Genomic DNA, 112,960 nt, shown 5'->3' with positions numbered 1-112,960 from the left:
CAAAGCCGATCCACCAGAGCCAGAGCGGGAAGCTGCGATAGGCCGTCCAGGATTCGAGCACCTGGCTGGCCGCGACGGTTTTGAAGTCGGCAGCGGTTTCTTCCATGTAGAAGACCGCGACACCGGGGAAAGAGACCGCAAGCAGGAGGATCGCACCGATGGCAAAGAGCGTCAGCGATATCCAGCGGCTGACGGGCATGCGCACGCCGTCCATGAGCTGTACCGCGACATAGCCGCAGAGGAGGCCCATGGCCGGATAGGCGGGCAGGATATAGTGGCTGAGCAGCGTGGGCATCAGCTCGAAGAAGACGAAGGTGAGCGCGGCCCAGGCGACGATGAAGCGGATGGCGCGGGTCTCGTCGGTGAGGCCGTCAATGCCGATGGGCCAGCGGGACTTCCAGTCGTCGCGCCCGGCAATGTACCAGAAGGCGGCAAGCAGCAGGGCGGGATAGGCCGGCAGTGTCTTCAATGTGGAAAGCGTGCCGAGCGTCTTCGCCATGAGCCCCGTGCCCTCCGGATGGGGCAGCAGCGGCAGGGCGAAAAGGAGGACGGTCAGGAAGGCAAATACCACGGCGGCAATTGCTGCCGAGTCGCGCAGCCATTTCCAGCCGAGATCGTTGCGCGGTTTCAGGCGATGCCACGCCGCGACGCAGGCCGGGGCAAGCATCAGCGTGGCCGGGAAGAACCAGGCCGGCAAATGGGTCAGGTGGTAGAAGGGCCAGCCGCCATGGCCTTCGGAGGCCCCGGTGAACTTGTCCTTCAGGTCCTTGCCGACGGCGCCCTTGATGAATTCGCCATGCGTGGCGGCCTGGATCCATAGGAACCATGGCAGGACCAGCGCCACGAAGCTCAGCGGGCCGGGCCACCAGAGGAGGACTTTCCACCAGTCGCCGCCCTTGCCGACGGTCGCCTTGGTCCACACCCATGCGCCGATACCGGCATAGGCAGCGACCATCGGGCCGACCGGCCCCTTGATGAGGAAGACAAGGCCCATGGCCGTCCAGAAGAGGAGCGCCATGCGCTTTGACTGGTCATTCCGCATATAGAGCCGGGCGAGCGCGCCGATGCTCAGCGTGGTCAGGAAGACGAGCACGCCATCGGTTTTGGAAATATGCGCCTCGCTTGTCAGCAGCAGCGTCGCCCCGAAGAGGGCCGCACCGACGAAGCTGGCGCGCCTCCCGATCAGGGGAATGCCGCACCAGAAACAGGCGAGCGTACCGAGGGCCGCGCCGAGCCAGCTGGGCACGCGATAGGTCCAGATCTGTTTGGCTTCGGCCCCGGTGAAGAGGGCGGTGGACCCGGCCTGCAGCCAGTGAATGCCGGCGGGCTTCTTGTTGCGCAGCTCGTCCTGGTAGCGCAGGCGGATATAATCCCCCGATTCCAGCATCTGCTTGGAGGCCTGCGCGAAGCGGCTTTCGTCGCGGTCGAGCGCAGGCAGATTGAACACGCCGGGCGCGGCGGCCCCGAACGTGATCACGAAAAGCAGGACCCAGGCTTTCCAGCCGGTCGAGATACGGTCGAGAAATGTCATGGCTTTGCCTTCTAGCGGCAGTCGCGCGCCTCGTCTTGTGGTTTTGGGCAGGAAAGCGGGGTACCAACACCAAGTGCGGTAGGGTCTCGCTTTTGCCGCCTTGCCTCGTTATGAGGCTTGGTTCGTTCTCCTGACAGCCCGAAGGCTTTCTGTTTTGGCCAATTCCCTCGAATTCTCAATCGTCGTGCCGCTGCACAATGAAGCCGGCAATGTCACCCGCCTGATCGAGGAGATCGCGCGGGCGCTGGACGGGCGCGCCTTCGAAATGGTGTTCGTGGACGATGCCTCGACCGATGACACACGCGCTGTTCTGGTGGAACTCAAGACACGCTTCCCGATGCTGCGCGTTGTCGGCCATCGCAAGAATGCGGGCCAGAGCCGGGCGATCCGGTCGGGCGTGCTGGCAGCGCGGGCGCCGGTGATCGGTACGCTGGATGGCGATGGCCAGAACGACCCGGCCGACCTGCCGGACCTCTACCGCGCCCTGACGCGCGCCGATGCGCCCCACGACCTGAAAATGGTGATGGGCCGCCGCGCCAGCCGCAAGGATACGGCCTGGAAACGGTTCGGATCGCGCTTCGCCAACAATATCCGCATGCGCCTCTTGAACGATGACTGCGACGACAGCGGCTGCGGCATCAAGGCCTTCTACCGCGACACCTATGTGTCCCTGCCCTATTTCGATCATATGCACCGCTACATGCCGGCCCTGTTCCGGGCCGAGGGGCACAAGGTGGAATATCGCGACGTGAACCACCGTCCGCGCGGTACGGGCACATCGAACTATACCAATTTCGGCCGCCTCGGCGACGCGCTGTCGGACCTGCGCGGCGTGATGTGGCTGATCCGCCGCCGGCGCAATCCGGGTGGCGCGGACGAGCTTTAGGCGCCGATATGCTGCCGGATGAAGGCGGCACGGCCCTCGACGGGCGCCAGCGGCACCTCCACCAGCGAAAACCCGAGACTTTCATAGGCCTCGCGCACCAGCGCGCCGAAAGCGGCGCTGCCGCCGAAATCGAGCGTGCGCTCTGCGTCCTGCGCATAGATCGCCTGCCAGGGCGGGAACCAGAAAACGGTTTGCGGACGCGGCATGGCGGCAATGGCGTCGCGAATGGCGCCGTCCGGCAGGCTCCAATAGGCGGCATAGGCGAGCAGGTCCGGCAAGCCCCGGTCGCAAAGGACAGGGCCGGGGACGTCGCCGAGCCTTTGCTGATCGCGCAAGCATTGCTGCAGCATCAGCGAGACGAACAAGGCCTGGTCCTGGTCGCCGGTGCCTCGCCCGCCTGTGGCGCGCTGATGGGCCAGGACCGTGCGGGCCGGCTCGGCAACGGTTCGGAAATGCGGCGCAAGCTCTGCGAGCACGCTGGACTTGCCGCTGCCGGGCGGACCGGTGAAAATATGGATGCTGGACATGTATTTCTCCGTCAGAGGCCGCTCATGACCCGAAATTGCCGTGTTTACCGCTGTTTATGGGGAGAGGGCCGCATCGGGCGGCCAGCATGGGGAAATCCGCTCGCATCGCTGGGCGCATTACGGTAAACCTCGTGTTAACTCAGCCGCAGGACGGGTGGTGTTGAAATGAACAAAGACACGAAGATCGCGCTGGCGGGAGCAGCGGTCGCCAAAATGGAACGCCAGAAGCGTGAGAAACACGCTTCAAACGACTCGAATAAAAAGGGGTACTTCATGCGCGTAATTTTCGGGATCTTTCCGCTGCTGGTCATTCCGGTAGTGCTGTACAATCTTCTGGCGCTGGGCTTTGGCGGCGCTGTCGAGACGGTCAATGCGCAGGGCGAGCTTGTGCGCTCGACCGTGGCGCCGATCCTCAACCTGCTCAACGGGCCGTTCATGCACCTGCCGATGATTTCCGGCGTGGACTGGATGCTGACCAAGGGCGACGCGATCCTGCTGGTGGCGGTGATCTTCCTGTTCCTGGAAATCCTGAAATCGACCAGCACGGGCACGTCGACCATCATCAATCATGCCGTGTCGATGATGCTGTTCATCGTCTGCCTGATCCAGTTCCTGCTGCTGCCGAACTTTGCGACCTCGACCTTCTTCATCCTGATGTCGATGACATTGCTGGACGTGCTGGCCGGTGTGGTCGTGACCATCGTGTCGGCCCGGCGCGACTTTGGCGTCGCAGGCGACGTCTAGGTAGCTCTATTCCCCGGCCACCGCGAAAAAGCTTTCGCTGGTGCGCCGGGATGCGGCCGCCCGCGCAAGGGATTGCAGGAAAGTGGCCGTCCACCAGTCATTATCATGGCGGGCAATCTCGCTCCACATGGCCGCGTGCCGTGTGCGGCGCTCGTCCAGCGGCATGGTGACGGCGCGCGTGATGCCGTCTGCAATCGAGGCCGCATCATAGGGATTGATGAGCAGGGCGCCTTCGGCGAGCTGTTCGGCAGCGCCCGCGAAGCGCGAGAGGATGAGCACGCCGGGATCGGCTTCGTCCTGGGCGGCGACATATTCCTTGGCGACGAGGTTCATCCCGTCATTCAGCGGCGTGACGAGCGCAATGTCGGCGCGGCGGAAGAGACCGGCGAGACGCGCGCGGGGGATCGACCGGTGGATATATTGTACGGGCATGTAGCCGATATCGCCGAACTCGCCATTCACCTCGCCTGAAAGCTGCTCGAGGTCGCGGCGGATATCCTTGTAGGCCTGCACGTCCTCGCGGGTGGGCGGGGCGATCTGCAGGAAGGCGATGCGGTCGGCCTCGGCATGGCGCTCGCGCAGGAAGGCCTGGAAGCCGCGCAGCCGGTGGGGCAGGCCCTTGGAATAGTCGAGGCGATCAACGCCGATCATGACCTTCTGGGCAGACGTGGTGATCTCGGGCAATTCGGGCGCCTGTTCGGCTGCCGTGCGGAAACCTGTCGCATCAATGCCGATGGGAAAGCTCGCGACCTGGATGAAATCATTGTTGAAGCGCAGGCGCCCGTCGGACAGCAGTTCGGCGCGGCCGAGCGTGCGGAAGGCGCCGATGAAATTGGCGACATCGCGCTGCGTCTGCAGGCCGACAAGGTCGTAGGCGGAAAACCAGTCGAGGAATTCGGCATTGTCGGAGAGGGCGCGGATGCCGTTCGCGACAGGAAACGGGATGTGCAGGAAAAAGCCGATGGGGTTCCGCACGCCGAGCTTGCGCAGCTCATGCGCGAGCGGGATGAGGTGGTAGTCGTGGATCCAGATCGTGTCATCGGGACGCAGGTGCGGCGCGGAGAGTTCGGCGAGGCGGCGGTTGACGGACGTATAGGTCGTGAACTGGCCGACGCTGACACTCAGGAGGTCGGCACGGCCGTGGAAGAGCGGCCAGAGGACCGAGTTGGAATAGCCGAGATAATAGCCGTCTTGTTCCTCCGGCGTGAGGCCCATGGCGAGGCGTTCAAAGGTCGCGCCGGGATGATTGACGAGCGCGTCCGGACCATTGCCGGACCGTTCCTTGACCGTTTCCGTCCCAATCCAGAGACCGCCCTGCGAGGCCATCGTGTCATTGAGGGCAACGACCAGTCCACCGCTGGGCTTGTCGCCCAATGGAACGCGGTTCGAAAACACGACGAGTCTCGGCACAGCTCCCTCTCCTGAAATGATGTTCAACCTGTGAACGTGAGCACCCCTCAGGGGTTCCGCCTTTATCGCTAACATCTGCATCGGCGCGGGCGGAACGATCCGCGGTGACGCTTCGTTGGTTCTGCAAGCACACACTTTGAGCAGGAGACAAAACCCATGAATACGATTGCCCCCCAGATACATGAAGACGGCCTGCCCGGCAGCGAGGCGGAACTTTCGCCAAAGCCCGAGTGGCAGCCACGCTATCCCGGCTCGGGCCGGCTGGAAGGCAAGGTCGCGCTGATCACGGGCGCCGACAGTGGCATCGGCCGCGCCGTGGCCGTGCTGTTTGCGCGGGAGGGCGCCGACGTGGCGTTCGTCTACCTGTCGGAAACCGAAGATGCCGATGCGACCTGCAAGATGATCGAGGACGAGGGCCGCGACGCGCTGGCCATCAAGGGCGATCTTGGCGATCCGGAGTTTGCCCAAATGGTGGTGGCCAAGACCATCGCCCGGTTCCAGACCATCGACGTTCTGGTCAACAATGCCGGCGAGCAGCACCCGGACCAGGACATTGAAGACATTACCGACAAGCAGCTGCAGCGGACATTCCAGACGAATATCTTTTCGATGTTCTACCTGACGCAGGCCGCGCGTCCGCACCTGAAGGAAGGCGCCGCGATCATCAATTGCACCTCGGTGACCATGTATGCCGGGGCCAGCGAGCTGCTCGACTATTCGGCGACGAAGGGCGCGATCACGGCGTTCACGCGGTCGCTGTCGGAGAACCTTGTCGGCGACGGCATCCGCGTCAATGCGGTGGCGCCGGGGCCGATCTGGACGCCGCTGAACCCGAGCGGCGGGGCCTCGCCGGAGAAGCTCGCGCATTTTGGCGAGGGGACGCCGATGGGCCGTCCGGGCCAGCCGAACGAAGTGGCGCCGAGCTTCCTGTTCCTCGCCTGCGAGGATTCAAGCTTCATGTCGGGCCAGGTGCTGCACCCGAATGGCGGGATCATCGTTGGCTCGTAGGGGCTGAGCGCTAGTCCTTTTTCGCAAGGTCTTTCAGCTGGTCCTGGATGGCCTGCATCTGGGCCTGCATGGCGGCGAGCGCCTCGGCCTGGAAATCCATGATCGGATTTGTCGGGGCGGGTTTCTCGTTCTGGGACGCCTTGTAGAGCGTGGGCATGAACATTTTCATGCCCTGCTCGAACATGGCCATGTTCCGGCGCGCCTGTTTTTCGAACAGCGACATGGGATTGGCTGCCTTGGTCCATTCCTTCTGCGTGTCGGCAAAGCTGTTCATGGACATGTCGAGGAAGGCCGGCAGGAAAGCCTGTCCGCCACCGCCATAGAATCCGATCAGCTTGCGCAGGAAGTTCAGCGGAAGGGCGCCTTCGCCCTTTGTTTCCTGCTCGAAAATGATCTGCGTGAGCACCTGACGGGTGAGATCCTCTCCCGATTTGGCATCGCGCACCTCGAAATCCCGGCCCTCACGGACGAGTTCCGACAGGTGCTCCAGCGTCACGTAAGACGACGTGGATGTGTCGTAGAGACGCCGATTTGCGTATTTCTTGATGATGATCGTCTGGGACGATCCGTTTGGCTTCGCCATATCCTACCCTCTGTTCTCCTCCCTGGGAGAAGCAATTATTGTGCTATGCAGCAATATTTGCACAGAATTTGCGTGTGACCAATGCGCTATTGAAGTCTACCGGCCATGAAGGCTAGAGACGGGGCAACAAAAGCCGGAGGAAAATAAGGCATGACAAAAACTGTACTGGTCACGGGGGGCACGCGCGGTATCGGACGTGCGATCAGCGAGACAATGAAAGCAAAGGGCTACAAGGTTGCAGCCAATTATGGCGGCAATGACGAAGTAGCCAAGCTTTGCGAAAAAGAAACAGGCATCCGTTGCTACAAGTTCGACGTGGCGGACTATGAAGCCGTCGGCAAGGGCATTGCGGCCATCGAGGCCGATCTCGGCCCAATCGATATTGTGATCAACAATGCCGGTGTGACGCGCGACGCGCCTTTCCACAAGATGACCCTCGACCAGTGGCAGCAGGTCATCAATATCGACCTGACCTCGGCGTTCAACGTGACGCGCCAGGTGTGGGACGGCATGCGCGAGCGCGGTTTCGGCCGGGTGATCAACATCTCGTCGATCAACGGACAGAAGGGCCAGTTTGGCCAGGCGAACTATTCCGCCGCGAAGGCCGGCCTGATCGGCTTCACCAAGGCGCTCGCCCAGGAAGGCGCCAAGAAGGGCGTGACCGTCAACGTGGTCTGCCCGGGCTATATCGATACGGAAATGGTCCAGGCCGTGCCGGAGAAAGTGCTGGAAAGCATCATCGCGTCGATCCCGGTCGGCCGTCTCGGCAAGGCTGAAGAGATCGCGTCCATGTGCGCCTATCTCGCCAGCGAGGAAGCCGCCTTCATCACCGGCGCAACCATGACGGTGAACGGCGCGCAATATATCGCGGGCTAGGCCTGCCGACATTGCAAGCAAGACGAAGAACCGGACCGGCCATGCGCCGTCCGGTTTTTCTGTATTTGAAGACGCGGGAGGCGAGGTGCCGGGAACGCGTTTTTTTATATTTCAGGATGGATGCAAGGTCGCGATCCCTTGCCCCGTCTCCCGCGCTGCCCGGCGAGATGGGAGCCAGCCGGACGGGGCAAGAATAGGTCAGGACGCGCGCTGTCGGACAAGTTTCTGGTAAAGGCCCGGTGGACGGTCGATTGCGGCGCGTTTCCTGTTGGAAAGAGCGCGCTAGACCCTGGGCCGCCAGTCAGGCGGGGCGAGTTCAAAGCCCTTGAATTCAAAGCCCGGCGCGACCGTGCAGCTGACCAAGGTCCACGCGCCGAGCGTTTCGGCCGTCTGCCAATGATGGGCAGGGACGACGATTTGCGGATGCTGGCCTGCGCGCAGGTCCGGGCCGAGCTGGTAGGCATCGGCGCCCTTCCCGTCCGGCGGCGAGAGGGTGAGGGAGAGCGGACCGCCGGCATGCCAGAACCAGCATTCATCCGCATCGACACGGTGCCAGGCAGACAGTTCATCGGCCTGCAGCAGGTAATAGATCGCCGTCGATGTGGGCCGGTAGCCATGCATGGCCGGGGCGCGGAAGGTTTCGGCATAATGGCCGCCTTCAGGATGCGGCTTCAGGCCAAGCAGGCGGATGATCTCATTGGCGCCAAGGTCCCCCGAGATCGCGTTCATCAGAACCGGTCCTTGCGGCCACGGATTTCCGCAAATGTCGCCACAGGGTCTCCGGGATGGCCCATGGCCGCCTGAAGGCCCGGGTCGTCGGCGCGCAGGAAGGGATTGGTCTTCAGTTCGCGGGCGAGTTGGGTCGGTACGGTCCATTCATTGCGGGACCGCTTGTCGGTGATCTCGTTGACATAGGCGGCGAGGGCTTCATTGCCGGGATCGACGGTGACGGCGAATTTTGCGTTCGAGGCGGTGTACTCGTGTGCGCAGTAAAGCGCCGTCTCGGGCGGCAGGTTTTTCAGGCGCGAGAGGGAGGCCCACATCATGTCCGGATTGCCCTCGAAGACGCGGCCGCAGCCGAGCGCAAAGACCGCGTCGCCGACAAAGGCCGTGGCTTCGCCTGCGAGATGATAGGCGACATGGCCGAGCGTATGGCCGGGCACATCGATGACATGCGCCGCCAGGCCGCCGAGGGAGACCACGTCACCGGTCTTCACCGCACGGTCGATGCCGGGGATTTTCGCCTCTTCGCCAGCCGGGCCGGTAATGGTGCAGCCGGTCGCCTCCTTGATGGCGAGATTGCCGCCGGCATGGTCCGGATGCCAGTGCGTGTTCCAGATCTGCGTGATGGTCCAGCCGCGCGCGGCGGCCTCGGCGAGGTATTTCTGCGCATCGGGTGTATCCACGGCTGCGGTCTCGCCGGACACGGAATCATGTGCAAGGAAGCCGTAATTATCATTCAGGCAGGGAAACTGGTGTATCTGGAACATCAGGTCGGATCTCCGGGCGGCTTCAATTCGTGGTCGTAAAACCCTAAATAACACAAGGAAGCCCATGCGTCAGGATGCCGTCACCTTGGAGCGATTCTATGCCTCCCCGCTGGGGAGCGCGGCGGCGCGCATCCTGTCGGCAAAGCTGGTCGACCTGTGGGGCGAGGCGAACAATTTGTCGGTCCTGGGCCTTGGCTATGCCATTCCGGTGCTCGATGCCTTTGGCGACCAGCCGGGCCGCAGCGTGGCCGCCGTGCCGTACGATCATGGCCCGGTGCGCTGGGATCCGACCGGCCGCGGCAATGCGACCGTTTCCGTCGGCGACCTGCGCCTGCCCTTCCCGGATGGCCAGTTCGACCGCGTGATCGTGCTGCACGGCCTGGAGGAAACGGGCGATCCGCGCGCCTATCTGCGGGAGATCTGGCGCGTCATGGCGCCGGAGGGCCGCATCGTGCTGGCTGTTTCCAACCGTGCGGGCCTGTGGAGCCGCGCGACCCGGACGCCCTTCGGACAGGGACGCCCCTGGAGCCGCTCGCAGCTGATGAACCTGCTCTCGATCGGCCTTTTCCAGGTGACCGCGAGCGCCAGCGCGCTCTACATGCCGCCTGTGTCGGCGCGGCTGGTAACCGCTGCGGCCGAGGGCTGGGACGCGATCGGGCGGATCATCACGCCCGGCCTTGGCGGGGTGGTTCTGGTCGAAGCGGTGAAGAGATTATATGCTGAACCGGGCGGCGGCGCCGTCGCGCCGGTGGCCGAACGGGTGCGGATCGCCAAGCCTGCGGCGACCTCACGGCGCGAAAAACATTGACGCAATTGGTGTGACCGATACGTTCGCACCTGCAAGAACCAAAGGGCTGGTGGACTATGAAACTCGTTACAGCAATCTTCAAACCAAGTCGTCTCGACGCCGTGATCGACGCACTGTCCGAGGCCGGCGCAACCGGCCTGACCGTGTCGGAAGTGCGCGGCTATGGCCGACAGCAAGGCAAGACCGAAGTCTATCGCGGCGCAGAATATGAAGTGCGCCTCCTGCCGAAAGTGAAAATCGAGGTCGCGTGCAGCGAAGAGGACGCAGACCGCTTTGCCGACGCAATCATCACGGCGGCGAACACGGGCACGATCGGCGACGGCAAGATCTTCATCACGACGCTCGGTTCCGTGGTGCGTATCCGCACCGGCGAGCGCGACGAACAGGCCCTCACGGGCTGACCCGCCGCGCCCTTATGGCAAACCATAGCTTAACGCGGGCGGCATTGTTTTGCCGCCCGGCGCAAACCTTCATGAACGGAGGGTCTGTAAGGATGACCGCCTAGTATCGGGCGGGGTCATGCCATGCAGTATCTGTTTCACTCCATTCCAGGCAGGGCATTCTGATGTCCGTCCTGTCAGGAATTCTCATCGCCAATATCTCGCTGGCCCTGCTCGCAGCCCTTATCTACTGGCAGGGCACGATGCATGCCGAACAGCTGCGCGACGTGCGCCGCCAGTTCAGCAAGCTCTCGTCGACCGATCCGGTCACCAACCTTCCCAACCGCGCCAGGCTGCATGAGCGCCTGACCGAGGCGCTGGAATCCGAGGGGCCCGATCCGGCCCTGATGGTGATCGACCTCGACGGGTTCAAAGTGGTCAATGATACGCTGGGACACGAAACGGGCGACGAGCTGCTCAAGGCCGTGGCCATGCGGATGACCAGCTGCCTGCACGAGAAGGACATGCTGGCCCGTGTCGGCGGCGGCGAGTTTGCCGCGCTCATCACCCGCGCCGACGCCGAAATACGCGCCACGCAGACGGCGCAGTCGATTGACGAGGCCATGCATGCGCCCTTCCGCATCGGCGAGGACGTGATCAACATGAAAGCCCATATCGGCATCGCCCCCACGCTGAAAGGCCAGGTGCCGGCCACGGAAATCGTGCGCCGCGCCGATGTCGCCATGTTTGCAGCCAAGAATGACCGGCTGGAACGCGTCCGCACCTATTCGCCCGCCATGGACGAGGCGCTGCAGCTGCGCCGCACGATCAATTCCGAACTCGATCTTGCCCTCATGAACAACCAGCTGAAGCTGGTCTACCAGCCGCTTGTCTGTGCACGGACCGGCAAGGTGACGAGCGCCGAGGCCCTGATGCGCTGGCCGGACAAGCCCGGACTGGCCGGTTCACCCGGCGTGTTCATCCCGATTGCCGAGGAAAGCGGGCTGATCTCGAAACTCGGCGCATGGGCGCTTGATCAGGCCATGCTGGAAATCAAGCGGCAGAAGACGATCCCGATCGCGGTGAATGTCTCGCCGGTCCAGTTCCGTGTCGACGGTTTTGCGGGCAGCGTGGAAGCCGCGCTGGAACGCCATGGCATCGACCCGTCGCTGCTGCATATCGAAATCACGGAAGGCGTGCTGATCTCGCATACAGGCGAGGCCCAGCGCACCATGAAACGCCTGCGCCAGATGGGCGTGAAGGTCCTGCTCGACGATTTCGGCACGGGCTATTCATCGCTGAGCTATCTGCAGCAATTCCAGTTCGATGGCCTGAAGATCGACCGCGCTTTTATCCAGCAGCTGGATATCGGCCATACGGGACGCGAACTGCTGAAATCGATCATCGCGCTGGGCCACAGCCTGAACATGAAAGTCGTTGCGGAAGGCGTGGAGACCGAGGACCAGGCGGCCGTGCTGCAATTGCTGTCCTGCGACTTCCTGCAGGGCTATGCGCTGGGCCGGCCGGGCGCAGCCGACCAGCTGCACATCATGACCGGACCCGAGGAATTGCTGGGCGGCCTTACCCGCAGGAGCGGCGGCTGGTCCGGCGCGGTCAACTAGCGGTCCTTGATATCGGCTGCGGTGACTTCTTCCGCGTCATGATGGAGCTGCAGGTTGAGCAGCACCGCCTTGGCGACCGGCAGGAGAATCATGCAGAGGCCGATCAGCGCGCCGCATAGCGCCACGAAGGCCAGGATCTTGAGGCCAACGGGCAGCGGGCTCATCGGCAGCAGGAACAGGAACGGCGCCAGCAGGATCAGCACGCCGAAGCCGACAAAGAAGGCCGGACCGTCGGCCGTGTCGGCCGACGTCATGTCGCGTCCGCAGACCGGGCATTCGGTATTGAGTTTCAGATAGCCCGAAAACAGCTTTCCTTCACCGCACTTGCCGCAGCGCAGGCGCAGGCCCGAGAGGATGGGGGATGCATTCGACATGTCAGACTCCGTGTTTCACCGCTCATGTAGGCGTTCAGACGCGCCTTTAAGCCGTGCCAAACCGTCGCTGGAGCTCAAAGGTCGCAGTTGAGGCCCGTGCATTAACCTCAGACCACTCTTGACCTCGGCCTTCGCTTTGCACACCAGAGCAGCGCAGATGACCTGAACAAGAGTATACATGATGACCGACCCTGTCTTTCCCTCGATTGCCATTATCGGCACCGGCCTTATCGGCGCATCCATTGCCCGGGCTGCCGCCGAGTATGGCGCGGCGGGATCGATCAGCCTGTATGATGTGAGCGACGATGTGCGCCAGCGCGCGGCCGGCCTTGGCCTGGGCGACGTTGCGGAGACGCTGCAGGCCGCTGTTGCCGACGCTGACTGCGTGTTGCTGTGCGTGCCGGTTGGCGCGCTGGCGGCTGTCGCGGCCGCCGCTGTGCCGCATATGAAGACCGGGGCGATCCTGACCGATGTAGGCTCGGTGAAGGGGGAAGCTGCCGCCGCCCTCATGGCCGCAGATGACGGACGCGTGCACATCATTCCCGGCCACCCGATTGCAGGCACCGAGCAATCCGGCCCGGAAGCCGGGTTTGCCACGCTATTCCGCGATGCCTGGTATATCCTGACGCCGGAGCCGAGCACGGACGAAGCCTACCTGGCGGGCGTCGACGCGCTGACGCGTTTCTGGCAGGCGCTGGGCTCGAAGGTCGAAACCATGGACAGTGCACGCCATGACCGCGTTCTGGCCATTACCAGCCACCTGCCCCACCTGATTGCGTTCAATATCGTGGCGACCGCCTTCGACATGGAAACCGTGGAACAGGGCGAAGTGGTGAAATACTCGGCGGGCGGTTTTCGCGACTTCACGCGGATCGCGGCCTCCGACCCCGTCATGTGGCGCGACGTGTTCCTGACCAACAAGGAAGCCGTACTGGAATGCCTCGGGCGGTTTTCCGAGGACCTCGCCGTGCTGCAGCGGGCGATCCGCTGGGGCGACGGCGACATGCTGATGCGCGAATTCACGCGGGCGCGGACCATCCGCAAGGCGATCATCGATGCCGGACAGGATTCCAGCGCCGTCAACTTCGGCCGTAACCCGCTTCCGGACAAGGAGCCAGACGAGCGATGAAAGAGATCACGCTGACGCCTGAACGCCGCGAGGCGCTGTGCCGCGAAGTGCAGAAAACGTTCAGCGTGGCCTTTGACGAGACGCTGAGTGATTTCAGGGCCGGCGAAATTGTCGATCTGATGCTGAAGACGATGGGACCAGCAGTGTATAATCAGGCCGTGCAGGATGTGCGGGCGCACCTTCAGGGCAAGCTGGACGATCTTGACGGCGAAGTCTGGGTGGATGGCGGCGTCTAGGCACTCACGGCCTTGTGTGTGTTACGTGTCTGAACCGGCCGCTAAATCTGCGCGTATGAAACGCATGACCCATTCACTCCTCTCCCGCCGCGCCCTGTTGCTGTCAGGCTCTGCCGCCCTTGCGGTGGCTGCCTGTTCCTCTGCCGGGGCAGACAAGAAACCACCCGAAGCCGCTGCCGACCGCGACAAGTATGTCGGCAATGAATGGCGGGACCTGACCGAGGACCAGTGGCGCGAGCGCCTGTCGCCCGCCGCCTTTGCCGTTCTGCGCAAGGCGGATACGGAACGCGCCTTCACCTCGCCGCTTGAGCACGAGAAGCGCGAAGGCACCTATCATTGTGCCGGGTGTGACCTGCCGCTGTTCTCGTCCGAGAAGAAGTTCGACAGCGGCACGGGCTGGCCGAGCTTTTTCGACGTGATGCCGGGCGCTGTTGCAACAAGCGTCGACCGCAAGCTGATCTACACGCGCACGGAATATCATTGCGCCCGATGCCTTGGCCATCAGGGCCATGTGTTCGAGGACGGCCCGGCCCCGACGGGCCTGCGCTGGTGCAATAACGGCGTGGCGCTGAGCTTCAAGCCTGCCTGATATTATTCAGTGATTTCATAGCCTTCGGGAATGACGAAGGGCGCTGAGGCGACGGCGACATTCTGTTCGACTTCCTCTCCGGGACCGTTCTCGCGCCGCTCATAGGCCTCGACCAGTGACAGGTAGGGCGGGACATAGACCCAGCCCTGATCGGCCATGTTCTGCACGATCTCGAAGTGGAGGTGGAACGTGGTGGCCGAGCCGCCGAAATCGTTCGAGACATAGCCGAGCGACTGGCCGGCCGTGACCGTGTCGCCGGTCTTTACCTTGAGCTTGGCCATGTTGAGGTGAAGGTATTTGTAGATACGGCCACCGGCGCGCAGGCTGATCGAATAGGAGCCGACATTGGAGATGACGCCATCCTCGACGGCGACAACTTCCTGCAGCGTGCGGTCTGCCTTGGCGGCCCGGCGCATGGCGTTGCATTGCTCCGGCGTGCCGACGCGGATGTCCTGACCCTGGTGGATTTTCTGGGCCGGGCAGAAGGGGGATCCCCTGTTGGCGCTGCGGGTTTCGCAGAAATTGTCGCGCCAGGGATAGGCGAAGTTGCGCGGGTCGCACTGGTCGCCGCCGCCGATGCCGCCGCCAAAGGTGAAGACCTGCGACTGGAGATAGGCGGGCGCTGATTTTACAGGGAAAACAATGCCGGGCGCGTGGACGATCTGGTCAATGTCGCCCTGCCCTGAACCGGGCAGCAGCGCGCCGGGGGCATGGTAACTGAAGACCGGTTCGACGGGCGGCGTGACGGGCTCCGTGGGCGTTTCAGCCGTATCTTCAGGTTGCGTTGGGGTGACGTCCGGCGTCTCTGCGGGGACTTCCGAGTCCGTTCCGGGGACTTCCGAGTCCGTTCCCGGGGTATCGGTGGACGGCGTATCGGTCTCGGCAGGGGTTTCCGGCGTCACGTCCGTATCAGTGGGAGGGGTTTCGGTTGGCACCTCGGCGCTGGTGTCGGGGGGCGTGACAGTGTCGTCGCCGGAGACGGGATCGGTGGCCGGTGTGTCCGTTTCAGGAGCGGTCGGTGTCTCGCTGGCGTCTGTTGGACCGTCAGGATCGACCGGGGTTTCCCCATAGGGGTTTTCGACCGGTGTGCCGGGGGGCGGCGGACCGGGGGCGCCGGGCGGGATGGCGGGGCCGGGTTCCGGCGTGGAGGGTGGCGGGCCGCCATCACCGGGGAAGCGGATGAAGTCACAGCCGGCAAGGCTGGTTACGGCCAGCGCAGCCAGTACGTACGCAACAGTCTTCTGCATCAGCGTGTCCCCGCGATGACCAGTTTACGGGCGATTTCGAGCGCCTCGTCCTCTCCGATGCATTCGGGGTCGTCGCCCGATGCATTCTTGCATTCGAATTCGATCAGATAGTCCGCGCCATAGCGCGAGAAGGCGACCTGCGCGCCGGAGGCGGTGGCAAGGTAGCTCGGCTCGGTATCGGCAGACGTGTCGCCGCTATCGCGCGCGCCGATGACTTCATTCGTGCCGTTGACGACGATGTCATAGTCGACGCCGGGATAGGTGGCGAAATAGCCGTCGCTCATGGGCATGAATTTCACGCCGCCCTCGGCTGACTGCGGCACAACGATGCCGGTGGGCAGGAGGACGGGCACAGGCGGGGCGGATGCCCCGGACTGGACCTGGAAGGCCCCTTCGCCGCGATCAGTGCTGGCAACCGAGGCCATGTCGCGCCGGGCGGCTTCCCAGTCGATCCCGGCGGTGCTTTCGACCGCTTCGGGGCGGACGGGCAATTCGGGCTCGGCCGACGTTTCGGCCACGGTCGGGGTTTCAGTCGCGGCAGGCGCCGCCGGCTGTTCGGGTGCCTTGATCCGGTCACAGGCCGACAGCGTCAGGGCCCCTATCGCCGCGAAGGCCAGCAAATGCTTTGTGGTCATCATCAGTTTTTCTCTCCGGGATGGGCGACGTAGTCGGGGTCTGCATAGGCCACCCCGTCAACGGACATGATCTTTTGCTGCACATCGCTGATGGCGGCGCGTGTGGGTTCGGTGCCGGGCGGCATCTGGTAGGCAAGCTTGATCTCGCCGGAATAGCTGGCGCCGACGAGGGCGAAATCCGCCAGCTGGGGCGTGCGGCCCACATAGTCGGCATAGGCCTGCTCGGCGGCGGCGGGATCTTTCTTGTAGAGGCGGGCGACGGAATCAATTTCCGGGGCGCCCTTGATGCGGACAATGAAGGTGACTTCCGCGCCCCTGGCCTGGGCCGTTATGACCGCAGGCGGGGCCTGTTCAGGCTGAACGAGCGGTGGCTCGGTCGGCACATCTTCCGGCACGGTGTCTTCCGGCAGGACGCCAATGAGCGGACTCTCGTCCCGGTCGACACGGGTGTCAGCCGTAGAGGCGGTTTCGCTTTCCGACAGGCCCGAGAGGGGCACAGCCGGGCCATCCCGATCGTCAGGCGAGCCGGCCAGCACGAACAGGCCCGTCGCCCCCGCCAGCGTGGCGAGGCCTGCCAGCCCGAGCGGACCGCCGAGATGGAAAGGTGTGCGGAAACCGGCCATGCCTAGTTGGCGCCCCCGCTTGTGGTGCTGAGCGCAGGCACATTGGCGAGGTTCAGAAGACCGCCGCACGGGCGGGCACACATGTCCGGGCTGCCGGGAATGGGCGTCGTGCCGGGATAGAGCGCGCAGGACCCGGCGCATTGCAGCGGCTCCCTCGGATCAAGCGCCGCGATCAGCGTGGCTTTCAGCTCCTGTGGGGTGGCGGCAGGCTGGCGCGCCTTCAGCAGGGCCAGCGCCGCGGCGACATGCGGGGCGGCCATGCTGGTGCCCTGCTCGTAGGCATAATAGCAATTGTCGACGCCTTCACCGGTGACGGGGTCATAGCAATTGGTCGAGGCCTTGGTCGAGAGGACGCCGTCGGGGCGGCCATCGCCATTGTCATCGCGGGTGAGATCGCCGCCCGGTGCAATGACCGAGACATTTGGCCCGAAGTTCGAATAGGGCGCGATCTGGCCACGGGCATCCCCTGCCGCAACCGAGATGACGTTCTGGCAGCCGCCGGGCGCGTAATACTGCGTCGAGACGCGGGCATTGCCGGCAGCGGCCACGACGATCACGCCGCGATCCGTGACGGCATCAATCGCATCCTGCAGCGAGGCCGGGCAGAATTCGAAAAGGCCGATGGAGAGGTTGATGATGTCGGCCGGATTCTCGTTCCAGACTTCATTGCCATCGGCATCCTCGCCCGGGATCAGGCCGCCAGCCCAGCGGATGGCGTCGTTGATGTCGGAGAGGCGTCCGCCGCATTTGCCGAGCGCGCGGACCGGAACGATCTTGACGTTCCAGGCGCCGCCGGCAACGCCGGTGCCGTTATTGGAGGCCGCAGCGCCGATCGTGCCGGCCACATGCGTGCCGTGGAACGTGTCAGCGGCGAGCGGGGCCGTGGGATCGCACATGTCGCCCGGATCGTTCGGGTCATTGTCGCGGCCATCGCCATCATTGCCCATGCGCGGGTCGGAGACCATGTCCCAGCCGGGCGCGACATTGGGCGAATCCTTGATATCGGGATGGGCCATTTGCAGGCCGGTATCGACCACGGCGACGACGACTTCACTGGAGCCTTCATTGGCCTGGCGGGTCCAGAAATCCTGGAAGCCGGCACCGCCGGCGGACTTGCCCTCGCCTGTGCCCTGGTTCTGGAAATTCCATTGCAGGCTCCAGAGCGGGTCATTTGGCGTGATTTCAGAGGTGATCGTGACAGGCGGGGTCGCGGTGGTGCCAGGTGTCTGGCCGCCCGTTGAAGGCGTGGTGCCGGGATCGGTGGGCTTTGGATGGCGGACGAACTGGTTCTCGAAGATATAGTCCTTCTCGACATATTCGAACTGGCCGGAGGCGCGCAGGTCCTGAACGATACATTCGGTGGCCAGCGCCGGATTGGACTGGACCGTTACCATATCGGTCGATTCCGGGCACCCTGCGCCGGTATCCACGGCCAGAAAGGCCTGCCGGGCATTGGCGACCTTTTCCGGCGTGAACTGGGTCGGATCAGCACCATCGGAGCCGATCTGGATGACCATCTGGCCTTCCCGCGAGAGCGCGACCTGACCGTCCATGCCGTATTTCGACAGCGTGTCGAGCATGACGGAATTGGCGTCCTGCTGCTTGCGGATGGCGTCACCCGTGATCAGCGAGCGACGGGCGAGCTTGCGGGCAACTTCGCGCGTGGGCGCGGGCGCCGATTCGAGCGAACGCGGGCTGAGGCTGCGCGTGCGGGCAACCGGTGCAGGCTCAGAGGCTGCCGCGCGCTCGAGATCCTGCGTCGCTTGCGCGATCTGCTGCTGGGATTCTTCGGGGGCGTTCGGGTCAAGCTTCACCTTCGGCATAAGCCGCGCGGGCTGGGCAAGTTCCATTGAGGCAGACGGCGGTGGCGGCGCTGCGGGCGCTGGCGCGGGGGCCGGGGCGCCTGCCGGGACTTCCTCGGTGTCGACAAAATCTTCCTCAAGGTCGTTCAGGACGTCCTCGTCCTCCATCATCAAGGCCTCTTCCTCGGCAATGGCGGCGGGCTGGATATCCTTGGGCTTGGCGATGATCGAGCCGATGGCGAACATGGATTTTTCATCGACCGACTGTACCGCCATGTCGTTGATGAGCGTGCCGGCAATGGCGCGGTCCATGACAGACGCGGTCATCAGCGTCTTTTCGGCATCCGGTTCGACCACGGCGCGGCCGCTGATCTGGTCGAGCGTGGCATCCGCCAGCTCGCGGGCCCGTTCGAGCCGTGTGCCCTGCTGGTCGCAGGCGGCCAGAACGAGCAGGCTTGCCATGGCAGCACCAATTGCGATTTGCGTGGTTTTCCGCGTGAGGTTAGGCAGCATGTCAGAATGTCCCCTTACAATTGCCAACGTGACCCCAGCTCCCCTACATTAACCCTGTGTTTAGATTATGACGAGGCCGACTACATGTCCAATGCAAACGCACCACGCGGTATCGTGGTGCTTACCGGGGCCGGTGTGTCCGCAGAAAGCGGGCTCGGCACATTCCGAGACGTGGATGGCATATGGACCAAGTATCCGCTCGAAGACCTGGCAACGCCGGAGGGCTTTGCCCGCAATCCTGACTTTGTGCAGGGCTTCTACAATGACCGCCGCGCGCAGCTGAAGACGTCAGAGCCCAATGCGGCGCATGTCGCGCTGGCGCGGCTGGAGGCGGCGCTGCAGGCGGCAGGCCGCCGGTTCACGCTGGTGACACAGAATGTCGACCATTTGCACGAAACGGCAGGCAGCCAGAATGTGCTGCACATGCATGGCGAACTGCTGAAAGTGCGCTGCCAGGCGTGCGGCAGCGTGGTGCGCTGGCCGGATGACCTCACCAGCAAGACACATTGCCCCGTCTGCGAGGCCACCGGACTGATGCGGCCGCATGTGGTCTGGTTCGGCGAGATGCCGCTTTACATGGACGAAATCGAGGTGGAACTGTCGCGGGCGGACCTGTTCGTGTCGATCGGGACCAGCGGGAATGTGTATCCGGCGGCAGGCTTCGTGCAGCTGGCGCGGCGCGCCGGGGCGCGGACGCTGGAGCTGAACCTTGAACCCTCGGACGGGGCGACCTTTTTCGACGAGGCGCGCTATGGCAAGGCCAGCGACGTGGTGCCCGGCTGGGCGAATGACATCATGAAGTGGCTTTAGACTGCCCGTCGCAGAACCGGATGCCGGCCATGGCTTCGTGCTGCCAGACGCGTTCACAATGGATGATGCGCACGTCCGGGCCGGAGCTGCGCTCCAGGCGGATGGTAAAGCGCGACGGGAGCGCGGTGGCTGATGCGAGTTCGAGGCACGCGCCTGCAGCCGACATGTCGACCATGCTGGCGCGGGTGATCAGCCGCTGGTCAAGGCTCCAGAGCGAGGCGGTGCGGGATGTTTTCGTGCGCGCATAGCGGCGGTTTTCGGATCTGTCGCCAGTCTGATCCGGAGACTTTTTCAAGACAATCATGGCACACCTCCTTCCGTCGGGTCTGGCAGCGACTCTATACAAAGGGGGCCGAAACCGTTCCATTTGCAGAATGGCTTGCGCAGGACGGTCTGTTGCAGGGCATGCACGACCGGGCCGGGCGGGCCGGCCAGTCCTGCCGGACAGGGACGCCATGCCCGCGTGTCAGTGGCGCCCGATCAGGGCCTGGCTGATGACGGCCTTCACGAGTTCCGCCCGGAAGGGCGTCGGAATCAGGAAGACGGGCTCCTGCCCCTCGCCGGTGAGCAGGGATTCCGGATAGGCGGTGATGAAGATGACAGGGCCGTTCCAGGTCTTGCGGATATCCTGGACGGCATCGACTCCCGAGGATCCGTCGGCGAGGCGTATATCCGCCAGGATCAGACCGAATGTCTCCTGCCTGGCCTTTGCCACGGCGTCGGCATGGGTTGTGGCGAAAGCCACGGGGGTGTGTCCGAGCGATGCGACAATTTCCGACAGGTGCGCCGCGATCATGGCTTCATCCTCGATGATGAGGACGCGTGTGGCGAGGGCCTTCATGAGCGAGGCCTCTGCATCGCCGAGCGCGCGCTCGACCTCGGGCACAGTCATGTCGAGGATGACGGCGATATCCTCCACCGCAAAGGCCTCGACGGATGCGAGCAAGAGGGCCCGCCGCTCGACAGCGCCCATCTTCACAAGGATATCATCGGCGCGGGACGCCTCAACGGGCTCTGCAAGGACCGCGTCGAGGCTTTTGTAGAGCCAGGTCCGGTCAAAGTCGGTGTTGCCGGCGGCAACCTGCGGCAGCAGGCGTGTTTCGATCATTGAGGATACAAGCTGGTCGCCCACTTCCTGTGAGCCAACAACCGCGCGCGCATAGCGCCGAAGGTAAGGTAGTTCTGATTCAATCAGATCTGAAAGCATCTTTTGGCCTAGCATTGGTCAAAGGGTGAGGAGCTCAACTGCTTTTTATATCCTAAATGACATACTTTGGAGACGGAAACTTAACAAACGTTTGGATATGATACAGGGCGTCAGAGGGTCCTTTTAGAAGGGAGATTTTAACTCTTTCTCCCAAGAATGATTGGTCCGAACTGGAGTAGGATATACAGGATGTAGGGATGACCCAAGCACTGAATGCGCGGCAATTCCCGATGTGAGAAATTGCAGTCAGCCAAAGGATTTGGCGTCAATGAGTATCGTCGAGGAAGACAATAATACATCTTTCGGATTCGCAGATGAGCTTGAGCGCCTTCTGCCGGAGCTCAGGGCGTTTGCGCGCAGTCTTTGCCGGAACCGGGATCTGGCCGATGACCTCGTGCAGGAAACCTGCCTGAACGCCTGGGCCGCCATTGATCGATTCCAGCCCGGCGCGGCAATGCGCCCCTGGCTGTTCCGGATCCTTCGCAACGAATTCTACCAGCACACACGCCGGGCCTGGCGCTCGACCGAACTGGAGCCCGAACAGGCTGAACGCACGCTGCTGGCCAATGAGAGCCTGGAAGCGCGTTCGGACTTCCGTGTCCTCCAGGCCGCCATCGATACCCTTCCCCAGGCCCAGCGCGACGCTATCATCCTCGTGGTTGCCGCCGGCTTTACCTATGAGGAAGCCGGACTGATCTGCGACTGCTCGCCCGGGACAATCAAGAGCCGCGTCAGCCGGGCACGCGACGCCGTGCTGCACACAATGACCCAGGCCGAGAATGGCCACAGCACGGCCGGCGGGCCAAGCGAACTGTCGCAGGCGACACGCGGCCTGGACGAATTGCTCTCCGACATCAAGCGGCTGAGCGGGTCAATTCCACAGCCGGTAGACAGCGCCGCCTGATCACAGGCCTGCATGATCAGCCGGTTCGGCTGTCAGCGACCTGACTTTCCCTGCAGACGGACTAATGGCGAAAGATGCCCGCGTCGCGGCCCCAGTCGATAACCAGCTTAGGCCAGGCATGCAGCGGATCGTCATCGATACCGCGCAGACCGAAGCCGTGACCGCCATGTTCGAAAATGTGGAGACTGGCCGGGACACCCGCCGCGCGGAAGGCCTGGTAGGCCATCAAGGCGTTTTCGACGGGCACGGCCGGGTCGTCAGCCGCGTGGAGGATGAAGACAGGCGGGGCATTTGCCGGCGGCGCTGTCTCGACCGAATGGGCGGCGACATCGTCCGGTGACGGATCTGCGCCGATCATGTTCTCGCGTGAGGCAGCATGGGTATAGGGCTTTGATAGCGTGATGACGGGATAGACGAGGACGGAGGCATCCGGCCGGGCCGGGAGCGCGTCGGCGGCATCCGTCGCCGGATAGACGTTCGCATCGAAGCGCGTGGTCAGCAGGCCAGCAACATGGCCCCCAGCGGAGAAGCCCATGACCATGATGCGGGAGGGGTCGATGCCGTCTTCGCCGGCCCGCGCGCGGATGACACGCATGGCACGCTGCGCATCCTGCAGGGGCGTATCAGGACCGCCCGCCCAGCCCTGCTGGGGCAGGCGATAGGACATGACATAGACCGTGGCGCCGCGTCGGCTGAACCAGCGCGCACCTTCATAGCCTTCCTTCTCGACAACGACCCATTTATAGCCGCCGCCGGGAATGATGAGGATGGCCGAACCATCGGGATGTGCCGGCCGGAAGACGGAGAGGGTGGGATCGGTCACCTCAAGCAGGGCCCGGTCTGCAAGGCCGTAGGGATTGGCGCGCTCCACATAATGCTCAGCGAGGCCCGCAGGGATGCCGCCGGGTGGACTGGCCGGCCAGAGGCGGACGGTCTCGTCCGGCTGGCGGTCAAGGTCGACAATCAGGGCGTCTGCCGGGCCGCTGGCCGGAAGGGCTGCGGGCGGTGTCGCGCAGGCCGTCAGCAGGAGCAGGGCAGCAATCAGGCGCAGCACGCTGTCCTCATTTGAACATGGCTGGAAGCGCGAGGGACAGCTGTGGGACGAACGTGATGATCATCAGGGCAAGGAGCAGCGCGCTGTAGAAGGGCCAGATCGTCTTGACGGCCTGCTCGACGGGCACGTTCCCGACCGCTGAGCCTACGAAGAGAACCGACCCGACCGGCGGTGTGACGAGCCCGATGCCGAGATTGAGCATCATGATGATGCCGAAATGGACCGGGTCCACACCGACCTGCATGACCACCGGCAGGAGGATGGGCGTCGTGATGACGATCAGGGGCGACATGTCCATGAACGTGCCGAGCACGAGCAGGATGACATTGACGATGAGGAGGACGAGGATCGGGTTGTCGGTGGTCGATGTGATCAGATTGGCGAGCTTTGTCGGCGCCTCGAGGATGGCGAGGGCATAGCCGAACGCGGTGGCCGAGCCGATGATGAGGAGGACCATGGCCGTGATCTTGACCGACTGCATGGCCGCCTCGGTAAACTTCGTCCAGCCAAGGGAGCGGTAGACGACGGCGCCGATAATGATCGTGTAGACGACCGCGATGGCGGAGGATTCCGTGGCAGTAAAGACACCGGACAGGATGCCGCCCATGATGATGATCGCCGCCATCAGGCCGGGGATCGCGTAGAAGAGCGCGCGCAGGAAAATGCGCCAGCCGGGGAATGTGCCCTTGGCATAGCCGCGCAGCACGGCGACCCGCCAGGCAACGACCATCAGCAGAAGGGCGGTGAGGATGCCGGGCACCACGCCGGCAAGGAAGAGATCGCCGATCGACACGCCTATGCCGCTGGCGGCGGAATAGATGATCATGTTGTGCGACGGCGGGATCAGCAGGCCGACAATGGCGGCCGTGACCGTGACGTTGACGGCATAGTCGCCATCATAACCCTTGTCCTTCATCAGGGGCATCAGCGTCGAGCCCATGGCCGAGGCGCTGGCAATGGCCGAGCCGGAGACGGCGCCGAACATGGCGGATGCGCCGACATTGACGAGGCCGAGCCCGCCCCGTGCGCGGCCGAAAGCGCCTTCGGCGACTTCAACCAGCCTTTGCGCGATGCCGGACCGGTACATCAGGTCCCCCGCAAAGATGAAGAAGGGAATGGCCATGAGGGTGAACACGCTGACGCCGGCGGCCATGCGCTGGAAGACGACGACGAGCGGGATGTCGAGCGCGATGAATGTGGCCATCGCCGCACCGAGCAGCGAATAGGCCACCGGCACGCCGAGTGCGAGCAGGACCAGCAGTGTGACGACGAGAATGGCTAGCTCCACCTCGGATCCTCCTCATCTTCGAGTGGCTTGCCGACAATTTCCTCGATCACGCGCTCCAGCGAGAAGAGCGCCATTAGCGCGCCGGAAATCGGCAGGCCGAGATAGGCGAGCCCGCGCGGCAGGCCGAGCGAGGGGATGACGTGTCCCCATGTCTTCACGACGAGTTCCCCGCCCCAGACAAGCATGGCGAGACCGCAGGCACCGACAATCGTATTTGAAGCGATGCGCATCCAGTGTTGCACGCGGGGCGGCATTGCATTTTCGAGCGCGACGATGCGAATGTGGAAACCTTCGCGCACGCCGGCGGCCGCCGCGAGGGAGACATACCAGATCATCAGCGTGAGCGAGGCCTGTTCGGACCAGGACGGACTGGAGTTCAGAACGTAGCGGCCAAAGACCTGCCAGCCGACAATGGCGGTCATCGCGACGAGGCCCGCCGCAGCAATGCGGACGAGCCAGTTGGCGGCGAAATGCGTGGCCCTGGCCAAGGCGGCGATCATGCCGTGTCTCCCATCGCTTCGATTTCGGCGACAATGCGTTTCTGGTTATCCGAGACGATGAAACGGTCCCAGACGGGGCGCATGAGATCAATGAACTGGTTGACGTCCTCGACCTCGTTGACCTCGACGCCGGCGGCGATGACGCGGGCACGGGCATCGTCCACGCGCTGGTCCCAGAGCTTGCGCATGTAGGGGACGGAGTCGCGGGCGGCCTGGCGCACAACCTGCTGGTCGTCGGGGCCGAGCTTGTTCCAGCGGCTGAGCGACATGACGAGGACTTCCGGCGCCATGACATGCCGCGTGAGGCTGTAATAGGGCGCGGCCTCGAAATGGCGTTCGCTTTCATAGGAGGGCCAGTTGTTCTCGGCGCCGTCGATGACCCCCTGGACCAGCGCCTGGTAGACTTCGCCAAGTGACATGGGCGTCGCATCGGCGCCAAGCGCCTTGATCATGGCGACGTAGAGATCGGAATTCGGCACGCGGATCTTCATGCCCGCCATGTCTGCCGGCGTGCGAATCGGTTGTTTCGTATTGTAGAAGCAGCGCTCGCCGGAATCATAGAAACAGAGGCCGACAAGGCCATGCCGGTTGAGGGAGGCGAGCACCTCATCCCCCGGTGCGCCATCCAGTGCGCGGCGGAGGTGGGCCGTGGTGCGGAACAGGAAGGGCAGCGCCGGGATGACGGTCATGGACTCGATCGCGTTCAGCGGGGCGAGGTTGACGCGGTTCATGTCGAGGCCGCCGAACGTGGTGATCTCGAGTGTGTCGCGTTCCGAGCCCAGCTGGCCGCCGGCATAGATCTTGATCTTGAGGCGGCCGCCGGTGCGCTCGTCCAGAAGGCGGCCCATTTCCTTGACGGCCTGAACGGTCGGGTATTCCTCCGCATGCGAATCCGCGCAGAGGAGCGCCCTGCCCTCGTGCGCGCCACACGCCGCCAGGACGCCGAGCGCGCCGGAGGAGGCCAGAACGGCGCGGCGGCTGGGCCGGAGCGATGGATGGGTCAAACCTGTTCCTCCCCGAATTCCGCCTGACCGGGACCAGCATACGCATTTTCCGGCGACTTGAGGAATATGGAACGGCGCAGGCAGGATAGGATGCACCGCCCAGTCTGTGTTCCTGAAAGCATCATGGCGATCATTGGCGTTTCCGTTCCCCTTGCCGGGCTTTGGCCCTTGATACAGCCCTGCTCCAGTCTTTGATTTCGCCTATGGTAACCGGTGTCATAGAATACGCAAGGGCATGCTTGCGAGTTTGTGAGGAGAGAAGCTGGATTTTGATGGGATGAGGATGAGGCAGGCTACCGGCGGGTAGCCGTGGACGACCTATTCCTCGTCGGACGAGTCGTCCTGCTGCTGGTCCGTGCGCCTGACATCGGCGGTGAGGCTCGAGCGGTCGGTGCCGCGGGGGTGATGCTGCCCCTCGGAAATGTCGGATCTTTCAATACCATGGACGGCGCCAATGGCGGCCGGCGTGGACGCCACGACAAAGGGCATCGTCAGGAACAAACGAATGGCAAGTTTACGGGGGTCTTGCATGTTCAGGTCCTTTCGGCGCAGCGGTGCTGCGCGCTCCTTTGTATACGGGCCTTTGCAGTAAAGCGTTCCCGATTGATCCGGCGTGGATGAAGTGAACGCCATGGTCGCCAGCCAGAACGCGTTTTCTGCGGCAGGGCCAGCTGGCCCGCGTCCGCTCAGGCGCAGGCTTATGATTGGGATCACCGGATTTCGCAAGTGCGATAAAAGCGCGCGACAAAAAAACTTTCACGCAGAAGCGCGTCGGCGCATCAGTCTTCCGGGTCCGGATTGTCATAGCGTCGCACAGACAACCGGGAATAGACGCGCTTACCGACGCACGTCCAGATTGTCTGTGTCGACGGCCGCTTCGACATCCGCGACGCTGGCGAGGTTGAAGTCGCCCGGGATCGAGTGCTTCAGGGCGCTTGCGGCGGCAGCAAATTCGATCAGGTGGTCAGGTGGCATGTCGGTCAGCAGGCCGTGGAGGACACCGGCCGCAAAGGCATCGCCGCCGCCAATCCGGTCGACGATGCCGACCAGTTCATGGGACCTGGATCGCCAGTGGCCGTTGCGCGTCGCGATCTCGGCATCGATGGCATGATGATCGACGCTGTATTGCGTGCGCGTGGTGGCGGCGATGGTGTCGAGACGCGGGAAGAGCTGGAAGGCGGCGGTGTAGGCGGCATCGCGATCGTCGAAGGACTGGCCGAGGATAAGGCTGATGTCACGCTCGTTGATGAAGGCAAGGCTGGCGGCTTCGAGCAGGCCGCGCAGGATGGCCGGGCCGTCGCCGTCCCAATTGGCCCAGAGCTGGGCACGGTAATTGCCGTCGAAGGAGATTTTGACGCCCGCAGCGCGGGCAGCATCGACCGCGCCCTGGGCGGCGGCTGCACCGTTGGGACCGATGGCGGGCGTGACGCCGGAAATGTGGAGCCATTCGGCGCCACGCAGAATGGCAGGCCAGTCGGCGGCATCCGGATCGGCTGCAGCAAAGGCGGAACCTGCGCGGTCATAGACAATCTGGGAGGGACGACGGACCGCGCCGGTCGAAAGGAAATAGAGGCCCATGCGGCCCGGCGTACGGGCAATATGGCGCGTGTCGACGCCATAGCGCCGGAGCGTGCCGGTGGCCGCTTCGCCAAGCTCATTATCGGCCACCGTGCTGGCCATGGCGACCGCATGACCGAACTGGGCGAGCGAGACAGCAACATTGGCTTCGGCGCCGCCCACATGGACGTCGAAATGGCCGGTCTGGAGCAGGCGCTCGCGCCCCGGCGCGGTGAGCCGGAGCAGGAGTTCGCCGAAGCAGACGATGCGGTGGCTCATGACGTGCGCCTTTGCCTAGCGGGCGAGCCAGCCGCCATCGACCGGCAGGGTGATGCCCTGAACATAGTCAGACGCCCGGGACGCCAGAAACACAATAGCGCCGCCAAGATCCGAAGGGTCGCCCCAGCGGCCGGACGGGATGCGGCCGAGGATTTCGGCGTTGCGTGTTTCGTCGGCCTGCAGGGCGGCCGTGTTATTGGTGGCGAAATAGCCGGGGGCGATGGCGTTCACATTTATGCCGTGCTTCGCCCATTCATTGGCGAGGATCCTGGTAAGGCCTGCCACCCCGCTTTTCGAGGCCGTGTAGGAGGGCACGCGGATGCCGCCCTGGAAGGAGAGCATCGAGGCGACGTTGATGATCTTGCCACCCCGCCCTGCCGCGATCATCTCGCGGGCGACGGCCTGCGAGAGGAAGAACAGGGTACGGAGGTTCACGTTCATCACGCTGTCCCATTCCTCGAAGGTGAAATCGATGGAATCGTTGCGCTTGATGATGCCGGCATTGTTGACGAGAATGTCCACGCGACCGAATGCCAACTTCGTTTCAGCGACGATATCTGCGACATGATCCGCCGAGCCAAGATCGGCGCTGATGACATGCGCCTTACGGCCGAGCGCAGTGACTTTCGCCACTGTCTCATCCGGCGCCGAGCGGCCGACGAGGCAGACATCGGCGCCCGCCTCGGCCAGCGCGACGGCAATGCCCTGCCCGAGGCCCGTATTGGCGCCGGTCACCAGGGCCACCTTGCCGGAGAGATCGAAGGGATTGCCCATGATGTGTCCGCCTATTTCAGCTGGCAGATATCGAGCACGTTCAGGTCGGTATAGTCGAGGTTTTCCCCGCCCATGGCCCAGATGAAGGCATAGGACTTGGTGCCCGAACCCATATGGATGGACCAGGGCGGCGAGATCACGGCCTCGTCATTCTCCATCACGATGTGGCGCATTTTGTCTTCCTCGCCCATGAAGTGGAAGACGCGGTCATGCTCGCCGAGGCCGAAGTAGAAATACACTTCCGAGCGGCGATCATGCAGATGGGGCGGCATCGTGTTCCAGACGCTGCCCGTGTTCAGGACGGTTAGGCCGAGCAGGAGCTGGCAGGATTTGACCGTGGCCGGAACGATGAACTGGTAGATCGTGCGCTCATTGCTTTCCGCGAGCGATCCGCGCTCAAGCGGGACGGCCTTGTCGATGGAGATCTTGGCGACTTCGTAGCGGGCGTGGGCGGGGGTGGAGACGAGGTAATACTTGGCGGGGTTCGACGCGTCGTCGGAGGCAAAGACGACATCCCTGGTGCCCATGGGCACATAGAGACCGTCACGCGAAATGAGCGGATGGGTTTCGCCGTCGATTGTAACCGAGCCCGAGCCGTCGCCGACATTGATGATGCCAAGTTCGCGGCGCTCCAGGAAGGGATGGCCCTTGGCCGATTCCGGCTCGGTCTGAGCCGGCAGGACAACGCTGCCTTTGACGGGCATGGCGCCGCCGATGACGAAACGCTCATTGTGGGAATAGTTGAGGTTCACTTCATCCGGCGCGAACAGGCTTGAAACGACATAGCGCTCCCGCAGTTTCTCATTCTCGACACCGTCCATCATGTCGGGGTGGGTCGCGTGATAAACCTTGTTGAACATGGGAGGTCCTCCTGGAGTTTCTGTCTTGCCTGTCCGGCATTGGTAACCGGTGTCATAACACCCGGTCTTGCCGGTTGCAACCGGATGAAAGGACCTAAAGCGCCTGCGTCGACTCCCGGACGATCAATTCGAGGGCAAAGGCACCGGGCGCCTGCGTTTTTTCGTCTTCTTCGGCCTGGATGAGCCGCAGGGCCGCGACACGTCCGACATCGCGGATAGGCGAGCGCACCGTGGTCATTGGCGGCCAGATCCGTGACGAAATGGGTGTGTCATCGAAGCCGACAATCGAGACATCGTCTGGAATCTGCAGGCCCGCCTTGCGCGCCGCAACATAGACACCGACGGCCATTTCATCATTGCCGGCAAAAACGGCCGTTGGCCGGTCAGGACGGCTGAGCAGCCTTGTCGCACATTCGACGCCCGAATCGAACGTATAGGCGCCCTCAAGGGTCAGTTTCGGATCGAGCGAAAGACCAAAATCGGCCAGGCCCTTCCGGAAGCCTGCCATGCGCTCATGGGTCGAGCGGAACGTGTTGGGCCCGTGAATATGGGCGATGCGCGTGTGGCCAAGCTCTGCCAGGTGACGGGCCGCAAGTTCAGCGCCCTGGGCATCATGCGTGCGCACCATCCGCGAGGCATCGTCGATCTCTACCGAGGCGATCCGCACATAATCGCAATTGCGATCGCGCAGCATGGCGGCCAGCTCGTCATCCTCCGACACGGACGGCGTCAGGATGAGGCCATAGGGCTTGTGCTGGATGACGAAGGATTCGACCCGTTCGCGATAATTGGCGTCGGCCCGGTCGCAGGGGCGCAGGACAAGCTGGAAACTCGTCTCGTCCAGCGCATCAAGAATGCCGCGCTGCATGTTGACGACATATTGAGGGCTCGGATTGTCATAGACGAGCCCGATCAGGAAGGACCGGCGAAAGGCGAGCGCCCGCGCCTGCGGGTTGGGCGTGAAGCCGGTTTCCGCAATGATCTTGTTGACGATCTCGCGGGTTTCCTCGCGCACGAGCGGTGACTTGTTGATCACACGCGAAACAGTCTTCTTCGACACATTTGCCATGCGGGCAATGTCGATGATCGTGACCTGGGCGCGATCCTTCGCGTCTTTCGGTTTACGTGTGTTTTCCGTCATGACCTGTGCTTTCACCACCCAAGGGGGACATTTGCCCTAGTCGTGGTGACAAACTCAAGTGCCGTGTGCTTTTGACCCGTCATCGAGGGCCTCGGGAGTCTTCGGCTGAAGGGTCTCCATGTCCCACATTGCGGGATCGAAAGCGCGCTGTGTGGGCGCGTAATCGGGATAGCCCCCGACCCGTTCCTGGCTGTCGATGATCTCGCCGCGGCCCTCGGCGACATCGGCCAGCACGCGGACATCATGCTTGTCCCGGTCCCATGGACGGGCACCGACATTGGCCAGCACATAGCGCTCAACATCGCGGGCGGGCATGGGCTGGAGGCCTTCGGGCATGTCCAATGGCGCCTCGGCCGCGACGATCTTCGCCCGACCTGTTGTATAGCGGCCCATCAGCGGAGCGTCCCCGCCCCAGCGGTCGACCGAGATATTGTCGCGAGCATAGAGATCAAGGTCGCCGTCGCCGCCGATCATGATCATCGGCAGGCCCTTCACCGTGGACGGCCCGGCACGCATGACATTGCCAATGGCCGTCATGCGGCCTGCTTGATGCGGTATGGCACCCCACTCAAGCTCCTGAAGGTTGTAGTGAATGGCCCGCTGGCCCGGATCATAGATGAAGTTGTTGATGATCGCGCCGTGCACACCGCCTTTGAAGAGCGGGCTGCGCTCGTAATTGTGGGCGTAGAGGTTTCCGTAGATCAGGATGTCGCTGACATTGTCATGGATGAGGGAGCCTTTTGAGTGCTCACCTTTTGCATGGGTCGCGTGCGAGAGACCTTCGGAGACGAGATTGTTCGAGAAGGTGATGCGGTGGGACGTGCCTTCGCGCCACTCGGCAGGCGTCTCGCCCGTGAAGCGCGCGCCGGAGGCTGACATGTTCTCGTCTGTCGCCCAGGAAAGCGTGCAGTGATCGACGATGACATCATGTGCTGAAACGGTGGTGAAGGCGTCGATATCGCGCCCGCTCATATAGGCGCCGCCCATGTCACCGGGGCGGATGCGCAGGTGCTGGATGATGACATCATGGCTTTTGACGGTGAGGCCGCCGCGGATGATGGTGATGCCCGGCGAAGGTGCCGTCTGGCCGGCAACTGTGAGGTAGGGATTGCTGACAATCACTTCGTGATCGCCCATGTCGATGACACCGCCAACCTCGAAGACAACAATGCGGGGACCGTCAGCCTCCAGCGCGGCGCGCAGGGAACCCGGACCGTTGCCCGCCAGAGTTGTGACGCGGATGACTTCCCCACCAGCGCCGCCTTTCGTGCTCGCGGCCCAGCCAAGCGGGCCCATCCAGGGCGCTTTCGGCGCGGACGCCTCAGCTGCGACTGTGGCCAGATCCGAGCGCGTATCGGCCGCAGCACCCATTCCCGTGCAGCCGGCAAGCATGATGGCCATGCTTCCGACGAGGGCCGTCAGTGCGTGGCGTGAAAGCATTCTGGTGGAAATCATCGTGTTCTCTCCCTGTGCCCGGCTTTGTGTTTTTTACACCGCCAAACTCCATTTCGTTTGCAGATTGCGCAAACCCGTCTTATCGCTATTTGTAAATGACACCGGTTTCCTATAGTGTCCAGCCCGAGAATGAACTTAGTCGACCATCCGATGAGAAGTTGAGAGAACGCGTGACAGAATTTTCCAGATCGGCCGCCGACCCTGCATCCGTCTTCGTGCAGGCCCGCCTGTCGGCACAGGCCATCGCGACCTATCCGGGCGGCATGCCGGAGGCCCCTGCCGTCGCTTATGCGATACAGGACCAGGCGATCAAGGCCTGGCCGGAACCCGTGTCTGGCTGGAAAGTGGGCCGCATCAATGGGGATGACATAGGCCGCTACGGGACGGACCGCCTGGCTGGCCCGATCTTCCCGAGCCAGATCGTTGTCGCTGGGGATTCCTGCATCGACATGCCGGTGTTCCTGGGTGGCTTTGCAGCGGTCGAGGGCGAGTGCGTGATCATTGCCGGGGACGATGCGCCGGCCGATAAGACAGACTGGACGCGCGATGAAGCGATCGAACTGATCGGCGCGATCCATGCCGGGATCGAAATCGCCTCCAGCCCGTTTCCCGGCATCAATGATTTCGGACCGCTGGTGACCATTTCCGATTTCGGCAACAATTTCGGGCTCGTCATCGGTGATGAAATCCCCAACTGGCACAGACTGGCGACGCATGAATGGCGTTTCGAAACATTGCTGGATGGCGTCAGCCTCGGGACAGCCACGCCGGACAGCATACCCGGCGGGCCGATCGAGTCGTTCCGCTTCATGCTGGAAAACGCCGCCCGGCGCGGCCTGCCCCTGCGCAAGGGCGCGCCGATTTCCACGGGCGCCATCACCGGCGTGCATGTGGCCGGGATTTCGCAGACGGCGGTGGTGAAGGCTGCGGGCGCACGTGACATAAAGGTGCGACTGACACAGGCGGGCCCGTGGACGGCGGCTGCAGGCGAAGAGGACCGATAGCCCCTCGCGGCTGTCGGCTATTCCTTCGACTTCTTCAGGCGCTGTTCTGAATCGAAAGCCCGCTGGAGCACGTCCCGCGCCGAGCGGACCTGACGCGCCTCTTCATCCACGCGCTCATGTTGCACGCCGATGTCGCGGATCAGTTTGCGGGCATGGCCCTGCTGGTGTGACAGGATCAGGGAATCGACATCGGTTATGGTGTGATCCATCGCCTTGAGACCGTCTGCTAGGCGCTCACGTTCGGACTCGGCGCCAGCATGTGCCTGCTGGGCGGCGAGATAGGCCTGCTCGGCCTTCTGGCGTTTCAGGGAGACGAGTTTCTGAAGATCGGGTTTGCGACGGGCCATTCTGACTACATGTGCTTGCGCACGCGCTCCACAAAGTTGATGGCCGCCGCAACGGCAGCGAAGTGTTCGGGCAGGATTTCGCCATCGATTTCGACCAGTTTGTAGATGGAGCGGGTTGTCGGCGGATCCCGGAAGATCGGAACGTCGTTTGCCATGGCAAGCTCCCTGATCTTGGCGGCGAGATGGTCGACGCCCTTGGCAACGCAGACCGGCGCGAGGCCTTCGTCCGGATTCCAGCGCAAGGCCACGGCATAGTGTTCGGGGTTGACCATGATGACCGTGGCCGTCTTGACGTTCTGCATCATCTGGCCGCGCGCGATCTTGGCGCCTGCCTGACGGCGTTGCTGCTTGAGTTGGGGGTCGCCCTCGCTCTGCTTCATCTCCTTCTTCATTTCCTCGCGCGACATCTTCAGCTTGTTATTGTGCAGCCTTTGCTGGAGCGGCAAGTCGATGGCAGCCAGGAGAAGCTGAAAGACGAGGAACCAGATGATGAGCTTCATCGCCTGGCTAAAAGTGAACATCGCGAACTGGTCCATCTGCATGGCGCTGCTGGCATAGTAATCCTTGGCAAGCTGCGCCAGGAACAGAACGGCGATGACGCCGGCAATGAACAGTTTGAACGTGTCTTTCAGGAAGTCTGTCAGGCCGCGCGTGCCATAGCGCTTCTTGAGATTCTCGACCGGCGAAATCTTCTTCGCATCGACCTTTATCTTCTTGAACGAGAAGGAAATCGATCGCTGGATGACGAGCGATATCAGAACGACGGCGGCGAGCAGGAGATAGATCAGGGAGAAGTGAATCAGCGTGCCTGAAAGCCAACTGCGCGTTTCGCCACCACCCGAGTCAAAGACGTCGCTCGCAAAGGAATCAGCGTGATAGAGGATTGATGAGAAGTCGGTAAAAACCGCGTTGCCAACTGTGAACTGCAGGACGACACCCGCAATGAGAATGCCCACGATCAGGGCGAGCGCGTTGGCCTCCTTGGACTGCGGGACGTTGCCCTCTTCCCGCGCCTGGCGCTGCTTCGCCTCGGTGGCGTCAAATTCCTTTTCGCCGCTATCGTTTTCCTCTGCCATGGCCTAGCTCACATCCATCCCACGACATCGATGACGCGCTCTTTCCAGACGACCAGAAGGCCGATGATCGAAAGGGCGAGAAACAGCATGCCGCCGCCAATCAACAGCGGTGCACCGACAAAGGCAACCATCAGCTGGGGCAGCGCCTTGTTGATGAAGCCGAGGCAGATATTGTAGAGCAGGTTCACCGCGACAAAGGGCCAGGCGAGCAGCACGGCAAAGCCAATGGCCGAGAAACACTGGTCGACCAGCATGCGCATATCCAGTGACCAGAGGGCGCCAACCGGTATCTCTCCATAGAGACGCAAGAGGGCTGCCACGACGCTGATGTGAAAGTCTGCGGACAGGAGAACCGCTGCGCCTGCCAGCGAGAGAAGATTGGCCGCCATGGTCTGCGCCTCATGCTCCATGGCGACACCGAGGAGCTGTGACAGACCGATAGACTGCGAGATAATCGTGCCGGCGATGCTGAGCATCCAGATCGTGACGCGCAGGGTGACCCCAAGGCAGAAACCGATGGTCAACTCGCTGAAGAGAACCGCCGCATAGCTCGAGAGCGGCCATGTGACCGGCACGCCGATGACGCCGGTTGTTGCCAGGGCCATCGATATGGACAGGAGGACAACAAGGCGCATCTGCACCGGAATGGCCTGTTCACCGAGCCCCGGCATGAGGAAAACGACAAAGGACAGCCGCGCAATGACAACCATGTACAGGCCCAGCCAACCAGCCAGGGGGCCTGCCAATGGTGCCAATGCCTCCATCAGACCACGCCGATTATATAGGGCTTGGTCTTGGCGCTGATTTCCTCGTAGGCGAGGACGGAGTTGCGGATACCCTTGCTGGCCAGCACGGTCTGCAGGAAGCGGCGTCGGCGCGACGAGGTCGCGACGGAGGCCATAACGCCCTTCTTGGCCGCTTCATTGAGCTTTGTCTGAACCTCGTTCGTCAATTCGCCGAACATTTCGGGTGGCAGGGCAATATCGCTGCTGCCATTCTCGCCGGCGACTTCGTACTGCGTGAACTTCTGCTCCCAGGCGGTCGAGAGCTGCACGAGCGGCAAGCGACCCTGGTCATCCTGGAGCCGGTCGACAATCTGGAAGGCGAGACGCTGGCGAACAAGCTCGACCATGCGCGGCAGACCGGGGTTCGACGTCTTGGCTTCGGCAATGGTCTCGATGATGAGGAACAGGTTGCGAATGGAGACGCGCTCTTCAAGCAGGAGGCGGACCACTGACAGGAGAAGTTCGGGCGTGACCTTGGTGGGAATGTACTCGTCAAGGAAGCGGCGGTTGGAAGCGGCCCGGTCATTGTCGCTGACCGTGGTCAGGGCATCGAGCGTATCGAGCAGGACCATGCGCGTGAACACGAGCGAGAAATTGGACTGGATGACTTCCAGCATGTGCGTTGCGAGCACTTCGATGGGCTCGACAACGGGAATGCCGGTCGCGGCCAGCTCCTGCTTCTTGCTGTTGGGGAGCCAGCGGGCGGCGGCCTTGTAGACTGGCTCCTTGACCTTCTCGCCCTGTAGGTGAGGCTGCTGGTCGTCTTCCATCAGAGCCAGAATGGACCCGGGCCGCAGCATGCCGGAATCAATCCGGACGCCCTGGATACGAATGCGATAGTCATTCTTCTTGAGGGTCGGGTTGTCTGTCATGCGGATCGGCGGCAGCACGAAGCCATATTCTTCCGCGATGTAGCGGCGGATCTTGTGGATACGGCTTTCGAATCCGTTCTCGCCGATCAGGACAAGGTTCACGAGGTCTGGCGCGACTTCCAGATGGATTTCGTCGGCATGGATGGAGTCGCCGAACACGATTGCTTTTGGCGCTTCGTCTTCGATGATCTCTTCCTTGGCATCCCGCTTTGCGCGGTTCTGTTTGCGCACGAAGAACGAGGCCGCCGCAAATCCGGCAGACGCCACCATGAAGGGAATGAAAGGAAGGCCCGGAAAGAGCGCGAAGACAAAGAGGATGCCGGCCACGATCATCAGGGCGGCGACGTTGTTGCCGAGCTGGGCGAGCAGCGCAAGGTCGATCGCGCCTTCTTCGCGGCCCTTGGACAGGAGCAGCGCCGAGGCAACCGACACGATGACCGCCGGAACCTGGGAGACAAGACCGTCGCCAACCGTCAGGATCGAATAATTGCTGAGTGCCTGCGAGAAACTGAGATGGTGGACCGTGAGCCCGATGCCGATGCCCGCGACGAGGTTGAGCGCGGTAATCATCAGGCCGGCGATGGCATCACCCTTCACGAATTTCGAGGCACCGTCGAGGGAGCCGAGGAAGCCAGCCTCTTCCTGCTCGCGCTGGCGGCGCATCTTGGCTTCTTCATGCGTGATGGCACCGACAGCAAGGTCGGAGTCGATGGCGAGCTGCTTGCCCGGCATGGCATCAAGGGCAAAGCGTGCGCCGACTTCCGCCATACGGCCCGCACCTTTGGTGATGACCATGAAATTGACGATCACGAGCACGCCAAAGACCACAAGACCGACAAACAGGTTGCCGCCCATGATGAACATGGCGAAGCCTTCGATGACCCCGCCCGCAGCATGCGTGCCTGTATGTCCCTCGCCGATGATCAGCTTGGTCGATGACACGTTGAGCGCGAGGCGCAGGATCAGCGAGGCCAGGAGCACACTCGGGAAGGACGAGAAATCGAGCGGGCGCTCGATGAACACGGCTGTCGCGAAGATGAGGATGGCGAAGGCGAAGGACAGCGTCAGACCGACATCCATGACCCATGCCGGAACCGGCAGGATCATCACCAGGATCACCAGCATGAGGCCAATCGCCAACAGGGATGTTGGCCTGGACAATCCGTAGAGAATGGAAGTGTGCACTATGGAACCTATCGGGCAATCAGCGGCAGTACCGAATTATTGAACAGGTCAAGGCAGATCCTGGTCATGTATCCGAGCGAAAGAAAAAACACGATCACGACGACGAGGATCTTCGGGATGAACGTCAGGGTGATTTCCTGGATGGATGTCAGCGCCTGCAGGAGGCCAATCGCGAAACCCACGATCAGGGTGGCGACAAGAATAGGCATGGCCATCATCGCGGCCGCCCAGATATGGGCCCGCAAGACCTCAAAGACCTCAGCTTCCGACACGGCCTACTCCCACGCCTAGACAGGCATCCGCAGAAGTTCCTGATACGCTTCGACAACCTTGTCACGAATGGTGACAGCCGCATCCAGCATCAGCTCGGCATTGGCCAGGGCAGCCACCATCGCGTGCGGGTCGGCGCCCGCAACAGCGGTCTGCATGGTGGACTGTTCCGCCTGCTGCATCGCCGTACGGAAATCGGAAATGCCTTCGGCGACAGGGTTCTTGGCCGCATCGGCCTTGCCGGCGGACTGCGCGCCATCGGCGGGCCGGGTTGTGTTGAGCGCAGTGTAGGCGTTGAAACTGACTGTGGACATGGGTGTCGATCGCCTCCCTAGCGACGCAGAATATCGAGCAGCGAGGAATACATGGAACGCGCCTGCTGGAACGCGTTCAAGTTGGCTTCATAGGTTCGGTTGGCTTCGCGCATGTCAGCCATTTCCATGACCAGCGACACGTTCGACATGGTGACGTAACCGTCCTGGTCGGCCATCGGGTGCGAGGGCTGGTAGTTGCGCTCGCCGGGTGTCTCGTCGAGAATTTCCTTCATCGCCGCAAACGAGTCTGCGCCTCCGATCTGGGGCTGCATGGCGAGAAGTTTTTTCTGGTAGCCGGGCGTGTCGACGTTGGAGATGTTCTCGGCCGCGACCGTGATACGGCGCGATTCGAGCCCCATACCGGCGACGGCTTGTTGCATGACTGCCTTGAGGGGATTCATGTCTGTTCCTCCTTACTCATCTCTTGCCGATAGCGGTGCGAAGCAGGTCGAGCGATTTGGTATAGACCGTCAGGGCCATCTGGTGCTGGCCCATGGCGTCGGCTGAATTAAACAATTCCTGCTCGAGGCTGACCGTATTGCCATTGGGCGCGGCGGGCGTGTCAGCGGCCTCTGTGCGGAAGGTTCCGTTCAGGCCACCGGATTCGCTGCCCATGCGGACGCGATCAAGAAAGGTGTCGAACGATTCAATTTGAGCGGCCTTGTATCCCGGCTGGTCGGCGTGCGCGATATTGGTCGCGCTCACCTTCTGGCTCTCCGCCGCATGGCGAGCCATGGCGCTCAGGATCTGGAACATGGGAAGTTCTGAAATCATGACCTGCCCCTTTTGGTTAACCCCATCACAAGATTTGGTAATCTATATTAAGGAAACCGTTAATTTAGGATGAAGGTTTAGAGCGCTCCCCATGCAGGTTTCTCCCGCTTCACTTCATCTCTATCGTCTATGGGGCACCGTCACCGATGTGGCACCCGGCATGATAAAAGTTGCCGGCGTCAGCGAGCTCGCCGGCGTCGGAAATGAAATTGTCATAGAAAAACCGGGCATTAAGGTTCTGGGAGAGATACTCAATGTGTCCGGGGATAGTGTCACGGCCCTGCTGTTTTCGCCTTGCGATGCCATTCGCATCGGGGACCCAGTGCAGATCGAACAGGAAGCTAGGGTCAATCCGAGCGACCATTGGCTCGGACAGATCATTAACTATCGCGGAGACATTACAGGACAGGGCGAATCGCTCTCCAACGGCCATTCTGCAGGCAGACGGCTGCATGCGTCCGCGCTGCCCGCCCATGATCGGCGCGGCATAGGGCCCCGCCTGGACTCGGGCTGGATGGTGACCGATACGATGCTGCCGATCTGCCGTGGCCAGCGGCTTGGCCTGTTTGCGGGATCAGGCGTGGGCAAGTCCACATTTCTGGGATCGCTTGCAGGGGGCATGGAAGCAGATGTCGTCGTGATCGCGCTGATCGGCGAACGCAGCCGGGAAGTGAACGAGTTTGTCCGCAATATCTTGCCGGCCGCGATCATGTCGAAAACGGTCGTCGTGGCAGCAACGGCAAGCGAGCCTCCCGGCGCGAAGAAGCGCGCTGCCTATTGCGCCATGGCAGCCGCCGAACATTTCCGCGATCAGGGCCGCAATGTGCTGTTCCTGTTCGATTCCATCACACGCTTTGCCGAAGCCCACCGGGAAACCGCCCTGCTCGCCGGCGAGACACCGGCGCTCAATGCCTTTCCGCCGTCGACTGTGCGGGTGATCGCCGAACTAGCCGAGCGAACTGGTCCCGGCACGGACGGCAAGGGAGATATTACGGCGATCTATTCAGTGCTCGTTGCGGGATCCGACATGGAAGAGCCCGTGGCCGACATGATCCGCGGCATTCTTGATGGGCATATCATCCTCTCGCGCGAGATTGCCGAGCGCGGTCGTTATCCGGCCATCGACATCCTACGAAGCGTGTCGCGCAGCCTGCCGCATGCGGCTACCGATGATGAGAATGTACTGATCCGCGACGCCCGCAGAATGCTGGCCCTGTATGAGGAAGTGTCGCCGATGTTGCGGGCCAATCTTTATGAGCCCGGCAAGGATGCTGAAGCGGACCGCGCGATCGGATTATTTCAGGCGCTGGACGGTTACGCCGCCAGACGCAGCAACGCTGGCATTAGCGATGCGTTTGCGCAATTACGCGCCATACTTTCAGTTGAAACTCAAGCGGCCCCGGTACAGGCCGTGCCATCCTGATCAGAGCAGGCTGAGGAACAGGTTCTCGCTGCTCTGGCTGCCGAGACCATTCCCCAATAGCGTCAGGGCCGCGGAAGCAGGCGAGTAGTTTGAGATGCCCTCGTTAATCGATCGCATCACATGGAATCTCTGGATGGCCTTGTCGATAATTTCCGGTGAGGCAAGCTCGGACACGTCACTGATACCGAACGTGCTCTGGAGCCGTTCCTTGAAGATGTCGGCCTGACGCTCGATAGGCAGCTTACGGATATCCGAAGGGAGATTCATCGCGCCCTCAAGCAAGGTGCGCACGGGCACGTTGGCCAGCATACGATAGATCTTGGCCGATTCACTCGAGCTGGAGCCGACGATGCTGCCGATTTCGGACTTGTAGTTGAGGCTGATACGCATGTTATCATCGACCTCGCCGACCGCAGCCTCAAACGCAGCTGACTCGTACTGCGTCGCCATGGCCAAAACCGCCGCTGGCGTCAGGGTGATCTTACCATCCACAGGCTTCATCGCATTCGCAAAGGCGGTGTACTTCGGATTATTCAGCCTGGTGAGGAATGTGCTGTCAGGATCAGATACTTCGCTCAGCACCTTATCGATGAAACCACGCTTCCACTCTTCACCGCCAAGATCAAAGGCTGTGAGTGAGACACGCAGAAGGCGCGTGTCCTTGAGAAAATCCTCAACGGCCACGGGCTGGGAGAACTTTTCGATCAGATAGTCACGATCCATCTGCACCTGCGGCGAGTCGGTATAAGACTTCAGCTGGCGGTCATAGGTCGCTTCCAGAAACTTCCATCCGCTGTTTCCACTCAGGGGAATGACGGGCTGGAACATAAGTTAAGCGACCTTCGTGTCCGAGGAAGTGGATGAACTGGCGCGCGCCAGCAACTGACCTTCCAGAATCAGCATCTGGCGCATGTGGCAGAGCGCAGAATAGTAATTTCCGCGATTGATCATGGAGCGGAGCATCGGCACCATTTCAGGATCGATCGCGCGGAAAACATCAAGAAGTTTTGAACAGGCGTCATCAATGGCGGGCAGCGTGTCTGCCTCTTTCAGATCGCCAGTGATCAGCAGCTGCACAGCATAATAGACCTGCTTGACCGGCGTATTGACGTCTTCCGGCAACAGGGCATCGCGGCACCGCAAGACGCGCGCATCGCCGTCGGCAATGCGGATGCGCGCCGGCTTGTCGCCGTTCTCGAGCACAGCGCCGTTAACGATAAAGCGCTCGCCGGGCGCAATTTTTAGGACGAGACCAGACATCAGGCGGCCTCCTCTGTCACTGTCGACACAGGAATACCCGAAAGACCGGCGATGATACTTTTGTTGATATCAATGAGGTCGGCGATTCCGTCGTTTCCGGCCAGCACGCGATTGCTGCATTGGCGAACGAACTGGGAAAGCGAAACAAGGTTGCGCTTGGTTTCTTCGGGAAGTGTGTTGTCCGGATTGACCAGATCGGTCGCGACAATGGTCCAGAGCTGCTGATTACGATAGAGCGCATCGGCCCATGCTTCTAGCGGCGGCGTCTCAGCTGCCGCAACAGCCTCAAGCGCTTCGGTAATCTGGCGGAAGAGAGATAACTCGATCTCTTTGGGACCGGCGGTACGCTGTTGGACTTCGCCGTAAGCCCTGAATGCCAAATGTTGCAAAGCGCCCTCCTGAACACCTTAGTAATGGGGTGACCCGGGCGCGTCCCACGCCCGGGTCGGATAGTCGTATTAGCGGAACAGCGACAGAAGCTGCTGCGGTGCAGAGTTGGCGATCGAAAGCGCCTGAACACCGAGTTGCTGCTGAACCTGAAGCGCTTGGAGGCGAGCAGAAGCTGCTTCCATGTCGGCATCGGTCAAACCACCGATACCTGTCGTCATTGCGTCGACCAGGCTGTTCACGAACTCGCCCTGGTTCTCGATGCGTTTCTGCGACGAACCAAGAGCCGATGCAGCGTCGATCGACGTTTGCAGAAGGCCTTCGATGGCTGTCAGAGCGGCTGTTGCGCCCGCATCCGTCGTGACATCGATCGTGGCCAGGTTGCCAAGGCCACCCGTCGACGTACCGGCGGTGCCGCCCGTCGTCGCTGTCGCTGTGACGGCAAGTGCCGCACCAGAAGCGTTGGCGATCGTGATGGTGCCGTCTGTACGCGAGACAGAGTAGTTCGTCTCACCTGTCGCCGAGAGGTATGTAGAAATCTGGTTGGCCAGATTTGCAGCAACCGAGTCAGCGCTGTCCGAAGAACCCGCAACGTATTCGAACGTACGCTGACCAAGTGTGTTATTGGTAGCCGAGTCGTTCAGAAGGATGCGATAGCTGTTGCCATCAGCAACCGACGCGATGGCGATGTCGAGCGTGCCGCCAGCAGCAGCGGAAGTTGCCGTGCCGGAGTTCACACCAGAATCAATAATCGTCTGGTCAGCGTTTGCAGTCGTACCAAAGGTGGCAGCTGTCGCCGAGTTGCTCAGCGACAGGTCCTGACGACCGACGCTTATATAGGACGCCGAAACCGTACCGCTCGAAGAGCGATCAAGCGAAGCAAGGAAGTCAACATCAGCCGAAGAGCTGCCATCAAGCAGGTTCAGGCCGTTGAACTGGGCACCGGAAACACTGGTCTGGATGCCTTTGGTCAGCTCATCAATGTCAGCCTGGATCTTGTCGCGGTCAACGTTGCTCTGTTGAGCCGAAACGATCAGGTTCTTGATGGACTGCAGGTTCTCGGTGACAGCTTCGGCGGCCGAACGGGCAACGCCAACCGTCGATGAACCGAGGTTCAGCGAGTCGGAAATTGTCTTGAAGCTTTCGACATCAGTCGACATCACGGTTGAGATAGCCCAGATGGCCGCGTTGTCCTTGGCGGACGACACTTTCTTGCCGGTCGAGATTTCGTTTTGTACGGACGCAAGATTTTTATTGATGTTGCGCAGCGTATCGAGCGCAACCATGGCGCTATTATTTGTCAGAATACTGGACACAGTATGTTACCTCAGATTTTTTTCCATGAGCATCTCATGGATTGATCAAACACGCGTCGTCCTGACAGTGAAAATCACCTAACCATTCTTTGGTCAGTCCAACCACTGATAGGGTCCTAGTGTGTAAATAGAGTTAACCAATCAGGCCTTTTTGCGGAATTGTCCGGTAACTTCCGTAAAAGGAACTTTACCACCGTCGCGGCCGTATGAGCCGACATAGGCGCTGGCATGCAGGGACTGAAGGCGATCAATCGCATGGCGAAGACCATTTCGAACAGCAACGAAATGGGCCGCGTTCTCACTTGCAGATAGGGCAATTGATTGCAGGATGCTCTGATGGTCCGCAATCATGGCCCGCATCTCCGGGTCGGCAAGCGCACTTTCGAGCGAAGTGATCGCATCGAGCTTCTCATCCATGAGAGAGACGGCATCCCGGGCGCGGCCTGTCAGGAGCATGTCCTTCTCGATCGCAAGAATCTCCTGTAGGCGTGTCGCCCTGGCGCGAATGGAATCTGCCGGCACGTCTATTCACTCCGCAGGGGTTTGGTGGCGAGGTCAGCCTCAACCGCGGCTGCCAGGCCCATCGGATGGCTGGCGGCGAGATCCTTGGCCACAGCCTCAACCATATAACGCGAGAACGCGGATGCTGCCTCCCCTCCCCCCTGGGAGAAGGCCTTTTCCAGACCGGCATGCGACAGCATCTCCGCCCAAAGCATCTGCTCGAATTTCTGGCCAATGCTCTGAGCATCGGACGCGCCCTTCTCAACGGGCGTCCGATTTATCGGCGGTTGAGACGAAACGCCGCCCAGCTGGATACCTATCGGGTCTGCCATTTTAATTTCCGCATTCAGATTACTGAGCAAGTCGTGAATAAAATCATTTCAATTGTTAACCTACTTTTTACGCGGCTTGGTTTTAATTTGGTTAATGCCAGCCATACCGGACACGCGATGACATTCCTTCTTGAAACGGACCTCACCGCGCGTCGATCCCTGGCTCCGGGCGAAAATGCCACGCGCAACCGCAGCGCGCCCAAAGAGTCCGGCACCGGTGCGGATTTTGCGCGCTCGCTTGCCGGGACCGATACTGAAACCCCGGAGAGTGACACGCAAAAGCCGTCTGCGGCGACCGCGGCTTCTGAAGCGACAAGAGCCGCAGCAGTCCTCATCGGGCAACAGAGCCCAGAGGACGTAGCGGCACCGACCGATACTCCCGAGGCAGAGATGCCCATCGACATAAAAAGCGACATTGTTCTTGAAGGCAAAGTGAGCGAAGGCGCTGAAGCTGAGCCGATTTTGACTGATCTGACTCAGGCCGACGATGCGGACAAGGCATTGCCAGCTGGCAATTCAGCGCAAACCGTTGCCATGAGCGCAGCGCCAGTGCAGTCTCCCAACCCTGCCCCAGTTAAAACTGAGGCTTCCGAACCGATTGCGGCAGATGGCAACACGTCTGCCTTGACCCGTACCGCAGCACCACAAGACCAACCACGGCCTGCGCAGCCTGAGGCGACGGCCGAGAGACCAGAGGCGCCCGAAGGCCACACAGAAGAGGCCGCACCCGAAAACGCTGCCGCCACATCGAACCTGACGGCAGTGGGCGTTGCACAGGATAAAGCATCCAAAAACACGGGCCCGGTCGCATCGCGATCGGATACGGCAGGACCGGCGACAGTCCCTGCGCCGACGTCCAACAAGACCCAGGCGACGCCGGATGGGAAGGCGCAAAAGGCTGAAAAGCACCGGGCTGATATACCGGCACTGGAAGGCGACAGCACTGACACAGCGGCGCTGTCGGCACTTTTAGCAGAGCAACACAGCACAAGCAAGCTTACGAATACGCATGACCAGGTCAGCTCTGCCGATCCCTCAGCCGCGGCAATGACGGCAGGTACACTGCCCCCAAGCGTGTCGCAATCCACCGCGCCCGTCACGCCCCCGGCCATGGCCCCCACCAACGCACTTGTCGTGGCGACGCCTGCGGAAGTTGTCGATATTCTCTCCGACTCGGTGGCTTCACCGCACGAGAAGAAGAACCACGTCCACATCCAGCTCGATCCGCCTGAACTCGGCCGCGTTTCCCTCGAATTCAAGTTCGATAGTCATGGCCTGCAGCACGTCACGATCGTTGGTGAAACACCCGAAGCCATGCGGCAACTCCGGCTGATGCATTTCGAGCTGGTAAATGCGCTGGAGCGCCAGGGACTGTCGAGCGAGAACATGTCCTTCCAACAACACCACACCCCGCAGGATTCAGGCCAGCAAACCGGACGAGACGCCAATACGCCCCAGAGAAACGTCACCGGGCAGACTTCGCGCGCAATTCCGGAACTGATTGTCCAAAACACCATTCAGTCACGACCGAATTCCATTGCCGGACTCAATATCAAACTCTGAGGATAAGCGCATGACCACAGTAAGCGGGACGACAGCCTACGCACCCAACGTGCCAACGGCCCCGACGCCGGAGCCTGAAACGGGCGCGGAGTTCAACAGCTTTCTTCAGCTTTTGACAGCGCAGCTCCGCAACCAGGATCCCCTGGCACCTCTGGATTCCACGCAGTTTGTGGAACAGCTCGCGACGTTCTCATCGCTTGAACAGGATGTTAAGTCTAATGCAAGTCTTGAGACGATCGCCGCGCGGATGGACGAGCTGTATGCCATCGCGGCAAGCCAGTGGATCGGACAGACTGTTTCGGTGGAGTCCACGTGGGAGCCATTCTCGGGTAACCCCCTGCCCTTCGCCGTCAATATACCCGAGAACGCAGACAAGGCTGTTCTGTCGGTGAAGGATGAGACGGGCAAGACTGTCTGGACCAAGGAACTGGAAGCAGGAACGGAATCGTTCACATGGAACGGGGAAAACCAGACAACGGACGAGGTGTCGCCCGCTGGCAACTACCAGTTCGGCGTCGATATCTATATCAGCGATGAATATGCTGGCACGATCGCGCCGCGCACTACCACGAGCTAGGGCTTGAAGCCGCGATGGACATCGCGGCTGACTAAAGCTCTTGCTTGGCCATATCGACGATGAGCACGTTCTCAATGCCCGTGGGAATGATCTTCTGCAGATTCATCAGAACTGACGCGCGGATCGATTCATAATTGTCGATATTGGAGATGGCTTCCAGCGTCTGACCGTCATTACTCAGCCCGATCAACGTTGTCATGATATTGTCGCGGATCTTGGGCTCCATTGAGAAAAGCTTCGACGTAATGCTTGAATCAACTTCAAGGTTGATGTTCAGAATGACGAGACTGTCGACACGCGCATCGCGCATCACCGGAACGACGAATTCCCGCGTGAATTTGAAATAATCAACGCCCGATGAGCCCCCGCCGCCATGGGAATCTTTTTCATGTGAATCCTTGGCGTGGGAATCTTTGGCCGGCTCCGATGCGCCATGCCCACCCTTTGCCTCTTCGCCGTGCGAAGATTTCGCTTCCCCGCCGCCATGCTTTTCCGCGCCAGCCGACGCGCCACCCCCTGACGTCCTCAGGAAGTTGCCTCCGATGCCGCCGGCAACGATGCATATGATGACGATAATGGCGGGAATGATGTTCTTCATGATGACACCTAGAACGGCAGAACCTTATCGATCATACGGGGAACGATTCCGCGACCCCCGGCGCCTGTTGTGTCGCCGTCATTGACGTAGGAAAGCTGGGCATCCGCTATCTTCTCATAGGACACCGTATTGGTGCGCGTGATATCCTGTGCACGGATGACGCCTGCGACACTCAGATAGCGAACCTCGTTACCGACACGCGTCTGCTGGTAGCCCTGGATTACAAGGTTACCGTTCGGCTCGAGCCCCACGACACGCGCGGCGAGCGTGAAGGCAATCTTCTCGGCGCGATTCACAGCGCCGGCGCCGTTAAGGGCCGAATTCCGTGTATAGTCTACGGCAGGCGACAGGCTTGCCGAACCAGGCAGGGCCCGGTTGACGACCTGAGGCAGACCGAAAAGCGCATCGACGCCAAAATTCTCGCTAGAGTCACGGCTCCGCGTCAGAGAACTTTTCAGGCTTGCCTGATCGTCCATCTCGACGACGACCGTAAGAAGGTCACCAACTTCCTTGGCCCGGCGCATGCTGAGCAGGGCGTTTGGCGATGTCGCCCAAAGCGATGGGTTTGTGCCGTCCGCACTTTGGTCGACGGGGATATTCCATTGGGTGGCGTATGACATGTCGGGAAGCGCGGTGGGTGGCGGCGCACTCGCACATGCCGTCATCGCGGTCGCCAAAACAGTCGTGGAAAGAAACGTTTTCATTGTGCCAACACCCATCCGCTTTCCTGAACCACTCCCTGCACGAGCTGCCGGGAGTCCTGATTTAGAACCGTGACCGTTTCGTTTGCGGCCGCATCGCCCATCGCGCGCCCTGTCGTCGTGATCTCAAGTGCGCCTTTGATATACTTCACCGATACGGTCTGGTTACGCTTCACAATCATCGGCGCACGCGTGTTGTTCGCGGTGATGGGTTGGCCCACATAGACCGTCCTTCGGACTTCACGGCCCATAAGAGGGTCAGCGCCTTCGGCGACATCCCCCTCTTCGGTAACGGCATTCGCCTGGGACACCCGATCGCCAGCGCGAATGACTTCGGCAGCAACAAGGGACGAAGAATCGAACACAGTGGCCAGCAAGCCAAGTCCGAGTGCAGCAAGGGACGTCATCATCTTACTTCAACCGTGTTGTCGCCGCGAGCATCTCATCCGATGCCGTGATGACCTTTGAGTTCAGTTCATAGCCGCGCTGGGCTTCGATAAGTTCGGAAATCTCTTTCACGACATCGACGCCCGAATCCTCAATGAAGCCCTGGTGGATATACCCAGCGCCTTCCGTGCCTGCCACGACCTGTGTCGGTGGGCCTGATGCTTCAGTCTCGCGAAACATGTTATCGCCAAGCGCCTGAAGCCCCTTCTCGTTAACAAAGCGCGTCAGCGAGATCGAGCCGATCGCCTGGCCGGCCGCAGCATTGGCAAAATAGGCCACGACTTCGCCATCACGGCTGATCGAAATGCGCGTTGCATCATTGGGAATCGTGATGCCATCTGCGAGCGGGTAGCCATCCATAGTCACGAGCTCGCCATCAGCACTGCGGTTCAGTTTGCCGTCCCGCGTGTACGCAGAGTCGCCGGAGGGCAATGTGACTTCCAGGAAGCCTGTGCCGTCGATGGCAAGATCGAGCTCACCGCCGGTCTCCTTAAGCGCACCCTGGGTAATCTCCATGGAAACCGTTGAGGGGCGCACACCGGTGCCAATCTGGATACCGGCAGGAACCACCGTCCCAACCTGCGACGTAATCGTGCCGGGCGTGAGATATTGCTGATACATGAGGTCCGAGAATTCGGCGACGCGCGGCCGATACGCCGACGTACTCATGTTGGCGATGTTGTTAGAGATAACGTCGACACGCATTTGCTGCGCCGCCATTCCCGTTGCTGCAATCTGTAGGGACTTCATGTCCGTCTCCTCTCAATGGCCATCATGGCTTATCGCTCGCGCACAGCTGATATAAGCTGACCGATGCGCTGGTCTTCAGTTTCCAGAAGGGTCTGCCCTGCCTCATAGGCACGCTGCACTTCAATCATGCGCGAAACCTCGAGGACCGGTGAAACGTTGGATTGTTCAAGCGCGCCCTGGACGATGCCGAAGTCCTTGGCTGCAACGAACCCGCCCGCAGCGGAGAAATACGTGTTGGAGTCCCGCATCAGATCGCCGTCCGGAACGACGACGCCGACCTGATCAATCTGCAGGCCATTAGCCGAAATTGTACCGTCTGCGGAAATCACAAGGTTGGTCGCTTCCGGCGGTATCGTAATCGGCCCGCCACCGGCATTGAGGACATTGCTGCCATTCATGTCGATCAGATTGCCGTTCGCTGCGAGCTGGAACTGGCCAGCGCGCGTCAGGCGCGTGCCTAGCGGCGTGTCCACCGTGAAATATCCGTCACCCTGAACGGCCAGGTCGAACTGGCCACCCGTGACCTTAAGTCCCCCCTGCTCCATCTCGAACGAGTGACCGGCGAGGCTGCCCATAGAGAGAGAGGAAGCATCCGATCCGGTACTGACCAGGAATTCTGCAAATATGGCGCGGTCTGTCTTGTAGCCCGTTGTGCTGGAGTTCGCGAGGTTGTTGGACACGACCTGCATTTCCTGCATCAGGCCGTGCTGTCGCGCGAGTGTGGCATAGATAGCGTTGGACATCAGTTACCCCCTCCGACCGGCGCTGGAGATGCGCTGGCGCGGTTGAATATGGCCGGTGCCTGCGCGACCGAAACTTTAGGCTGCGTAACAGGCCCTTTGCGCGCGGCCTGCCGCAATTCTGCGACCAGCGCGACCCGTCGTTTGTGCTCATCGCCGGTCAGCATACGTGCTGCCGTGTAGACCCATTCGGAAACGATCCAGTCGCCTGCAGTCGCATCGTCTTCGATGAGCGCCAGGATGACGTCCGGCGCGATTTCGAGGCGATCCTCATAGACCCTCAGACGCTCTGGTGCGTGCGTACGAATGGCGCTGCGTGCTGCAAGCAGATTGAGTGACGGATCGCCGATATATTTTGTCGCGAGCGCAAAGACCGTGTCGTAGTCGCGGCGCCGGAACGCGAGTTCAGCTGTCTCGGCTGCGACATCATCCGTCATCGACACGCCCTTTGACAACTTGCCTGCCAGATCGGCAAAACCCAGCTGGACTGCGCGGGCAGAGGCAAGGCTGTAAAGCGCATTCCGGTCCGGTTCGGTTGCAAGGAAATCCGGCGCCTCAATCATCACGTCAATCGCTGCCAGGTTACGTACGGTTTCGTTGCTTTCCAGGTCACGACGGAGACTTGCCACGAGTTGCCGCTTGACCTCGGCCTGAGCTTCCGGGTTCTGAAGGGCAGGCAGGGCCGCGAGCTTGATGAGGGGCTTGTAGCTGGATCGCGCGCTCAACTCCCGGAGCGCATATTGCAAACTGGCAACGAGCTCATTGTCGCTGCTGATATAGCCAAACTTCTGCATAAGGTCGCCCAGCAGGACTTCCTCATAGGCCGGATCGACCGGCACGCCATGACGTTGCATGGCGGCGAGGGCATCTTCCTGAAACTGCGGCTTGCGCAGGAAGCTGGCGACGGTTTTCCGTGCTTCCGGACTGCCACCATCCATTTCGATCAAAGCGCGTGCAAACTGCAACTGCGGAGAATTATTGAAGTCCTCCTCATTGAAGTCCGCGATGAGTTTTTTGGATAGACCGCTGTCACCGCGCTCTTCGAGCTTTGGAACGCTCAGCAGGGTCACATCCGCACGGAGACGAAATGGAAGCTTGCGGAAGCCCGACAGTGATCCCTGCAGGCGCGCAGCACCCGCCTCGCGTCCCGAAACAAGTTCCGCAGCAGCAAGCCATATCGCCGTATCCGGCTCACAGGAGACCATTTGTGCGAAGAAACCGACATCCGGCGCACGGCGGTTTTCCATCAGATCGGCCAGCTTGCCGAGCGCTGTCGCCTGAGCGCCAGGCGTCAGCTTCAGCACCATCTGCGCCTCAGAATAGAGGCCAAGCGCCATATATGTTTTCGCCAGCGCGTAGCCTGTTGACGCGACCGGGCCATCTGCGCCCTCGCGGCCAACTGCTTCGCGGGCGGTATACACCTGCTGGTATTCGGTAATGTCCTTATAGCCCGTGAAGTCGAAGGCATCCCGCGCGTCACATGCATCATGTGTGGGCTCTGATGCGAAGGCTGCGGGTCGATGCTTGTTCACAAGCTGCGCGGGCTGATGGCCAGAACCCACCTCTGGTTCGTCTGCTTCAGAAGAGGCGGATCCCTTTGGGGTCAGTATCCCCTCCCGGATCGCGCCTTGGACAAACAGTTCCAGATTGGAAGAAAGATCTGATTCACGTGATGCCTGATCCGGTGCCCCTGCATCCGGCTCAACCGCAAGGCCCTGGGGAACCAGGCAGAGGCTGAGCATCAGGATGAAGGGAAGACGTGTCATGCGGCGCGTTTCATGTTTCGGATGGCCTGGTCGACTTCGTCATAGGTCGGACGGACGCGGGATGGCGCATGACGGCGCGCAACTTCCACACAGATATTGACCGGATTGAGATGCAGGTTGGAGACAAGGATCTCACCAATCATCGCGTAGAACGCATGCTCTTCAACCCGGATATCCTTTACCTTTTTCGCAAAGGGACCAACGACACCATAGGCCAGGAAGACGCCGAGGAACGTACCCACGAGCGCGCCACCGATCATGCCGCCAAGAATTTCGGGGGGCTTGTCGATGGATGCCATTGTCTTGATCACGCCGAGCACGGCCGCAACAATCCCAAGTGCCGGCAAGGCATCTGCCATGTTCTGCAGCGCGTGCGACCCGTGAAGCTTGTCCTCAGCCAGCTGGTCGAGCTGTTTCTGCATGAGCTCTTCGACTTGGTGGACATTGTCGAAGTTCATGATCATCGAGCGAATGGTGTCGCAAACCAGTTCGATCGCCGAATGATCTTTCAGGATCTTAGGATACTTGCTGAAGATCGCGGATTCATTTGGCGCTTCGATGTGCGCTTCAACCTCGACAGGGTTCTGCTTCATCAGGTTTAGCAACTCGTGCATCAAGCAGAGCAGGTCCTGATAATCGGTCTTCTTCCACTTGGCCCCGGTGAACACCGCCGTGACATCACCCACGGTATGCTTGATCGTATTCATGTCGTTGCCAGCAAAGAATGCACCCAGTGCAGCGCCGCCAATCATCATGCCTTCGAATGGCAGCGAGTGGGTGATGATGCCCATCTTGCCGCCTGCGAGGATGTAACCACCGAAGACCATAACCACGGTTATGATCAGTCCAAATATTGTATTCACCCCAGAACTCCCTATTCCCGCACGCCCGGTGCGGGGCGCTGTCACAAATCCACTATCTCACGAGCGAAGTTTTCTGATATTGGCGTGTGAAGCTTCACGGCTCTCTGCCGCTTCCACACACCCAGCTCTCCCAAGCCGATATCGACACTTCCATTTATTGTTTCTGCACAGAGCGATAGCCGGTTCGCATCTGCATTGGAAAGCGGTAGAATATTGCCGACTTCCAGCCGCGAACACTCGGCAATCGTTAGCGTCATGCGCTCAAGCACTGCGTCCAGAGATATCGCCGAAGCGCGTACGGACGCATTGAGCGCTTTTGGACTTTGCTGACAGGCCTTTTGCTTTCGGACTTCCTCATGGCGAAGCTCGGCTTGCGCATGCTTCTGAATGAAATCAAAGCCGTACATAAGTTTGAGGATGGAAATATCGCCCCCAAATTCGAGCGCGATATCCACGCGCAAGTAGCGGCTGGCATGGTCAAAGCCACCGACGACTGAGTCACTATCGCACAATGGAGACTGAGCCGCAGATGTCTCATGATTTTCCAGCGGGCCGGCCACCTTCTGCCAGAGCACGATGGACGTCTGCTCGCACAGAAGCTTCAGGAAGAGGGAAGATGCGTCCGCGAGGCTCTCGACATCCTGATGCAGGCGCGCAGCAGCGCATTGGACCGCAATACGGTTGTCCAGCGTAATCGAGGCGATGCCAGGCGACAAGCTGGCAAGCATGAAAAATGTAAAAGGGTCTTCCAGTATATCGGCGGCAGCACTCGCGCCAATAACCCGTCGCGCGGTGATCCTGACGGCCGTCTCCTCGCCGAGATTCGCATGCGCCCAAGCCTCCGTGCTGGACTGCACCTGCTCCCAAAACGGACGCAGATTTGCGATGGATGGCGGCACACCAGCTCCCGCTTCAATCTTTTTCCGTAGAATCGAGGACACGAATCACCTGCAACTAGAGGGATAATAACCCTACCAATTGGTGACTGACCCGTTGAAAAAGCATTAACGACAGACCTAAAGTTAATCCTTGGACAAGCAATGATCCTTCACTGGTCTTTGGTAAACGTGTCTCATCAGTCATCTGGCGGGACCAATGGAAATTCAGAACGCAGCCATCGTGCAACCCACGATCATCAAGCGCCGACGCGTGGTTAAGGCCGCCGAACACCACGGTGGCGCGTGGAAGGTTGCGTACGCTGACTTCGTGACCGCTATGATGGCGTTCTTCCTGCTGATGTGGCTGCTCAACGCAACGACGGAAGAGCAGCGTAAAGGTATCGCTGACTATTTCAGCCCGACCATCCCGATTTCCCGCATATCCGGCGGCGGTTCCGATGGACTGAATGGCTCGTCGATAATGACAGAGGAAACCTATGCCCGTATGGGAACAGGCGCCGCTCGCAAGGAAACGGTCGCCAACCATAGCGAGGGCAAGGACAGCGAAGCGGCCGAGCGCAAGATCGCCGCTGAACTTGAATCCCTCAAACAGTCGATGAGCGCTGAAGGCCAACAGCTTTCCGAACACATGATGATCAAGATGTCGCCAGAGGGACTGGTGCTAGAGATCACGGATTCCGAGGATGCCCCGCTATTTCCGATCGGCAGGAGCGATCCATCGCCCCTGTTGATAGGCATGCTGGGCCAGGTAGCGAAGTCCTTTGCGACATTCGAGAACGACATCAAGATCGTCGGGCACACGGACAGCCTGAGCTATCGCGATGGCGCCGTCTACGACAACTGGAACCTGTCATCGGACCGGGCCAATGCGGCACGCAAATTGCTGCTTTCGGCCAACCTGGATCCGAACCGGATTCTCGAAGTCTCCGGAAAGGCTGCTACAGACCCCCTTATCGAGGGTGATCCGTCTGCCCCCCAGAACCGCCGCATCTCGATCACTATCCTGACTCGTTAACAGAACGGCCCGATCGGTTAGCCGGTCATTAACTATCAAGGGTTAATTTTGGTTGCTATACCTTGCAGGAGCAACCGTACATGAGCATCTCTTCGTCCCTGAACGCAGGCGTGATGGGGTTGAACGTCAACTCCGCGCGCCTCTCGACAATTTCAGATAACATCGCGAACTCTTCGACCGCTGGCTACAAGCGCAGCCAGGTTGATTTCTCGAGCATGGTGATCCAGCAGAGATCATCCGCATACTCTGCAGGCGGCGTTCGGGTGGATACGTTCAAGGATGTCGCGGCGCGGGGTTCGCTTATTTCGACTGGCAGTGCGACGGATATCGCTGTTTCAGGTCGCGGGCTGCTCCCGGTTACCGATACGAGCGGCCTGACATCGACACCTTCGAACCGGCAAATGATGCTCGTGCCCACCGGCTCGTTCTACGCCGATGAGAATGGCAACCTCCGGACACAGAGCGGGCTCTTCCTGCTTGGCTGGCCCGCTAATTCGTCGGGCGAAGTCGGGAATGTCAGCCGCAATAGTGGTGTGAACCTGGCTCCCGTGAACATTTCGACATCGCAATTTACCGCGACACCGACAACTGAAATGGACCTTGGCATCAACTTGCCGGCCGACGCAACCAATGCAGGCGCCACAACAGGCGACTTCAACCTCCCAGTCGAATATTTCGACAATCTCGGACGCGCAAACACGCTAACGTTCCAGTTTTCTCCTGTTATCCCGGCCAGCGGCGCCAGCAACCAATGGAAAGTCGATATCTTCGACAGCGCCGGCGACCCCGCGGTCTCAATTGGCAGCCTGGATATCGAGTTCAGCGACGCCCCTGTCTCCGGTGGGCGTATCCTCACGGCAACTGCAAGCGGCGGCGCCAGCTATGATCCTGCTACAGGCGCTATCTCACTGTCGCTGCCACATGGTCCGGTTTCGGTGAATATCGGTCGCCCCAATGACAGCCAGGGTATCACGCAACTCGCGGCTCCTTTCTCGCCAACGAATGTTTCCAAGAATGGCGCGCCGATTGGCGATCTCAAATCGGTTGAAATCGACGAGAAAGGCTATTTGCAGGCCGTCTACGATACGGGTCTGCGCCGCACGCTGTACCAGATCCCGGTGGGCGACGTTCCGAACATGAATGGTCTCCAGGCGCTGGACGGTCAGGCCTACAAAGTCTCTGGCTCAAGCGGCAGCATGTACCTGTGGGATGCCGGCGCCGGCCCGGTTGGCGCAGTCGCCGGCTATTCGCTTATGGAATCCACGACAGACATCGCGGCCGAACTCACCGACCTCATCGAAACACAGCGGGCCTATTCGTCCAACGCGAAGATCGTCCAGACCGTAGACGAGATGTTGCAGGAAACGACCAATCTGAAACGCTGATAAGCAGCGCTGAAAGGCGGCCGAACACGTGACCCTGTCCAGTGCTATCAATTCAGCAAAGAGCGGCCTTCAGATCACAAGTCTGAGGGCCGACATTGCTGCAACCAATGTCTCCAATGCTTCCACGCCCGGCTATGTCAGCCGGGCGTTGGTCGTATCGGAGAAGCGGGTTGGCGAAAGCTCAGGCGGCGTGCAGGCCATCGGCGTATCCAGGTCGCAGAACTATGCACTGACGGCCGAGCGGCGCAGCCTGACAAGCGATTATGCGCAAGCGGACATGCTGACGTCGACATGGAAAACCATATCGGCCCAAATCGGCAACTCTTCCGAAGGCACAGGACTCTTCAAGGCATTCTCAGGCCTTGAGTCGACCCTGTCGGACCTCGCCCTCTCGCCAGAATCCAGTTCAAATGCATCGGCTGTGCTACGGTCGGCTAAATCCGTTGTCCAGGAATTCCATGACCTCTCGCAGATGGTCGACAGCCTCAGGGCTGAAGCCGACCACGAAATCGCCAATGGGGTTGATATCGTCAATTCGGCGCTGAAAACAATTCAGGACATAAACGGCCGTTTGTCGAGCATGGATCGCTCGTCTAGCCAGGCCGCAGGCCTGATTGACGAGCGCAATCGCGCGCTCGACACTATATCCGAATACATGCCGGTACAGGCGGTTGATCGCCAGTACGGCACCATTGATGTCATAACGCCTGAAGGCGTCTACCTGCTGTCAGGCACGGCGCGGAAAATCGAATTCAACCCCACTGCGGCATTCAGCCAAGGCGACACTCTGGCAAACGGAACGCTGTCCGGAATGACTGTGGACGGCATCTCGATCACGCCTGGATCTTCTTCCTACGGCGCCGTGTCGAGCGGCGTATTCGGCGCGCTCTTCACATTGCGGGACCAGGACCTGCCGGCGGTGGGTGCCCAGCTGGATGCGCTGGCAGGCGACTTGATAACACGTTTCTCCGATGACGCCCTGGATCCAACGAAGACACCTGGCGAGCAGGGCATTTTTGTTGATTCAACGGGCGCCGGAGGCATCGGCCTTGCCAGCAGGATATCCGTCAACGCAGCCATTGACCCGGACCAGGGTGGCGGGACATGGCGGCTGCGCGATGGCCTCGGTGCCACGACACCTGGACCCACGGGCAATACAACAATCCTGAATGGCCTGCTGGGCGCATTCAAATCTGCAAATCCGGTCAATTCGGCCGGTATCCAGGGATCGTTCTCCTCGGTTGAGATGGTTGCGCAGTTTGCCTCGCTTGCCGGACAAAGCCGCATCCAGAACGAAACCGTTCTCTCGTCCACGTCTTCGCAGCATGCAATGCTGCTTGAGGCAGAACAGGCGCAAAATGGTGTCGATGTGGACAGCCAGATGCAGGATCTTCTCCTGATTGAGCAAGCCTACGCTGCCAATGCGAGAGTGATCGAGATCGCGAGCCAAATGATCCAGCGGCTGATGGAGATCTGATATGCTTCGGTTCCTCTCCCCCTCAAGCCTCCTCGCATCAAAGGGCCTAAGTCCTGAAATCAAGGCCATACGCGAGCGTCTGGAAACGACGTCCAAGGAGACTGTTACCGGTCGCTATGAGGATATGACAAAGCATCTGTCGGGCCGGATCAGTCAGGCCATGCTTGGGCAGAAGGCAATCGATGATATTGAACAGCAAGGCGTGCGCATCAACATACGCGAAGGCCGACTTGACCTTACTCAGCGCAGTCTCGAAGTTGTTCAGACCAGTGTAAGCGGTCTGTCTGCACGCATGCAGGCTGCCATGGCATCAGAGGATACGGCTTCGAAGAATGCGACCGCCCGCGATTCCAAAGCCGCACTCAACGAATCCTTTTCGGCACTGAACGCCCGCTATGGCGAGAGATACCTCTTCTCGGGCGACGCCGCCACAACACCGCCTTTTGCCTCGGTCGATGACCTTTTGTCGGATATTCGGCAGATCGCCATCACGGCAACCGATGAGGCAGACTTCGCCGCCCAATTGGACACCTATTTCAATTCACCGACAGGCGGATGGCGGACAAATATCTATGCCGGAACGGACACCGCGTCCGATCCGGATTCCGTACCCGGCACAGATGACAGCATCATACAGATTGTCTCCGGACTGGCCGTCATGGCGCTCTCCGGGGCAGATGAGGCCCTGCCTCTTTTCAATGGCGCGAGTAACCCCGTGTTTGCGGCCGCCCAAAGCCTGGCAAACGGACAAACCGCGTTGACAAATTTGCGGGCTTCCGTCGGCCTTTCCCAAGCTCAGGTCGAGACCGATAAAGAGTCACTCAGTGTCGAAAAGACTGTTCTGACGGCGTCCTTCAACGAGCTGACCGCCCGCGACCAGTATGAGGCCGCGTCGGAACTCAAGGATCTCGAAAGCAGCCTTGAGGCCGCCTATACGCTGACATCGCGCCTCGCCAATCTGACCCTGCTCAATTTCCTGAGGTAATGCCATGACACGCGCCCCCCGACTCAAGGCCCTGATCGCGGCAATCCTCTTCGCCCTGCCCATGTCAGCAGTCGCAGAACCACGTATTCGCGATATCGTGGATGTGGAAGGCGTGCGCGAGAACGATCTCGTCGGATATGGTATTGTAGTCGGCCTCAATGGCACGGGCGACTCGGTGAAGAATTCTCCCTTCACAGAGGATTCGCTGTCCTACATGCTGGAACGCCTTGGCGTGAACGTGCAGGGAGAGGACATCAAACCGAAGAACGTCGCCGCCGTGCTCGTTACAGCGACGTTCCCGTCCTTTGCCCGCAATGGTTCGACCATTGACGTGACCGTTGCCTCGATCGGGGATGCGAAGAGCCTCGAAGGCGGCACGCTGATCCTGACACCGCTCAAGGGTGCCGACAATGAAGTTTACGCCGTCGCACAAGGCAGCATCATCGTAAGCGGCATTAACGTGCAGGCGGCGGGCGCCAGCGAATCGCGCGGGTCACCAACCACCGGGGGCGTGCCAAATGGCGCCCGGGTGGAACGTGAAATCAACTATGCCTTCAACGACCGCAATATCGTGACCCTGGCCCTGCGCAATCCCGATTTCACGACGGCAGCCCGTATTGAAGAGACAATCAACAAATCTGTTGGCTTCCAGATGGCCTCGATGCGCGACTCCGGGACAATCGATCTGGACCTGCTGGACGTGACGGACTCCCCTTCCCGCGTGCTTGCCAGTATCGAAAATCTTTCAGTTGCCGTCTCGACCCCCGCGCGCATCGTAATCGACGAAAAATCGGGCACGATCGTGCTGGGTGAGGATGTGACAATCTCGAAAGTGGCAATCGCCCAAGGCAATATCTCGATCAAGATCGTTGAATCACCGATCGTGTCTCAGCCAAATCCGTTTTCGCAAGGCGAGACTACGACCGTACCGCGTTCCCAGATCACGATCGGGAATACCGGCAGTGGCAATATCGCGATGCTTGATGAGAACGTCTCCCTGTCGCAGCTGATTACCGGGCTCAATGCCCTGGGCGTGTCACCGCAGGAAATGGCGGACATTATCCGGGCGATGAAGGCAGCAGGCGCAATCCACGCCGAGCTGGTCGTTCGCTAGAGAACTTTCTTATGCGCCTCAGGCTTCAGCTGGTACTGGGGTCACGAGCGTGATCTGACCACTGCGCTTCATCGTCATGAGCATGCTCAGAAAATCGCGCTGCACCTGCTCGCCCTCTTCCGCTGAGGGCGCCTTGGCCTCCCCGAGTTCCTCACGCAACTTGTCGGCCAGACGCGACGAGATGTTGCCGAGAAGGAATTCCGCCACTGCCGGGAAAGGCCCCTGCAGACTGCTGAGCAGCTTGATGGAGGTTGCCTCATCGAGCTCCCGGAAGACGACAGGCACACCATTTTTCGGCAGCATGTCCGGCAAGCTATCGATCGTGAAGAGTGACTTCTGGATGCCCTGCAATTTGTCCTCATGAGAGGTCTCGAGAAACTTGACCAGCGTGTCACGTTTCTCAGCCGGGATGAGGCTCAGCAATTCACCAATCGCCGACAGGTGATCGTCATTCTCTTCAGATCCCTCATCCTCATTGTTGAGGAACTCCATCTCGATCATGCGGGCCAGAACCTGATCAATACCGGGGTCCACCTTCTGGGCCTGCACCATGAAGCCCATGGCGGGGGCCAGCTTGGCGTCATCCATGAGGGCCAGGACTTCCGATGCAACACCGAGTTCCATCTTGCGCAGGATAAGGGCGATAATATTGGGAGAGAGCTTGCCAAGATAGGCAGCGATCTGCTTGGGCTCGCGCCGGGCAAATCTCACCCATGGATCAGCAGACACATCAGGCTTTCCGGAGGCCGCCTGCTTGCTGGCCTTCTCGTCGCCCATGATCATCGCTAGCTTTTCGGCGTCGAGAACGCCTGCCAGCACCTCACGTGCCTTGTCGCGCCCACCGCGCAGGGCGCCATCGGAGCTGCGCAAATGGGTCAGGAAGTCGATCACGATCGCGACGATCTCGTCCCGTGCCACGAATGATATGTTCTGTAGTGCTACGGCCACCTTGGCGAGCGCAGCATCATCCAGTTTCTCGACGATCGGCTTGGCTGCCGCCTCACCGAGCATGGCGATGATGACGGCCGCGCGCTGCGACGGCGTGATCGTTGATACCGGCAGAAGGCGCGGCGCAACAGGCTCAGGCACTGTCGACAGTCTCGTAGCCAGTTCCGTACGGGGCTGGGTGCTCATCCGGTATATCCTCTCAACACCGCTTCGGTGATCTTTAGCCAACCATCAGCCAAAATGAAGAATCCAAGCTTAAACGGAAGAGAAACAACTGTCGGCGGGACCATCATCATGCCCACCGCCATCAAGACAGACGCAACGACCAGATCGATCACCATGAAGGGCAAGAAGATCACAAAGCCGATCTGGAACGCACGCTTGATTTCCGACAGCATGAATGCCGTTGCCAATAGGGAGAAAGACGGCGCTTCACCTTCTACAATCGGCCGGTTCACTGCCTCACCGAGTACGGCAATTGTCTCGGGTTCGATTCGGCGCGACATGAATTCGCGAAATGGCCCGGTCGTGTCCACCCAGGCCTGCTCCTCTGTGGACACCCCATCCATATAAGGGGTGATCCCCGTCTCCCACGCATCCGTGAAGACAGGCTCCATGACAAAAAATGTCAGAAACATAGCCAGCGCCATGATCATCATGTTGGGCGGCGCCTGCTGCACGCCGATGGCCTGGCGCATGAAGGAAAACACAATCACCATGAAGGGCAGGCACGTGACCATCATCGCGATTGCCGGCACGAGACTCAGCACCGAAATCAGAAGGAAAAGCTGGATTGTGGAGCGGCTGAGCCCTCCCCCCGCGCCGTTCAGCACATCATCAAGGCCAGTCATCGGCGTGGGCGTCACGCCCTGCGCGTGCGCGGCGGTTGCGACACACGCCAACGCCGCAATCAGGATTGCCAGAAAGCGATAGACGCCGACGCTCCTAAGCGATGGCATCGCCTGCCTGCTCTGATATTTCCGTGATCTTGACGCCGAGCGAGCCGTCTTCGGTTTCCACCAGCTCGCCCCGCGCGATCAATTTGTTCTCGATGGATATGTTGACGGGATCGTCAATCCGGGATGTCAAAGGCACAACCGATTCAGGGCGCAGTTCAAGAATTTCCGAAACACTCAACCGGGCCTGACCTATGGACACGGTGACGGTGACCGGCACATTGAAGATGGAACGCCGATACTTGTTTGCCGTCGTCGACTCGCGCCGGTCGTTCTCAGGGTGTTGAATTTCTTCAGGGTTTGCCATGCTTTTACTCTTTGATCGAAGCTTGAGGGGAATCCAGCTGGGCGAGGCAGGCATTTAGAAGCCCGTCGAAATCGAAGGTTACACCGCCCGTTTCCCACGACACCTCCACGCGGGAACTCTCGTCCTGCCCGGCCGTCACGACGGCGCAACGTTCACTCAGCGTTGCCGAGGCCGCAACCAGCTCCCGCAGTTTCTCAGCAAGCAGAGACTGCGCCCGGATCTCTACTGCCGGAGCTGTGGTCGGAACCATAGCGCTCAGGTGACGTCCGATTTCCTGTGCCAGAAACGCACGGGAAAGCTCCGGGAAGAGACGCGCGGCAATGGCCTGGGTTGTGTTCAGGGTTTGCTGTCGCGACTCCCGTTCCAGCCGTTCAATCGTGTCTGACAAGGCCGCCATGACAATCTCGACATCGGCAAAATCCGGATGAACGGGCGCTGCCATTTCGGGCTCAGGATCGATTGCTTCTGCCGGCTCCAATACGGGCTGTTCCGGCGCCGGCTCAACCCCCGCCTGCCTCAGCAGAATGCGGCGCGCATTGGATGCAGGCGCCGGAGCATCCGTATCAAACCGTGGCAGCGTGGCGAGAAAGGCTTCACTCATTGACAGCCGCCTTCCGGTCTTCGTTCAGCCATTCCTGAAGGATAGCAGCCGCATCATCCTGCCGCGTCGACGTATAGTCTTTCAAGGAGAGGAACGGGTCCGCTGGCGCGCCATCGGCGCCAAGGGCGAACGGATCACCCGTGCCGCCAGCCATGCCTTCCAGCTGGGGCTTCTGGCTGAGCAGTGGGCGGATCACACCAAATGCCAGCACGATAACCACCAGGCCCAGAACGATGATCTTGATACCAGACCACATGTAGCGCTCCATCAACTGCTGCACGAGGCTAGGGGCCGCCACCATCTCTGGCTCTGGCAGGGCCTGGAAGGGCATGAATTCAACCGTCAGGTCGTCCCCGCGGCTTGTGTCGAGACCGGCTCCTGAAATGATCAGCTGCTTGAAATCGGCTGCCATCTGTTCGGTGAGCGTGGCCGCATCGGGGGCCGCAGGATCAATACCGAGGACCTGATCGTTGAGGAGAACTGCCATGGATATGCGCTCAATCGCACCGGGCATGCGCTCTGTTTCGGTGCGCGTCTCGTTGATTTCGTACGAGACGGTTTCATTGGAATTACGGGCTGTGCTGTTGGACGAACCGCCGGGCGCATCATTTGCCTGAGGCAGGTTGCTCGCAGCCGTGACGGCGCCGGATGTCCCCCCGCTCGACTCGCTGACATCACCGGTCGACCGGTTTCGCACCACGCGCGAGTCCGGATCATAGGTCACGGCGGATGTGCGCAGGCTCTCATGGCTGACATCCACGGAGACCGAGACGCGGGCATTGTTGGGCCCGACGCGCGCCTCCAGCAGGCGCAGAACCTTCTGCTCGAGCATGCCTTCCTGCGTTTCCGCCTGAACGCCCGGCTGCTTGGCGGTGTCATTGCCCGGCCCGGCGAGGATACCCTTCTTGGAATCGATAACCGCCACTTCGTCAGGGCTCATGCCTGAAATGGCGAGCGCAACCAGATACTGGATTGCCTGAGCCTGACCACTGGAAAGATCATACTTGGTTGCCAGCGTTACGGAGGCGGTTTCCTTCGGCTCGCTGCGCGAAAAGCCGCTTCTCAGGCTGGCTCCGATATGCACACGCGCCGACTCGATCCCGGGGATCGCAAGGATGGTGCGCGTCAGCTCGCCTTCCTTGGCACGCCAGTAGGCGGCATTGTACATCTCGGAGGTGACAGAAAAACCGTTCACACTGTCGAGCAGTTCATAGCCCTGCACCGATTGCTGCGGCAGGCCTGCTTTGGCAAGGGAAAAGCGAACGGCGTCGCGATCCTTGGCGCTCACAAAAATCGCGTCCCCGCGAATTTCATAAGGCGTCCCGCGCTTTTCGAGCTCTTCAATAATCTCGCCCGTCGGCGCCGGCTCAAGACCGGAATATAGCAGAGACATGGGCTGTTGCGTCGCGCCCCGCACGAGAAACGCCATGGCCAGTGCAACGCCAAGGACAGCCACCCCAAGCATGATTTGCCGAGACAACGGCAACCCTCTCAAGGTTGAGATAAAACTCATAACCCACCAACTCCAAACTGAACCCTGCTCCCGGTATTGGTTAATTTATTACGAGTAATTGTTAACGGTTCCTTTACCCCAACATTTGTTTAACAGGCATCAGGGATGGTAAATTAGGTGACTGCCTATGGCGGGGAAGAAGGCTTCGAAAGCCACAACGACTGATGGAGCAGAAGCCGCACCGGATGGTGCGAAGTCTGGTGGCGTGGTCGGCATTGCGCTACTCGCCGTTGGCGCGCTCGCAACCTCTTTCGCCACAGTCTATTTTCTGACGCCTTCCGCTCCCGTCGAGGCGACCCCTGCCTGCGCCCCCGGAGAATCACCTGCAGTCGCCGAATCGTCGATCAAGCCAAACCAGTCCTATGTCGAACTTCGGGATATTCTCGTCACGATCGGAAGCGAACCGGCGACGCGATACATCAAGCTGAAGATTGCGATCATTTGCGATACGGGTAACACGACCATTGTGACCGATGCGGAACCTGTGCTGATAGACGCCTTCACCAACTATCTGCGGTCTGTGGAGCTGACAGATTTCGAGAATCCCGGTTTCTATTCGCATATGCGGGACCAGCTGGGGCGGCGCTCGCAACTCGTTCTGGGCGGCGGCGTATCCGACGGCGTCCTGATTACAGAATTCCTGTTGAGGTAGCGCGATGAGTTTCGAACCCACAGACATTGCGATCATCCTGGTGTCGAGTGCGGCCTGCGTCTACTGCTTCGTGCTCAGTCGGCGCCTGAAGGCGCTGCAAAACACCAAGGACGGCCTTGGCGCCACGATCCTGGCCATGTCCAAGTCGATCTCGGCCATGTCGAGTTCCACGCAGGAAACCCGGTCGCATGTCGGCGAAATGGCCGGGCGCCTTGCCGGTCTCCTCGAAGAAGCCAATGCGACCTGCGCCCGCCTCGAGACGGTCCAGTCCTCATTGGAAACCACCCAGCAAAGCGCTGTCGACCAGGTGACCAATACCCAAACCGAACTCGGCATCATGATGCGGATCATCCTCGACCAGTCGAAGAGCCGGATCGTTGAAATGACAAATATGATGCAGGAATTCCGGGATTTGACCGAAGGCGATGCGGCGCGAAGCACCGTGCCTGCGCGCAGGCCTGCCATCCCGTATCCGGCGGACTAACGCCATGAAACCATTGAACAACCGCGGCTCGTATGTCCTCCTGACGCTCGGCATCCTCTTTGCCGTCGGAGCCGCCGTGCGTTTCCTTCCCAGCAACCTTGCGACAGCTGCTGAAGCCCTGGGTGCTGGCCCACACGCGGGCGAAGAGGCCACCCACGAAGTGGCCGAGACCGTAGCCGCGCCCGAGGCCCGCCCAATCGACGAAGTCTGCTTCACCGCAGAGACAGCGGCTGCGATTACGGCCGAGCAGGAATTGATCGCCGCGCAGGAAGACCAGCTGCAGGAAGAAACACTGGCATTGAAGGCTCGCGAACTCGACCTCGACAGCCGCACAGCCGAGTTGAACGCCCTTCAGGAAACACTGGAAGCGCGCTGGAAAGAAATGCAGACGGCCTCGGACGAGGACATCATGCATCTTGCCCGCATGTACGGCTCGATGAAGCCAGACCAGGCAGCCGCCATCTTCAATCAGATGGAGCCCGATTTTGCCGGCAACTTCCTCCGCCTTATGCGCAGCGAACAGGCCGGCCTCATCATGGCCAGCATGGAGACCCGCAAGGCTTATGCCGTGAGCCTGAAACTCGCCGAACTGAATGCCGATATTCGGGATTCCGCCGCTTCCAATTAAGTTTGTGCTGGCCTAGCGCCCCAGGCCCAGATCATCAGCGCGAATATCCGGCGTCCGGCCCGAGATCAGGTCTGCCACAACCCGCGCGGATCCGCATGACATTGTCCACCCCAGCGTACCATGGCCTGTGTTGAGATATAAATTATCAAACTGCGTCTTGCCGATCAGCGGCGTGCCATCCGGTGTCATGGGTCGGAAACCGGACCAGAAAGACCGCTCGGTAGAGTCAGACGCATGCGGAAACAGGCTGGTCAGCGAGTGTTCCAGCGTTCTCTGGCGCCGGAGATTCAGACTGCGATCGAAGCCTGCAAGCTCTGCCATGCCGCCTACACGGATGCGATCCCCAAGCCGGGTGATAGCCACTTTATAGCTTTCGTCCAGCAGCGTGGATTGCGGCGCACTTTGGTCGTCCCCCACAGGTACGGTTATGGAATAGCCCTTTACCGGATAAACCGGCAGGCGCAGCCCAAGTGGACGCGCCAAGACAGGTGACCAGCTTCCGCAAGCAAGGACAAAAGCATCCGCTTCAAGGCTTTTGCCTTCAACGCGAACCGAGACACGGTTGCCTCGGCGCTCCAGTTTTTCGATCGGCGTATTCCACAGGAAATGCACGGCGCGATCCTCGGCGACTTTGGCCAGCGCCTGCGTAAATTTGAAACAATCGCCCGTTTCGTCTCCGGGCAGGCGCAAGCCGCCCGCAATCGGCGTCTCTGCCTTACTCAGGCCCGGTTCGACCCGGCGACACCCTTCCGCATCGAGGAGTTCAAAATTCACACCTTCACTTTTGAGGATACCGATATCCATTTCAGCGGAATCAAGCTGGGCCTGCGTCCGGAAAAGCTGGAGAGTCCCAAGCGTGCGGTGGTCGTACTCGATGGCCTCAGTTTCTCTCAAGTGCTGCAGCATCTCGCGGCTATAGGTCGAGAGACGCACCATCCGCGCCTTATTGATGGCGTATCGCTGCGGCGTGCAATTGCGCAGCATACGTAGTCCCCAGCTAATCATGGCAGGGTCAAGCCGTGGCTGCACGATAAGGGGCGCGTGCTCCATGAGCAGCCACTTGAGGGCCTTCGCCGGAATGCCCGGCGCCGCCCATGGCGCCGCGTAGCCGGGCGATATCTCCCCGGCATTGGCGAAACTCGTCTCAAGGGCCGGTCCCGACTGACGGTCAATCACGGTGACATCATGTCCCGCAAGGGAGGCATAATAGGCCGTCGTCACACCGACGACACCCGCGCCCAGAATTACAACTTTCATGACATACTCCTAAGCCTGCGGGAGAGCATGGCCGGTGAAGCGCCGCTCGAAACGGTTTCCGAGACCGGTTAGAATTGCATGCGGCGCTGTTTCGAGCAGGGCGGCCAGTTCAGACACGCTCTGGTGCGGACCGATAAGTTCGACCTTGTCGCCCGGTTGAATGCATCCTGCCGGAATATCCGTCACATCCGCCACGCACGTATCCATCGAGACGCGTCCGACAAGCGGAAGACAAACATCGTTTATCCAGACAGCCCCTTTGCCACCGAGTGCACGAGGCCAGCCATCTGCATAGCCGACAGACAGGGTTGCAAGCCGGCGTGGCGATGGCGTCACATAATCATGGTCATAGCCAACACCGACTCCGGCCTGCACGGACCGGACCTGGATCACACGCGCATCAAGCGTGATGGCGGGATGAAGACCCGCCGTCGCGGGCGACAGGGGATCAATGCCATAAAGCAACAGGCCCGGCCGGACCAGACCACCCACGCAATCTGACATGCCGAGTACGGCAGCGGAGTTTGCCAGGGATTGCTCCGCCTCTGGCAGCTGAGATGCCATCTCGGCAAAGCGTCGGACTTGTTCGGCATTGGCCGGGGAATCCGGCATATCGGCACAGGCCAGGTGGCTCATCACCACCCGGACCTCGACCCAGTCAAGGAAGCCGGGTTGTCGCAAAAGTGTTTCCAGCTCATCCGCGCCGAGGCCGAGACGTGACATGCCGGTATCTACCTGCAGGACAGCCGGCAGTTTCCGACCAACCGCAGTTGCATACGCTTGCCAGTCACGCGCTTGCTCCAACGTGTTGAGAACCGGAACGATGCCGGCATCCGCACAGAGGCTTTCCATTCCGGGCGCGAGACCATTGAGCACATAGAGGCGCGCAGATTCGGGAAGGCCTGAAACCAGTTCCAGCGCCTCTGCGAGATGCGCCACAAAGAAATCGCGGCAACCTGCACCCGCAAGCACTGGCGCGATCGTCCGCGCGCCAAGCCCATAGGCATCCGCCTTGACCACCGCCCCCACGCGCGCTGAAGGCGCTTTCGCTTGGACGAGGCGATAGTTTGCAATGATGGCCGAAAGGTCTACCGACAGAACGCCCGCCTCGGCCGGAGCGGATGCCCCCGGCCGGTTGGAGATTTCATTCAGCCGCGCAGCTGACTCAGTCGGCATTTGGGAGTTTGCTCAGTACAGCGAGCTTTTCAACTGGCGGAATCGACCCCGCATCGCGTACGATTTTAAAGGCCTCATCGCTGGCCTGGAGTGTGTCGTCGATGTCTTTTTCCGTCATGGCTGCGCATATGAACATGTTGTGCCAAGGGTGGAAATAAACGCCGCGCTTCATCAGCGCGTCATTCCAGAGATAGCCCTTGCCCAGGCCGGGATCATCGTCGAACATGATAAGCGGCATGACGGCCGGACCGGTTTGCCGAAGTGCAAATCCGTGGCGTGTCGCGGCTTCGTTCAGCCCGGATCTCAGACGCTCACCCAGCACTTGGGTGTGCTCTAAGTAATCGGTCTCGCGAACCATTTTCAGCGTTGCCAGAGATGCCGCCATCGGAGCAGCGGAGAACCAGTAGGATCCGGTAGCATAGATTGTCGCGGCCGCCGCGCGGGCTTTCTCAGCACCCAGAAGCGCAGAGATCGGATGCCCATTGGCAATCGACTTGCCCCAACTGGAAAGGTCGGGCTCGATACCGACGCGCGCCCAGCTACAATCGCGCGCGAGGCGCAGGCCAGCGCGCACATCATCCACAATCAGCAGCGCGCCGGTTTCGTCGCAGAGTTCGCGTGCCCGGCGGGCATAGGCCGGATCAACATCTTCCTGGTCCACAAATGTGTCGTGCTTGATGGGTGAGGCAAAGATAGCCGCCAGATCATCGCCAGCCTCGCGGACAGCCGCCTCCAGGCTTTCGACGCTATTATAATCGTAGAAAATCTGATGCGCCCGGTCGCTCGGCACAACACCGTTGCGCAAGGGCGTGCACCAGGGCGCCGCGCCGTGATAGGCGCCCTTGGCGAGCACGATGGTCTTGCGGCGCGTATGGTTGCGGGCAATCATCATTGCCATCGTTGTCGCGTCCGTTCCGTTCTTGCAGAACATCGCCCAGTCAGCATGCGTAACGAGCGCAGTCATCTGTTCGGCGAGGTCCACCATCAGGCCGGCAGGACCCGTCATCGTGTCCCCTTGCTTCATGCGGTCGATATAGGCCGCGTCGATATCCGGCTGCCCGTAGCCAAACAGATTGGGACCGTACCCGCACATGAAATCAATATAGCGGTTGCCATCGACGTCCCACAGATAGGCGCCGGACGCCCGATCAAAGAATTGCGGGTAATCATCCGGAAGGAGGCGAACGGACTGGTGGCCGTACATGCCGCCGGGGATCACCGCCTCGGCGCGTTCGCGCAAATTCTTGTCAACAGAATTGGACCACATGACACCCTCGCTAATTTCAATAATGATAGTTTTGACTATCTTACTATTTATGTCTAGGATCGCAAGGCGAATTATGGAGGATCGTCCGTGAAACAGGAACTTATTTGCGTCGGGCTCATAACGCTGGACGTGGTCGGTCGCCCGATCACTGACATTCCAGCCAATGAGGGCGGGCGGCTGATTGAGCAGATTGCTTGTGCACCCGCCGGAACAGCTGGCGGCACCGCCTGTATCGCGGCGCGCCTTGGCGTGCAAACTGCGCTCGCTGGTGCAGTCGGCGATGATCTCACCGGGCGTCTCGTGCGCTTTGCGCTGGAAGAGGGCGGCGTCGACACACAGCTCGTTCAGACACTGGCGGGCATGCCAACCTCTACAACCATTCTGCCTATCGATGATGAGGGACGCAGGCCCACGCTTCATGCGCCGGGTGCCGGATCGGTTCCGCCCTTGTCCGACGCACTGAAAGCAGCGGTGCAAAATACGCGATGCCTGCACTATGGCGCGATCGGTGCCCCCACCTTCGACGGCGGACCGGGCGCAGAGCTCCTGAAACTGGCGCACGAGAATGGCGCAATGGTTGTGTGCGACCTGATCGCGCCAGGCCCCGGCGCACGTGACGAACTGGCGCTTATACTTCCCCATGTGGACTGGTTCCTGCCGAGTGCCGACGAAGCCCGCCGCATAACCGGCGAAGATGATCTTGCCATGGCCGCCAAGGCTTTCCTGGCCATGGGCGCGCGCAATTGCGTCATAAAGAACGGCCGCGCCGGAGCAGTGATGGCAGCAGGTGATCTGACGGGGCGACTGCCCGCGTTTTCGGTAAAGGTCGCCGACACGACAACTTGCGGCGACTCATTTTGTGCCGGCTTTATCGCCGCCCATCTGAGGGGCTGGGCTGATCTTGAAGCCCTTCGGTTCGCGGCTGCGACGGCCGCGCAGGTGGCGCAAGGACTTGCAACTTATGGCAAACTCGAAAGCTTCGCAGCAACAGAGGTGGCCATGCACACACTAACCGTACTTGAGGATGCATGATGGACAAGGCACTTGAAAACAAGCTGCGCGAGCAGATTACCGAGGTCATGCAAGCGATGGATGCCCGCGGCCTGAACCGTGGCACATCCGGTAATGTCTCGGCGCGGCTTGGAAGCTCGCTTCTGGTAACACCGACAGGCATTCCGCCGAGCGCGCTGCAACCGGAACACATCGTCCTGGTCGACGCCGAGGGTCACTTTGATCCTAACGTCATGCGGCCATCAAGCGAATGGCGCATGCACCAACAGCTTTTGGCCCTGCGGCCTGATGTCAACGCGGTCGTCCACTGCCATTCCCGTCACGCGACAATGCTGGCCTGCGCCCATCGGGAAATTCCGCCCCTCCATTATATGGTCGCCGTCAGTGGCGGCGCGAGCATTCCAGTCGCCCCCTACGCCACATTCGGATCGGCTGAGCTGGCCGAATCCGTGATCGCAACGCTCGACGGCCGCTATGCCGCCCTCATGGCCAATCATGGTCAGGTCGTCATCGCACCAAGCCTCAAGCACGCACTTTTGATTGCCGAGGAAGTGGAAGAACAGGCTGCGATCTATTGGGGCACCCTGGCCATTGGGGGCCCTGCCCTGCTTTCAGACGATGAAATGTCGCGCATCATGGATCGCTTCAAGACCTATGGACAGAAGAAGCAAGGCTGAATGCCGCAGCCGGACGCGCCGCCCTTGCACATAAGATATCTATAGCTACCATCACTGAAGCACCCAATTAGGAGCGTCGCATGCTTGCTTGTTATACCGACCGCCTCAGCGTCCGCCCGGGCGAGACTTTTGCATTGCACGCAACCGTCAAGAATGGACCATGCCGCCTGGAGATCGCCCGTGTCGGCGCAAAGCGCGAGAACGTGCTGACAATGGATGGCGTTGAAGCAGGCGACTACCCTGTCCCGCCCCACGTCGACAGGGACGGCTGCAACTGGCCCGCGGCGCTCGAAGTAACAGCCGGCGAGGACTGGAGGTCAGGGTATTACGACATCTGCCTGACGGACGCCGCCGGAGAAGAGACTCACCATTTTGTCTGCATACGTCCGGCCGCCGGGACGGCAGGCTCGAAAGCCGTCATGGTCCTGTCCACCAATACCTACCATTCCTACAACTGGTGGGGAGGTGCGAACGCCTATTCCAACGTGACAGGCCTGATGAACGGCACGGTGCCCTTTGCGCAGGCCATGGACGAGGCAATCGGTGTGCTCTCCACCCAGCGTCCCTTCGTACAGATGATCATTGCGCCACCGGAAAACCCGCCGAGGCTGGTCAACATGCGCAAGCGCGATTTCAAGGAAAAGCCCTGGGCGGCTGATCCGAAATTCATGCGCGAGCACCGGGTGTCGCCCTATGATGGCTCGGCCGGCTTCCTGCACAAGTGGGAGCATGCTTTCGTCGCCTGGGCTGAGGCGGAAGGCTATATGCTGGATTTCGTGACGGACTATGACCTCGACGTCGATCAATCAATTCTCGAAAACTATGAATCCGCCTATTTTGTCGGTCACAGCGAATACTGGTCCGGCAATGAGCGCGCGCAGGTCGAGCGCTTTGTCGATGCGGGTGGCAATGTGGCCATTCTCTCCGGCAATACCTGCTTCTGGAAAGTGCGCTGGGAAGACGATGGCCGCACCTATATCTGCCACAAGTGGAGGGGTTTCGATGCCGAAGACGTTCCGGCCGATCAGGCCACACACCTCTGGTCGCACCCCGCTTTTGGCGCACCGGAAGCAGAGCTGACCGGCCTCAGCTTCAATTTCGGCGGCTACCACCGACTCGGCATGTGCGTGTCACGCGGCCAGGGCGGGTTCACCGTCTACAATGACCGCCACTGGGCACTTGAAGGCTCCGATCTCTTCTATGGGGACGTGCTGGGCGGTGACATTCCGCTCATCGGCTATGAGAGTGACGGCTGCCTGTTCGAGTTCGGCAAGGATGGCCTGCCCCGCTCTATCCCGACGCTGGGCGTCCCGGCAAACCTCGAGATCATTGCGCTCGCGCCGGTGGCTTTTGGGGAAGACGCCGAGACTGGATATGCCGCGATGATCCCGCCGGAGAAACTCGATGTCATTGCCGAAGTGACCTATGGCGACAGCTCTCCGGAATCACAGCAGCGCGTCCTGCGTGGACACACTATGATCACAAGCTTCAAACGGGGCAAAGGCGAGGTCTTCAATTCCGGCACGACGGAATGGGCGCACGGCCTTGCTGCGAACGATCCCTTCGTGGCCGCAATCACACGCAATGTGCTGGACAAGTTTGGCGTGACACGTCGCGCGGAGGGCTGAGCCCTGCGCCCAAGACGTCTTGGGCCGATGCGTCAGGCGGGATCGATTTCCCGCCCGCCGCCCTTCACCAGGAAAAGCAGGAAAAAGCCCGCTGCGAACAGAATTGTCACCGGAACGAAGCCGGCCTGCTGGGATTTGAACACGCTGGTAAATATGCCGACGAAGAGCGGGCCAAGCCAGCTTGTGCTGTTTCCGGCCAGCGCAGCCAACCCGAAGAAGGCGCCCATCTGGGATTTCGGCGCGATGCGCGTCAGCAATGTGCGGCTCGAGGACCAGGCTGCAATCTGGAACACGAAGCCAAAGAAGCCGCAGAGGAGGAAGACCAATTCCGGCGCTGTCGTGAACATGGGTCCATTCCATATCGCTACCGGATTGGCGATATGGATAAACAGGATCTGGTCAGGCGCAGCGCCAATGATACCGAGCAGGCCCAGCACAGATCCCGCGATCTCGATCTGGAAAGCGACCTTCGGCCCAAACATTTCGTCGAGCCAGCCTGCCGCGAAGCCTCCGATAAAGCCCGCGACGCACCCGAGCAGGCCATAGACCAGCATCTCTGTTGCGCCCCAGCCCATTACGCCGGCCGCGTAGACCCCGCAGAGGACCAGGAGAACGCCACCCGCATCCTGCGCCAGGGTCCGCGCCAGCAGATATATCATCGCGTCGGAATTATCCTTTGCATTTCTCACCAGCCCGATCAGGGATTTGATCCCGCCCAGAATGGATTTCAGCGAGGCCTTCTTGGCAACGGAGGGTGCGTCACGACTGAATAGGAACATGGGGATGGCGCACAAGGCGAACGTCGCCGCCACGAGGATTGGTACGATCCGGTCCGGCTCATGGGATTCCTTTGACAGACCAAGCAGGGGTGTCTCCGGCAGCATGAAAGCGAAAAGGATGAAGAGCAGCAGCGCAATGGAGGTCACGTTCCCGAGCGACAGAGCAAGCCCTGACGCCATGGGCTGCATGCGCGGTTTGGCAGCATAGGTGAGCATCGAGGAGAAAAGAACTTCGCCGCATGACAGGAGCACGGCAATGGCGGCCAAGATGCCCGCGACGGTCCAGGGCGACAGAAGCGTTCCGCCCGGAAGCGCGAACCAGAGGCTGAGCATCAGCGGGATGACAAGCAGCGTGCAGAGCCCGAGCCATGGCTTGCGAGGCCCCAGCAAGTCGACCGTTGCCCCCAGCACAGGGCCGGCAAAGGCAACGGTCAAACCTGAAATGATGCCGACCTGGGCGATCATTGCCTGACCCTTCACGGCATCGCCGACAACTTCCGTCGCAAAGTAGGGGGCGAACAGAAAGCCGCTGATGAGGCCGATATAAGGATCCCGGCCACCCTGGTAGAGGGCCCATGACCACGCACTCCGGTCGAGTTTCCGGCCGGAGACCGGAAACGCGGGTGAGGCTTCGACCTCACCCGAGGGCCCTGCCGACATCAGCGCCATCTCAGTAGTTGTAGCGCAGGAAAATGCCGACGCTGCGCGGGCGCGAATAGGTCAGCAGATCAACGCCGAGACTGTCGATCGGGTTCGCCGAAGTAAGGTAGGCCTCATCCGTGAGGTTGCGCCCCCAGAGGCCGCCTTCGATATGGCCATTTGCCGACGTCATGGCGAGTTCGGCGCCGACGAGCCAGAGTTCCGGATCGGAAAGGCGCTCACGTTCTGTGCTGTCGAAAAACACTTTGGAACGGTAGGAGACGTCAACGCTCGGGCTTATCGTCGCGCCGCCTGGCATTTCAAATGTGTACTCGGCGCGCGAGGTCAGGCTGTATTTGGGCGCCTGCGGCATCTGATTGCCAGTATAGTCATCGCCCAGAGAATTATAGTCTCCATATTCGGCGTGCAGCCAGGCCATCCCGAGCGAAAGATCCAGGTTTCGCACCGGCATGTAGGTCACTTCGGCCTCGGCGCCGTACATCTCGGCTGAAGCCGCGTTGTCGAGCACTTGAACGGTTATGCCGTCCCGCAGCACGGTCGAGTAGGCTTGGATGTCCTGGTAATCATAGTAGAACCCGGACAGGTTCAGGCGAAGCCGCTGGCCCATCAGGTCGCTCTTCGAGCCGACTTCATAGGCGTTCACCGTCTCGTTTGCGTAGGGCTGGATCTGCGTCGGGTCATCCGCATTGCCCCCGAAGAAGCCACCGCTCTTGTAGCCTCTGCTGTAGCTTGCATAGACGTTCGACAGGTCGCTGAGATTGTATTTCAGCCCCACCTTGCCGGACCAGTCGCTGAAAGTCTTGCTGTCCTTGACCGAGAACTGGACGATGGATTCTTCAATGGTGCGGGCGTAATCCATCGTCTTGTCGTCCGAAGACCAGCGCAGACCTGTTGTCAGGATGAGGTCAGGTGTCAGTTCATAATCGGACTGGCCAAAGATGGCATACGTGTCTGTCGTCTGCTCATAGGGATAGCCGAAAATGCCGATGGAATTTTCCGGGCTTGCACCGGTCGGGTTTTCAGGCGTCACAAAGAAGGGGCGGTAAGCCCGCAGCAGATCATAGTCGCTTTTGCTGTCTGTGGTGTCGTGCATGTAATAGCCACCCACGACCCATTTCAGGGCGCCGACCTCAGACGCCAGCCGCAGTTCCTGGGAGAACTCGGTTTGCTGGTTGATATACGACGCCTCGATCATCTGGAGCGGGCTCGCATCCGTATTCTCTTGAGCGTTTCGCTTTACGTCCTGCCAGGCCGTGATCGATGTCAAAGTCACATCACCAATGCTGCGATCGACCGAGAGCATGAGCGAAGTCAGATCGACCTTGTCGAGACCCTCATTATTGGAATCCACCTTATATGGATCCGGGTTGGTGTCCGCGTAGCCGAGCAAATCGGTGCAGAGCCCACTGCGATAGAAGTTTGGCGCGCACACGCCGTCAGGTCCCGCCGCTTCTGGCGTAGCCGGGAAAAGTGCGCGCGACTTCGCCTGCACCGCGCCGCCGCGGTTCATGAAGCGGTTGACCGTGAAGAGCACATCAGTGTCACCATCGGGCGTATAGAGGAGCGAACCGCGCACGGCGTATTGTTCCGCAAAGTTAACATCATGTCCGGTTGCGGCATTGGTACTGAAACCGTCATCTTCAGCGTATTTGGCCGCGATACGGAAGGCGAGCTTATCTTCCACGATCGGCCCACCGAAGGCTGCTGTGGCGTCAACGGCATTGAAGCTGCCATATTCGAGCGCCGCATAACCCTCGGGGGAAAAGGTCGGGCGCTTGCTGATGACGTTGATAGCGCCGCCGGTCGTGTTGCGACCATAGAGCGTCCCCTGGGGGCCGCGCAGAACTTCGACGCGATCAAGATCGAAGAAGGTCGCGAACTGAGCCAGCGGCGAACCGATATAGACCCCGTCCGCATAGAGACCAACACCGCTTGAAGACGTGGGATTAAAGTCATTGAGCCCCGAGCCACGAATGAAAATCTTCGGGTTCGCAGCTGCGTCAGCCGCTGCGATACGCAGACCAGGAACCAGATTGTCGAGCGAAACAACATTGGTCACGCGCTGTTTTTCGAGGGTCGAAGAGGAGAGAGCCGTAATGGCGATCGGCACTTCCTGAACATTTTCCGACCGCTTCTGAGCGGTCACGACAATCTGCTCAAGTACGGCGACGGCGTCTTCTGCCTCCACCTGCGCCGGCGCTCCCGCATCAGCTTCCTGTGCCTGCGCATTTACAGTCGCGGCCATCAAGAGCGCAGCAGCGCTGGTACCAACAAGACGCAATTTCATCACACTATCCCTTTCACTCTGCCTCAGAGGCTTTGGAATAGGGTAGCGATCGCTATATCTTTTACAATAGCTTTTATTACCATTTGATGATGTTACAGTTTCATGTGAGATAAATGTGCAACTTCACTCGGGGAACCGCCAAAGAAATGAGCAGCATGCCAAAGGCAGCCAGCGGGAAGGCACCGAAAAAGTCATCGTCGCGAGTGGATACGACGACGAAACAATTGCCGCAGCAAGCGCGCGCACAGGACACGTTTGAGCTCATCCTGGAAACGACCGGCCATCTTCTCGATGAGGTCGGCCTTGAAAAACTGTCCACGAACCTTGTCTGCAAACGGGCCGGGCTCTCCCCGCCGGCGCTCTATCGCTATTTCCCGAACAAGTACGCCATCCTGAGGGAATTGGGCGAACGCCTGATGGATCTTCAGGACCAGGCAGTCCTGGTATGGATCGACAAGGGCGGCCTCAATACATCGACCTTCGAGGAAGCGGTCGAAAGCCACCAGCGCCTGCAGGAGGGCGTGAACGAGATCACACGCAACTTCCCAGGCAATATATTCGTCCTTCGGGCCCTGCGGGCTATCCCGCTCCTCAGAGAGGTCCGTATCGCCTCGCGCGACATGGTGGCGGAGCGCTTGTCAGATGCTATGTCAAAGCATGACCCGAGCATCTCCCGCGAACGCTATGCCGCCGCGGCTCGCCTGACGACAGAGCTTGCCTATGCCGCCATGGAAATGGTGCTCGAAGAACCCGAGCGTGACGCTGAGCACATCAGCACTGAGGTCGCGCGCATGATCGTCCGATATTTTGCCGCCCTGAAGGACGACTAAACAGGCATGAGTGGGCAGAGCCGTCGCTAAAGAGCGCGGAGGCATTGACTCTCGCAATTATGGTAGCTTTGACTACTGTTGTTGCTGGCGTCAACACCACCCCATTTGAGGAGACAGTATAATGCGCGGACTTGTTTTTCATGGCGTCGGGCAGCCTCTTCAACTTGAAACCCTCGACGACCCCACGCCGAGTGCGGGCGAAGTTGTCATCAAGGTGGGCCGCTGCGGAATTTGCGGGACTGATCTCCACCGTACCGAAGATAATATATGGACTGCGCGCCCGCCCGTGGTGCTTGGCCATGAATTCGCAGGCGAAATCGTTGCTGTCGGCAAGGACGTGACCGGCTTGCAGGCAGGTATGCGCGTGACGGCGTTGCCCTATATCGGCTGCGGCAAGTGCCGCGCCTGCCTTGCCGGATCGCCCCACCACTGCCCCTCAAACCTGAATGCCGGCACCGAAGCCCTCAATGGCGGCTTCGCGGAATACGTAAAGGTCGGCGCCGGATCATGCGTGCCGCTCCCGGCTGCGCTCTCGATCGCTGATGGCGCCCTGGTCGAGCCCCTCGCCGTGGGGTTACATGGCGTCAAGCGCGGCAAGGTCCAGCCGGGAGACCGTGTACTGGTCATTGGTGCGGGGCCGATTGGCCTCGCGGCCGCCTATTGGGCGCGGCTGGCCGGCGCCAGCCATGTGGCGGTCTCCGCCCCCTCAAACCGGCGACAGGCCATTGCCGAGGGAATGGGGGCGACATCCTTCATCGTCGCACAGGATGACGCCACACTGGCCCATGCCGCCGCTGAAGCCCTTGGGGGGGCGCCGGATGTCGTGCTCGAATGCGTCGGCCTTCCCGGCATGATCCAGCGCTCGCTTGCCTGCGTGAAAACGGGCGGCCGCGTCGTCGTTCTTGGTGTCTGCATCCATCAGGACCATTTCCATCCGCTCACCGGCCTTGCCCGCGAAGCCGACATTCATTTCTCGGTCGTCTATGATGTGGCCGAGTTCCAGACCTGTGTGGACGCGCTTGATGCAGGCCACATCTCGCCCCGCAGCATGATTACTGACTCTGTCGGCCTGTTGGAGGCCCCGGCCGCCTTTGAGGCGCTGCGTCAGCGGACGCATCAATGCAAGGTGATGATCGATCCCTGGGCCGATAATGGCCAGTCGCTTCAGGGCTGATCCGCCGGCCCTTCACCGCGTCGCTCAAACAGGATCATCGACACAGTCCCAACCCCTGTGGCAGGTCGGGCCAAGGCCACGCATGCCATCGGTTTTTGACCTAATCGATTCGGAGCAGGAAAACCGCTCCGGAGAGCGGCGCGGTGCAGAAGAGGACTCGAACCTCCACTCCCTTGCGAGAACTACGACCTGAACGTAGCGCGTCTACCAATTCCGCCATCTGGGCACGGGGTAGGAAGGCGGTCAAATACGTGCTGATGTGGCGTGCGTCAACGGGAAAACTGTAGGGCGATGCGTCAGAAACAGTGGTGGCCCCGGCGCGATTCGAACGCGCGACCTACAGATTAGGAATTTCTAACTGGGGTTGTTTCGCATTGCTGAAAAATGCGAAAAGTCAATAATAACAATATACCTTTTGCCTCGATTTGATATGCTTTGTTGTGTCAAGTTGAAAAAAGTTACCAAGGTTACCACGGAGGCCCAAAACTGGCCACGAAAACAGAGGCATTATCTGTAGGTCGATCTATCCCTGATAGTTACCCTGAAAATACTCCTTGAGCTGAATACTTTCCAGGCTGCTTTGAGTGCGCTTTTTCATAAATGCTTGCCTTCAATTTGGCGCCCACGGCAGATTTTGGGGGTACCTGACGCTCGTGGGTGAAATGCGCCATCCACCCATCGAGCTTGACGACTCACGTTTTCCCGCCTCGCTGCGGCTGCCTTCTTCGATATACAGATCCAGCGCATCAGCGATTTTGGCAGAAGGATACTCGCACCTATCAAAGGGGCACCTATTGCCAGGTACTGAATCTGCATTAGTTCGGACGACGACAAACTTATCAGTGAAACGTTTCATCTCGTTCGCTTCGCCTGCGTCCTGAAAAGCAGCAAGGGGCGCGTCCTGGCAAAGACAGATCGGGACAGACGCATCAGCGATAGACTCGCCGCTCCAGTGCCACAAGACTTGCCCGCCCTCGACCCGTACGGGTGTTGAATTTATTGCAAACAATATGCTCTCGATCACCACGACGGGCATGTCAGCGCCGGTCGCCGATCCAATTTGAATCGCCTCATCTTCGCTGAGGACTCGAATCCCAGAGCGGTCATTCAGCTCTCAACAGGTCGCATCGAGCTGAGCACCTGCCAGCTTGCTCTCTGGACCTGAGGGACTGTTCTGCAAAGTATTCCGAGAGGAGTTTTGCCCGAATGCGTCTGAACCGATTGCCGATACGTCAATCAGGAAGTCTCTGCTGAGTATTTCGTTTTCGCGCATTTCCTCCTTGGAGCGCCTCAATGAACCCACAAACGCCTCAAAGCCGAAATAAACTTCGCGCATCTTTTTGGTGAATAGATGCAAATCCAATAATCATTAAATGGATATATTCTTAATTTTGCGGCTTTTTATATGACTTATAGCTTGCATGCTTTACACGCGGGAAACCCGCTGGTATCCGATTAGCATAGAAATTTTGTGTCGCTTAGCCAGCACGCGAAGATAATTCAGGGAGAGAGATTTGGGTTACGACGTCAGCTGGGATAAGCCCCACATACCCTCAGAAGACAGACACTGGCAGGAAAGTGACTGTTACTGGTTCTACGACAGGAAAAACGGGATTGGCGGGTTTCACCGCATTGGACAGAAGCCCAATCTCCGTACCGGACAAGTCACACTTTTCGTGTTCAAGGAAGGCGGGGAAAGATACATTCTAAGTTCGGGCGAGAAGGCTGAACACGAACTTGGACCGAATGATCGCCAGGCGGCCAAGCAGGTTGTCGGCAGCCACACGGCAGAAGCGCTTGGTGACGGTCGGATGCGGTTCACCTGGGGCGAGGAAGAATGCGAGGGCGATCTCGAATTCTATGAGTCGTTTCACGAACCCCGGAACTGGTCGAAGACGGGTCATTCCGACGACTTCATGAGCAGCATCAATTCCGACGGACACCTGGAATGTTCAGGGCGTATCCGCGGAACGGTCAAGATTGGGATGAACAGCTACAATATCGACGGTCTCTGCCACCGCGACCGATCATGGGGCTTTCGGGACAATAGCCGCGCCAGCCTCCATCGCTACCGGATGTTCTCAGGGACCGTTGGGCCCGAGCTCAGCTTTGCGAGCTTCCTACTGGACCTGAAAGATGGTCCGAAAATGGTTGCCGGCTTTGTCGCCCGCCACGGAGAGGATCTCGACGTCCGCGACCTGCGGGTTATCACGCGGTTTGATTCAGATGGCCTCACGCCCTTGGGAGCAACTGGGATTCTGACGCTCGAAACCGGCGAGGAAGTCAGAATTGAAGCCTGCTCGGTTCAAGGCTTCATGACGCCCGTTCCAGAGGCCGGGGCAGCCTCGCAGGACCATATCTCGACATTCATGTACAATGGAAAGACAGGTTTCCTGGACCTTGAGCTGAGCACCAATCCAGGAAGGGGCACCTATATTCCAACCCAGGAAGACGTCACTTTTCTGGCTGTAGACCAAGGGCTGTCAGCCAGCGTCAGATATACTGACTAGTCCAACATCTTTCAACGAATAGGCCCATCCATGCGGATGGGTCTATTCGCCTACTCCATTATTCGGCAGCGAGGCACAATATGTCGACAGATGAACTCAAGGGCACGATGGCGGAGTCTGTCAGGCAGGCCAAATCGCGCTTTCTGAAAATTGATACGGCGACGATCCAGCGGTTCATTGAGAATCAGCCCGATGTATCAGGGCCCGTTTCTATTGAAAATGTCGTCTTTCCGACCGATGGCGCAGGCTCAAGCAATGGCATCGCCTTCCTCAAGGCGACCGGCGACTTCGGCGACGGCGTGCAATCGCTTGACCTGGTTCTGAGATACTCGCCGGGCGAGCAGCTCCTGAAACAGAAAAGGTATGACCACGAATTTGAAACCCTGATTGCCCTGCAGCCGTTCGGGTTGCCTGTTCCGGAAGCGCTCTGGCTCGACGCAGATGGTCGATGGCTGGGCGCCGCAGGCTACATCATGAAGAGGGTCGATGGCGACGTCCCGAGTGCGGCGATGTATTCTGCAGGCCCTCTGGCAAACGTTGCGCCCGAAGTTCGGAACGAGCTTATGCTCAAGGCGGCGGGATTTCACGGTCAGCTCAGGAAGGCCGCGATTGGTGCAGACAAGGTTCCTCATCTCGTGAACAGAGGCTATGGCACAACGCCCATCCGCCGCGAGCTGAGCTGGTGGCTCGAAGAAGTAAATCAGGTTTGTGACGCAGAGGATCCGAAGGCAAAAATGATCAAGGCCGTCCATGACTGGATGGTTCAGCATGAACCGAGAGACCTCTATCCAGCCAATCTTGTGCACGGAGACGCGCAGATCGCGAACATCATCTATGCTAATGGAGACATTGCTGCCGTCGTTGATTGGGAATTGTCGTATCTGGGTCACAATGAGTCTGATCTGGCGCTGATCTGCTTCCTCACCGAAAGCCAGAAACTGACAGACACAGCTGTCGAAGGCACACCGACGGAAAAAGAGTATCTCGAACGGTACAGCCGCGAAAGCAGCACCGAGGTCATGCACTGGCCCTACTTCAAGCTGTTCAATCTGTACAAGATTATTGCCGTTTCCCGAATGTCAGCGCACTTCATGCCCTCATTCGAACAATTGTGGGCTTTCTATTTGCAACAGCTCGACGACGTCTGGACGGCGGCGAAAGAAACTTACGAATAGCTCCCGCTTCCTCGTCTATGGCCGAGGAAGCGGGAGCTATTGTCGCAGCCGTATCAAAGTCAGAAACTCACGCCTCAATGATGCATTATCGAGAAACTGCCCCCGCATGACGCTGTTGATCATTTGGGTATTGTCGTCCTTTACGCCGCGCCAATGCATGCAGAAATGATCTGCCTCCATGACGATCGCGATCCCATCCGGTGTGATCAGCGTTTCCAGAAGAGCGGCCAGCTGGATAATCGCCTCTTCCTGGATTTGGGGGCGCGACATGATCCAGTCCGTCAGACGCGCATATTTCGACAGACCGATGAGGTTTGACCTCGCATTCGGCAGGATCCCGATCCAGACCCGGCCGATAATCGGACAAAGGTGATGGCTGCAGGCACTGCGGATGGTGATCGGGCCAACGATCATGAGCTCGTTCAGTCCTTCGGCATTTGGAAACTCGGTCGCTTCCGGCGCTGGCAGATATCGGCCGGAGAACACCTCGGACAGATACATGCGCGCGACCCGCTGAGCTGTCTCGCGTGTATTATGGTCACGCGCGGTATCGATCACGAGGCTATCAAGAACATGGTCGACTGCCGCCTCGACCTCAGCCTTTATAGCGTCCAGATCACCCGGCTCCAGAAAAGCCGAAATATTGTCATTGGCGAAGTATCTGTGGTCCGCCGCTTCCAGCCTTTCGCGCACTCTTGCCGAAGCTGTTGCAGGCGCAGGCGTCCTATTCGGCACGCGCATCTCCTTCCTGCCAGTATGAATCGCGGAGGGATCGCTTATACAGCTTGCCCGTGGCCGCGCGGGGCAGTTCATCGATGAAATCGATCTGCCTCGGGATCTTTACGCCGGAGAGCTTCTCTCGCGCAAATTGGGAGAGTTCCGAGGCCATGTCAGGACCAGCCTTGGAGCTATCCTTAAGCTGCACGACGGCGATCACCTTCTCTCCCATGTCCGGGTCAGGGCCTCCGATCACAGCGACGTCCAGCACATCTGGATGCGTTACCAAGTGGTTCTCGATCTCCTGGGGATAGATGTTCACGCCGCCGGATATGATCATGAAACTCTTTCGGTCTGTAAGGTAGAGAAATCCGTCCTCATCAAGCCGCCCCACATCGCCAAGAGTCGACCAGCCACATCTGTTTCGGCTTTCGGCAGTCTTTTCGGGGTCATTGTGGTAAGTGAACGCATTACCACCTTCGAAGAAGACTGTGCCTTCCTCGCCAACAGCAAGCTCTTTGCCTTCCTCATTGCAGATATGGATCGTCCCCAGCACCGCGCGGCCTGCCGTCCCCGGCCGTTCAAGCCACTCTCCGGCGCGCACGAATGTCATGCCATTACCTTCCGAACCGGCATAGTATTCATGAACGATCGGGCCCCACCACTCGATCATCGCGCGCTTGACCGGGACCGGGCACGGGGCCGCCGCATGGATGACCGCCTTCAGCGATGAGACGTCGTAGCCGAGCCGGGTCTCCTCCGGCAGTTTCAGCATTCGAACGAAATGGGTCGGTACGAACTGAGCGCACGTCACCCCGCGCTTGTGCACGAGCGAGAGCACGAGTTCAGGGTCAAACTGCTCCATCACGACGGCTGTTGCCCCCAGCCGCTGAATGGTCATTGTCCAGCCGAGCGGTGCGGCATGATAAAGCGGCGCCGGGCATAGATAGATACTGTCTTGGCTTGCGCCGGCAAGCTTTGAAACGAGTTTCGGGAATGCTTCATCTGCCACCGCTGGCCCATCGACCGACCGAGTCGGTGCAATCCCCTTTGGACGCCCTGTCGTCCCAGACGAGTAAAACATGACAGCGCCGCCGCTCTCGTCGCCAATCGGAGCAGCGTCCATTTCAGACAATGCCTTGTCCCAGTTCACGTAGGCTTCGTGATCCTTGCCCGTCTTGAAGAGGAGAATGTCCAGGCGTGCGTTCGCAACGCTATCAAGCTCCTTTGCGAGGTAATCGGAAGTCAGAAGCAGACGGGCGCCGCTATCCCGGAGGATATAGTCTATTTCATCAGCCGTAAGACGCGATGAAACTGGTACGTAGAAGAGCCCTGCCCGCTGCGCCGCCCAGCAGAAGTCGAAGACTTCGGGGCAGTTCTCCAGGCAGAAGGCTACCTTGTCGCCTTTGCTGATACCGAGCTGACGGAAGAGCCGGGCGCCCTTATTGGCAGCCTCTTCAAGCTCGAAATAAGTGCGCGAACGCCCGCTCGGCTCGAAGACAAGCGCCTTTTTTCCTGGATGAGACTGCGCGAATATCCGTGGATGCATGTGCTAAACTCTTGATCAAGGGATTGACGGCGGACCTTTTCAGTTCCGCCCTTAATGCTACGTGACAGGTGTGACGAGTGAAGCGAACTCAATGCTTCGCGACATAAACGGCCTGAGGCGCCATGAATTCTAGCAGTCCCTCCATACCGTTTTCGACGCCAAAACCGCTTGCCTTGTGCCCGCCGAAAGGTGTGTCCGGACGCAGGTTGAGGTTCTGATTGATCCAGACAGTACCAGTCTCCATCTTGCGTGCGATCTTCATGGCCTCGTCAGTATTCTTCGACCAAACGGCGCCTGCCAGTCCGTACTCGCTGTCATTCGCGCGGTCGATTACATCGTCGATGTCAGAAAATTTGAGCATCGGCAGAACCGGTCCGAAGGCTTCTTCCTGAACCACGCGCGATCCTTCCGGCGGGTTGTCGACAATCGTGACCGGGACGAAATACCCCTTTGTATCAGGAATATCTGCGCCTTCGATCAGGGTGAGATTATTGGCGCGCGCATCGTCCAGAAGGTTCATCACCCGGTCGAACTGACGCTTGTTCTGAATCGGGCCCAGCACAGTGCCCTGCTCCGATCCATCCCCGACCTTGGTTGCTTTTGCTATCGCAACAAGCCGGTCGCGAAGCGCATCATAGACGGACTCGTGAACATAGAGGCGCTTGGTGGCCACGCAGATCTGGGATGTGTTGGCGAACGCGCCGAAGAATATCTTCTGGGCGACTTCGTCCACATCGACATCGGGCAGGACAATTGCGGCGTCGTTCCCGCCAAGCTCAAGCGTCAGCGCCTTGAGGTCGCGCGCAGCGCTTTCCATGACCTTCTTGCCGGTTTCGGTTGACCCGGTGAACGAGATTTTCGCAAAGCCTGGATGAGACGTCATCCATGGCCCAAGCTCATCCCCGCCGGAGATCACATTAAGCACGCCGGGCGGCAGTATGTCCTGCAGGAGCTCGCCGATTTTGAGCGTACAGAGGGGCGTAAAAGGCGACGGCTTCAACACCATCGTGTTGCCCGCGAGAAGTGCGGGCGCCACTTTCCAGATGGCGAGGTTCACAGGGAAGTTCCACGGTGCAATCGCGCAGACGACGCCCAGAGGTACATAGCGGGTTTCAATGAATTGCGCGTCACTGTCTTCAGAAATATGAACGGGCGGGCGCATCTGCGATACCATTTTCAGCCACTGGCCCGACATCATGATTTCGGCCGCAGCTCCTTCAGTCGGCCGTCCCTGCTCCTTGGTGAAAAGGCGTGCCAGTTCGGCCGAATGCTGGAGGATGACGTCGCCGGCCTTTGCAAGAAGATCCGCCCGCTCCTCGATCGGACGCAACTTCCAGGCCTTGAAGGCTAGGCGGGCGGATGCCACCGCATCGTCGAGCTGTTCCCGGCTACAATCTGGAGCCTGCGCGAACACCTCTCCGGTTGCCGGATTGATGACATCAATCTGCCCCTTCGCAGAAACGCTCTTGCCATCAATGGTCATTGAATAGTTCCGGTCAAAGTCGGTCATACACCTGTTCCTGTCGTTGATTTTTTTGAATGACGATAAGCTGTCGAACGCGGCTCAAGCTCGGCTCGAATTTCATCGCTGTGTTCGCCAATCCGAGGCGGCGGGAGATGCTCTCTTCGCCCGTGGGCGCCGAAACGGACGGGTCTGTTGATGTCATACCAGGTGCCCTCGCTTGGGTGATCGCGTCGCTCGAAAAATCCGTTCTGCGAGAGCTGTGGATCCTCGAGCATGTCCGCGAGGTCGCGGACCGGCATGCAGGGGATCCGGGCCGCCCGGAAGCGCTCTATCCATTCAGCCGTCGTGGCCGTCGGCGTGATTTCAGCGAGGCGCTGATACAGCCTATGCTGCCCATAAAACTGTTCTCGCGGCGTTTCGAGGTGTTCCCGTTTCAGGAAATCGAGATCGTCAATCACGGTGAATACCATTGCCCAGCTTTCGACTGTATACGGCACGATGCTGATATAGCCGTCGCTTGTTGGAAATGGCTGGCGGTCGGGATCGAGCTGACGCGGGTAGCCGACCGCCGCATTGGGCGGATCGAATGTCAGCCCTCCCAGATGCTCAGCCAGCATGAATTGCGAAAAGGCTTCGAACATGGGTACTTCAACGAACTGGCCTTCTCCGGTTCGTAGCTTATGCACATAGGCCGCCAGCGCTGCCTGAGCCGCGTAAAGTCCCGCCACCTTGTCGGCGATCAGGGACGGAATGTACCGGGCCTTCCCACTGCCATCGACACGTCCAGACAGTGTCGCGACGCCCGACGCCGCCTGGATAACGTCGTCATAGGCTTGCAACCCATCATAAGGCCCGCCAGAGGCAAAGCCGACGCAGTGAATGTAAATAAGCTCAGGATTTAGCGGCGTCACCTGGTCTGGGCCAAACCCCAGCTTTTCGATCGCGTTGAGGCGAACATTGTGAATGAAGATATCGGCTGTCGCCAGCAGGTCTGCCATGACCTTGCTGTCTTCCGGCGACTTGAGATCCAGAACGATGGAGCGCTTATTCTTATTCAGCGCCATGAAGCCTGGCGACATGCCGCGCGTTCTGGCTGGCTTGGCCGAATGACGGAACTGATCGCCTTCAGGGGCTTCGACCTTGATGACATTCGCGCCAAGATCGGCCAGCATCTGCGTCGCGTAAGGCCCGAAGACGACGCTCGTCATGTCGACGATCGTCACACCTTCCAGTAATGATTTTCTGGTGCTGTTCTCAGGTGTACTTTTCAATCAACTTCTCCCGCACCGGCACGACCGCGCCCGTCGCTCTGCAAAAGATGTTTCCCTACCAGAACGCATTGGAGAGACCCGGTCTTGAGCATCAGAGCAGCGACATAAAGGCCCAGGAACACGGACCCGACCATCCAGAACGCGATTGAGCACAGAACTGCACGGACCCAGTGCTTTTCGCGGTAAAAGAACCAACCACAGACAAAGAGGTTGAATAGCGTGATGTCCCAAAACACAGCTTTCACCCATGGATAGGCGTCTGATGCCGCGCCGATCTGCGCGACCGACACCGAGAGGCCAGACTGAGACCATGCCCAGACGAACATGACCGCAGCGGACAGTGACGCGAGCACGCCAAAACCGATCAGGGCGGACCTGTATGCTGACGCTGAAGGATTTTGCTTAAGCATCGATATATGCCGGTGATTTTTCCGGCGAACCGTGAGACGCTATGATACCCGCAATCTCCTCCCGACTCGGTCTTTCGGCATAATTGCGCGCCAATCGAAGCGACGCGCCTGGCACGATATTCGCGCGCATGACCCGCAGCCAGTTGCTCGGCTTCTTCGCCCAGGCCGCAGGGGATGTTACTCCGTAATAGGCTTTGACCAGCTCTCGATAGAAAGTCGGATCGACGGTCGGGGCGATGTTCGATGTCCAGTGAGCAACAGCCGAAGCAGCGCGGGATCTGACTGTTTTTGGCGCAAGGCCCGCACGGGTTTCAAACCGGGCCTGATCGTCCTTGTCGACGGTGAGCATCATGGCCCATTCGGAGCGGAACCGCTCGTCGAGAGCGTTCTGATATCTGATGACCTGCTCTTCCGGTAGGCCGCCACTCGCCAGAATCTCAGCGAGTATGTCGCTGCCCAACACGCTCCAGGTGCAGCCGCGGCCGAATTTGGGGTTCGATCTGATGACCGTATCGCCGACCGGGAAATAGCCCAGGACTTGCACTTTACCTGCAGGGGCCAGTGTCCGCCAGAAAAAATCCATACTGGCCCAGCCGACGACAGGCGATGTTGGCTGGGCTCTTTCAGGTTCAATCCATCGCGCCGCTTTCGGAATACGGCGGAGGATATCTTCAAACACGCCCGGCTTTGAAAGCGCGCGGTCATAGAGAAGTGGATCGTCTTGATTGATGACGATCGACATCACGAAATTTGTGTTATCCGCAACAAAAGTCGTTGCGACCAGATCGTCGAAAAGCACGCCCGGCATGCCGACAAATTTCGGGAAGTCCTGACCGGGACGAAGTCTGTAGTGCCGGGTGAAATAGGCTGAGTTGGACTTGTAGTGAAAATCGCCGACTCGGGCGCCTCGTGCGATGATAGGATCAAGAAAACGCGTCATCCGACCCGATGCATCAATAATCACGTCGCAAGTCAGAGTATGGGTTTCGTCCCCTTCTTCATACTCTAGTCCATGGACTTTGAAGGGTGCTTTTTTGTCATCGGTCAGGAGGCGCAGCACCTTCACTGAGGACCGGATCGTAATGCCGTCCTGACCCTCGGCATATTTGCGCATGGCCTGCTCTAGAACAGCGCGCCTGGAGGCAAGCACCGTCAGTTCCTCATCGCCGGGCTTGAAGACAGAATGGCTGTTGCGGCTGCAGGGCAGGCATTGCTCTACCGGAACTTCCTTCACTCCGGACGCCACCATCTGCTCGGTCAGTCCCGGATACCACCGATTTAGCGCATTGCGCAGGCTACTAAGGAAGAAATGCGGCTGCATGGTATGCGGAACGCCACGCCGCTGGATGATCCCATTGCGCGCAATCTGATCTTCAATATCGACGAGTCCATCTCTTTCGAGGATCGTCACGGCAATGCCGCGGCGATTGAAGGCCAATGCCGATGAGAGACCTGCGATACTGGCCCCTATGACGACAACGCCGCGGTCTTGCAGATTAGTGCCCACACAATCCTCTTTGATTCACTGGTTCATGAGGCGCTCACAAAGCGCCCAGTAGAAGCCGCTCATCGCATCGTATTGGGCGACGATATCGTCGGGGAGATAGGTGCTCATTGACCCCATGCAGATCAGGATTTCGTAACACGCATGGACCTTGTAATAGTCGAGGTTTCCGAGCTGCTTTCCCCCTGCCTCTGCATACATGGCCAGCCATTGCGCCTCACTCGGCGGGCGCACCGGAAGCTGATCAGCATGTGGCCGGTGCGGGTCCATTGAAACGATCTGGATCGCGAGATCGAGCTCTGGGGCGCCTACGGAACTCAATTCCCAGTCGAGCATTGCCGCTACGCGGTTCTCATGAAGCAGGTAATTTCCAAGGTTGGGATCACCATGCATCAATACCGGGTTCTCATTAGCGGGAGCATTCGCCAGAAGCCACTCGCGCACTGGAACCAGCCGGTCATAGGCCTTGGGCCTGGCCCACTCCCACGTCTTCCACCACCAGTTTGTCAGCTTTTCCTGCGGTGTTCTGCCCACGGCTTTCTTTGTGAAATTTTCCAGTCCCAGTGGGACGTGATCAAGATTGTGGATTTTGGCGAGATTGCGCAGAATGTCCCGGTAGATCGTCTGACGTCCTGCCTCATCGGTCTCGACCAGAGGACCGCTGGTGAAGAGGGACGTTGGTATGGGCTCTCCAGGGACGCACTCCATGACAAAGCCGACGACGCCGATATCCTCGCCCGTTTCATCGAGGCCATAAACCGTCGGAACGGCTATGCTGGTGTTCCTTAAGCGCGACAGCAGGTCGAATTCGGACTTGAGATCATACTCAACGAAAAGCCGCTGATCCGATTTGGGATCATAGCGCAGGACAAGCCTCTTCACCTCATCCTCGTCGTTCTGGTGAATCCTCGCCGTGAAAATCAGAATCCCCGAAGACGAGCCTGATTTCGCAGCGCCCCCACCAATGTCCTCCAGCGCAACCTTGGCCCCGAACACCTTTTCCAGAAAGGGTGCCAACCGCTCAGGGTCGACCCTCGCATATGTTGCCTTGGCTGCGGCAACACTTCTGTCCAGCGTATTTGCAATGTCGCTCATTTGTACTCTCGCCCTGTTTGCGTGCGGCAGAATTGGGCTTCAGTGGCCAATCCGGTGCACTTGATTTCCTATTGCCGGATCCATTGCGGATCGAACTCTCTTTTGGTGAGGCCGACATCGCAATTCGCCATGAGCGTATTGGAGACGGGTTGTTCGCCCCGCAGCGGATTGTCGATCATGTTGAAATCGCAAACGCCCGAACGGCCATTCCAGCGCGGGATCGAAAGTGCTTCAATGCCGGCAGGCGATGAGCCTGGGCCACCATTGTCGAAATGCGTCGAAGTGACAACGCCGTCGACAGTGTCCACATTGATCCTGAGAATTTCACCATTCTCCAGTTTCACGACAGACCATCCTCCGATGACAGAATAGCCGTCACAGAGCGTAGAGCTGACAGTGTGCAGATCCTTGATGGTCTCACGCTTCCCGTTGAGCATGACCCAACCCATCTTGTGAAGATTACCCGGTTCGTCCATCATGCTGACAAGCGAATAGGACATGTCTGGGCCGACTGTGCCTGCATGCCAGCGCGCAGCGCGGAAGACGGCATGCGGGCGGTCTCCATAGCCATGGTCGCGATAGGCGAGACCGTTTTCAATGTCGATTATGCGGTTGCCAAAGCGCACGCGGCCTTCGAGGCGTCCCGCGCTTTCTGGATGGCCCGACGTGCCCATCGTTGCCTGCTCAGGCCCGGCAATGCTGCCGAGAAGCTTGCCATGGTAAGGCCCCCCGACGAATGACCAGTCCTGCGAAGGGAACCAGTCGTAAACCCGCAGATCGACCTCAGCGTCATCATCCCAGGCTTCAAAGCGGCAATACTTCATGTCCGGAATGGAGAACTTCGCCGTACCGGAGCTGGCAGTCGTTTCGGTACGATCGCCTTTCTCCAGTTTGCGATCAAGGAGGTGACGGCGAAAGCGTGTTCCGTCTGGAAGCGCCATACCCCAATGGGTTTGTGTCGCCCCCTGATTCACGTAGGCGCCTGTGCGGAGAAAGCCCGTTGCGCCGGTGATAGGGTCCCGAAAAACCAGCACCCATGATTCCTGCCAGTCAGGATGATCAGAAGGCTTATGTGGCAGATCCACTTCAGAATATAGAGACGTCAAATCATCCTCCTTGGGACGTAATCTTGTTTTGTTTATTCAAGGTCGACGTATGCGACCTTTCTCAAGGCTAGGCTGCAGTAAAGTTGATGGGCAATGTCTTAGGCCCACTAATGAAAGCGGATTGCGTCCATTTTGGCTGACCCGCGAGTTCCACCGTTTCAAGTCGCGGCAAGAGCTCTTCAAAGAGTATCTTCATTTCGAGCCTTGCCAGATGCTGTCCGAGGCAGACATGCGGGCCGAAACCAAACGCCAGTTGCTTGTTAGGCTTGCGATCAATCTGAAACTCAAAAGGCGCATCAAAAAGCTCTTCGTCTCGATTGGCTGACATGTACGACAGCATCAGCCAGTCCCCAGCCCGGATTTTCTTGCCGCGCAGCTCATAGTCCTGAACCGCTGTCCGCATGAAATGCTTAACCGGTGTCGTCCAGCGGATCGCCTCCTCAACGAGACCCGGGATGAGGGATGGATCCGCTTTAAGCCGGGCGAGCTGATCCGGCGCCTCAGCGAGCCCCCAGAGCGCACCAGCTGTAGAAGCCGATGTCGTGTCATGGCCTGCGGTCGCCACAAGGACATAATAGCTGTTGGCTTCCCGCTTCGCGATCGGCTTTCCGGCAATCTTGGCGTTCGCAATCACTGTCGCGACATCGTCGCGAGGATCCTTACGGCGCATCTCGGTGAGTTGGTCGAAATAGGCATAAAAGTCGCCAAGGACGGCATTGAACACATTCAGCGCGGTCGATGGGTCACTCATCGCCCCTGCATCGCGGCTCTTTTCAGGATCGCGGGCGCCGAACAATTGCTGCGTTAACGCCAGCATCATGCCCTCATCATTTTCCGGCACGCCGAGTATCTCCATAACGACGCGGAGGGGATAGTTGAGCGCAATATCTTCGACGAAATCGCACATCCCACCGCGATCCATCATGCGGTCCACATGATCCCGAGCGATCACCCGTATACGATCAGAGAGCTTCTTCAGGTTCCCGGGCATGAACCATGCCTGGGTCAACATACGATAGGCGCGATGATCGCTCCCATCCATATTGACGACCGAATGGGTCAGATGAGGAGAGTTGAACTTCGCCCCGATCGCATCCAGCATATCGCGAGCGACCAACACGGTAGAACGATCTCCATTTCGGAAGACATCTGCGTTCTTCTCGACTTCGAGAATGTCGGCGTGCTTCGTGATCAGCCAGAACGGATCGAATGACTCAGGCTCGACCCAGTGAACCGGATCCTTTGCCCGTAAATTCGTCAGCACTTTGTGGATATTTTCCGGCCGCGCAAACTCACGGGGGTCCGTGACTGCGGCGGAAGGCTCGAGTTCACTTGCGACCAGATTGCCGCCATCACCAGCGCTCATGCTAGTCATCCATTTTTGAGATTTATGTGGTGACGCCGCGAACATTTGCGCCCGCGGCGTGAGCGAACAATTGAGATGGCCGAACGCTATTCCGCAGCCATGGCGAGCGGCGTTGCCAACCTGCCATCCATTTCCGCACCCATGACACCGATGAGCTGGCCCGGCACCGCGCCCGTGCATTCTGTACCGTTCCGGAAGGTAACTTCACCGTTCACCAGGACGTACTCGATGCCTTCAGGCTTACAGATGCGGCGCCACTCGCCACCGGGCAAATCATGAGCGATGTCGTACTGGAAGCGCCGGTATCCAAGCGCCTCATAGTCGTAGATCACGATGTCAGCCGCACTATCCTTTTTCAGGGTGCCGCGATCCGTCAGATTGAAGACCTTCGCCGGAAGACCGCTCAGCTTGAAGTGCATTTCCTCAAGCGTCATCTGCCCGCTTTCACGCACCATCCACATGATCATATCGGTGGAGAAGTGTCCGCCAGACCAGAATTTGACGTGAGCGCCACCATCCGATGTGCCCGGCAAAGTCAGCGGATGCTTGAGGACCTGGGCCACTTTCGCCGTATCGGCGCTCATCGCATCAGGCAGCAGAAAGTCAGAGACGGCTTCCGTATCAACGACAATATCCATGAACAGATCGGTGATGCAATCGCGACCGAGCGCTTCGGCAATCTCCTGAACGGTCTTGCCTTCATGGTCGCACCATGGCTTTACACCATTTGCATTGCTCAGTTTGTAGGTTTCCAGAGGGCCGCCAGCCGGAGCCAGAAGGACGGGACTGTACGCTTCGCGCAGACGAGCACGGAAATCTTCGTCAGCCGCCTTCGCAACCTTCGCCGCCTGATCACCCGCAAAAGTAAATTCGCGAAACGCAGGAATGATGTTCCAGATGTCCCAGTCCATCGGCTTGAACTCATTCCAGCCACGCATAGTGAGGGTCATGGAGTACATTTCAAGGCCTTCGGCTTTGGCCTTCTCCAGCAGCTCCAACATTTCCTCGTGATATGTCGGAAGATAGTCATTCACGAGCGTCACATTGTGGATCACAGGACGTCCTGACCGGCGAGCCACTTCCAGACCGACCTCGCTGAAACGTGCTCCCGGCGTGTCAACCAGGGCCTGAATCACGCCCTCTCCTCGTTCGCGAAGAACATCAGCCATCGCGTATAGATCTTCCACATCCATTATATCGGTGGGCATCGGCTCGCCATCGCTATCGATGTGCGTGTTGTGATTGCCCTGATAGGAAAATCCAAAACCGATCGCACCCATGTCCATCGCGCGGTTAAGTTCAGCCTTCATCTCCTCACGCTCGTCCGGGGTCGCAGACCTCGTCTTTGCGGCTTCGAGCCCCATGACATAGATCATGAGCGGATTGAGCGGAACCATGCTCAGGACATTCACTCCCTTGGGAATGCCCTTCAGGTGCTCGAGCCATTCTGGGTATGTCTCCCAATCCCAGCTGAGCGCCGATTTCAGCGAGTTGTATGGAACCTGCTCGGTGGTTTCCATTTGCTGCATATAGCGGTCGCGGTGTTCCGGCCGGCAGGGCGCGAGCCCGAAGCCGCAATTGCCGACAGCGATCGTCGTTGTGCCGTGCCAGCCTGAATTCGTCGCGTATGGATCCCAGTGCAACTGCGCATCATAGTGGGTGTGAATATCGATAATACCGGCCGCAACCACCTTTCCCGTCGCGTCGATGACCTGATCTGCAGTGCCTTTCAGGTCAGGCCCGATCTCGCGTATTTTGCCGTCCAGAATGCCAATGCAACCAATGTAGCCAGGATTTCCGGCCCCATCGATAATCTTTCCGCCAGTAATCAGGGTATCAAAGTGCGCCATTGCATTCTCCCAATTTTGGCATCGTCACAACCGACAATGCTCCATATACCTGTTTGTTTGAATAATTACATATTTTTCTTCTTGAGTCAATCTTTGCGAACCTGATTGATCCTTTTTATGCGCATTTTTGATCATGTGTCATATACCCGACGCAAGACTGTGCGATAGTGCCCCCACCTCGATCGCTCATACATAGGGAGTTGCAATGTGAGCCACCCAAGCAATTCAGGCCGAACGACCAAGTCAGGACCTGCGACGATGCCACTGGCGGGCATCATGAACTTTCGGGAGATAGGCGGGCTGAAAGGACAAGGTGGCAGACGCATCAAACCGGGCCTGTTCTGGCGGTCTGCCGGGCTGGACAGGCCGCATACCGACGATATCGACCTGATCAAGGGTCTCAATCTCAAGACGATCGTGGACCTCCGCGGCGCAAAGGAGAGAGCTGCATTTCCGACTCACGCCGCTTTGGCCCAATCCTGCGAAATCCTTTGGTCCACAACGGACGCCGAAAGTACACAAACGGAAGTATTTGAATTGCTCGCCAGAAGTCACGATGAGGGCGCACTGACGGAGGCCGTCGCGTCGCTATATATTCAGATCGCCGATCAACACGCAGCGCATATACGAATGGTTTTTGATGCAATTGCGGAATACCGCCTTCCTATTCTGGTTCATTGCGCCGCCGGCAAGGATAGAACGGGTGTCGTCGTGGCCGTCGTGCTGGAAAGCCTGGGTATCGATCGCAGAGATATAATGTCGGACTATCTGGAGACGAACCTCCATCTTGATTGGGACCGACTCTCTGTCGCCGCCGCAGCCGGAACCGGTATTCGGGAAAACAGTCTGGACCGGATGACCGCTCCTGCGCTTGCGCTCATCAAACGCGCCAATTCCGCATTTCTCGAAGCAGTCCTGTCCGATATTGACTCACGCTACGGATCTGTCGACCGCTTTCTTGCGCAAAAGGTCGGCGTATCGTCCGCAACACTCGCGCGGGTTCGCGAAAACCTTTTGGAATAGTCGCGCGCGGCAAACAGCCATAAGAGATGCGCAAAGCAAAAATATGCCCGACAGGATAATCCTGTCGGGCGCAAGTGTAATGCGTTTCCTGTAGGACACGCTGGAGGAAAGCATCTATCTTGATGATCCGAGCTTCATGGACAAACGGGCCCCAAAGGTTCGAGGCGGAGAAAATTGCCCTGTTACCGATGCGGTCGTGGCTGAGGCAACGCGGCTATAGGCATACATTTCATCACCGATGTTCTCGACAAACAGCTGAAGCTCGAAACGGTCGTCATTGGGCCGCCAAATCAAGCGCGCGTTTGATATCCAGTAATCATCTTCAGCTGTGCCCGCCTGGAAAGGCGCCTTACCGTTGAACACATCATGGAAGACCTCGCTCGTATAGGAACTTTCGCCGCGAAGCAGGAATGTCCCCAAATTGCCGACTTCCGTCTCGAACTGCGCCCCGAAATTCAACTTCCATTCTGGTGCCCGAATCAACTGGTTGCCACCGATATTCAGCGTGGCGAGCCCCGTCGGGTCCTGTAGTAACTCGTCACTGTATTCGGAATGAATGTAGGATCCTGAGCCATCCAGCTGGAAACCCTCCAACACCCGAGGCCGGAATACATATTCCGCCTCAAGACCATAAAGAGTCGCAGACGCTGCATTCTTGATCGTTGAAGCATTTCCGAGATAGGTCGTGAACTGAATGTCCGAGAAATCGTAGTAGAACGCCGCCATATTCAATAGTGCCTGATTGTCGGCAAAGGTCGTCTTGAATCCGGCTTCGTATGACCAGAGGAATTCAGGATCGAAACTGCCTACGCATTCGCCTGGATTGAAACCGCCGGCTTTGTACCCTCTTGAGACCTTGCCATAGAGTAGCGTCTCGGCACCCGCATCGTAGTCGACACCCGCAGATCCCGTGACCGCCTCCCAGCTATCGTCCTCCTGTCGATCGCAGAGTCCTCCCGCGGGAACGAAATTCGAGTGCAGCTGTCGGAACACATCCTTTGTGTCTTCCGTATAGCGAAGCCCCAGGGACGCCCTGAATTTATCACTCAGGCTGTAAGTGCCGTGGCCATAAAGAGCTTTCGATTCCGACTCCTGATCCGCTCCAAAGGACAAATTGCCATCTGCAATGATCGTGGGATTATTCAGCGTTTGACCAAGGACCGGATCTGCTATCAGCTGAAGGAGATTGGGTATGAAGGGTTGGGACAGATCGAAGACTGGCGGCGGAGTCGGGCTCGTCAGGCTTCCTGCCAGCGCAACCTGGTCGCCAATCGAAGGTGTAATGAGGTCTGCCTTCAACAGTGCGTCATCATGGTAGTAGAACGCGCCGATCACATAATCGAGCTTTGAACCCATGGCCATGCCTGACAAAGTGAATTCCTGCGTGAATTGCTTCGACGATTGAAAAATTGGATCCTCGCGCAGAATGGCAGCCGACGTTCCGTCATTATCGACACGAATCGTCGCGTCAGATTCACGGTAGGCCGTGATTGACTTCAGCGTGGCGGCGCCGAGATCGAACGTAGCCGTTCCGCTGAACCCATCTACGTCAAAGACCTGCTTTGACGGAAAGTTGTTTGCGAAATCCGTTGTTTCGGTCGGATTTGGAACAGCAAAGCCGGGCTGCGTCAAACCGTAGAAGTCTGCGACGCTGCCGTTCCCCAGCAGCGCCAGGTCCGATGGTGAAAAGAGACCCGGAATGCCGGCGAGTACTGGTGCCGGTAGGGAAAATACTCCAAGCGGCGTCGCAGACGAGACGCCAGAAGCGAGCGGAATTTCCTCAACGAGTTCCACGACATTTGACGCTGACTGGCGTGTCTTGTCCGCTCGGAAAACGATCTGCACATCAGGCGTCAGGTCTATGAGCAATGAGCCCTGAGCGCTGAAGAGATCATTGTCGTCATAGTCCTTTCCATCGAAGATGTTGTGCCGATAACCGTCGCGCCTGTCGTGCTTCATCGTGAGGCGACCGGCAATCTTGTCTTCCACGATGGCCCCGGTCACGCCGCCGGCGACAGCAATCCGACCATAGTCACCGGCGGTAAGCTCCAGATTGGCGCCATAATCATAGTCGGGCAGTCGCGTGATATAATTGATCGTCCCACCCGTCGCATTGCGTCCGTATAACGTGCCCTGAGGGCCACGCAGTACTTCAATTCGTTCCAGATCGAAGCTTGGCACAGCTTGGGCAAACAGCTGACCGACATACACGCCGTCCTGAAATGTAGCCACCGTCGGTTCGCCGGCCGTTACCGTCAGGTCCGACCCGATGCCCCGCATCGATAGTTGTGTATAACCTGTGAGCTGCGCGAATACGAGCGACGGAACGCTGAACTGAAGCTGCTGCGGCCCCTCGATCTGCTTGAGCTCTAGGGCTTCAGTGTCGAATGCACTGACCGCCAACGGAGCACTTTGCAGTGCTTCTTCCTTTTTTTGTGCCGTGACGGTGATGGCTCCAAGCCGGCGCTGCCCTTCATCGGACTGGCCGGTATCGGTAATGCCGTCCTGCGCCAGGGCAAGTGGGGCATAGCCGAGCACACACGCTGTACACACACCTGCGAGTAAGCCTGATTTTATCAATCTCATGAGTTTCTCCTCCCAAAGAAATTATTTAATTTCTGATGCAGCCGGCTCGATCTCTATACGGATCGTCATGGGCCAATCACTTTTTAGTACAACTCGACGCCGAGCGCCTCTGCTCGGGCCCGGCATATCGCGGGGCCCCTGCGCATAACCGGGCCGAATGTTTCGAGAACTTCCGGCGGAAAATGATTCATGGCCAGAACGTTGATAATGCCCAGTCTGTACGCCACAAAAAGCTCAAAGTACGCGAGGTGCTGAAGCTTGTGGCCTGTCATCTGCTCATACTCTGCCTTACGCTCCTCGTAGGATAAGCAGCCCTCGGGCACGGGCACGCCGTCAAGCAGGATCTGGTCGCCAATATACATGAAGGCGACATCGCATTCGCGCGTACCCAGAAAGCTCATTTCCCAGTCAAGAACCGCGGTTACCGTCGAGCCCTTGAACAGGTAGTTTCCGTAGTTCGCATCGCCGTGGCAAAGAACGATTTCCAAATCATCCGGCTCGTTCGCGATGAGCCAATTCCGAATTGGCTCGAACATTCTGATATACTCGGCATTCTTTGACCAGACGAGCGCGTCCCAATACCAATTGGTTTCCCGCTCTATGGGCCGCGTACCCGTCGCCCGCTCCTCAAGCCAGTGTAGTCCGAGCGCTTTCCAGTCGACAGCGTGAATATCGGCAAGCGCTGACAAGTAAGCCAGGCTCATCTTGCGGCGGTCGGACGGTGATGCATCGTGAATAATGCCGGACGTCATCCAAGCCATGGGCGAACTCGTCCCCTCGACACGCTCCATTACATATCCGGGACGCTCAAGATACTTGCCTTTTTCGTCGAGCCAGACCTGAGACGCGACCGGAACCGAAGTCGATTCAAGACTACGCTGCAGGTCGAACTGCTCCTTGACGTCATAATGGTGGAACAATCCACTGGTGGGCAAAAAGCGAAGAACGAAAGCTTTTTCGACCAGCTGTCCGTCGGCTCGGTAGCTCGCGCGAAACAGCAATGTGCCATTCGATCCACCAGCCGCTTCGGCCACCGGCTTTACATCCTGTACGCGAATCGGTCCGGACACTGCTGGCTGAGCGGCAATCAGTGTTTCGAGCCTCTTCCTCCAGAGTTCCGGTGATGTTCCCGAAAACCTGGCCTGCCGCGAATGCTCGACGATACCGCTGCTGATCTGAGCCGCATCCATAGCCAACCTCCCATAACGCGCTCCTTTTGGAGCCTTATGGTTAGCATTAATACGGTATATTTGATATTTGCAAATAGTTTCTAATCAATTGTGTGGTATTTAATTCGCATCGTGTCAGTTCAGACGGGTGACGCATGGCGGCGGCGCGTCGGATTTGCCTTCGGTCTCCACTGCACGTAGGCAAACCGGCTGCCAAACCTGATTTGAAGCGGCCAGCAATGAAACAGGGAAGCAAATCGATTGAATCGAATTGTATTTTCCGGGATTACTGGGTGTGTCTCACCGCGATGGGCATGAGCAGACGGGACCTGGAAAGGGTAGAGAATGTTAGTCGACGAACTCGATATTACGATTGCTGAGCTTCTTTCCGAGAGCGCGCAGATTACAAACAAGGAAATTGCTGACAGGACCGGCAGCACCGAGGTGACGATCGCCAATCGCATCCGCGATATGGAAGAAAAAAATATACTGAGGGTGGTCATGCAGCGCGACCTGCGGGCCCTGGGCTTTGACCTGGTCGTATTGCTGGACATTTACGTCACGAGAAGACCACCTGAACTTGTCGCCGAGGAACTGGCAAAGATCGAAGAAGCTGCAAGCGTCTCTGTACTGCTCTCAGATCCGGATATCTTTGTTCAACTCAATGTGCGAGATCGGAAACATCTTCTCCAGACGATCGAAACCAAGATTGCGCCCATCAAGGGCATTTCGCACTGGACAGCAAACATCGCGCTGGAGGTCGTCAAACTCGACCTTCGCTACGGCACCCTGGGGGCAAAATGAGCAAAACAGATCATTTGGACGAGCAAATTCTGGAGATCCTCACCAAGGATGCCAGGATAAGCAATCGGGAAGTCGGGCGGTTACTCAATGTCTCCGATGTAACCATTGGCAAACGTCTGAAATCGATGCAGAGGGCAGGGTCAATCAGACTAGCTGCGCTGATTGACCCCGCTGCCCTCGGACTGAACTGCGCAGCCTTTATAAGATTGAAGGTCGTGCCCGCAATGGCGCGTGAAATCGCGGCGGCGGCAAGTGAGCTCAAGGAAGTGCCTTTCGTCGCGCTAACAGGCGGCACCCATAATGTCGTGACGCTCGCGCTTGTTGAAGACCGGCATGCCCTCGCCCAACTCGTGCACAACCACTTCCGGAAGTGGGAGGGCGTGCACGCCCTCGAAACTCATGAAATAAGCTCATCTCCGAAGCACCGTCTCGACGTGGTCAGGATTACCGAAAAAGCGCGGAACAAGGTCCGCTGACACGGGTGTGTGGCGTCGCATTCAAGTTCGACCTGACGCCAAGTTTGAGGGCGCACACCTCACTTCGCCAAGTACCTTCACATGTATATTGAGGATGATGCGTCTCTGCGCCCCGCCGGCACGTTATGCCGCCTGTCTCAAAGCCGACTGCGAGCGTGATTCGGGCCCGTCCCCCAAGGGTCAAGAAATCCAGACTAATTTATTTCGCGAACTTTTTTAAATAATTTTGATCGATAAATCTCTTTGCGAACGGAAATTTCATGTCGTATGCGTTCCCTAAAAGCGAAAGTACTAGCTGGATCGGTCTGCACCCACCGAATCCGAGCGGAGAGGAAACATCATGTCGGCAGGCGCAAAAGAACTTGGACAAAGAATCATAGAGATCAATCGGAAGGTCCGGCTGGGCTCTACGACGACTGAGCAATGGCGGGAGCGACTGGACGCACTCCTGGCGGCTCAGCCAGATTTTCAACTCACCTGCCATGCACGCGATGTACGGTTTCCCGAAGGCGGCGCCGGTAGCTCAAGCGGAACGCTATTCTTCACAATGTCGCATGATGGCGACCACTCAACGCGCGAGTGCGTTCTGCGGTTTGAGCCTGCCGAGCGGCTCTTCCACGCCTACGACCTCGATGGGCAGGTGAGAATACAAAGGGCGCTGTCATCAAGCCCTGTGCCCGTACCCGCCCAGATATGCGAAGATATCGGCGGCGAGTTTCTGAAAGTTCCAGGCTATGTGATGGAGCGCACTCCGGGTGAGGCCGCGCCTGGCGCCTGGTTTGCCGAGGGCGTGATTGCAGATTCAACGCCAGCCGATCGCCGGAAAATGATCCTGTCCTTCGTGGAGACGCTGGCGAAGATCCACCAGCTGGATTGGCGCGCACAGGGGCTGAGCTTTCTCCTGAGAAGAGCCGTTGGCCCAAATCTGATCGGACGCGAGATCAACTGGTACTGGGACGGGCTCTCATGGGCGGGCGAAATTGATGCACAGAAGCGTTTTTCAGGCGTTCGCGACTGGCTGCTTGCCAATGAGCCGGAGGTGCCAAGACCTGTCCTCTGTCACGGTGATGCCAACTTCACTAATTATCTTTTCAAAGACAATCTGGTGAGCGCCGTTCTCGACTGGGAGATGGCCTTCATCGGCGCGCCCGAAGCCGACCTTGCCTACGCCTTGATCGGTATGTCGTCCCTGTCCTCAGATTATCCCCCAGGCACACCAAGCGACGACGAAATGAAGGCCACCTATGAAGCCGCGTCTGGCGCGACTTTACAGCATTGGGAATACTACTCTGTTTTCGCGCTCTACAGGATCGTGCTGACGCACATTCTGGGGCTCAGGGCATTTCCGGAAGACTTCCAGGCTGCGTTTCAATCGCATGTCGACGGTCTGATTGCGCGTTTGAATTCTGCCTGGAGCGCTGCGAAATAGATCAAGCACGCCAACCATCTGCAAAAAGATTCATATCATGCCGACATCCCTGCAGTCATTGTTTAATCTTGAAGGACGCCAGGCGGTTGTCACCGGCGGCACAAGCGGCATTGGGATGATGATCGCTACAGGTCTGCTGTCTGCTGGCGCGTCCGTTTTGATTACCGGACGAGATGAAGCCAAAGGCAAAAAAATCGCAACCGATCTTTCCGGCTACGGCGCATGCGATTTTCTCGCAGCCGATTTGTCTGGTGACAAGGGAGTTGACACGCTGTCTGCCCGGTTGAACGATTTGGCTCCTCGGCTTTCGATTCTGGTCAACAATGCGGGCATATCTGAAACGGCGCTACCAAGCATAGACCTCATGAGCCAATGGAACCAGGTGCTGCATCTGAACCTCAAAACGCCGTTCATGTTGAGCCGGCTGCTTTCTCCTCTCCTCAAATCGAATGCATCCCCTGAAGCGCCTGCGCACATTATCAATATCGGTTCAATCGCCGCGCGGGTTGCGACCGCGATGGGCGCTCATGCTTATTGCGCGAGCAAGGCTGGAATCGATCATCTTACCCGAACACTGGCTCAAGAACTTTCGCCGGACCATGTCCTGGTCAACGCGATTGCACCGGGTACGTTTCCAAGCGCGATGAGCGCATGGATGCTCGAAGACGAAACAATATCTCGTCAGTTGCTGGCCCAGATACCTGTCAAGCGCTTTGGCAAAACCGAAGACATCGCAGCGCTTGCGGTCATGATCGCCTCAAATGCCTATCTCACTGGCACGATAATCCCCATTGACGGGGGACTGTCTCTACGCTGACTCCGCCCCACTATCGGGAGCTGACTATTTCTAGCGGTGTTTTGCGACCACCTTCAAGCCGCCCTCCGGATGAATTGACATCCGGATCATGGGCTTGGGCATCTCGCCACCGGCAGTATCGAATACGTTTTTCTTATGCGCATAGCCAGAACACGAACGTTTCGAGAATCTCCGACTTGTCGATGCCGTGGGTGAAGATGGTGCGCGTCAGAGGATCAAGCACGCCTTCGCCTACTTTCTTTTCGAGATCGAACGGCTTCCGGGAATTCGCATATTCGCCGAACCGATCGACCTCTTCAGCCACCGCGTCCACGGGACGTTCAAGGTATCGCTCTGGCATTTTCGGCGTGAACGTCTGCAGCACCATCTTGTGAGCTGCTGCCAGTAGAGATGGTCCGGCGTTACGGTGATGTAGTCCCCCAGCAAGGGGTATTAAACGCATGTGTCTGGACGTCCATTCCGCATGAGTTGATGTCCATGCGAAGCATCTGCTCGACGTCGTGCGCGTCGTGAAGAAACACGTTCTTGGTGTCGCCGAAAGAAAGCGTGCTGATTCCACAGTACGGCTCGACGTGCACTTCAAAGAATTTAAGGGTACCCGCTATGAACTTCCCCAAGACCTGAGGCGCTTCTTCAACTGGAGGACCTGGAATTACTTTGGCCAACGATCCAAGTCGCCATTGACGTCGGCATTGCACATAACATTCCCCTCTCAGCCTATTGCGATCATATTTGCATTTTTTTATTCGCAAATATAGTTTTTCATGCATATTTTTTTTATTATGCGTTGTTTTTTGGCAGTCCGCAAAGTAGTAGAATCTTGACGGCGGCTATCGATCAAGGTTCGGACCCCCGCCAGATTTGAACGACTAAGGACAATCGGGCGGTGTCGATTGAAGACGGCTACCGGCGCGACGCGCTATCGGATTTACGGAGATCGATTGGCGGTCGCGGTCAAAGTCGGCGGGCTGGATTCGGCAGATTACCTGCCGCTCCACGGTCATGTTAGGGCGCGAAGGAAGGAAATGGAAGATGAAGAATTACGTCGAGGGAAAGTCGATGATCGTAACTGGCGCTGGCGGCGGCTTTGGGCGCCTCATCAGCCAGAAGGCTGCCGCATTGGGCGCCAGGATAATCTGCGCTGATATCAATCGCGCCAACGCAGAGGAAACGGCATCGACGATTGCCAAAGAAGGTGGGTGCGCCCAGGCGGTTGAAACCGATGTGAGCGACCTGGAGCAGATGAAGCGCCTCGCCGCTACCGCTGTTGCAGAATTCGGCGCAATTGATGTCATGGTCAATAATGCCGGCATCATGCCGCTTGCACTCTATGCAGACCATGAAGCGGCAATGGACAAATGGTCGAAATGTATCGACATCAACTTCAAAGGAGTCCTGCATGGCATCGTCAGCGTATACGATCAGATGCTGTCGCAAGGTAGCGGTCATGTGGTGAATATTTCGTCCATCTACGGAAATTTTCCGGTCCTGGGGGCGGCCGTGTATGGTGCGACCAAATCGGCGGTAAATTACCTGTCAGAGTCGCTTCGCGTTGAGGCCCGCGGCAAAATCAAAGTCACCATTGTAAAACCAACCGGCGTTCCCGGTACGGGACTTGCCCGGGGCGTAGTGAACAATCAGGCGGTCGTAGGAATCGTCGGTCATAACGCGCCGGAATACATCGCTCTCATGAGGGAACTGATCGAAGGCAAAACAAAGCCCGAGAAGCTTGATCCGAACAACACCGATTATATTGTGCTGGATCCTGCATTTATCGCCGATGAAGTCATCCATGCGATCAACCAACCGTCGGGCGTCTCCATCGGAGATATTACTGTTCGGGCGGCTGGCGACCATTTCGTCCTTTGATATGGGATTTCCAACAGGTCGAGAAGCCGAGTGAGTAAGTTGTCGAAACAGTCAGTTCTTTGTCGAGGTAGCAGCCAAGTCGATAAAGCTCGATAGCGCTGCTCGGTACAACCTGATCACATTAGCCTGTTGGAAAAGTCGCGCTTCAAAAACCCAGAACTCTTGTCACCATTCTGGGGTTTTCTGTTCTAGAATGCAGTCAAATGCGATTTTCCACTGCGCAGGAAGCACACGCGAAACCCTGCTACTATTGAATATTCATTCATCAGCACGACAAAGGCCACGCAGTGTTGATAGACCTTCCAGATGATGCCTTGTCTAAGCTTGAGGTAATAACTCCTATAGTGGCGCTCCCATCACGAGAGACCGTATAGAGCGCACAAATACTATCTAAGTGGGAATATTATTCTCCTTTAAAGGTCAAGTGGCACGTCTCCTGCTTTGTCCTCTCCAACACGACGGGAGGCAACTGTGACCCAATCCATTTCGCCGCTGGACGATACGGTCATCCGTTTCGACGCCGCAGCCGCGCTTCTGGCCAACCGCGAGCCGAATGCGACACCGGATGCGATGCTGGAAATGCTGGTACGGGCAGCCTGGCAGGGCGATTTCAACGCGCCCTGTCAGTTCGAGGACAATGATTACGATCACTCGCAACGCTATGATCCGGACAACTGGCTGCGAATCCCGATAGAAGCGCCACCTGCAACGCTCACCGAAGGACAACTCAGGCTCAGGCCGCGACCCTTCGAATACTATGAAGGGAGCTGCGCGAGCCTGCTGAGCGTCATGTACTCTATGAGGCTCCTGCCAGGTGATCAGTCCGCCTGGGACGACCTGCTCAAGCATGGCGACGGCAGGATGTATCTGCACGGTAAGCAGGATGCCCTGACAGCACTGGTCGGCCTGCCCCTCAACACGTACTCAGAAGCAGGTCGCGCCTATTTCGCCGCGCTCTATATTCCGCGCCGCATGCTGCAAGCCTGGCTCGACCAGCGCTCGTCCCGATTCGTCCGTCTCTTCAACCACGATCAAGCGTCGGACCATCACCCAATCACTGAGCCTGCCAATGATCGACACAGTTACGCGCCCCAGACCAGGCGCGGCCGTCCGGCCCTCGGCGCATGGCCCGCGATCGCTGCCTGGGCATTGGAGCTCAACAAGAGCGATCCGGATATGCCACGCAAGGAACTCGCTGGCCGGCTATACGAACGCGCGCTTCAGGAATTCGCGGCGGCCGATGTCCCGAATGAAACCACGATCCTTAGGCGGCTTGCCGGCATGCTCGACAATCGCGAACCACCCATGCGCGGCGATGCATGACACTGCGCGCGTGGCGACAGGATTGCTGCCCATGTCACAGAGTGATGCGCATGCACAAATGAGGATGGAATAAGACGAAATCATTCCTCTTTTTCGCCTGCGCCCGACGTGCTGGCCTCAAACTCACTCATCAAGAGAGGCGTAGAGTCCCATGTCCAGACCCGAACAAACCCTTCCCGAAATCGAGGATATCCTTCAGGACAATCCCGGCTGGCTCGATGAAGCCATCGACACGCCGTCGGTTGCCAGATTGACAGGCGTGCCCGCCTGCACCCTTGCGACCTGGCGCTGCCGAGGCGGCGGACCGCCCTACATGAAGCTCGGTTCAGCTGTGCGCTACCGGCGCCGGACTGTTCTCAAATGGCTGGCCGAATGCGAAAAGTCCGACGCCGACACGACGCCCAAGCGCCATGTCTGAACCGACGCGGCCTCTGTCCATCCGCCTTGCCGCGTCCGACATTGATCAGTTGGCCGCGCGTGCCAAGCGCATCTCCGGCACGCCGACAGGAGTTGCGCGCGAATTGATCCGGTCCGGCCTGACCGATGGCGATCCCTTCACGCAAGCCGAACGGCTCCTCAATATCGAGCGCAGGCTCGCTGCCCTGTCCCAGGACCTGCAGGCTGTTGCCGATTCAACCACCCAGAACGGCGGATCACTCGGACGCGTGGAGTCAATGTTCGACGAATTGCTCCATGCCCTCAGCGGTCAGCCGACCCGTCAGGAAGCATAGATGCGCTCTCTAAAGAATACCCTGCTCGTCATCGGCTTGATCTCCGCATTTGCCGACGCTGCCGCCTACAAGGTCGGCTTCGATTGGATACGTCCGGGCGCAATCGCCGAAGACGGCCGGTTCGCGCGCCATGACGCGGCCTTCATGGATCGCTGCGGCAAGGCACGGATCACATCCATCATCCATGATCCCGCCGGATCATACCACTGGCCGCGCTGCCGGGCTGTCATGCAGCACTACGGCACGTACGAAGCGTTCAATCTTCGTCACAATGGCGTTGCAGGCCTCGGCGCCCTGTCAGCCCTAAGCCTGCTCGGCTTTGCGGGTCTTGCCATGGCGGAAAAGTCTGCCCCCAAAGTCGTACGCGGTCCCGTGAGCCTGACCGGGAGGAAAGCATACGGCTCGATAAGAAAGATAAGCCGAAAGGAGATCCGGCAGACCGGTGCGGGGATCGACTTTCCACCTGGCCTCCCCATGAGCCGGGACCGGGAATCGCGTCATTGCCTGATATCCGGGTCTGTGGGCTCCGGCAAAACCCAGACCATCCAGCACATGATCCTGGAAGCCATGCGCTGGGGCGACAAGATGCTCATCCTCGACACCAAGGGCGACATGACCGAACGCCTGCCGGGCGAGATCACGCTGATTGCACCGCAGGACAAGCGATCAGCGGTCTGGGATATCTCAGCCGATTGCGTCACCAAGCAGGACGCGCGGGAGCTGGCGGCCCGGTTCATCCCGAAAAGCAGCGACCCTATGTGGGCAGAGGCCGCCCGCGAGCTGCTCGTTGCCTGTATCGTCAGCCTCCAGCATGACATGCACGCCACCTGGTCGTGGGGCAATCTCCATGCCCGCGCTCTGCTGGGTGCCGACGAATTGAAAGGCATGGCACTCGCCCATCATCCGGCCGCCGCGCAGATGATCGGCGATCCGGCCAGCAAGACGGCCATGTCCATCCTGACCACGTTCAAGGCACATATTCATGTGCTGGAAGCAATGGCAGAAGCCTGGAGCGCAGAGGGTCAGGAAAAGTTCAGCGCGGCGAACTGGCTGACAGACCCGCACGCCACCAATCCTGTCATCCTGCAACGCGACGGGCGCTACCCCCAGCTGACCAATGCCTGGATCGGCGGGCTGGTCAGCCTGTTGTCATCGCATGTCTGCAGTCCGGCATTCAGCGAAAGCAGCCAGCGCCGCATCTGGCTCTTTCTTGACGAGTTTCCGCAACTTGAAGCGATGGATGACCTGGCTTCCCTACTTGACCTTGGACGATCAAAGGGCGTGTGCGTGGTGCTGGCTGCTCAGGACACATCGCAGATCCGCATCAGGTATGGCCGCGACCGGACCAATGCCTGGCTGTCGATGATCGGCACCCACATCATCGGCCGCATGAATCCCGGTGAAGGGGCCGAGGACATCAGCCGGGCCATCGGCATGCAGGAGATCGAACGGGAATCACGCAGTAAAAGCCATTCTGGCGGAAAAAGTTCGCTCAACATATCGACAGAACACTCGCTGCGTGCGGTGATGACGCCGAGCGAGCTTTCGTCTCATCTTGGCCGCAAGGGTCGCAAGGTCCGGATGCTGGTTCTGGGCTTCGGAGAAAACGTTCACGAAATCGACCTGCCGATCACGATCCTTCCGCCTCAGCGACCGGCCAACGTACCAGCTGAATGGACCCGGCCAGACCAGAAAACGGCGGCCCCCGAACCTTCGCCTGTGCCCCCTGCCTCACCGAGCCAGCGGCCGCAAAAGGCAGGCCTGCTTTCAGCCGACGACATCGCCCGCATTCGCAAGCCGAAGCCCGGAAGCATGAACTGATGGTCGCCTCCATCTCGGCCCGCAAATCGGTGGGCGCCGCTGTCAGCTATTTCAAGCACATGGCCCAGGACGAATACTATACCGGCACGGGCGAGGCCGACGCGGAAGCAGACGGCGAATGGGACGGGCGGGGCGCGGAACGCCTCGCCCTTGTTGGCCCCGTCTCGAAGGCAGACTTCGAAGCGGCCCTGAACGGCATCGACCCGAAGACCGGCGAACGTCTCACCCAGATCGGCAAGTCCCATGCCCCCGGCTGGGACATGACGTTCTCGGCTCCAAAGTCGGTCTCTGTCATGTGGGCGCTTTCGCCGCCAGCAGATCGCAAGACAATCGAAGCCGCACACCGCCTGGCCGTTCATGCCGCGACCACGCATCTCGAAGACCATCATGCGTTCACACGCCGGGGCAAGGGCGGCGCCATCCGCGAGCCGGTCGCCGGGCTGACCATCGCCCGGTTCCACCATCACACAAGCCGCGATCTCGACCCCCAGCTTCACACGCACGCGTTCATCTTCAACACTGCGCCGCGCCGCGACGGAACATGGGGCAGTCTTGTCAGCCGCGATCTCTACAAGGCCCAGAAGCAAGCCGGCGCCGTCTACCGCGAATACCTGGCCAACCAGCTCGAACGCGACGGCCATGCCGTCGAGCGCTATGGGATAGGCTTTCGTCTGAAAGCCATCCCGCGCGACATCGAGCGCGCATTCTCGAAGCGCAGGCAGGCCATCGAACAGGCTGCCGACACATATGGCTATCGAACTCCGAAGGGTATGGAACTCGCAGCGCTGCGCACACGCCAGGCCAAGCGCCCACGGGAGCGTGCGGCGCTGTTCCAGGCATGGCAGGCAGAGGCCAGAACGCTCGGCTTCGATGTCGCCAGGGCGCGTCAGCAGCAAGCGCAAGTCGGCGGTCAAACCCATCATGTGCCGATACGAGGCCCTCAGGTTCGCACAAGATCACCAGCCCGTATCCTGCCCTCAGCCCAGCAGTTGATCAGGGCCATCGCGCTCGCGTCGCGCGCCTCATCCAGCATGCCAGGCGTGCAGGTCAACCTGCGTCAGAATGCTGGCGAGCGCGACAACGACCGGGAACGCTAACGTGTACGCGTCTCTCATGCGCATTGGCCTTTAGTCATTGGCGCGCCACCCGATCTGCCAAGAAATTGTAATCGCCGAACACGGCTCGCGTATACGGTCCAGACGTGCGCAATTCCCTTTAAATGTGGGTGTTTGAGACAGGATCGCCCGCGATCTGTCAGCATCGAAGGTGCATGGGGTGTGACACCCACTCTCTAAACTTTTCTGACGTCAGTGTTTGCTTGCTGACATCCTCAAACCTTAATCCGAGCGAGAACTGTCAATCCCAAGGCAAAGCGCGATAGAATGCTGACACGCACTCATAGCAGTCTTCGAAATCCGGGAGTGCGCCAATCTCAAGTTCCATCGTGTCCCAATCCGTTTCGGAACGCTTCCTGATTTCCGGATCGTCAAGGGAGTGGGCATCTGGCTCAATCTCTCGCGTGAGGCACTTTTCCATAAATGCTTCCAATATTGCTGCGCGAACAGGCTCCGAAAATTCATTCCCCTCTATCAGTCTGTTGAGGTCGTAAACGTCCTGGCGACGGTTTCGATTTCGCACTTTCTGCTGAAGCATTTCTCTGAACTTTTCCGCCATTAGTTCAGGTAGACTATAGGCCAACAATTCTGCGCCGCCTGTCAGTTCCATGACCTGCATCTGGCTCAGCGGTTCATTGAAGGAAATATCAATATCGATCTTGGCAGGCACCTTTCCCTCTTCGAGTGTCTTTTCTTGCGCTGTGCCTCTCTTTGCAAAGGCAACCTTCATTTTAAGCGCTGGAAAGCTTGCGGTTTCGAAGATGTTTTTTGGCTGACGCGCGACGGAATGAACCTTCAGGATCAGATCGACATAACCCAGTTTTATCGCTGCGCGCGGTAAGGCGGCATTCATCAGCGCCACAATTTTTGTGTCGATATCGGGGCCAACTTCAAACGCCGTTGTCAGGTCTATGTCCCCGGTTTGCCTTGGACTGTCATATGCCAACCCCATCAGGACGCCGCCCTTCAGGAACAGCTTCTGCTTGAGGTCGGCCGTCATGGCGATCGCGTTCAGAGTCACTTCAATGGCCTGGCGCTGCGCATAAGCGACCGGGTCTGCTTTTACGCGTTCGACCCAGCCCGCGACATCAAGTTCCAGGGCAGGATCAGACATTGAGCGATATCATCCAGGTTTCGGAAAAACGCGAGGCGAACTCTTTTGAAGGATCCAGCTTTCTGGAACTGCCCCGCTGGCCGAATGCCTTCCAGCGCTCGATCCCTTCGTGTCTCAATCCCAGGCGCTCGTCCAGAATGTATCCGGCCCGGCTTTTCACGAGATTGCTCGTCGCTGTGTCCACAGCATCAATAATGTCTTCAAGGTGGATTGCCGCATGCTCTTCCCAAACGTCCAGAACGTGGGACATGCCGCCACAAAGATCCGGCTTTTGCAGCATGTCGAGAAACGTTTGTCCGATGGTCGAAATCCGAACCTCGTCGCTGCGGTTTTTCACATAAGCGCCTGCATTCGTTGACTCATACACGTGGACTTTCCGGCGCCGAACGCGAGCCGGGTGTTTGATTATCCTGAGCGGGAATGGATTGTCTTCGGTCTCGAGCAAGACCTTGTCCATATATGTCCGAAGACAGGCCTGCGCCGCCTTGCGATCCGGCCTTGTCAGTATCAGCGCATCCGGACTTCTGTCTGTAAGTCCCCATCGCTGCATTGCCGAAAGATGCGAGACGTAGCAGGTCGGATCTACCAGACAGACGATATTCTCTGCGGACATATCCGAGACTGTCAGGACTCGAATTATTCGCGCACCATAGTCTCTGTCTGCGCCGATCACGCCGGCGTGCTTCAATCCAGACCTTAGCCGCGCATAGTCTTCCTGGCTTGGCGTTTCATGCCGCAGATAAAGTTTCTCGTCTGCAGAATCCCTGTACATCCGCCAGATCAGACGAAAGAACTCAAACGGGGTCAGAACAGGTTTACCTGTCGCTTCAAGCAGGGTCGAAAGATAGGCCCCTGCCCGGGTCATCTTGTCCGGATAGGTGCCGGGAATTTGGTCGGTCATTTTTCCCTGCTATCCCCTTATAAGCGTCCTTAGGACGCTTATAAGGGGATAGCATGATAAAGTCAAGCGCCGTCTTCCGGGCTCGAGTCGGATTTGCAGTAAAAAATTTCAGTTCATCCAGTCATATAGGCGTCCTTAGGACGCCTATATGACTGGATGACGTAAGTCAATCGGGGCATCTCAGCGTCAGCGAACGTCCAGGAGAATCACACGACGAGACGTTTTCCAATCCGCAGACAGGCAAATGGGCCCCGGTCATTCGCCATTGGACGTACAGGATTGGACAATGACGCGCAGATGCCGACGATCACGCCCGGCAACCTGATTTTTGAAAAGCTTCTCCTACATTGGCTCGCAGCCAACAAAGCGCGAAAATTTCAAAATGCGTTATCCGACACCGTCTTTCGGACGGCGTGCATATCGGCATGGAATTCGCGTGACGATCCCCTGCGATTAAACAGAACGCGCAAGACGGTCCTGAAAGACGAATGGCGGTGACGGCTCCGTCCGGAGCCGTCACCTTGGCAAGTCAGTCCTTAGGGTTCCAGAGGATCACGTGCCGGCCCTTCTTGCCTTTCACCGGCGCGAGATTTGCGTAGATCTTGCGCGGACCGATCTGCGGATCTGCGAGGGTGATCGAGACATAATCGCGTCCCGATGCTTTCGCCTTGCGCATCCATCCGCCACCGATCTCGGTCGACGTTTCTCCGGCGAAGATGCGGTAGTCCGGCTGACCGTCTGCGGCTTTCTCACCGTTCTTCTCGATGCGGATGGGGCTTGTAAGGTTCATCATTGCGAGGGCGCCTTCGAAGCCGGTTTTGGTCTCAGAGACATATCCGAGTGCGTTTGCCATTGTGTAATTCCTTTCGTTTTTGCGCTTGTCTCGGGGACCCCTTGTCCCCGTCGACGCCGGACCGAAAGGACGGCGCAGGACGGGTTTGAACCGCCTCCTTTCTCTTTGGCGGGCGAAACGCAGTGGAGCACCGGCCCGGCGCTGAATTTTGAGGCGCGAGGAGCCGCAAAGCGGCGGGGAAAATTCATCTCCGTGCCGGTTTCACAGCCCGGCAGGCGTCGTCCAGGTCACACGGCAAGAGACGGGAACAAGGGGTCCGATACGGGAGGTTACGAAAACGGATGGAACAGGACTGGCAGACAGTTCCGGATGCAAGACGAGACCCAAAGACGCGCGATTTTTTTTGCGCCCTCATCCATGAAGCCCCCCCTGCCACTAGCCCCTCAGCATGGGAGAATGATACGCGAAAACCGCCCGATGCCTGGCACCGGACGGCTTCTGATCCGCCTGAAAAGGAGACTGAATCCTCAGGCGGCGTCTGGCTCTGCGAAAGTCCCTGCATCTGGCTTATGCATCGTCCCGGGCGTCCTCGACCGGGTTCGCAGTCCGGGCCCGGGCTTCAGCAAGTTCGCGCCTCGAGTTTGGAGAGAGTCGCACAAAGACGCTGCGCAGCCCGGAGACCAATCGCGATGGCGTCGTGAAGAAGCTCATCTGCAGCCTCCGTCAGATGTCCATTATCTGAACCCGGATAGTTGGCTTCTACGCTCCATAGACTGATGGCGTGTTCGTCCAGTATGATACCGTCCAGCGAGACCGAGAGGACGATGCCGCAATAGAACCAGTCGCCTGCGCCTTGGCAAAGCGCTCCCGGAAATTGTTTCCGGGACCGATGAACCCCGGCGCGTCCTTTAAAAGGGATGGCCAGAATCCGTCCTGGCGCAGGTCTGGCGCGTCCGGGCTATCGTCGCGCACAATGCGCGCGACGATCCGGAACCCGTCTTGTTCGCAAGCGATGCAATCGCCCTCGCATACGAAGTCAGAGAAACGTTCTGTGAATGCCATGGCTCAGCGGCTCCAGAACACATGGACTTCATCGAAGCCCGTCTGGAACACCATGATCTCACCATTGAGGGCCATGTCGCGGGCGAGCGCTGTCCAGTCGATGTAATAGTCGAGCGACGCCGGGATTTCAGTGCCGCTCTCCCGCATGAATTCCTCAGCGAAGTCTGCGGCGCTGCGATATTCTCCGGCATAGTCTTCGAAGGCCGCACGAGCTTGCTCAAGGTCGTCTCCGAAATGCCGGTATAGCTTCGCGGCAATCTCGCCATGCTCGCCAAGAAAGTCAGCAAGATCGCAGACGGTTTCGAACGAGGCGTATTCAGACAGGCTTGCGCCTTGAAAGCCCTCATAGTCGTGGATGGCCCATTCCTCGGCATCGGGTTCGGAGCTCGCTGCCAGCATCGCGCGGACCCCTGCCATGATCTCGTCAGGCGTGGTCGCATCAATCCATGCGCCATGCAGGCGGCCATTATTGTAGGCAGCAAGGCAGATGGGATAATCGGAC

Annotated in this window: 115 protein-coding genes and 1 tRNA gene (1 of these 116 cut by a window edge); 42 read left to right on the top strand and 74 right to left on the bottom strand. The window is 59.3% G+C overall.

Annotated features, from left to right (window positions below):
* A protein-coding gene (locus HY30_RS20495; RefSeq protein ID WP_051615349.1) for an ArnT family glycosyltransferase crosses the window boundary here: on the bottom strand, positions 1 to 1,531 show its 5' portion. It extends 545 nt beyond the left edge of the window; only the first 1,531 of its 2,076 coding nucleotides appear in the window; the start codon lies at positions 1,529 to 1,531; its stop codon lies beyond the left edge, outside the window.
* Positions 1,532 to 1,685: 154 nt separating this feature from the next.
* Between HY30_RS20495 and HY30_RS10945 the strand changes: the two genes are divergently transcribed.
* Positions 1,686 to 2,417, top strand: a complete 732-nt coding sequence (locus HY30_RS10945) for a glycosyltransferase family 2 protein (protein ID WP_155839306.1) — start codon at positions 1,686 to 1,688, stop codon at positions 2,415 to 2,417.
* Here HY30_RS10945 and HY30_RS10940 read toward each other — a convergent pair.
* On the bottom strand, positions 2,414 to 2,944 hold the full coding sequence (locus HY30_RS10940; RefSeq protein ID WP_034740163.1) for an AAA family ATPase: 531 nt from the start codon (positions 2,942 to 2,944) through the stop codon (positions 2,414 to 2,416). The genes HY30_RS10945 and HY30_RS10940 overlap by 4 nt on opposite strands.
* A 165-nt stretch (positions 2,945 to 3,109) precedes the next feature.
* On the opposite strand from HY30_RS10940, the gene HY30_RS10935 reads away from it, so the two are divergent.
* Entirely contained in the window at positions 3,110 to 3,688 is a 579-nt protein-coding gene (locus HY30_RS10935; protein ID WP_241765702.1) for a hypothetical protein, read from the top strand.
* 6 nt (positions 3,689 to 3,694) lie between these two features.
* On the opposite strand, the gene HY30_RS10930 is transcribed toward HY30_RS10935, so the two are convergent.
* The gene (locus HY30_RS10930) at positions 3,695 to 5,098 is read right to left on the bottom strand and encodes an alpha,alpha-trehalose-phosphate synthase (UDP-forming) (protein WP_206741458.1); all 1,404 of its coding nucleotides are present in this window, start codon (positions 5,096 to 5,098) and stop codon (positions 3,695 to 3,697) included.
* A 156-nt stretch (positions 5,099 to 5,254) separates the two neighbouring features.
* Between HY30_RS10930 and HY30_RS10925 the strand changes: the two genes are divergently transcribed.
* A complete protein-coding gene (locus HY30_RS10925) occupies positions 5,255 to 6,106 on the top strand; it encodes an SDR family oxidoreductase (protein ID WP_034740162.1) in 852 nt (283 codons plus the stop codon).
* Between the two features lie 10 nt (positions 6,107 to 6,116).
* Here the strand turns inward: HY30_RS10925 and phaR are convergent, their stop codons facing one another.
* Positions 6,117 to 6,689, bottom strand: coding sequence for a polyhydroxyalkanoate synthesis repressor PhaR (phaR, locus tag HY30_RS10920; RefSeq protein WP_034740159.1), 573 nt, complete (start codon positions 6,687 to 6,689; stop codon positions 6,117 to 6,119).
* 150 nt (positions 6,690 to 6,839) lie between these two features.
* On the opposite strand from phaR, the gene phbB reads away from it, so the two are divergent.
* Positions 6,840 to 7,565, top strand: coding sequence for an acetoacetyl-CoA reductase (gene phbB, locus HY30_RS10915; protein WP_034740156.1), 726 nt, complete (start codon positions 6,840 to 6,842; stop codon positions 7,563 to 7,565).
* A 282-nt stretch (positions 7,566 to 7,847) separates the two neighbouring features.
* Here phbB and HY30_RS10910 read toward each other — a convergent pair whose 3' ends face one another.
* Positions 7,848 to 8,294, bottom strand: coding sequence for a cupin domain-containing protein (locus tag HY30_RS10910; protein WP_034740154.1), 447 nt, complete (start codon positions 8,292 to 8,294; stop codon positions 7,848 to 7,850).
* On the bottom strand, positions 8,294 to 9,055 hold the full coding sequence (gene gloB / locus HY30_RS10905; protein WP_034740152.1) for a hydroxyacylglutathione hydrolase: 762 nt from the start codon (positions 9,053 to 9,055) through the stop codon (positions 8,294 to 8,296). The genes HY30_RS10910 and gloB overlap by 1 nt, the downstream gene beginning before the upstream one ends.
* Positions 9,056 to 9,140: 85 nt before the next feature.
* Here gloB and HY30_RS10900 point away from each other — a divergent pair, with 85 nt between their 5' ends.
* From HY30_RS10900 to HY30_RS10890, 3 genes are all read left to right on the top strand, one after another.
* Positions 9,141 to 9,863 carry a class I SAM-dependent methyltransferase gene (locus tag HY30_RS10900; RefSeq protein WP_162176936.1) on the top strand — a complete coding sequence of 241 codons (723 nt, stop codon included), beginning with the start codon at positions 9,141 to 9,143 and terminating at the stop codon, positions 9,861 to 9,863.
* 56 nt (positions 9,864 to 9,919) lie between these two features.
* On the top strand, positions 9,920 to 10,264 hold the full coding sequence (locus HY30_RS10895) for a P-II family nitrogen regulator (protein WP_034740148.1): 345 nt from the start codon (positions 9,920 to 9,922) through the stop codon (positions 10,262 to 10,264).
* A gap of 164 nt (positions 10,265 to 10,428) precedes the next feature.
* Positions 10,429 to 11,865 carry a putative bifunctional diguanylate cyclase/phosphodiesterase gene (locus HY30_RS10890; RefSeq protein WP_051615348.1) on the top strand — a complete coding sequence of 479 codons (1,437 nt, stop codon included), beginning with the start codon at positions 10,429 to 10,431 and terminating at the stop codon, positions 11,863 to 11,865.
* On the opposite strand, the gene HY30_RS10885 is transcribed toward HY30_RS10890, so the two are convergent.
* A complete protein-coding gene (locus tag HY30_RS10885; RefSeq protein ID WP_034740145.1) occupies positions 11,862 to 12,239 on the bottom strand; it encodes a DUF983 domain-containing protein in 378 nt (125 codons plus the stop codon). The two genes, HY30_RS10890 and HY30_RS10885, sit on opposite strands and share 4 nt — an antisense overlap.
* Positions 12,240 to 12,420: 181 nt before the next feature.
* Between HY30_RS10885 and HY30_RS10880 the strand changes: the two genes are divergently transcribed.
* The 3 genes from HY30_RS10880 to msrB all read left to right on the top strand — a co-directional run bounded on the left by HY30_RS10880 (position 12,421) and on the right by msrB (position 14,193).
* Complete coding sequence (locus tag HY30_RS10880) at positions 12,421 to 13,368, top strand: prephenate/arogenate dehydrogenase family protein (protein ID WP_155839316.1); 948 nt, start codon at positions 12,421 to 12,423, stop codon at positions 13,366 to 13,368.
* Positions 13,365 to 13,604, top strand: a complete 240-nt coding sequence (locus HY30_RS10875; protein ID WP_034740142.1) for a DUF2164 domain-containing protein — start codon at positions 13,365 to 13,367, stop codon at positions 13,602 to 13,604. The genes HY30_RS10880 and HY30_RS10875 overlap by 4 nt, the downstream gene beginning before the upstream one ends.
* 64 nt (positions 13,605 to 13,668) lie before the next feature.
* Entirely contained in the window at positions 13,669 to 14,193 is a 525-nt protein-coding gene (gene msrB, locus HY30_RS10870; RefSeq protein WP_034740140.1) for a peptide-methionine (R)-S-oxide reductase MsrB, read from the top strand.
* A gap of 2 nt (positions 14,194 to 14,195) precedes the next feature.
* Here the strand turns inward: msrB and HY30_RS20585 are convergent, their stop codons facing one another.
* Genes HY30_RS20585 through HY30_RS19315 form a run of 4 tightly spaced genes read right to left on the bottom strand, consistent with a single transcriptional unit; the run spans position 14,196 to position 19,013 of the window.
* Positions 14,196 to 15,440 (bottom strand): M23 family metallopeptidase, encoded by a 1,245-nt coding sequence (locus tag HY30_RS20585; protein WP_051615347.1) that lies wholly within the window; start codon positions 15,438 to 15,440, stop codon positions 14,196 to 14,198.
* A complete protein-coding gene (locus HY30_RS10860; RefSeq protein ID WP_051615346.1) occupies positions 15,440 to 16,078 on the bottom strand; it encodes a hypothetical protein in 639 nt (212 codons plus the stop codon). Before HY30_RS10860 ends, HY30_RS20585 begins: the two co-directional genes overlap by 1 nt.
* Positions 16,078 to 16,698 (bottom strand): hypothetical protein, encoded by a 621-nt coding sequence (locus HY30_RS10855; RefSeq protein WP_034740138.1) that lies wholly within the window; start codon positions 16,696 to 16,698, stop codon positions 16,078 to 16,080. Before HY30_RS10855 ends, HY30_RS10860 begins: the two co-directional genes overlap by 1 nt.
* Before the next feature lie 2 nt (positions 16,699 to 16,700).
* Entirely contained in the window at positions 16,701 to 19,013 is a 2,313-nt protein-coding gene (locus HY30_RS19315) for a S8 family serine peptidase (RefSeq protein WP_051615345.1), read from the bottom strand.
* An 84-nt stretch (positions 19,014 to 19,097) separates the two neighbouring features.
* Between HY30_RS19315 and cobB the strand changes: the two genes are divergently transcribed.
* Positions 19,098 to 19,823 carry a Sir2 family NAD+-dependent deacetylase gene (gene cobB / locus HY30_RS10845; protein WP_034740136.1) on the top strand — a complete coding sequence of 242 codons (726 nt, stop codon included), beginning with the start codon at positions 19,098 to 19,100 and terminating at the stop codon, positions 19,821 to 19,823.
* On the opposite strand, the gene HY30_RS10840 is transcribed toward cobB, so the two are convergent.
* Both HY30_RS10840 and HY30_RS10835 read right to left on the bottom strand, forming a co-directional pair.
* A complete protein-coding gene (locus tag HY30_RS10840) occupies positions 19,807 to 20,127 on the bottom strand; it encodes a PilZ domain-containing protein (protein WP_034740134.1) in 321 nt (106 codons plus the stop codon). The two genes, cobB and HY30_RS10840, sit on opposite strands and share 17 nt — an antisense overlap.
* Before the next feature lie 162 nt (positions 20,128 to 20,289).
* Positions 20,290 to 21,030, bottom strand: coding sequence for a PhyR family response regulator anti-anti-sigma factor (locus HY30_RS10835; protein WP_034740470.1), 741 nt, complete (start codon positions 21,028 to 21,030; stop codon positions 20,290 to 20,292).
* A gap of 268 nt (positions 21,031 to 21,298) precedes the next feature.
* On the opposite strand from HY30_RS10835, the gene HY30_RS10830 reads away from it, so the two are divergent.
* The gene (locus HY30_RS10830) at positions 21,299 to 21,934 is read left to right on the top strand and encodes a sigma-70 family RNA polymerase sigma factor (RefSeq protein WP_051615343.1); all 636 of its coding nucleotides are present in this window, start codon (positions 21,299 to 21,301) and stop codon (positions 21,932 to 21,934) included.
* Positions 21,935 to 21,995: 61 nt separating this feature from the next.
* Here the strand turns inward: HY30_RS10830 and HY30_RS10825 are convergent, their stop codons facing one another.
* The 10 genes from HY30_RS10825 to HY30_RS10780 all read right to left on the bottom strand — a co-directional run bounded on the left by HY30_RS10825 (position 21,996) and on the right by HY30_RS10780 (position 31,846).
* Positions 21,996 to 22,988, bottom strand: coding sequence for an alpha/beta hydrolase (locus tag HY30_RS10825; RefSeq protein ID WP_051615342.1), 993 nt, complete (start codon positions 22,986 to 22,988; stop codon positions 21,996 to 21,998).
* A 7-nt stretch (positions 22,989 to 22,995) separates the two neighbouring features.
* Positions 22,996 to 24,276 (bottom strand): TRAP transporter large permease, encoded by a 1,281-nt coding sequence (locus HY30_RS10820; RefSeq protein ID WP_034740133.1) that lies wholly within the window; start codon positions 24,274 to 24,276, stop codon positions 22,996 to 22,998.
* Positions 24,267 to 24,776 (bottom strand): TRAP transporter small permease, encoded by a 510-nt coding sequence (locus tag HY30_RS10815; RefSeq protein ID WP_034740130.1) that lies wholly within the window; start codon positions 24,774 to 24,776, stop codon positions 24,267 to 24,269. The genes HY30_RS10820 and HY30_RS10815 overlap by 10 nt, the downstream gene beginning before the upstream one ends.
* Positions 24,773 to 25,780, bottom strand: a complete 1,008-nt coding sequence (locus tag HY30_RS10810; RefSeq protein ID WP_034740128.1) for a TRAP transporter substrate-binding protein — start codon at positions 25,778 to 25,780, stop codon at positions 24,773 to 24,775. Before HY30_RS10810 ends, HY30_RS10815 begins: the two co-directional genes overlap by 4 nt.
* 318 nt (positions 25,781 to 26,098) lie before the next feature.
* Positions 26,099 to 26,311 (bottom strand): hypothetical protein, encoded by a 213-nt coding sequence (locus tag HY30_RS20010; RefSeq protein WP_155839304.1) that lies wholly within the window; start codon positions 26,309 to 26,311, stop codon positions 26,099 to 26,101.
* Between the two features lie 306 nt (positions 26,312 to 26,617).
* Positions 26,618 to 27,616: a sugar kinase gene (locus HY30_RS10800; RefSeq protein ID WP_034740125.1), complete on the bottom strand. Its 999-nt coding sequence runs from the start codon at positions 27,614 to 27,616 to the stop codon at positions 26,618 to 26,620.
* Between the two features lie 15 nt (positions 27,617 to 27,631).
* Positions 27,632 to 28,390, bottom strand: coding sequence for a 2-dehydro-3-deoxy-D-gluconate 5-dehydrogenase KduD (gene kduD / locus HY30_RS10795; protein ID WP_034740123.1), 759 nt, complete (start codon positions 28,388 to 28,390; stop codon positions 27,632 to 27,634).
* Between the two features lie 11 nt (positions 28,391 to 28,401).
* Entirely contained in the window at positions 28,402 to 29,250 is an 849-nt protein-coding gene (gene kduI / locus HY30_RS10790; RefSeq protein WP_034740121.1) for a 5-dehydro-4-deoxy-D-glucuronate isomerase, read from the bottom strand.
* Positions 29,251 to 29,344: 94 nt separating this feature from the next.
* On the bottom strand, positions 29,345 to 30,391 hold the full coding sequence (locus HY30_RS10785) for a LacI family DNA-binding transcriptional regulator (RefSeq protein ID WP_034740120.1): 1,047 nt from the start codon (positions 30,389 to 30,391) through the stop codon (positions 29,345 to 29,347).
* A gap of 54 nt (positions 30,392 to 30,445) precedes the next feature.
* Positions 30,446 to 31,846: a pectate lyase family protein gene (locus HY30_RS10780; RefSeq protein ID WP_051615340.1), complete on the bottom strand. Its 1,401-nt coding sequence runs from the start codon at positions 31,844 to 31,846 to the stop codon at positions 30,446 to 30,448.
* 170 nt (positions 31,847 to 32,016) lie between these two features.
* Here HY30_RS10780 and HY30_RS10775 point away from each other — a divergent pair, with 170 nt between their 5' ends.
* On the top strand, positions 32,017 to 32,850 hold the full coding sequence (locus HY30_RS10775) for a 2-keto-4-pentenoate hydratase (protein ID WP_051615338.1): 834 nt from the start codon (positions 32,017 to 32,019) through the stop codon (positions 32,848 to 32,850).
* 17 nt (positions 32,851 to 32,867) lie between these two features.
* Here HY30_RS10775 and HY30_RS10770 read toward each other — a convergent pair whose 3' ends face one another.
* The 8 genes from HY30_RS10770 to HY30_RS10735 form a co-directional block, all read right to left on the bottom strand.
* Entirely contained in the window at positions 32,868 to 33,197 is a 330-nt protein-coding gene (locus HY30_RS10770) for a hypothetical protein (RefSeq protein WP_034740118.1), read from the bottom strand.
* 5 nt (positions 33,198 to 33,202) lie between these two features.
* Positions 33,203 to 34,273, bottom strand: coding sequence for an EscU/YscU/HrcU family type III secretion system export apparatus switch protein (locus tag HY30_RS10765; RefSeq protein ID WP_034740115.1), 1,071 nt, complete (start codon positions 34,271 to 34,273; stop codon positions 33,203 to 33,205).
* A gap of 8 nt (positions 34,274 to 34,281) precedes the next feature.
* Positions 34,282 to 35,019, bottom strand: coding sequence for a flagellar biosynthetic protein FliR (locus HY30_RS10760; RefSeq protein ID WP_241765701.1), 738 nt, complete (start codon positions 35,017 to 35,019; stop codon positions 34,282 to 34,284).
* A gap of 17 nt (positions 35,020 to 35,036) precedes the next feature.
* Entirely contained in the window at positions 35,037 to 37,055 is a 2,019-nt protein-coding gene (locus tag HY30_RS10755; protein WP_034740113.1) for an FHIPEP family type III secretion protein, read from the bottom strand.
* Between the two features lie 68 nt (positions 37,056 to 37,123).
* On the bottom strand, positions 37,124 to 37,387 hold the full coding sequence (locus HY30_RS10750; protein WP_034740111.1) for a flagellar biosynthetic protein FliQ: 264 nt from the start codon (positions 37,385 to 37,387) through the stop codon (positions 37,124 to 37,126).
* 15 nt (positions 37,388 to 37,402) lie between these two features.
* Positions 37,403 to 37,699: a flagellar hook-basal body complex protein FliE gene (gene fliE / locus HY30_RS10745; protein WP_034740109.1), complete on the bottom strand. Its 297-nt coding sequence runs from the start codon at positions 37,697 to 37,699 to the stop codon at positions 37,403 to 37,405.
* Positions 37,700 to 37,716: 17 nt separating this feature from the next.
* Entirely contained in the window at positions 37,717 to 38,100 is a 384-nt protein-coding gene (locus HY30_RS10740; protein ID WP_051615336.1) for a flagellar basal body rod C-terminal domain-containing protein, read from the bottom strand.
* A 16-nt stretch (positions 38,101 to 38,116) separates the two neighbouring features.
* A complete protein-coding gene (locus HY30_RS10735; protein ID WP_034740107.1) occupies positions 38,117 to 38,473 on the bottom strand; it encodes a flagellar biosynthesis protein FlgB in 357 nt (118 codons plus the stop codon).
* 91 nt (positions 38,474 to 38,564) lie between these two features.
* On the opposite strand from HY30_RS10735, the gene HY30_RS10730 reads away from it, so the two are divergent.
* Positions 38,565 to 39,896: a FliI/YscN family ATPase gene (locus HY30_RS10730; RefSeq protein WP_051615334.1), complete on the top strand. Its 1,332-nt coding sequence runs from the start codon at positions 38,565 to 38,567 to the stop codon at positions 39,894 to 39,896.
* On the opposite strand, the gene HY30_RS10725 is transcribed toward HY30_RS10730, so the two are convergent.
* The 6 genes from HY30_RS10725 to HY30_RS20200 all read right to left on the bottom strand — a co-directional run bounded on the left by HY30_RS10725 (position 39,897) and on the right by HY30_RS20200 (position 43,692).
* Entirely contained in the window at positions 39,897 to 40,724 is an 828-nt protein-coding gene (locus HY30_RS10725; protein WP_034740106.1) for a DUF1217 domain-containing protein, read from the bottom strand.
* Between the two features lie 3 nt (positions 40,725 to 40,727).
* A complete protein-coding gene (locus HY30_RS10720; protein WP_034740104.1) occupies positions 40,728 to 41,156 on the bottom strand; it encodes a flagellar biosynthesis repressor FlbT in 429 nt (142 codons plus the stop codon).
* Positions 41,156 to 41,545: a flagellar biosynthesis regulator FlaF gene (flaF, locus tag HY30_RS19310; RefSeq protein ID WP_081812191.1), complete on the bottom strand. Its 390-nt coding sequence runs from the start codon at positions 41,543 to 41,545 to the stop codon at positions 41,156 to 41,158. The genes HY30_RS10720 and flaF overlap by 1 nt, the downstream gene beginning before the upstream one ends.
* A 69-nt stretch (positions 41,546 to 41,614) precedes the next feature.
* On the bottom strand, positions 41,615 to 42,859 hold the full coding sequence (locus HY30_RS10710; protein ID WP_034740103.1) for a flagellin: 1,245 nt from the start codon (positions 42,857 to 42,859) through the stop codon (positions 41,615 to 41,617).
* Positions 42,860 to 43,000: 141 nt separating this feature from the next.
* Complete coding sequence (locus tag HY30_RS10705; protein WP_155839303.1) at positions 43,001 to 43,276, bottom strand: hypothetical protein; 276 nt, start codon at positions 43,274 to 43,276, stop codon at positions 43,001 to 43,003.
* A gap of 107 nt (positions 43,277 to 43,383) precedes the next feature.
* Entirely contained in the window at positions 43,384 to 43,692 is a 309-nt protein-coding gene (locus HY30_RS20200; RefSeq protein WP_034740098.1) for a hypothetical protein, read from the bottom strand.
* A 33-nt stretch (positions 43,693 to 43,725) separates the two neighbouring features.
* On the opposite strand from HY30_RS20200, the gene HY30_RS10695 reads away from it, so the two are divergent.
* Together HY30_RS10695 and HY30_RS10690 are read left to right on the top strand one after the other, a co-directional pair.
* Positions 43,726 to 45,255, top strand: coding sequence for a flagellar hook-length control protein FliK (locus HY30_RS10695; RefSeq protein ID WP_162176935.1), 1,530 nt, complete (start codon positions 43,726 to 43,728; stop codon positions 45,253 to 45,255).
* A gap of 10 nt (positions 45,256 to 45,265) precedes the next feature.
* Complete coding sequence (locus HY30_RS10690) at positions 45,266 to 45,832, top strand: flagellar hook assembly protein FlgD (protein WP_051615330.1); 567 nt, start codon at positions 45,266 to 45,268, stop codon at positions 45,830 to 45,832.
* A gap of 31 nt (positions 45,833 to 45,863) precedes the next feature.
* Here HY30_RS10690 and HY30_RS10685 read toward each other — a convergent pair whose 3' ends face one another.
* Genes HY30_RS10685 through HY30_RS10650 form a run of 8 tightly spaced genes read right to left on the bottom strand, consistent with a single transcriptional unit; the run spans position 45,864 to position 52,638 of the window.
* The gene (locus tag HY30_RS10685; RefSeq protein ID WP_034740093.1) at positions 45,864 to 46,430 is read right to left on the bottom strand and encodes a flagellar basal body-associated FliL family protein; all 567 of its coding nucleotides are present in this window, start codon (positions 46,428 to 46,430) and stop codon (positions 45,864 to 45,866) included.
* 8 nt (positions 46,431 to 46,438) lie between these two features.
* The gene (locus HY30_RS10680; protein ID WP_241765699.1) at positions 46,439 to 47,134 is read right to left on the bottom strand and encodes a flagellar basal body L-ring protein FlgH; all 696 of its coding nucleotides are present in this window, start codon (positions 47,132 to 47,134) and stop codon (positions 46,439 to 46,441) included.
* Positions 47,131 to 47,541 (bottom strand): flagellar basal body P-ring formation chaperone FlgA, encoded by a 411-nt coding sequence (flgA, locus tag HY30_RS10675; protein ID WP_241765698.1) that lies wholly within the window; start codon positions 47,539 to 47,541, stop codon positions 47,131 to 47,133. The genes HY30_RS10680 and flgA overlap by 4 nt, the downstream gene beginning before the upstream one ends.
* Before the next feature lies 1 nt (position 47,542).
* The gene (gene flgG, locus HY30_RS10670) at positions 47,543 to 48,328 is read right to left on the bottom strand and encodes a flagellar basal-body rod protein FlgG (RefSeq protein WP_034740089.1); all 786 of its coding nucleotides are present in this window, start codon (positions 48,326 to 48,328) and stop codon (positions 47,543 to 47,545) included.
* 29 nt (positions 48,329 to 48,357) lie between these two features.
* Positions 48,358 to 49,071 (bottom strand): flagellar hook-basal body complex protein, encoded by a 714-nt coding sequence (locus HY30_RS10665; protein WP_034740087.1) that lies wholly within the window; start codon positions 49,069 to 49,071, stop codon positions 48,358 to 48,360.
* A complete protein-coding gene (locus HY30_RS10660; RefSeq protein WP_034740084.1) occupies positions 49,071 to 50,834 on the bottom strand; it encodes a hypothetical protein in 1,764 nt (587 codons plus the stop codon). The genes HY30_RS10665 and HY30_RS10660 overlap by 1 nt, the downstream gene beginning before the upstream one ends.
* Positions 50,831 to 51,697 (bottom strand): flagellar motor stator protein MotA, encoded by an 867-nt coding sequence (gene motA / locus HY30_RS10655; protein WP_034740082.1) that lies wholly within the window; start codon positions 51,695 to 51,697, stop codon positions 50,831 to 50,833. Before motA ends, HY30_RS10660 begins: the two co-directional genes overlap by 4 nt.
* 41 nt (positions 51,698 to 51,738) lie before the next feature.
* Positions 51,739 to 52,638 (bottom strand): FliM/FliN family flagellar motor C-terminal domain-containing protein, encoded by a 900-nt coding sequence (locus tag HY30_RS10650; RefSeq protein WP_155839302.1) that lies wholly within the window; start codon positions 52,636 to 52,638, stop codon positions 51,739 to 51,741.
* Positions 52,639 to 52,792: 154 nt separating this feature from the next.
* Between HY30_RS10650 and HY30_RS10645 the strand changes: the two genes are divergently transcribed.
* The 5 genes from HY30_RS10645 to HY30_RS10625 all read left to right on the top strand — a co-directional run bounded on the left by HY30_RS10645 (position 52,793) and on the right by HY30_RS10625 (position 58,572).
* A complete protein-coding gene (locus HY30_RS10645; protein ID WP_034740077.1) occupies positions 52,793 to 53,611 on the top strand; it encodes a flagellar motor protein MotB in 819 nt (272 codons plus the stop codon).
* Positions 53,612 to 53,691: 80 nt separating this feature from the next.
* Positions 53,692 to 54,996, top strand: a complete 1,305-nt coding sequence (locus HY30_RS10640; RefSeq protein WP_034740075.1) for a flagellar hook protein FlgE — start codon at positions 53,692 to 53,694, stop codon at positions 54,994 to 54,996.
* A 28-nt stretch (positions 54,997 to 55,024) separates the two neighbouring features.
* On the top strand, positions 55,025 to 56,473 hold the full coding sequence (gene flgK, locus HY30_RS10635) for a flagellar hook-associated protein FlgK (protein ID WP_034740072.1): 1,449 nt from the start codon (positions 55,025 to 55,027) through the stop codon (positions 56,471 to 56,473).
* A 1-nt stretch (position 56,474) separates the two neighbouring features.
* Entirely contained in the window at positions 56,475 to 57,458 is a 984-nt protein-coding gene (locus HY30_RS10630) for a flagellin (RefSeq protein ID WP_034740069.1), read from the top strand.
* Positions 57,459 to 57,462: 4 nt separating this feature from the next.
* Positions 57,463 to 58,572: a flagellar basal body P-ring protein FlgI gene (locus tag HY30_RS10625; RefSeq protein WP_081812188.1), complete on the top strand. Its 1,110-nt coding sequence runs from the start codon at positions 57,463 to 57,465 to the stop codon at positions 58,570 to 58,572.
* Between the two features lie 18 nt (positions 58,573 to 58,590).
* Here the strand turns inward: HY30_RS10625 and HY30_RS10620 are convergent, their stop codons facing one another.
* The 5 genes from HY30_RS10620 to fliF are packed head-to-tail and all read right to left on the bottom strand — an operon-like array spanning position 58,591 to position 62,864.
* Positions 58,591 to 59,706 carry a FliG C-terminal domain-containing protein gene (locus HY30_RS10620; protein WP_034740067.1) on the bottom strand — a complete coding sequence of 372 codons (1,116 nt, stop codon included), beginning with the start codon at positions 59,704 to 59,706 and terminating at the stop codon, positions 58,591 to 58,593.
* Positions 59,703 to 60,479 carry a flagellar type III secretion system pore protein FliP gene (locus HY30_RS10615; RefSeq protein WP_051615325.1) on the bottom strand — a complete coding sequence of 259 codons (777 nt, stop codon included), beginning with the start codon at positions 60,477 to 60,479 and terminating at the stop codon, positions 59,703 to 59,705. Before HY30_RS10615 ends, HY30_RS10620 begins: the two co-directional genes overlap by 4 nt.
* Positions 60,466 to 60,783, bottom strand: a complete 318-nt coding sequence (locus HY30_RS10610) for a FliM/FliN family flagellar motor switch protein (protein WP_051615324.1) — start codon at positions 60,781 to 60,783, stop codon at positions 60,466 to 60,468. The genes HY30_RS10615 and HY30_RS10610 overlap by 14 nt, the downstream gene beginning before the upstream one ends.
* A 4-nt stretch (positions 60,784 to 60,787) precedes the next feature.
* Complete coding sequence (locus HY30_RS10605) at positions 60,788 to 61,384, bottom strand: hypothetical protein (protein WP_034740064.1); 597 nt, start codon at positions 61,382 to 61,384, stop codon at positions 60,788 to 60,790.
* Positions 61,377 to 62,864: a flagellar basal-body MS-ring/collar protein FliF gene (gene fliF / locus HY30_RS10600; protein WP_241765697.1), complete on the bottom strand. Its 1,488-nt coding sequence runs from the start codon at positions 62,862 to 62,864 to the stop codon at positions 61,377 to 61,379. The genes HY30_RS10605 and fliF overlap by 8 nt, the downstream gene beginning before the upstream one ends.
* 160 nt (positions 62,865 to 63,024) lie before the next feature.
* On the opposite strand from fliF, the gene HY30_RS10595 reads away from it, so the two are divergent.
* Genes HY30_RS10595 through HY30_RS19305 form a run of 3 tightly spaced genes read left to right on the top strand, consistent with a single transcriptional unit; the run spans position 63,025 to position 64,661 of the window.
* Positions 63,025 to 63,549, top strand: coding sequence for a flagellar basal body-associated FliL family protein (locus tag HY30_RS10595; RefSeq protein ID WP_034740060.1), 525 nt, complete (start codon positions 63,025 to 63,027; stop codon positions 63,547 to 63,549).
* A gap of 4 nt (positions 63,550 to 63,553) precedes the next feature.
* The gene (locus tag HY30_RS10590; protein WP_034740057.1) at positions 63,554 to 64,033 is read left to right on the top strand and encodes a hypothetical protein; all 480 of its coding nucleotides are present in this window, start codon (positions 63,554 to 63,556) and stop codon (positions 64,031 to 64,033) included.
* Positions 64,034 to 64,037: 4 nt separating this feature from the next.
* Positions 64,038 to 64,661 carry a MotE family protein gene (locus tag HY30_RS19305; RefSeq protein ID WP_155839301.1) on the top strand — a complete coding sequence of 208 codons (624 nt, stop codon included), beginning with the start codon at positions 64,038 to 64,040 and terminating at the stop codon, positions 64,659 to 64,661.
* A gap of 12 nt (positions 64,662 to 64,673) precedes the next feature.
* Here the strand turns inward: HY30_RS19305 and HY30_RS10580 are convergent, their stop codons facing one another.
* The 3 genes from HY30_RS10580 to HY30_RS10570 are packed head-to-tail and all read right to left on the bottom strand — an operon-like array spanning position 64,674 to position 68,361.
* The gene (locus HY30_RS10580) at positions 64,674 to 65,918 is read right to left on the bottom strand and encodes a D-amino acid dehydrogenase (RefSeq protein ID WP_034740054.1); all 1,245 of its coding nucleotides are present in this window, start codon (positions 65,916 to 65,918) and stop codon (positions 64,674 to 64,676) included.
* Between the two features lie 9 nt (positions 65,919 to 65,927).
* The gene (alr, locus tag HY30_RS10575) at positions 65,928 to 67,094 is read right to left on the bottom strand and encodes an alanine racemase (protein WP_034740053.1); all 1,167 of its coding nucleotides are present in this window, start codon (positions 67,092 to 67,094) and stop codon (positions 65,928 to 65,930) included.
* Positions 67,084 to 68,361, bottom strand: coding sequence for an aminotransferase class III-fold pyridoxal phosphate-dependent enzyme (locus tag HY30_RS10570; protein WP_034740051.1), 1,278 nt, complete (start codon positions 68,359 to 68,361; stop codon positions 67,084 to 67,086). Before HY30_RS10570 ends, alr begins: the two co-directional genes overlap by 11 nt.
* A gap of 87 nt (positions 68,362 to 68,448) precedes the next feature.
* On the opposite strand from HY30_RS10570, the gene HY30_RS10565 reads away from it, so the two are divergent.
* The 3 genes from HY30_RS10565 (at position 68,449) to HY30_RS10555 (ending at position 71,677) form a co-directional block, all read left to right on the top strand.
* Positions 68,449 to 69,393: a carbohydrate kinase family protein gene (locus HY30_RS10565; protein WP_034740050.1), complete on the top strand. Its 945-nt coding sequence runs from the start codon at positions 68,449 to 68,451 to the stop codon at positions 69,391 to 69,393.
* Positions 69,390 to 70,049, top strand: coding sequence for a class II aldolase/adducin family protein (locus HY30_RS10560; RefSeq protein ID WP_034740046.1), 660 nt, complete (start codon positions 69,390 to 69,392; stop codon positions 70,047 to 70,049). The genes HY30_RS10565 and HY30_RS10560 overlap by 4 nt, the downstream gene beginning before the upstream one ends.
* Positions 70,050 to 70,129: 80 nt before the next feature.
* A complete protein-coding gene (locus HY30_RS10555; RefSeq protein ID WP_034740043.1) occupies positions 70,130 to 71,677 on the top strand; it encodes a N,N-dimethylformamidase beta subunit family domain-containing protein in 1,548 nt (515 codons plus the stop codon).
* 32 nt (positions 71,678 to 71,709) lie between these two features.
* Here the strand turns inward: HY30_RS10555 and HY30_RS10550 are convergent, their stop codons facing one another.
* Positions 71,710 to 73,116: an MFS transporter gene (locus HY30_RS10550; RefSeq protein WP_162176934.1), complete on the bottom strand. Its 1,407-nt coding sequence runs from the start codon at positions 73,114 to 73,116 to the stop codon at positions 71,710 to 71,712.
* Between the two features lie 10 nt (positions 73,117 to 73,126).
* Positions 73,127 to 75,403, bottom strand: coding sequence for a TonB-dependent receptor (locus HY30_RS10545; RefSeq protein WP_034740039.1), 2,277 nt, complete (start codon positions 75,401 to 75,403; stop codon positions 73,127 to 73,129).
* 146 nt (positions 75,404 to 75,549) lie between these two features.
* On the opposite strand from HY30_RS10545, the gene HY30_RS10540 reads away from it, so the two are divergent.
* Complete coding sequence (locus HY30_RS10540) at positions 75,550 to 76,233, top strand: TetR/AcrR family transcriptional regulator (protein ID WP_206741457.1); 684 nt, start codon at positions 75,550 to 75,552, stop codon at positions 76,231 to 76,233.
* Positions 76,234 to 76,354: 121 nt separating this feature from the next.
* Positions 76,355 to 77,407: a zinc-dependent alcohol dehydrogenase gene (locus HY30_RS10535; protein ID WP_034740037.1), complete on the top strand. Its 1,053-nt coding sequence runs from the start codon at positions 76,355 to 76,357 to the stop codon at positions 77,405 to 77,407.
* Between the two features lie 142 nt (positions 77,408 to 77,549).
* Here the strand turns inward: HY30_RS10535 and HY30_RS10530 are convergent.
* Positions 77,550 to 77,635: transfer RNA gene (locus tag HY30_RS10530), tRNA-Leu, on the bottom strand.
* A 1,286-nt stretch (positions 77,636 to 78,921) separates the two neighbouring features.
* Between HY30_RS10530 and HY30_RS10520 the strand changes: the two genes are divergently transcribed.
* Together HY30_RS10520 and HY30_RS10515 are read left to right on the top strand one after the other, a co-directional pair.
* Positions 78,922 to 79,917 carry a DUF7064 domain-containing protein gene (locus HY30_RS10520; RefSeq protein WP_155839299.1) on the top strand — a complete coding sequence of 332 codons (996 nt, stop codon included), beginning with the start codon at positions 78,922 to 78,924 and terminating at the stop codon, positions 79,915 to 79,917.
* 80 nt (positions 79,918 to 79,997) lie between these two features.
* Positions 79,998 to 81,092, top strand: coding sequence for a phosphotransferase family protein (locus tag HY30_RS10515; RefSeq protein WP_034740030.1), 1,095 nt, complete (start codon positions 79,998 to 80,000; stop codon positions 81,090 to 81,092).
* Positions 81,093 to 81,128: 36 nt separating this feature from the next.
* Here the strand turns inward: HY30_RS10515 and folE are convergent, their stop codons facing one another.
* The 10 genes from folE to HY30_RS10465 form a co-directional block, all read right to left on the bottom strand.
* Positions 81,129 to 81,833: a GTP cyclohydrolase I gene (gene folE, locus HY30_RS10510; RefSeq protein ID WP_034740028.1), complete on the bottom strand. Its 705-nt coding sequence runs from the start codon at positions 81,831 to 81,833 to the stop codon at positions 81,129 to 81,131.
* Positions 81,817 to 83,358, bottom strand: a complete 1,542-nt coding sequence (locus tag HY30_RS10505) for an acyl-CoA synthetase (protein WP_034740026.1) — start codon at positions 83,356 to 83,358, stop codon at positions 81,817 to 81,819. Before HY30_RS10505 ends, folE begins: the two co-directional genes overlap by 17 nt.
* Positions 83,359 to 83,446: 88 nt before the next feature.
* Complete coding sequence (locus HY30_RS10500) at positions 83,447 to 84,868, bottom strand: aldehyde dehydrogenase family protein (RefSeq protein ID WP_034740024.1); 1,422 nt, start codon at positions 84,866 to 84,868, stop codon at positions 83,447 to 83,449.
* Positions 84,865 to 86,046, bottom strand: a complete 1,182-nt coding sequence (locus HY30_RS10495; protein WP_277812975.1) for a CaiB/BaiF CoA transferase family protein — start codon at positions 86,044 to 86,046, stop codon at positions 84,865 to 84,867. The genes HY30_RS10500 and HY30_RS10495 overlap by 4 nt, the downstream gene beginning before the upstream one ends.
* A 44-nt stretch (positions 86,047 to 86,090) precedes the next feature.
* Positions 86,091 to 86,504 carry a hypothetical protein gene (locus HY30_RS10490; protein ID WP_034740022.1) on the bottom strand — a complete coding sequence of 138 codons (414 nt, stop codon included), beginning with the start codon at positions 86,502 to 86,504 and terminating at the stop codon, positions 86,091 to 86,093.
* Positions 86,497 to 88,011 (bottom strand): FAD-dependent oxidoreductase, encoded by a 1,515-nt coding sequence (locus HY30_RS10485; RefSeq protein ID WP_155839298.1) that lies wholly within the window; start codon positions 88,009 to 88,011, stop codon positions 86,497 to 86,499. The genes HY30_RS10490 and HY30_RS10485 overlap by 8 nt, the downstream gene beginning before the upstream one ends.
* Before the next feature lie 15 nt (positions 88,012 to 88,026).
* Positions 88,027 to 89,103 (bottom strand): phosphotransferase family protein, encoded by a 1,077-nt coding sequence (locus HY30_RS10480; RefSeq protein ID WP_034740018.1) that lies wholly within the window; start codon positions 89,101 to 89,103, stop codon positions 88,027 to 88,029.
* A gap of 68 nt (positions 89,104 to 89,171) precedes the next feature.
* Positions 89,172 to 90,209, bottom strand: a complete 1,038-nt coding sequence (locus HY30_RS10475; RefSeq protein ID WP_422119998.1) for a DUF7064 domain-containing protein — start codon at positions 90,207 to 90,209, stop codon at positions 89,172 to 89,174.
* Between the two features lie 67 nt (positions 90,210 to 90,276).
* A complete protein-coding gene (locus tag HY30_RS10470; protein WP_051615320.1) occupies positions 90,277 to 91,575 on the bottom strand; it encodes a cytochrome P450 in 1,299 nt (432 codons plus the stop codon).
* Positions 91,576 to 91,661: 86 nt separating this feature from the next.
* The gene (locus tag HY30_RS10465; protein ID WP_034740013.1) at positions 91,662 to 93,425 is read right to left on the bottom strand and encodes an N-acyl-D-amino-acid deacylase family protein; all 1,764 of its coding nucleotides are present in this window, start codon (positions 93,423 to 93,425) and stop codon (positions 91,662 to 91,664) included.
* Between the two features lie 258 nt (positions 93,426 to 93,683).
* Here HY30_RS10465 and HY30_RS10460 point away from each other — a divergent pair, with 258 nt between their 5' ends.
* A complete protein-coding gene (locus HY30_RS10460) occupies positions 93,684 to 94,448 on the top strand; it encodes a tyrosine-protein phosphatase (RefSeq protein WP_034740011.1) in 765 nt (254 codons plus the stop codon).
* 114 nt (positions 94,449 to 94,562) lie between these two features.
* Here HY30_RS10460 and HY30_RS10455 read toward each other — a convergent pair whose 3' ends face one another.
* Together HY30_RS10455 and HY30_RS10450 are read right to left on the bottom strand one after the other, a co-directional pair.
* Entirely contained in the window at positions 94,563 to 97,034 is a 2,472-nt protein-coding gene (locus tag HY30_RS10455; protein WP_081812187.1) for a TonB-dependent receptor, read from the bottom strand.
* An 83-nt stretch (positions 97,035 to 97,117) separates the two neighbouring features.
* Positions 97,118 to 98,224 carry a phosphotransferase family protein gene (locus tag HY30_RS10450; RefSeq protein WP_034740006.1) on the bottom strand — a complete coding sequence of 369 codons (1,107 nt, stop codon included), beginning with the start codon at positions 98,222 to 98,224 and terminating at the stop codon, positions 97,118 to 97,120.
* Positions 98,225 to 98,548: 324 nt separating this feature from the next.
* Here HY30_RS10450 and HY30_RS10445 point away from each other — a divergent pair, with 324 nt between their 5' ends.
* From HY30_RS10445 to HY30_RS10425, 4 genes are all read left to right on the top strand, one after another.
* Entirely contained in the window at positions 98,549 to 99,007 is a 459-nt protein-coding gene (locus HY30_RS10445) for an Lrp/AsnC family transcriptional regulator (protein ID WP_034740004.1), read from the top strand.
* A complete protein-coding gene (locus HY30_RS19300) occupies positions 99,004 to 99,483 on the top strand; it encodes an Lrp/AsnC family transcriptional regulator (RefSeq protein ID WP_051615317.1) in 480 nt (159 codons plus the stop codon). Before HY30_RS10445 ends, HY30_RS19300 begins: the two co-directional genes overlap by 4 nt.
* Positions 99,484 to 99,823: 340 nt before the next feature.
* Complete coding sequence (locus HY30_RS10430; protein ID WP_081812186.1) at positions 99,824 to 100,912, top strand: phosphotransferase family protein; 1,089 nt, start codon at positions 99,824 to 99,826, stop codon at positions 100,910 to 100,912.
* A 37-nt stretch (positions 100,913 to 100,949) separates the two neighbouring features.
* Positions 100,950 to 101,729, top strand: a complete 780-nt coding sequence (locus HY30_RS10425; protein ID WP_034739998.1) for an SDR family oxidoreductase — start codon at positions 100,950 to 100,952, stop codon at positions 101,727 to 101,729.
* 133 nt (positions 101,730 to 101,862) lie between these two features.
* On the opposite strand, the gene HY30_RS10420 is transcribed toward HY30_RS10425, so the two are convergent.
* Entirely contained in the window at positions 101,863 to 102,096 is a 234-nt protein-coding gene (locus tag HY30_RS10420) for a hypothetical protein (RefSeq protein ID WP_034739996.1), read from the bottom strand.
* A 665-nt stretch (positions 102,097 to 102,761) separates the two neighbouring features.
* On the opposite strand from HY30_RS10420, the gene HY30_RS10410 reads away from it, so the two are divergent.
* The 6 genes from HY30_RS10410 to mobF all read left to right on the top strand — a co-directional run bounded on the left by HY30_RS10410 (position 102,762) and on the right by mobF (position 108,570).
* Positions 102,762 to 103,598, top strand: coding sequence for an SDR family oxidoreductase (locus HY30_RS10410; RefSeq protein WP_034739992.1), 837 nt, complete (start codon positions 102,762 to 102,764; stop codon positions 103,596 to 103,598).
* Positions 103,599 to 104,069: 471 nt separating this feature from the next.
* Positions 104,070 to 104,921 (top strand): hypothetical protein, encoded by an 852-nt coding sequence (locus HY30_RS10405; RefSeq protein WP_034739990.1) that lies wholly within the window; start codon positions 104,070 to 104,072, stop codon positions 104,919 to 104,921.
* A gap of 151 nt (positions 104,922 to 105,072) precedes the next feature.
* Positions 105,073 to 105,339: a helix-turn-helix transcriptional regulator gene (locus HY30_RS10400; protein WP_206741455.1), complete on the top strand. Its 267-nt coding sequence runs from the start codon at positions 105,073 to 105,075 to the stop codon at positions 105,337 to 105,339.
* A complete protein-coding gene (locus HY30_RS10395) occupies positions 105,332 to 105,652 on the top strand; it encodes a hypothetical protein (protein ID WP_034739987.1) in 321 nt (106 codons plus the stop codon). The genes HY30_RS10400 and HY30_RS10395 overlap by 8 nt, the downstream gene beginning before the upstream one ends.
* Positions 105,653 to 107,473, top strand: coding sequence for a type IV secretion system DNA-binding domain-containing protein (locus HY30_RS10390; protein ID WP_051615315.1), 1,821 nt, complete (start codon positions 105,653 to 105,655; stop codon positions 107,471 to 107,473).
* On the top strand, positions 107,473 to 108,570 hold the full coding sequence (gene mobF / locus HY30_RS10385; protein ID WP_051615313.1) for a MobF family relaxase: 1,098 nt from the start codon (positions 107,473 to 107,475) through the stop codon (positions 108,568 to 108,570). The genes HY30_RS10390 and mobF overlap by 1 nt, the downstream gene beginning before the upstream one ends.
* A 259-nt stretch (positions 108,571 to 108,829) precedes the next feature.
* Here mobF and HY30_RS10380 read toward each other — a convergent pair whose 3' ends face one another.
* From HY30_RS10380 to HY30_RS10355, 5 genes are all read right to left on the bottom strand, one after another.
* The gene (locus HY30_RS10380; RefSeq protein WP_034739984.1) at positions 108,830 to 109,702 is read right to left on the bottom strand and encodes a nucleotidyl transferase AbiEii/AbiGii toxin family protein; all 873 of its coding nucleotides are present in this window, start codon (positions 109,700 to 109,702) and stop codon (positions 108,830 to 108,832) included.
* Positions 109,695 to 110,603 carry a type IV toxin-antitoxin system AbiEi family antitoxin domain-containing protein gene (locus HY30_RS10375; RefSeq protein ID WP_051615311.1) on the bottom strand — a complete coding sequence of 303 codons (909 nt, stop codon included), beginning with the start codon at positions 110,601 to 110,603 and terminating at the stop codon, positions 109,695 to 109,697. The genes HY30_RS10380 and HY30_RS10375 overlap by 8 nt, the downstream gene beginning before the upstream one ends.
* A 529-nt stretch (positions 110,604 to 111,132) precedes the next feature.
* On the bottom strand, positions 111,133 to 111,456 hold the full coding sequence (locus HY30_RS10365; RefSeq protein ID WP_034739980.1) for a DUF736 domain-containing protein: 324 nt from the start codon (positions 111,454 to 111,456) through the stop codon (positions 111,133 to 111,135).
* 699 nt (positions 111,457 to 112,155) lie between these two features.
* On the bottom strand, positions 112,156 to 112,458 hold the full coding sequence (locus HY30_RS10360; protein WP_206741454.1) for a hypothetical protein: 303 nt from the start codon (positions 112,456 to 112,458) through the stop codon (positions 112,156 to 112,158).
* A 3-nt stretch (positions 112,459 to 112,461) separates the two neighbouring features.
* On the bottom strand, positions 112,462 to 112,947 hold the full coding sequence (locus tag HY30_RS10355) for an antirestriction protein ArdA (protein ID WP_081812203.1): 486 nt from the start codon (positions 112,945 to 112,947) through the stop codon (positions 112,462 to 112,464).
* Positions 112,948 to 112,960: the final 13 nt, after the last annotated feature.

The organism is Hyphomonas chukchiensis (assembly GCF_000682695.1).
In the GTDB taxonomy this organism is placed as follows: domain Bacteria; phylum Pseudomonadota; class Alphaproteobacteria; order Caulobacterales; family Hyphomonadaceae; genus Hyphomonas; species Hyphomonas chukchiensis.
This window is presented reverse-complemented; position numbering and strand designations above follow the sequence as displayed.

Excerpts from the sequence above, each read along its gene's own strand:
- HY30_RS10940 (WP_034740163.1), bottom strand. The coding sequence starts at position 2,944 with ATGTCCAGCATCCATATTTTCACCGGTCCGCCCGGCAGCGGCAAGTCC.
- HY30_RS10935 (WP_241765702.1), top strand. The coding sequence starts at position 3,110 with ATGAACAAAGACACGAAGATCGCGCTGGCGGGAGCAGCGGTCGCCAAA.
- HY30_RS10925 (WP_034740162.1), top strand. The coding sequence starts at position 5,255 with ATGAATACGATTGCCCCCCAGATACATGAAGACGGCCTGCCCGGCAGC.
- phaR (WP_034740159.1), bottom strand. The coding sequence starts at position 6,689 with ATGGCGAAGCCAAACGGATCGTCCCAGACGATCATCATCAAGAAATAC.
- phbB (WP_034740156.1), top strand. The coding sequence starts at position 6,840 with ATGACAAAAACTGTACTGGTCACGGGGGGCACGCGCGGTATCGGACGT.
- HY30_RS10910 (WP_034740154.1), bottom strand. The coding sequence starts at position 8,294 with ATGAACGCGATCTCGGGGGACCTTGGCGCCAATGAGATCATCCGCCTG.
- gloB (WP_034740152.1), bottom strand. The coding sequence starts at position 9,055 with ATGTTCCAGATACACCAGTTTCCCTGCCTGAATGATAATTACGGCTTC.
- HY30_RS10895 (WP_034740148.1), top strand. The coding sequence starts at position 9,920 with ATGAAACTCGTTACAGCAATCTTCAAACCAAGTCGTCTCGACGCCGTG.
- HY30_RS10890 (WP_051615348.1), top strand. The coding sequence starts at position 10,429 with ATGTCCGTCCTGTCAGGAATTCTCATCGCCAATATCTCGCTGGCCCTG.
- HY30_RS10885 (WP_034740145.1), bottom strand. The coding sequence starts at position 12,239 with ATGTCGAATGCATCCCCCATCCTCTCGGGCCTGCGCCTGCGCTGCGGC.
- HY30_RS10880 (WP_155839316.1), top strand. The coding sequence starts at position 12,421 with ATGACCGACCCTGTCTTTCCCTCGATTGCCATTATCGGCACCGGCCTT.
- HY30_RS10875 (WP_034740142.1), top strand. The coding sequence starts at position 13,365 with ATGAAAGAGATCACGCTGACGCCTGAACGCCGCGAGGCGCTGTGCCGC.
- msrB (WP_034740140.1), top strand. The coding sequence starts at position 13,669 with ATGACCCATTCACTCCTCTCCCGCCGCGCCCTGTTGCTGTCAGGCTCT.
- HY30_RS20585 (WP_051615347.1), bottom strand. The coding sequence starts at position 15,440 with ATGCAGAAGACTGTTGCGTACGTACTGGCTGCGCTGGCCGTAACCAGC.
- HY30_RS10860 (WP_051615346.1), bottom strand. The coding sequence starts at position 16,078 with ATGATGACCACAAAGCATTTGCTGGCCTTCGCGGCGATAGGGGCCCTG.
- HY30_RS10855 (WP_034740138.1), bottom strand. The coding sequence starts at position 16,698 with ATGGCCGGTTTCCGCACACCTTTCCATCTCGGCGGTCCGCTCGGGCTG.
- HY30_RS19315 (WP_051615345.1), bottom strand. The coding sequence starts at position 19,013 with ATGCTGCCTAACCTCACGCGGAAAACCACGCAAATCGCAATTGGTGCT.
- cobB (WP_034740136.1), top strand. The coding sequence starts at position 19,098 with ATGTCCAATGCAAACGCACCACGCGGTATCGTGGTGCTTACCGGGGCC.
- HY30_RS10840 (WP_034740134.1), bottom strand. The coding sequence starts at position 20,127 with ATGATTGTCTTGAAAAAGTCTCCGGATCAGACTGGCGACAGATCCGAA.
- HY30_RS10835 (WP_034740470.1), bottom strand. The coding sequence starts at position 21,030 with ATGCTTTCAGATCTGATTGAATCAGAACTACCTTACCTTCGGCGCTAT.
- HY30_RS10830 (WP_051615343.1), top strand. The coding sequence starts at position 21,299 with ATGAGTATCGTCGAGGAAGACAATAATACATCTTTCGGATTCGCAGAT.
- HY30_RS10815 (WP_034740130.1), bottom strand. The coding sequence starts at position 24,776 with ATGATCGCCGCCTTGGCCAGGGCCACGCATTTCGCCGCCAACTGGCTC.
- HY30_RS20010 (WP_155839304.1), bottom strand. The coding sequence starts at position 26,311 with ATGCAAGACCCCCGTAAACTTGCCATTCGTTTGTTCCTGACGATGCCC.
- HY30_RS10800 (WP_034740125.1), bottom strand. The coding sequence starts at position 27,616 with ATGAGCCACCGCATCGTCTGCTTCGGCGAACTCCTGCTCCGGCTCACC.
- kduD (WP_034740123.1), bottom strand. The coding sequence starts at position 28,390 with ATGGGCAATCCCTTCGATCTCTCCGGCAAGGTGGCCCTGGTGACCGGC.
- kduI (WP_034740121.1), bottom strand. The coding sequence starts at position 29,250 with ATGTTCAACAAGGTTTATCACGCGACCCACCCCGACATGATGGACGGT.
- HY30_RS10785 (WP_034740120.1), bottom strand. The coding sequence starts at position 30,391 with ATGACGGAAAACACACGTAAACCGAAAGACGCGAAGGATCGCGCCCAG.
- HY30_RS10780 (WP_051615340.1), bottom strand. The coding sequence starts at position 31,846 with ATGATTTCCACCAGAATGCTTTCACGCCACGCACTGACGGCCCTCGTC.
- HY30_RS10770 (WP_034740118.1), bottom strand. The coding sequence starts at position 33,197 with ATGGCCCGTCGCAAACCCGATCTTCAGAAACTCGTCTCCCTGAAACGC.
- HY30_RS10765 (WP_034740115.1), bottom strand. The coding sequence starts at position 34,273 with ATGGCAGAGGAAAACGATAGCGGCGAAAAGGAATTTGACGCCACCGAG.
- HY30_RS10755 (WP_034740113.1), bottom strand. The coding sequence starts at position 37,055 with ATGCTGGTGATCCTGGTGATGATCCTGCCGGTTCCGGCATGGGTCATG.
- fliE (WP_034740109.1), bottom strand. The coding sequence starts at position 37,699 with ATGTCCACAGTCAGTTTCAACGCCTACACTGCGCTCAACACAACCCGG.
- HY30_RS10740 (WP_051615336.1), bottom strand. The coding sequence starts at position 38,100 with ATGAATCCCCTCAAGGCAGTCATGCAACAAGCCGTCGCCGGTATGGGG.
- HY30_RS10735 (WP_034740107.1), bottom strand. The coding sequence starts at position 38,473 with ATGATTTCAGAACTTCCCATGTTCCAGATCCTGAGCGCCATGGCTCGC.
- HY30_RS10730 (WP_051615334.1), top strand. The coding sequence starts at position 38,565 with ATGCAGGTTTCTCCCGCTTCACTTCATCTCTATCGTCTATGGGGCACC.
- HY30_RS10725 (WP_034740106.1), bottom strand. The coding sequence starts at position 40,724 with ATGTTCCAGCCCGTCATTCCCCTGAGTGGAAACAGCGGATGGAAGTTT.
- HY30_RS10720 (WP_034740104.1), bottom strand. The coding sequence starts at position 41,156 with ATGTCTGGTCTCGTCCTAAAAATTGCGCCCGGCGAGCGCTTTATCGTT.
- HY30_RS10705 (WP_155839303.1), bottom strand. The coding sequence starts at position 43,276 with ATGGATGAGAAGCTCGATGCGATCACTTCGCTCGAAAGTGCGCTTGCC.
- HY30_RS20200 (WP_034740098.1), bottom strand. The coding sequence starts at position 43,692 with ATGGCAGACCCGATAGGTATCCAGCTGGGCGGCGTTTCGTCTCAACCG.
- HY30_RS10690 (WP_051615330.1), top strand. The coding sequence starts at position 45,266 with ATGACCACAGTAAGCGGGACGACAGCCTACGCACCCAACGTGCCAACG.
- HY30_RS10685 (WP_034740093.1), bottom strand. The coding sequence starts at position 46,430 with ATGAAGAACATCATTCCCGCCATTATCGTCATCATATGCATCGTTGCC.
- HY30_RS10680 (WP_241765699.1), bottom strand. The coding sequence starts at position 47,134 with ATGAAAACGTTTCTTTCCACGACTGTTTTGGCGACCGCGATGACGGCA.
- flgA (WP_241765698.1), bottom strand. The coding sequence starts at position 47,541 with ATGATGACGTCCCTTGCTGCACTCGGACTTGGCTTGCTGGCCACTGTG.
- flgG (WP_034740089.1), bottom strand. The coding sequence starts at position 48,328 with ATGAAGTCCCTACAGATTGCAGCAACGGGAATGGCGGCGCAGCAAATG.
- HY30_RS10665 (WP_034740087.1), bottom strand. The coding sequence starts at position 49,071 with ATGTCCAACGCTATCTATGCCACACTCGCGCGACAGCACGGCCTGATG.
- HY30_RS10660 (WP_034740084.1), bottom strand. The coding sequence starts at position 50,834 with ATGACACGTCTTCCCTTCATCCTGATGCTCAGCCTCTGCCTGGTTCCC.
- HY30_RS10645 (WP_034740077.1), top strand. The coding sequence starts at position 52,793 with ATGGAAATTCAGAACGCAGCCATCGTGCAACCCACGATCATCAAGCGC.
- HY30_RS10640 (WP_034740075.1), top strand. The coding sequence starts at position 53,692 with ATGAGCATCTCTTCGTCCCTGAACGCAGGCGTGATGGGGTTGAACGTC.
- HY30_RS10630 (WP_034740069.1), top strand. The coding sequence starts at position 56,475 with ATGCTTCGGTTCCTCTCCCCCTCAAGCCTCCTCGCATCAAAGGGCCTA.
- HY30_RS10625 (WP_081812188.1), top strand. The coding sequence starts at position 57,463 with ATGACACGCGCCCCCCGACTCAAGGCCCTGATCGCGGCAATCCTCTTC.
- HY30_RS10620 (WP_034740067.1), bottom strand. The coding sequence starts at position 59,706 with ATGAGCACCCAGCCCCGTACGGAACTGGCTACGAGACTGTCGACAGTG.
- HY30_RS10615 (WP_051615325.1), bottom strand. The coding sequence starts at position 60,479 with ATGCCATCGCTTAGGAGCGTCGGCGTCTATCGCTTTCTGGCAATCCTG.
- HY30_RS10610 (WP_051615324.1), bottom strand. The coding sequence starts at position 60,783 with ATGGCAAACCCTGAAGAAATTCAACACCCTGAGAACGACCGGCGCGAG.
- HY30_RS10605 (WP_034740064.1), bottom strand. The coding sequence starts at position 61,384 with ATGAGTGAAGCCTTTCTCGCCACGCTGCCACGGTTTGATACGGATGCT.
- HY30_RS10595 (WP_034740060.1), top strand. The coding sequence starts at position 63,025 with ATGGCGGGGAAGAAGGCTTCGAAAGCCACAACGACTGATGGAGCAGAA.
- HY30_RS10590 (WP_034740057.1), top strand. The coding sequence starts at position 63,554 with ATGAGTTTCGAACCCACAGACATTGCGATCATCCTGGTGTCGAGTGCG.
- HY30_RS19305 (WP_155839301.1), top strand. The coding sequence starts at position 64,038 with ATGAAACCATTGAACAACCGCGGCTCGTATGTCCTCCTGACGCTCGGC.
- HY30_RS10580 (WP_034740054.1), bottom strand. The coding sequence starts at position 65,918 with ATGAAAGTTGTAATTCTGGGCGCGGGTGTCGTCGGTGTGACGACGGCC.
- alr (WP_034740053.1), bottom strand. The coding sequence starts at position 67,094 with ATGCCGACTGAGTCAGCTGCGCGGCTGAATGAAATCTCCAACCGGCCG.
- HY30_RS10570 (WP_034740051.1), bottom strand. The coding sequence starts at position 68,361 with ATGTGGTCCAATTCTGTTGACAAGAATTTGCGCGAACGCGCCGAGGCG.
- HY30_RS10560 (WP_034740046.1), top strand. The coding sequence starts at position 69,390 with ATGATGGACAAGGCACTTGAAAACAAGCTGCGCGAGCAGATTACCGAG.
- HY30_RS10555 (WP_034740043.1), top strand. The coding sequence starts at position 70,130 with ATGCTTGCTTGTTATACCGACCGCCTCAGCGTCCGCCCGGGCGAGACT.
- HY30_RS10550 (WP_162176934.1), bottom strand. The coding sequence starts at position 73,116 with ATGTCGGCAGGGCCCTCGGGTGAGGTCGAAGCCTCACCCGCGTTTCCG.
- HY30_RS10545 (WP_034740039.1), bottom strand. The coding sequence starts at position 75,403 with ATGAAATTGCGTCTTGTTGGTACCAGCGCTGCTGCGCTCTTGATGGCC.
- HY30_RS10540 (WP_206741457.1), top strand. The coding sequence starts at position 75,550 with ATGAGCAGCATGCCAAAGGCAGCCAGCGGGAAGGCACCGAAAAAGTCA.
- HY30_RS10535 (WP_034740037.1), top strand. The coding sequence starts at position 76,355 with ATGCGCGGACTTGTTTTTCATGGCGTCGGGCAGCCTCTTCAACTTGAA.
- HY30_RS10515 (WP_034740030.1), top strand. The coding sequence starts at position 79,998 with ATGTCGACAGATGAACTCAAGGGCACGATGGCGGAGTCTGTCAGGCAG.
- folE (WP_034740028.1), bottom strand. The coding sequence starts at position 81,833 with ATGCGCGTGCCGAATAGGACGCCTGCGCCTGCAACAGCTTCGGCAAGA.
- HY30_RS10505 (WP_034740026.1), bottom strand. The coding sequence starts at position 83,358 with ATGCATCCACGGATATTCGCGCAGTCTCATCCAGGAAAAAAGGCGCTT.
- HY30_RS10500 (WP_034740024.1), bottom strand. The coding sequence starts at position 84,868 with ATGACCGACTTTGACCGGAACTATTCAATGACCATTGATGGCAAGAGC.
- HY30_RS10490 (WP_034740022.1), bottom strand. The coding sequence starts at position 86,504 with ATGCTTAAGCAAAATCCTTCAGCGTCAGCATACAGGTCCGCCCTGATC.
- HY30_RS10480 (WP_034740018.1), bottom strand. The coding sequence starts at position 89,103 with ATGAGCGACATTGCAAATACGCTGGACAGAAGTGTTGCCGCAGCCAAG.
- HY30_RS10470 (WP_051615320.1), bottom strand. The coding sequence starts at position 91,575 with ATGAGCGCTGGTGATGGCGGCAATCTGGTCGCAAGTGAACTCGAGCCT.
- HY30_RS10465 (WP_034740013.1), bottom strand. The coding sequence starts at position 93,425 with ATGGCGCACTTTGATACCCTGATTACTGGCGGAAAGATTATCGATGGG.
- HY30_RS10460 (WP_034740011.1), top strand. The coding sequence starts at position 93,684 with ATGCCACTGGCGGGCATCATGAACTTTCGGGAGATAGGCGGGCTGAAA.
- HY30_RS10455 (WP_081812187.1), bottom strand. The coding sequence starts at position 97,034 with ATGAGATTGATAAAATCAGGCTTACTCGCAGGTGTGTGTACAGCGTGT.
- HY30_RS10450 (WP_034740006.1), bottom strand. The coding sequence starts at position 98,224 with ATGGATGCGGCTCAGATCAGCAGCGGTATCGTCGAGCATTCGCGGCAG.
- HY30_RS10445 (WP_034740004.1), top strand. The coding sequence starts at position 98,549 with ATGTTAGTCGACGAACTCGATATTACGATTGCTGAGCTTCTTTCCGAG.
- HY30_RS19300 (WP_051615317.1), top strand. The coding sequence starts at position 99,004 with ATGAGCAAAACAGATCATTTGGACGAGCAAATTCTGGAGATCCTCACC.
- HY30_RS10430 (WP_081812186.1), top strand. The coding sequence starts at position 99,824 with ATGTCGGCAGGCGCAAAAGAACTTGGACAAAGAATCATAGAGATCAAT.
- HY30_RS10425 (WP_034739998.1), top strand. The coding sequence starts at position 100,950 with ATGCCGACATCCCTGCAGTCATTGTTTAATCTTGAAGGACGCCAGGCG.
- HY30_RS10420 (WP_034739996.1), bottom strand. The coding sequence starts at position 102,096 with ATGGTGCTGCAGACGTTCACGCCGAAAATGCCAGAGCGATACCTTGAA.
- HY30_RS10410 (WP_034739992.1), top strand. The coding sequence starts at position 102,762 with ATGAAGAATTACGTCGAGGGAAAGTCGATGATCGTAACTGGCGCTGGC.
- HY30_RS10400 (WP_206741455.1), top strand. The coding sequence starts at position 105,073 with ATGTCCAGACCCGAACAAACCCTTCCCGAAATCGAGGATATCCTTCAG.
- HY30_RS10395 (WP_034739987.1), top strand. The coding sequence starts at position 105,332 with ATGTCTGAACCGACGCGGCCTCTGTCCATCCGCCTTGCCGCGTCCGAC.
- HY30_RS10390 (WP_051615315.1), top strand. The coding sequence starts at position 105,653 with ATGCGCTCTCTAAAGAATACCCTGCTCGTCATCGGCTTGATCTCCGCA.
- mobF (WP_051615313.1), top strand. The coding sequence starts at position 107,473 with ATGGTCGCCTCCATCTCGGCCCGCAAATCGGTGGGCGCCGCTGTCAGC.
- HY30_RS10380 (WP_034739984.1), bottom strand. The coding sequence starts at position 109,702 with ATGTCTGATCCTGCCCTGGAACTTGATGTCGCGGGCTGGGTCGAACGC.
- HY30_RS10375 (WP_051615311.1), bottom strand. The coding sequence starts at position 110,603 with ATGACCGACCAAATTCCCGGCACCTATCCGGACAAGATGACCCGGGCA.
- HY30_RS10365 (WP_034739980.1), bottom strand. The coding sequence starts at position 111,456 with ATGGCAAACGCACTCGGATATGTCTCTGAGACCAAAACCGGCTTCGAA.
- HY30_RS10360 (WP_206741454.1), bottom strand. The coding sequence starts at position 112,458 with ATGGCATTCACAGAACGTTTCTCTGACTTCGTATGCGAGGGCGATTGC.